Here is a 113,758-nt window from a genome sequence, read left to right as displayed (position 1 = left end):
GGCCGTCATGCAGTGTCCGGTGGGTACCGTGCGCTCCCGGATTTTCCGCGCTCGGGAAGCCATCGATAAAGCCCTGCAGCCGTTGTTGCAGGAAAACTGAGACAGCGGCGACAGCCAAGAGAGGAACGCCATGAGTCGTGAAGCCCTGCAGGAATCGCTGTCCGCAGTGATGGATAACGAAGCGGACGAATTGGAATTGCGTCGGGTATTGAATGCCTTTGACGATGTTGAAACCCGTGATACCTGGGCTCGTTATCAAATCGCTCGGGCAGTTATGCACAAGGATTTGCTGCTTCCACGTCTGGATATCGCTGCGGCAGTCTCTGCTGCGCTGGCTGACGAAGCTGTACCTGCAAAAGCCACCCGTGGTCCATGGCGCAGCCTGGGTCGTCTGGCGGTCGCTGCTTCGGTAACCCTCGCCGTACTGGCTGGTGTTCGTCTGTATAACCAGGACGAGATCGCTGGGGTCGAACTGGCTCAACAATCCAGTCAACCAGGTCTGGCCGTTCCTCAGGTCAAGGGTCCAGCTGTATTAGCAGGCTACAATGAGAGTTCGGAAGCCACTGGCCCTATGGCCAACGGCGTATTGCAAGGTCAGCCAGGCTGGCACGATCAGCGTCTACCAGGCTACTTGCGCCAACATGCTCAACAGGCTGCACTGAAAGGTACTGAGAGCGCTCTGCCTTACGCTCGTGCAGCAAGTCTGGAAAACCGTTAAGGAGGATCATGCGCGCCATCCCTCTACTTACGCTTCTGCTCGGTGGCTGGTTTGTTGTTCCAGCCCATGCTGATGAAGCCCAGGACTGGTTGACCCGTCTGGGCCAAGCCGAGCAACAGCAAAGCTTTCACGGTACATTCGTCTACGAGCGTAACGGTAGTTTTTCTACCCACAACATCTGGCACCGCGTCCAGGATGGCAAGGTCCGCGAGCGGTTACTCCAGCTCGACGGCTCGGCACAGGAAGTCGTGCGCATTGATGGGCGTACTCAATGCGTCAGCGGCATTCTGATAGCAGGGCTTGGAGATACTCCTAGCTCCGCAGCTCGTGCACTCGATCCACAAAAGCTAAAGAATTGGTATGACCTTGCCGTCATTGGCAAGTCGCGTGTGGCCGGGCGTCCGGCAGTAATCGTTTCACTGAAACCTCGCGATCAACACCGCTACGGTTTTGAATTGCATCTGGATAAAGAAACCGGCCTGCCTCTCAAATCATTGCTTCTGAATGAAAAAGGGCAGTTGCTGGAGCGATTCCAGTTCACACAACTTACCACCGATGGTCCGTCCGACAGCGACTTGCAGCCTGGCGCCGATTGCAAAACGGTTGCCCTCGACAGCGACAAGGCTTCTGCAATCAAGGCAGCGCAAGTATGGCGTTCGGACTGGTTACCACCTGGTTTCGAGCTGACCAGCAGTACCTCCCGCAAGGATCCAGAGACCAAAACCCAAGTCAACAGTCTGATGTATGACGATGGTCTGGCCCGTTTCTCGGTTTTCCTTGAACCGTTGAATGGCGCAACAATTACTGACACTCGCACCCAGTTGGGGCCGACCGTTGCAGTTTCCCGACGCTTGACTACCCCGCAAGGCGAGATGATGGTGACCGTGGTCGGTGAGATTCCGATTGGCACCGCTGAACGGATTGCGCTATCCATGCGCAGCGACGCCACTGCAACCAAGTAGTGAGCTGAAATCGAAATGTTTGGTGAGCATTTCAACTTGCAAATATCCCCGATTTTTTCTATAGGTCAGAGCCCCTCGGCTCTGGCCTTGTTTGTTGTTCCCGGAACAAAAATACCGGCGTATCGTTCCCGGTGTTCCTTGCTCCATATCGCTTAACCATGCTCGTCGTAACGGGAGCCGTATGTCGATACCACGCTTGAAGTCTTATCTCTCAATTTTTGCCACCGTGCTGGTGCTTGGTCAGGCGGTCGCTGTTCAGGCGGCCGAGTTGCCGGACTTCACACAGTTGGTCGAGCAGGCCTCGCCCGCGGTGGTGAACATCAGTACCACGCAGAAACTGCCAGACCGCAAAGTGAACGAGCAGATGCCCGACCTTGAAGGCTTGCCGCCCATGTTGCGCGAGTTCTTCGAGCGCGGTATGCCGCCACAGCCGCGTACGCCACGCGGCGATCGTAAACGCGAAGCCCAGTCCCTGGGGTCGGGCTTCATCATCTCGCCTGATGGCTACATCCTGACCAACAACCATGTGATTGCCGATGCAGACGAAATCCTCGTCCGCCTCGCTGACCGCAGCGAATTGAAAGCCAAGCTGATCGGCACCGATCCACGTTCCGACGTAGCGCTGTTGAAAATCGAAGGCAAGGATCTGCCGGTCCTGAAACTCGGAAAATCCCAGGATTTGAAAGCCGGCCAGTGGGTCGTGGCTATTGGCTCGCCATTCGGTTTCGACCATACCGTGACCCAAGGTATCGTCAGCGCCATCGGTCGCAGCCTGCCGAACGAAAACTATGTGCCGTTCATCCAGACCGACGTGCCGATCAACCCGGGTAACTCTGGTGGTCCGCTGTTCAACCTGGCCGGTGAAGTGGTGGGCATCAACTCGCAGATCTACACCCGTTCCGGCGGCTTCATGGGCGTGTCGTTCGCGATCCCTATCGACGTAGCCATGGACGTTTCCAATCAGCTCAAAAGCGGCGGCAAAGTCAGCCGTGGCTGGTTGGGTGTGGTGATTCAGGAAGTGAACAAGGACCTGGCCGAGTCGTTCGGTCTGGATAAGCCAGCCGGCGCGCTGGTGGCTCAGATCCAGGATGACGGCCCGGCAGCCAAGGGTGGCCTGCAAGTCGGTGACGTGATCCTGAGCATGAACGGCCAACCGATCGTCATGTCCGCCGATCTGCCGCATCTGGTGGGCGCGCTGAAGGCCGGCTCGAAAGCTGATCTGGAAGTGATTCGTGAAGGCAAACGCAAGAATGTCGAGCTGACAGTCGGCGCGATCCCGGAAGAAGGCAAAGAGCTGGATGCGCTGCCGAAATCTACCACTGAGCGCAGCAGCAACCGGCTGGGTGTTTCCGTGGTCGAGCTGACGGATGAACAAAAGAAAACCTACGACCTCAAAGGCGGCGTCGTCATCAAGGAAGTCCAGGACGGTCCTGCTTCTCTGATTGGCCTGCAGCCAGGCGATGTGATCACTCACCTGAACAATCAGGCAATCGGTTCCACCAAGGAGTTCACGGATATCGCCAAGGCGCTGCCGAAGAACCGCTCGGTGTCGATGCGGGTTCTGCGTCAAGGACGCGCCAGCTTCATCACCTTCAAACTGGCTGAATAATCCGGTTGTTGGCTGAATAAAAAACCGCCTCGAAAGAGGCGGTTTTTTTATGTCTGAAATTTTTTCTGACAAGCGTCAGCCCATCATGTCTTTGATCATGCGCTCCTGTTCCATCAGCTCACGTTGCCGTGCGTCGATTCGCGATGACAGCGGGAAGTTGGTGCCTGCCTTGCGCTTGGCGAAGTCCAGTTGCTGAATGGCCTGACGGTAATCCCCGACCAGGGCGAAATACTCGGCGCGGGCCTGATGCAGGCCGATGATGTTGCCTGACAGGCCGCGAGTCTCGGCCACCATGTACCAGACGTCTGGATCGTCAGGACGGCTCTTGAGCAGATTCTCCAGTGCTTTTTCCGCGTCGGGCGCACGGTTCTGTTTGAGCAGCAGGTCAACACGCACAGAATTCAGCGGATAGTTGCCGGGATACTGCGTCAACATCCGGTCAACCCGGGACTGGGCGTCCGGCAGGCGATTGTTGGTAATGTCCAGATCGACCTGCGCCAGGTTGTAGATGATCTCGTTCGGCGACTTGGCCAGCAGCAACTTGAGGTTTTCCCGTGCCTCATTCAGCTGGCCGCCCTTGATCTGGGCGATGGCCAGGCCATAGCGAGCGACATCATTTTTCGGGTTTTCATCAAGTTGGGCGCGAAAGCGTTTGGCGCCCAGGCCTGGGGTTTCTTCGTAGATCAACTGGACCCGTGCACGAATCAGCTGATAACGCATCGTGTCTTCGATGCCGCCGGGTTTTGCCTGTTCGGCGCGGTTGCGCGTGTCAGCGATCCGCGACTCGGTCACCGGGTGAGTCAGCAGAAATTCCGGTGGCTTGGCGTCAAAGCGGTATTGGCGCGCCAATCGCTCGAACATGGTCGGCATCGAGCGCGGGTCGTAACCAGCCTTTTCCAGATTGAGGATGCCGATGCGGTCGGCTTCCTGTTCGTTCTGGCGAGAGAAACGCCGCTGTTCCTGAATGGCTGCCGCCTGCGTGCCCGCAATGGCCGCGATCCCGGCGTCGCCGGCGCCAGCTGCGGCAATCACAATCCCGGCCAGTAGCGCGGCCATCATCGGCACCTGCATGCGCTGTTGGGCTTCGACGCCACGGGCGAAGTGGCGCTGCGACAAGTGAGCCAATTCGTGAGCGAGTACCGAGGCGTATTCACCTTCGGTCTGGGCATTGAGGAACAAGCCGCCGTTAACCCCGACAATGCCGCCTGGTGCCGCGAAGGCGTTGAGTTGCGGGCTGTTGATCAGGATGAACTCCAGGCGCCGGTCATTGACCTGGCTGGTCTCGACCAGCCTGTAGACGCTGGATTCAACGTAGTCCTTGAGCTGCGGATCGTTGAGTTGCGAAACCTGGCTGCGCAACAGCGCCAGCCAGGCACGGCCCAACTGATGTTCCTGTTGCGGCGAGACGATGGCAGAACTGGCGTCGCCGAGTGACGGCAGGTCGTCGGCGAAGCCCGGTGAGGCGAGCAGGCAAGCGAGCGTCAGCAGGGTAGGGCGCAAAAAAGTCATGCACAAAGCCTTAGTCGACAAAGACCTTACTGTAGCCGGACACTACGCTTCGGACCAGATATTCTAGCCACTCGACCACCAGACCCCGGAGTGATGCAATGACCGACGCTGTAGCCCATGACGCCGAGCTCGACGCCAGCGGCCTGAACTGCCCCTTGCCGTTGCTCAAGGCCAAGATGGAACTCAATCGACTGGCCAGCGGCGCAGTGCTGAAGGTAATTGCCACTGATGCGGGCTCGCAGCGCGACTTCCGCACCTTTGCCCGATTGGCGGGTCATACGCTGCTTCGTGAAGAAGATGAAGCGGGTGTATACCGCTATTGGTTGAAAAAAGCCTGAATTCTACTGCGTTCGTTTCTAAGGATTATTGATGTTCAAGGTGTTACGCGACTGGATTCAGCGCTACTTCTCCGATGAAGAGGCCGTGGTGCTGGCGGTCCTGCTGTTTCTGGCGTTTACCGCCGTGCTAACGCTGGGCGGCATGCTCGCACCGGTGCTGGCCGGGATGGTGCTGGCGTATCTGATGCAAGGCTTGGTCGTCACTCTAGAGCGCCTGCGCATGCCGGGCGGGGTGGCGGTGGGGCTGGTCTTCGCCTTGTTCATGGGCGTTTTACTGGTATTCATTATCGTCGTGGTGCCGTTGCTCTGGCATCAGCTGATCACGCTGTTCAACGAATTACCCGGCATGCTAGCCAAATGGCAGTCGCTGTTATTGCTGCTGCCTGAACGCTACCCGCATCTGGTGTCCGACGAGCAGGTGCTGCAGGCCATCGAAGTGGCGCGGGGCGAGATCGGCAAGTTCGGTCAGTGGGCGCTGACGTTCTCGCTGTCAAGTCTGCCGTTGCTGGTGAACATCATGATCTACCTGGTGCTGGTGCCGATCCTGGTGTTTTTCTTTCTCAAGGACCGGGAGATGATCGGTCAGTGGGTGCGGGGTTACCTGCCCCGTGAGCGAGCGCTGATCACCCGCGTCGCTCATGAGATGAACCGGCAGATCGCCAATTACATTCGCGGCAAGGTCATCGAGATTTTCATTTGCGGTGGCGTGACCTACATCGGTTTCGTTGTTCTGGGCCTCAACTACGCGGCACTGCTGGCATTACTGGTGGGCGTGTCGGTGGTGGTGCCTTACGTCGGCGCAGTGGTGGTGACCGTGCCGGTCATGCTGATTGCGCTGTTCCAGTGGGGCTGGAGCGATCAGTTCATCTATTTGATGGCGGTCTACGGGATCATCCAGACGCTGGATGGCAACGTGCTGGTGCCGCTGTTGTTCTCGGAAGCGGTCAATCTGCATCCGGTGGCGATCATCTGCGCGGTGTTGTTGTTTGGAGGGTTGTGGGGCTTTTGGGGTGTGTTCTTTGCGATTCCGCTGGCGACCCTGTTCAAGGCTGTGCTGGACGCCTGGCCGCGCAAAGAGCCGGTGGTGGCGCCGCTGCTGTGATTGTTAGACTTGAGGGCCTCTTCGCGGGCAAGCCTCGCTCCTACAGGATCTGAAATCTTGTAGGAGCGAGGCTTGCCCGCGAAGACGTCCGAATAGAAGCCAAATAATCAGGCCTTGTTCAGCGCCTGAGCTGCAGCCAATACCGCATCCACATGACCCGGCACCTTCACACCGCGCCATTCCTGACGCAGCACACCGTCCTTGTCGATCAGGAACGTGCTGCGATCAACGCCCATATATTCTTTGCCATAGAGCTTTTTCAGCTTGATCACGTCGAACTGCTGGCAGAGCGCTTCTTCCTTGTCGCTGATCAGCTCGAAGGTGAACGCCTGCTTGGCCTTGAAGTTTTCGTGGGATTTGAGGCTGTCGCGGGACACGCCGAAGACTTCAGTGTTGGCGGCTTTAAAAGCATCAAGCTGATCACGAAAGCCCTGACCCTGAGTGGTGCAGCCTGGCGTGCTGTCCTTCGGATAGAAGTAAATCACCACCTGCTTGCCTTTGAGGCTCGCGAGGTTGACGGTCTGCCCGCTGGTGGCGGGTGCTTCGAAGTCGGCAACCGGTTGGTCGATGGCAACGGCCATGAAAGCTTCCTTACATTGGGTTTTGTGGGCGCCACGGTTCGATCAGGGCATCCAGGTTCAGCGCGTCGGCGAAATCCAGGAACTGATCGCGCAGCCAGCTGATTTGCACGCCGGCCGGCAAGGTCACGGTAAACGTGGCATTGAGCATGGTGCCGCCGGTTTGCGGAGCCTGATAGGTGTCGCAGGTCAGGTTCTCGAGCTCGACGTTGTGGTCCATGAAGAACTGACACAGCTCGTTAATGATGTCCGAGCGGTAAGCCGAGCTGACATAAGCGACGTATGGCAGGGCTTGAGGACGGTTCTCCAGCGCCGCGCTGCGTACCACATTGACCGTAAAGGCGTGCTTCTTGGCGAGACTCGGCAGGCTGCCTTCGAGGCGCGCCAGGGCGTCCCAGCTGCCGGAGATCTCGAGGATCAACGCACTGCACTCGCCATGACGCGTCAGGCGAGAGGTGACCACGGCGCAGCGGTTTTCATGGCTGGCGCGGCACAGGACGTTAGTCAGCTCCATGGGGTTGGCGCCGAGGGCACTGATGACAAGGAATTGTTCGCGAACTGTGGGGGTGGACATGCAGCATTCCTAAAGCGATGAGCGGTCGATACTTCTACGGGCTTTTTTTACCGGGAGCGAGCCTGCGGATGCGAATTCAAAAAACCCGAGCCGCAAGGTTGCAACGTGCTCCAGAGTGGCAAGAGCGAAGGGTGGCAACGCTGGATCGGGGCTTGTGATGCCGAAAATGGAGGCTGGAACCCGGCGTACGAGCTTATCAGTACCGATCAAAGTCTGAAGGGTAGCGAAAAGCAGCGCCAAGGGGAATGGCAGCAGCGCAGTACTTCGCTTGTACAAGCATCTTGGCGCCAGTACCATTACCGCTCTCTTTTTCCGGCAGGAGCGGTTTCATGATTGCGGGCAGTATGGTGGCACTGGTCACACCCATGGATGCACAAGGGCGTCTTGACTGGGACAGCCTCAGCAAACTCGTGGACTTCCACCTTGAAAACGGCACCCATGCCATTGTCGCAGTCGGTACTACCGGCGAGTCGGCAACCCTCGATGTAGACGAACACATCGCCGTCATCAAGGCCGTGGTCAAGCAGGTCAATGGCCGCATTCCGGTCATCGCCGGTACCGGCGCCAACTCGACCCGCGAAGCCGTAGAACTGACCCGCAACGCCAAAGAGGCCGGGGCCGACGCCTGTCTGCTGGTCGTTCCGTACTACAACAAGCCGACCCAGGAAGGTTTGTACCTGCACTTCAAGCACATTGCTGAAGCGGTCGACATTCCACAGATCCTCTACAACGTTCCTGGCCGCACCTCCTGCGACATGCAGGCCGAGACCGTGATTCGCCTGTCCACTGTGCCGAACATCATCGGTATCAAGGAAGCCACCGGCGACATGAAGCGTGCCAAGGCAATCCTTGATGGCGTGAGCAAGGACTTCATCGTGCTGTCCGGCGATGATCCGACCGCTGTCGAGCTGATCCTGATGGGCGGCAAGGGCAACATCTCCGTCACCGCCAACGTCGCCCCGCGCGAAATGGCTGACCTGTGCGAGGCCGCGCTCAAGGGCGACGCCGAGACTGCACGGGCAATCAACAAAAAATTGATGCCGCTGCACAAGGATCTGTTCATCGAAGCCAACCCGATTCCGGTGAAGTGGGCTTTGGTCGAAATGGGCCTGATGCACGAAGGCATTCGCCTGCCGCTGACCTGGCTGAGCGCACCTTGTCATGAAACGCTTCGCACGGCCCTGCGCCAGTGCAGCGTCCTGGTTTAATTGAGGAAGTACTACGCATGAAGCGATTGGCCGGACTTTCCGCACTTGCCTTGATCATCTCCAGCACCAGTGGCTGCGGATGGGTCTGGGGCCCGGAAGGTTATTTCCGTGACCGCGGTAGCGATTACCTGGAAGCGCAACAGACTGCACCCATGCAACTGCCGCCGGATGTCAGCACCGCCAAGCGTCTGGATCCGCTGTTGCCGATCCCGCGCAACGTGGCCGATGACAGCGTCAAGGGTGAGTACATCGTTCCTCGTCCGCAGCCGTTGTCGGCAGCGGCTGACGCCAGCGCCTACTCCCTGCAAAAGACCGGTGATTCGCGTTGGATCGTCGCTCAGAACCCGCCAGCCGAAGCCTGGCCAGTGGCCGTGCAGTTCTTCCAGGACAACGGTTTCCGTCTGGACGAACAGCGTCCGCAAACCGGCGAATTCACCACCACCTGGCAGCATTCCGACGAACTGTCCGCTGCGATGGCCAAGCGCCTGAGCGCAGCCGGTGTCGGTGCCGACAGCGAAACCCGCGTGCGGGTCCGCATCGAGCCAGGCGTGCAGCGCAACACCAGTGAAATCTACGTGGTCAGCGCCGAGCGTCCTGCTGGTAGCACCTCCGACGTGGCCTTCACCAACCGTTCGGTCAACACTGGCCTGGACGCGGCACTGGTCGACGACATGCTCGCGAGCATGAGCCGCACCTCGGAGAAGGGCGGTTCGGTCTCCATGCTGGCCTCGCGTGACTCCGATACGCCAAGTCGTGTCAGCCTGAGCGAAGACGGCAGCGGCAACCCTGTCCTGAACGTCGGCACCGATCTGGATCGTGCCTGGTCGAGCGTCGGTCGTGCGCTGGAACAGGGCGAATGGCGCGTAGAAGACATCAACCGCAGCCTGGGCTTGTACTACATCAACCTGGCCGAAAAAGCCGAGAAGAAGGACGAGAAGCCAGGTTTCTTCAGTGGTCTGTTCGGCAGCAAGCCGGACAAGGAAGAAGTTGAAGCCCGTGCCGAGCGTTATCAGGTTCGCCTGAGCAAGGTTGGCGAAAACGTCCAGGTTACCGTCGAGAAAAACATCAACACCGTGGCGCCGGCAGATGTGGCGCGCAAGGTATTGAGCGTGATTCAGGACAACCTGGGCTGATCACATGCGTTTTGCCGTTCTCGGCAGCGGTAGCCAAGGGAACGGCACGCTGATAGCCAGCGCTGACACGTATGTGCTGGTGGATTGTGGTTTCTCCCTGCGGGAAACCGAAAAACGCCTGCTGCGCCTGGGTGTGAACCCTGCGCAGCTGAGCGCGATACTCGTGACCCACGAACATGCCGACCACGTGCATGGCGTGGGTTTGCTGTCTCGGCGCTACAATCTGCCTGTCTACCTCAGTCGCGGTACCCTGCGCGGGATGCGCAAACCAATTGAACCGGCTGGCCTTCTGGCCGGCGGCGAGCAACTGCAGATCGGCGCACTGAGCATCGGCGTCATTGCCGTGGCCCATGATGCACAGGAGCCGACGCAATATGTCTTCAGTGACGGTGAGCGGCGTTTTGGCCTGTTGACCGACCTGGGCTCGTATTGCAACAAGGTGCTGGACGGCTATCGGGACCTCGATGCGTTGATGATCGAGGCCAACCATTGCCGTGACATGCTGGCTCGCGGTCACTACCCGTACTTTCTCAAGCAGCGGGTAGGCGGTGAACTGGGGCATTTGAACAACCATCAGGCGGCATTCCTGGTGTCCGAGTTGGGCTGGCAAGGCCTGCAACACCTGGTCCTGGCCCATCTGAGCAGCAAGAACAACCTGCCGCAGCTGGCCCGGCAATGTTTTGTCGACACCCTCGGGTGCGACCCGGACTGGCTGCAACTGGCCGATCAAGATTCAGGGCTCGACTGGCGACACATCGCCTAGCCCACCTACTTAGCAAGCGGAGCCCATCATGGAAAAACGTGAAGAACTCTACCGCGGCAAAGCCAAATCGGTTTTCAAGACCGACGACGCTGACCGCTTGATCCTGCTGTTTCGCAACGACACTTCGGCGTTCGACGGCAAGCGCATCGAGCAGCTCGACCGCAAAGGCATGGTGAACAACAAGTTCAACGCCTTCATCATGCAGAAACTCGAAGCAGCCGGCGTGCCGACTCAATTCGACAAACTGCTGGGCGACAACGAATGCCTGGTGAAAAAACTCGACATGATCCCGGTCGAGTGCGTCGTGCGTAACTACGCCGCCGGCAGCCTGGTCAAGCGCCTGGGCGTTGAAGAGGGCATGAAGCTCAACCCTTACACCTTCGAACTGTTCCTGAAGGACGACGCCAAGGGCGACCCGTTCATCAACGAATCCCACGTCGTGGCATTCGGTTGGGGCACCGCCGAGCAACTGGTTCGCATGAAAGAACTGTCGCTCAAGGTCAACGAAGTCCTGAGCAAACTGTTCGACGACGCCGGCCTGCTGCTGGTCGACTTCAAACTGGAATTCGGCGTGTTTTCCGACGGCTCCATCGTCCTGGGCGACGAATTCAGCCCGGACGGCTGCCGTCTGTGGGACAAGGCCACCGGCAAGAAAATGGACAAGGACCGCTTCCGTCAGGGCCTCGGTGACGTCATCGAAGCCTATGAAGAAGTCGCCAATCGTCTGGGCGTACCGCTTTAATCGACGCAAGCATCTGATAGCACGGAAAAATTTCGCTTAGGGGGTTCGCTTCCGGCAAAAGTGTTGTTATGATGCGCGCCGTTGGAGAGATGCCAGAGTGGCCGAATGGGACGGATTCGAAATCCGTTGTACCTTCACCGGTACCTAGGGTTCGAATCCCTATCTCTCCGCCATTATTGAATAAGACTAAGCCCCTGAAATTGTTAAAGATTTCAGGGGCTTTTTCGTTTCTGGCATTTCGTTTTAGGGCAAATTTAGGGCAAGAATGGCCAATGCTTGGGGGCATGTGATGGTGCAAGTCACCCATGTGCAGCTATTTTTGATCCCTTCTAATCAATCATAAGGATTTGATGATGCGGCACCTGCTATCGATTTTCAGCGCACTGGCGATTCTCTCTGTTACCAGCACCAGCTTTGCGGAAGCACCTGGTGGGGTAATCCGCTCCGCCGAAGGCCTTACCTACAAGCAGCTTTTGGCCCAGGGCGGGGAGCCCATGAAGTATCCCAAGGATTGTTGCTCTCTCCTATACAGCCCCGGCACTCCCAAAAGCGAGTACCACTTCGAACTGCAAGACGCCTTTTTTGTTCTCGTGGAAGTCGATGCAGTAAAGTTGGCTTCCGTCCTTTTTCGTATGTCGTGCCAAAACCGGGGGTTCTTCAATCCAACGATTGAATGCTCACCAGAAGAACTCAAAAATAAGGTGGACGAGGCTCTCAAGGTCAATTACTCGGGCTCTCTATATGGGAAGTATCGGGCAAGCTGGGTAGCCAAACAGAACGGGCAAATGCTTCCTAACGCAGACAAGTGGGGTGGACAGAATATCTACAGCTTCAATCGCGAGAACGGAGTAGACGAGATCATCGTAGGCCCGATCAAAGGTCTACCCACGTCTATAGGTCTATCGGATTTCGATGAGATGTCAGTGACACCGGCCGTTAAATCAAAGTAAAAATGCTAGTTGGCCGTCATGCGATGAATGTGTCTAAGCTGAACGATTGATCGGTACATTCTGAGGTAGGAAATGGCACATCAAGAGTCGAGCGTATCAACGGTACATAAAGGGAAAACGTACACCGCTAGGGTCATTGTCGAGCCTCGAACCGTAACTGTTAGATGCCAGTACGGTGAGGCCACCACTCAGATTGAGCCGAAAAAAAACTTAACGTCGTCCGGGATTAGTTGACCACTACAGTTGATTCTTACGCGTCGGTGAGCGGTCCTAATATCTCCGAGTTATCGGGTGTTCAGTTTAAAAAATAATGGCTTGCTAAGCTTGGATCGAACCAAGCTGTGGCCAAATGCCGCCATTCATACCGTCGTGCTAGAGCGGTTACCATGTGCAGCCCAGCAAATGACACGGAACAGGGAGCATTCAGCACTGCAATTAGGAATTGTCCTAAAGCCAGCGCTTGAGCTTCCCGGTAAGGTCGATGCTGCCCAGCTACAGGCTGGAATTCTTCACAACGATTCAAGGACGATTCATGATTTCTTCTGCGCGACTGGGTGACAAGCATGTCTGCCCAATGCCCGGTCATGGCACCACCCCGATAGCCTCTGCCTCCGCTGACACAAACATCAACTTCATGGGCTCTGCCCGTGTTGGCGATACCTGTGGCTGTGGCGCTGTTATCACCACCGGGTTTCCCTCGATTCAAGTGAACGGACGCCCTATGGCTCACTTGGGTAGTCCTACCAGCCATGGCGGAACCATCATCACCGGGTCAGGCGATGTAGGTGGCGGCTTTGTCATGGGGGATGCTGGTGGTGCAACAATCATCAACTTCATGGCGCTCGGAGCATTCCGGCCAGATGGCACTGTGGACGATGAGAAAATGGCCACACTGCTGGCTGATCCAAAGCTGACAGAGAAGGCAACCGCTGCAAATGCTCTTGTAGATCCTAAGGCCGCTGCTAAACGGCCGGACGCGAAGCCTGAACCAGGAGCGGACCCCGCCGTTTGCAATCACCCCGACGAAATGGAAGGGCTGGCCAACTACATCGCTGATGAGATGAACCGAAACATACAGAGCCCGGAAGTTTTAAGGATGCAAAGACTTAACAACTATGATCCCACTGCGGCAGACAGGGAGCCTCCACAACTCTCAGGCTTGGGCGGACCAGCGGCACGCGCCCTGAGCAAGTACAGAGACACAGCTACATCGTGGGTAATCTGGGCAAGTAAAGTGGGCCCAAGGATGGACTGGGATCACAAACCGAAGCTTCGTAAGCTGTTTGTTGGCCTGCACCATAAACAGGGGGCTTACGAGTACTTTTACGACATCTGGTCGAACATCCACTATGGATACGTAGGAATCATAGGTGGCTTGTCAGAGAGCGAGCTACTGGATGGCGCTGGCGCTGCACAGTTTTTGTCGGACGCCGCTACCAAAACTGGCGAGATGAGCAAACCTGGAGCGGAGAGAGTGCATCCCGGTCCACATACTACGGCGAGTCCATGGACTGAACCGCGATCATGGGACGACGTTGCCGATAGGGTATCCATTGAAATTGGGATGAAGCTCGCCAAGCAGCATCCGACAGGGGGAGTAACCGCGAAGATGATCATGGATGAAGTGTTAGCAGTACCACCAGCGAATTGGGGGGATGGAATCCGTGCCCACAAATGCCAGTAAGCGTCGGACATGGTACATACGGATACTGTGGATACCTGTGTTGTATTTAGTGGTCACTCACTGGGACATAGCTTTGCCGACCGTGAATGTTCACTACTCTAAAGCTGGGCGAGATGAGTTCCGGTACATCTGGAACGTCCAAGACCGGATTTACAAAGGTGGAATGCTTCCTGGAGGTGGTGCGGTTGATAATGGGGTGCTCTTCCCAGACGACGAATTCTTCATGGAGTTTTCGTGGTGGAGCAAAAAAGAAGGGCGTAATCATTGCATCAGCATCACACCGAAGTGGCCTAACACCGATATCTACCTAGACGCAGATGGCAACATCGACATGCGAAAAGAGAGTGGTACTGACGTAGACAGGTTGAAAGAGTGTCAGTGGGACCGAGCCAAGCCTTAGGCAAATGTTCCCAGGACCTGGCCCCTATTTTTCGAGTGTTACATAGGGGGCAGGGGTTCAAGGGCGAGTGACTTCAAACTCTTGGGAAAAGGTGTGACGACCAAGGCGCGATATTTTCCAGAATCCGATCTTCTGAGTGAGCAGGCATGTCCATCACAAATCCAAAGGTAATTGATATCTGGGGAGTCCCAAAGTGGGAGCCTAACAACATGGTACTGATTATCACTGACCACCTCGAATGGGGCGACAAAGCCGAACAAGGCGAGCACCTGCTGTTGCTTCAAGAGAAAATCAACACATATATAGCCTTCATCGAAAGCGGTGAGATTTATACCGAGATTCCTGGTGCGCTCGGTAAACACCCCATCATTCGTGTTCTTGGTTTGTATGAGTTGCCAGAACAAGGCGAGTTTTTTATTGGCCGCGTTACTGAGACGCTAGAGGAAGTGGGGATCGGATTCGAGTTCGTGCTCAACGCGGACGAAGACATTCGCAACATGTAACTGGCGAGATTTCCAGGAGCTGCCCCCCCCCGGTTTCTCGTGAATTAGGCACAGACTGAAATTCTCAGGGAAAACAATCAATGATTTTGAAGAACTGCGCTTCTGATTGCACCGAAGCAGAGTTTATCGACCCCATTCAAAAGATACGTGCAACTAACAAAGGTGGCTCAGATGTGGGGCTTGGCGAACTGCTTGCACAGACCGCTGGCTACTGGGTGGATTTTCCGTTTGAAAATTACGAGCATAAGGTCGACTTCATGCGCGAGTGCAAGGCTGACTGGGCGTTTTTAGTCCGAAGGCTGATGATCGACAAGTGAAATAGGTTTTCCTGGAGAGCGGTACGACTTTCTCGCGAAACACAGGCGGTATCGCTCTTTACTATCGAACCTGAACTCTCGCCTGGATCACCCACAATCCCAGCAAAGTCAGAACAGCAAAGCCCCCGCCCATCAAGAAAGTGCCCTGGAAGCCTACTGTGTCCCACAACGCCCCAGCGATGACGCTGGCCAGCAGCAAGGCCAACCCGGTCAACAGATTGAACATGCCAAATGCCGTTCCGCGCAGTTCAGCCGGCGCGCAATCGGCGATCAGGGCGGCGAATATCCCTTGGGTAAACCCCATGTGCAGCCCCCATAGAACGACGCCGACGACCAGGCCACCGATACCCGGCGCGAACGCCAGAGTCAGGTCGGCAGCAATCAGCAATATCAGACCTACGCCGAGCACCGCCACACGGCTGACACGATCAGACAAGGCTCCGGCGGGATAGGCTGACAGTGAGTACGCCACCCCCATCAGGACAAGCACCGCCGGCGCCCACATCGGCGCCAGCCCGACGGCCTGACCACGCAGAATCAGAAAGGCTTCGCTGAAACGCGCCAAGGTAAACACCGCAGCGACACCCACCACCCACCAGTATCCAGCGCCCAGTCGGGATAATTCCCGCCGGCTCAAAGGCGCACGCACCCGGCGTGTCCCTTCCACTTGTTTGGGCTCATGAACGAACACCAGCAGCACCGCGACGGCAAGGAAGGCCGGGATGACGGCCACCCAGAACACAGTCTGGAAGTGGTTCGCGGTTAGCCACATCAATCCGATCGCCAGCAACGGTCCCAGGAATGCACCCACGGTATCCAGAGTTTGCCGCAGGCCGAAAGCTGCCCCCCGTATCTCGGGCGGCGTGATGTCGGCGACCAACGCATCGCGCGGGGCGCCGCGAATACCTTTGCCAATGCGGTCGATAAAACGCGCCCCGATCAGCCAGTCCAGCGAGCCCGCCAAAGGAAAGATCGGTTTGGACAGTGCCCCCAGCCCATAACCCAGCGCCGCGAGCAGTTTGCGCTTGCCCAATCGATCACTGAGTGCCCCGGAGAATACCTTGGTGATCGAGGCCGTAGCCTCGGCTATGCCTTCGATGAGACCCACCGCGAGAACGGAGGTACCCAGTACGGTGACCATATAAAGCGGCAACAATGCATGGATCATCTCTGAGGAGATGTCCATCAGCATCGAGACGAAGCCCAACGCCCAGATGCCGCCAGGCATGGTGCGCCAGACATTGGCGGTTGACGCCTTCTCGATTGGCGCAGTAACCGAAGTGCCACCCGACTTGTCAGTGGTTTTCATCATGAGCCTCGAAAGCCTGTTTGGCATGGGCCTCTAATAGCGCCTCGCACCCCTGCTGCCGCGTTGCCGCTACCTCCGCCAAGATACGCTGTATCGATGAGTGATTTCGATCAAACAGTTGCGCAATCTGCTGAAGAGAGTCGCCTTTCTGCCAGCGATGGCTTTCGGTGTAACCCTGGTCATTAGCTATCATGCAATACAGAGCAAATCAGCGGGTGACGGGGGAGTGCATGAACAGATGGCGACGGATTTGGGTGTTTGTGAAGCTGCTGGCAGCATTTGCCGCCTGCGTGGCCGTTGCTGTTCAGGCTTTTAACTACATGTTGGAAAGTCCCGACGCAGCGCAGATGCACCCTTTGAGCATTTTGGTTGTTGGACTGATCTTTGGTTTCATCACCTATGGGGTCCTTTCACTGATTGAAAGGGCTGTGCGGGGTTTCCTGCCCCATCCTGACCCAGTCACCACCACGGTAGCGGCTCAACCTCAAACAGAACTTGAGGAAGATGCCGTGCTGATGGAAGAACAGCCTTTGGTCCTGTCAGCTGACGATTCAACTCAGCAGAAAAATCAGTGAACAGTCTGTATGGCATGGATTACCGGGCGATCACCAAAGGCTCGAATCAGAGTTTTTGCGTCGGAGCAGACAGCATCGCAGCGTAAGAAAAATATGCATCTTCAAGGGAAAAGTTACTCAGCGCAGTCACCCAATTTACCGCCCCCCGAATCTATTGGTCGTCCCGCAAATCAAGGCTGGATCTGCGAAACATCCCCTGACATTGAAAGACCCTGCTGCAAAAAATCCTCATCTACTCTCGTTTCGCAGATCACTGATCTGCCGTCATCAGCAATCGCAAGGAGCGAGCAATGTATTTTGAGATTTACAGGCAAACCCGTGGCATCGCACAGACCGGCAAAGGTCAATGGCGGTGGCGTTTGAGGGCGGGAAACCATGAAACGATTGCCAGCGGGGAGGCTTACGTCAATAAGTCTGATTGTGTGCATGCCATCAGCTTGATTCAAGGGACCCACGATCAGACCCCGGTCAAGGAAATCTAGGCTTCAGGTGGTGAAGCTGCTCGGTCAGAGCAGCTTCGTTTCAACGGGCGGTCTTACGGTTGTGAGCGCCGCTGCCTGAATCTGGATTAAACGTAAACTGCTCGAGTCGCATAGACGCCGATTGCGACACCTACCTAAACTGTTAGCAGATTTGGGGGAGCGGGGTCAGTGGATGAATCGTAACGAACTACGCAAGGCCGATATCAACCTGATGGTGGTGTTTGAAACGCTGATGCTCGAACGCAACGTCACCCGGGTGGCGGAAAAGTTGTTTCTCGGTCAGCCGACCATCAGTTCGGCGCTCAATCGCTTGCGCGCGATGTTCAACGACCCGCTGTTCATACGTGTCGGGCATCGTATGGAGCCGACGGCGCGGGCCGAGGAGATTATTCTGCACCTGTCCCCAGCGCTGGATTCGTTGTCGGTGGCGTTGAGCCTGACCCATGATTTCGACCCCGCCAGCAGTACCATGACCTTTCGTATCGGGCTGTCGGACGATGTCGAGTTTGGCCTGCTGCCGCCGTTGCTGCGTGCCTTGCGCCAGGAAGCACCCAAGGTGGTGTTCGTGGTGCAGCATGTCGATTACTGGCGGATTCCGGATTTGCTGGCGTCCGGCGATATCACCGTTGGTATCAGCCAGACTCGCGGGCTGCCGGCCAACGCCAAGCGCAAGTTATTGCGGCACATCCTGCCGAACATTTTGCGCGCCGACGCATCGGACACACCGCTAACGCTCGATGAATATTGCGCGCGACCGCACGTGCTGGTTTCCCACACCGCCAATGTCAGTGGTTACGCCGATGAGTGGCTGGCGGAGATTGGTCGTACGCGCCAAGTCGTCCTTTCCGTGCCGCAATACAGCTCGTTACCGGCCTTGCTCGCCGGGACCGATCTGATCGCCAGTCTGCCGGATTACGCCGCCGAAGCGATGGCCGCGTCCGGCCAGCTGTTCAAGGAACCGTTCCCGTTCAAGGCGCCGACTCTGGATCTGTCGATGGTCTGGCTCAGCCATGTCGATACCGACCCGGCCGAGCGCTGGTTGAGGTCGAGGCTGGAGGCGTTCATGAGTGAACGCGCGCTTTTACCGCCCGGTTGAATAGGGCGATGCTGTGTTATATGTACGACCTTTCTGCCCACTTTCAGGAGCTCAGTCATGCCTCACCTGCACATGGAATACACCGCCAACCTGCCCGAGCTCAATGCCGACGTGGCGTTGATTCGGCTCAACAATGCGTTGGTGGCTTCCGGTCAGTTTGCTGCCGAATACGACATCAAGAGCCGAGCGGTGAAGGTTGAGACGTTCAAGGTCGGCACGGTGTCAGGTGAGCGAGCCTTTGTGCATGTGAAACTGGCGCTGTTGAGCGGTCGCTCACCGCAGATCAAGCAGCAGTTGTCCGAAAGTTTGCTGGCCGTGGTGCAGGAGCTGTGTGATTGGCCGACGGACATTGAAGTCCAGCTGGCCGTGGAAATCCTCGACATCGATCGAGAGTCCTACACCAAGATTGCCATCAGCCACTGAGTTTCAGGCCATTTCCTGCTCGGTGCAGGCCTTGACCACTTGCTCGCGCAGCCAGGTGTTGGCGCTGTCCTGATCGACATTCTGGCTCCACTGCATGTCGAGGCTGAAACCCGGCAAGCCGTTGGGCGCTTCGCAGTGATTGAAGATCGCGTCGTTGGCCAGCAATTGCTGGATGCGCCGAGGCAGGGTCAGGATGAAGTCGGTGCCGGTGATCATCTTCAGTGCCGCGCTGTAGCTGTTGGAACGCGCGACGATCTGCCGTTTTTGCGCCTGCTGCGCCAGCCAGCCGTCGACCATGTTGGTGGTGGAAGTCCAGGGTGTCGGGAACACGTGCCGGCGTTCGACGAAGGCTTGCAGGCTTAAGCGCGGCTCCGGCGGTGTGGCGCGTTTATCGAAGACACAGACCAGGTCGTCCTCCAGCAGCAGCCGGGATTTGAAATCACCGTGATTGCGATGAAAGTTCGGGCCGAAGCAAATCACCAGGTCGAGGCTGCCGTCGCGTAGCTCTTCGGCCGGGATGTCGGTTTCGAACTTGTGCATGTTGACCATCACTGGAAGGTCGGCGAAATCGAAGCTTTTCAACAGGCGCGGCAGGATCAACTGCTCGAAGTACTCCGGTGCGCAGATATTGAAGGTGACTGGTTGCAGAGTGGGGTCGAATGCTGGCGCACCGGCGTGACACAGATTGATGCTTTCGAGGATCTTCAGCACGTGGACGTACATGGTGCTGGCTTTGTAGGTGGGGCGCATACCCGCGCGGGTATTGATGAACAGTTCGTCTTCGAAACTGGTACGCAGCTTTTTCAGGCAGTAACTCACGGTGGACTGGCTGACGCAGAGCGCCTCGGATACACCGCTGACGCTGCTTTGCTCATACACGGCGATAAATACCATGAGGTCCTGCATATCGAGCTTTCTAAGCAAGTTACTGTTCAACATCCGCTTCGTCTCGCTGTGCTCCTTGCGCTGACTGTGCGCAAACTTGTGCGAGCGATCCTAACGGAACGATGGTGCCAGGAGAATGCCTTGTAGGAGTTTTCATGGAAAGTTGTGGGGCGGTTCCAGAGTCCTTCAGCCCTGAACGGCTGCAGGCACCCCGCGGCGGCTGGACATCAGCAGTGCCCACATACCGACTCCCACCAGCAGCGCGCCGATGATTTCCAGCGGCAGTGGCGACTGACGTAACCAGAACCAGTGAAACAATGTGAGGAGCAGCGTGCTCAGGTAAATGTAGGAAATGACCGAGGAAGGGGCGATGACGCCGATGGCCCGATGCAGCAGCCAGAAGGTCGCCAGCGTGGCGAACACCGCCAGGTAAATCAGCCACCAGAAATCGCTCACGGTCAGCAATGACGCCGATCGCCAGCCGCCGCTGAACCCACAGAATGCCAGCAGAAACAGCGCGCCGAACAGCATGTTCCAGAAAGTCATCCCCACCGGGTCGCGCCCCTTGAGGCTGCTGGCCTTGAGCCGTTGACTCAGGGGCGAGTAGAGCGCCATCGCCAGACAACCGACGCCATACACCGACACTGCATACAGCGAAGGCAGCTCACCAGGGCCTGCGCCTTTCAAAACCAGCAACACGGCCCCGGCAGCGGCAATCAGCATCGGCAGCACCCGCTGTTTCAGGTTGCTGTCGGGCATCAAAACGGCTTCGAACAGCAATGTCAGCAGTGGCACCAAGGTGAACATCGTTGCGGTATTGACGGCAGAGGTGTAGCGCAATGCCTCGAACAACGAGCCGAAATACACCGCCAGCAGCAAGCCGAGTACGGCATGGCCAAACAGTCCGCGGGCGGTCATGGCGGTATCGCCCTTGATCAGCAGCAGCGGCAAAAATACCAGGGCACAGAACAGCAGGCGCAAACCGGTCAGCAGGATCGGGTCGATGGCCTGACTGACCTGTGCTGCCGCAGAAAACGAAGCAGCGATCAACAATGCCCAGAGCAGCATGCCGACGTGAGCGGCGACAAAACCGGTGTGTTTCATGGTGAGGGGGCCGGGTCAGTGAATGTGTTGGGCGTAATGCCGCGGATCGAAGCGCAAGACCATCAGGATCATCAGTGCCATAACGCCGGTCAGTGACCACCAGGCCCATTCGAAGCTGCCGAGCTGATCGCGGATCAACCCGGCAATCAGCGGCGATAGACCGGCGATCAGGTAGCCGATGCCTTGAACGAACGCGGTCAGGCCACCGGCACGCTGGGGATTGTCCAGATGATCCAGGGACACGATCAGGCTCATCGGGAACAGTCCGCCGATTCCGAGCCCCAATAGACATGGCCACAACAGACTCAGGTACTGCGGGCTGAGAATTAGCCCGCAGAAACCGGCCATGATCAGCGCCAGCAACACCACCAGCACCACGCGCCGGTCACGGCTGCGGTTGGCGATGGCCGGTGTCAGCAGGCCGGACAACACTTCCATGGCGGTCAAGAAACCCAGCAGCAACCCGGCGTTTTGTTCGCTCCAACCCTTTTCCACGTAGTACGGCGCCAGCCAGGCCAGCACACAGGTGTAGGACGCCGTGCCCAGGCCGAAGAAGATGGAGAGTAACCAGGCGCGGGAATTGCCGAAGAAGGAGCCATTGCGCTGCGCTTGAGCAGGCTGCGCCGGCATCCGTTCACGTTGCATGCACCAAAACAGCAACGCTACCAGCGCCAACGCCGCCCAAATCGCCAGGCCTACACGCCAGCTGCCGGTGCGGATCATCACCAGCGGCGCAAACGACGCCGCAATCGCTGCGCCGCCCATGATCGATGTGACGTAGAGCCCCATGCACACGGAAACGTTGTCGCTGAAGCGGGATTTGATCAACGCCGGCATCAACGCCTGGATCAGCGCGATACCGATACCCGCCAGCACGGCGCTGAGGATCAGTTCGGCCGCTGAATCGAGGAATAACCGCGACACAGTGGCCACGCCGATGATCAGCAGCGAGAGCACCACGGTGCGTTGTTCGCCGATTCGTTGGCTGACGCTCAGCCCAAAGAACATCGCCAGCCCCATCGCCATCACTGGCAGCATGGTCAGCAGCGAGGCCAGGCTGAAACTCAGTGTTATGTCACCGCGAATCGCCGACAGCAAAGGACCAACGGCGGCCATGGAAGGTCGCAGGTTCAGGGCGACAAGAATGATGCTGAACATCAGCCAGAGGGCGGGGCGGGAGGTTGCACGAACGTTTTCCATCTATCGGACCTTGGATGACAAGAAGCCGATTAGGCGCGCGAGGCCTATGGGTCGCAAATCAGAAAGTCCGGAGTGGTATTTAGAAATTAAATAGTTCTGCCGAGAGACACATGTGGGAGCGGGCTTGCTCGCGAAAGCGGTGTGCCAGTTGATACTCATGTGACTGACACGCCGCTTTCGCGAGCAAGCCCGCTCCCACATTGGATAAGTGTTTTGGAGATTGATTGTTTAGCCAACCTGCAACCAAAGTTCTTCAAATCCTGATTTAACGACTTAACCTCCCGTGTGACGCTGCTGCTCACCTGTTCTCTGCGGTTTTTTCTATGGACGGTTGTCCCGTCGCACTTCCCTCCGAATTAGCCTTTTGGGCGCTGTGGCACTGTCGTCACGCGCGCCCACCGGATTCCTGCATTCCTCGTTGATTGTTCTTACAGGTCCCGCGCAATGCGCCGGGATCAAAGCGGCGACGCCTGTGCGTTTGCCTGACGCGGAAATAAGAGAATTCCCATGAGTGTTGCCACGACATCTTTTGCCTCCAAGCAAGAAGCCCTGACCTTTCTGGAACAGAACCCGGATATCGAGATGTTCGAGTTGTTCATCCTCGACAACAACGGCGTACCTCGGGGCAAGTTGCTGCACCGCGATGAATTGCTGGCGGTGTACGAAAGCGGGCGGCCATTGCCGAGCACCATTCTTGGCCTGACCATCAATGGCGATGACGTGGAAAACTCCGGCCTGGTCTGGGACGTTGGCGATATCGACTGCCGGGCGTACCCGATCAGCGGCAGTTTGACGCGCATGCCGTGGCGGCTGATTCCGACGGCGGCGGTGCAGGTCAGCATGCACCCGAAGGAGGGCATGCCCGCGACGATTGCCGATCCACGGCATCTGCTGGCGAAAGTCATCGAGGGCTTGCAGGCCGACGGTTATTACCCGGTGATGGCGGCAGAGCTGGAGTTCTACCTGCTGGATCAGCAGCGCGACAGCAACGGTCGGCCGCAACCGGCGCGGGATGTCGATGGCGGACGACCGCGGGGCACTCAGGTCTATGGCTTGCGTGAGCTGGAGCAAATCGAACCGTTTCTGGCCGATCTCTACAGCGCCTGCAAACTCCAGGGCATTCCGGCGCGCACGGCGATTTCCGAATACGCGCCGGGGCAAGTGGAAATCACCCTCGAACACCGCACCGACGCCTTGCAGGCGATGGACGAAGCGGTGCGCTACAAACGGCTGGTCAAGGGCGTGGCCCACAAACACGGGATGACGGCGTGCTTCATGGCTAAACCGTTCGATGACCTGGCGGGCACTGGCATGCACATGCACGTCAGCCTGGCGGACAAGGACGGCAACAACCTGTTCGCCAGCGAAGCCCCGGACGGCACGCCACTGCTCAAACAGGCGGTCGGCGGGATGCTCAGTACGTTGCTCGATTCATTGCTGCTGTTCTGTCCGAACGCCAACTCTTACCGTCGTTTCCAGACCAACAGCTATGCGCCGCTGGCACCCACGTGGGGTGTGGACAATCGCACCGTGAGTTTGCGTGTGCCCGGCGGGCCGGCGTTTTCCCGGCATATCGAACACCGCATCTGTGGCGCCGACGCCAACCCGTATCTGGCGGCTGCGGCGATTCTGGCCGGGATCCATCGCGGTATTCGTGAACAACTCGATCCTGGTGCGCCGGTGGAGGGCAATGGCTACGCCCAGGCCACGGAACTGTTGCCGACTGACTGGCTGACCACGTTGCGGGCGCTGGAAGGTTCGAGCTGGGCGCGGGAAGCGTTCGGCGGTGAGTTCCTCGGCGTGTACCTGGCGGTAAAACGTGCCGAGTATCGACAGTTCATGGGCGAGGTCGGCGAACAGGATTGGCGCTGGTATTTGCATCAAGCCTGAACAGAACCTGAACCATTCTCAAATAAGTTAAAAGTTTTGGCCTAGTGCCATGAGCCAACTAATCGTTGGCTTCTTTTTCACAAAAAATTGATGGTTGGCTGCCTAAAGTTAGTGCTGTCTCGGTAAATGAAATTTTCACATTTACCGAAGGCACTTCTTTTCAGGAACAGCCGATCATCATGTTGAAGATTAAAGCCGTGCGCCCCGAGTGGGTGACACTGATTGCCAGTGCCTTTCTATTAACGGGTTTCAATTTTGTTCTCTGGCAACACCTGTTTGAAATCACGGCATCGGACGGTAAAGGCATCGTCGTGCGCGTGGCTTTCGGGTTGATGATCCTGGCCGCCTTCAACATTGTGCTGACCTTGCTGGCTTTCCGGCCCGTGATGAAACCGGTCTTGACGCTGATCTTCATGGTCAGTGCTGGTGTGGCGTACTTCATGAGCCAATATGGTGTTTTGATTGATACCGGCATGTTGCGTAACTTTGCTCAAACCAATGCGACGGAAGTGCGTGACTTACTCTCGATCAAGTTGCTTGTTTATATTGTTTTGCTCGGTGTTTTGCCGTCCTGTTTGTTATGGAAGACGCCGGTTAGTTACCGTCGCTGGCACCGTGAACTACTCAGTAAAGTTCTCGTGAGTGTCGCATCAGCTGCTGTGATCGGTGGTGTCGCACTGGTTAACTATCAAGGCTTGTCCTCATTGTTTCGCAATCACCATGAGTTGCGCCTGATGGTGGTGCCGAGCAACTACATCGGCGCCTCGGCCGGCTATCTGCGTGAGCAGGTCGCGTCTGCGCGGCAACCCTTCGTCACGCTGGGCGAAGATGCCCAGCGAAATCCCGCCTGGCAAACCCACGGCCGCAAATCCCTGACCGTGCTGGTGGTGGGCGAAAGTGCCCGGGCCGAGAACTTCGGCATCCTGGGGTATGACCGTGACACCACACCCAAACTGGATAAAGAGGCTGGCCTGATCGCGTTCACCGACGTGCATTCCTGCGGGACGGAAACAGCGGTGTCGGTGCCGTGCATGTTCTCCGACATGGGCCGCAAGGATTACAACGCCAGCAAGGCAAAGAACCAGGAAGGCCTGCTGGATGTACTCAAACGCGCGGGTCTCGACGTGATCTGGCGCGATAACCAATCGGGCTGCAAAGGCACTTGCGATCGGGTCACCCTCGACGACGTCAGCAACCTGAAAGACCCGGTGCTGTGCGCCAATAGCGAATGCCGAGATGAAATCCTGCTGCAGGGTTTGCAGCACTTCATCGATACCCTGGATAAAGACACGGTACTGGTGTTGCACCAGATGGGCAGTCACGGTCCGGAATACTTCAAGCGTTACCCGAAAGAATACGAGCGCTTCACCCCGGTTTGTGAAAGTAACGCCCTGAACAATTGCAGTCGCGAAAGTATCGTCAATGGCTACGACAACACCCTGGTGTATACCGACCACGTGCTGTCCACCCTGATCGATCTGTTGCGCAACAATCAGGACAAAGTCGACACCGCGATGCTCTATCTGTCGGACCACGGCGAATCTCTGGGCGAGTACAACCTGTTCCTGCATGGCACGCCTTACATGCTGGCGCCGGAACAACAAAAGCATGTCGCGATGCTGGCCTGGTTTTCCGACAGCTATCAAAAGTCGTTCTCGGTGGATACCCATTGCCTGCAACTGAGTCGCGAAAAGCCCTTGAGCCAGGACAACCTGTTCCATTCGATGCTCGGTTTGCTGGAGGTCAATAGCAAGGTCTACCACCAGGACCTGGATATATTTGCCGGATGTCGCGGTGCGGTGATCGACGGCGTGTTGGCCAAAGAGTGAGTGCTTCAACCTTTTTTCACTCCCCGGCCGCTAACCTGCGGCCGGTAGAGCTTCCCCCCGAGAACCATTGCACATGTCCGCTCAACCCCTATCCGCCATCGAGCTTGAGATAGCCCGGCGCTACGATCAGGAACACGCCCGCGTCTGTCTTCAGCCGCGATCGCGTGGCTTGGCCGGGCGGTTGACGTTCTGGCGTGACGAGCAACTGGTGCGCAACGCGCTAAAGGCTGCTGGCGAGCCGGGCCTGGTTCTCGATTTGGCTTGCGGTGTCGGGCGCTTCTGGCCGGTACTGGCCGAGCATGCCAACCGGGTGATTCTCGCGGCCGATCCGTCGCAGGACATACTCGATCATGCCCGCACCCACCATCCGCAGCACCTGCTGAAACGGGTCAAGACCTTTCAGAGTTCAGCGTTCACCATCGGCTTGTCGGCGAATGCGGTTGACTGCATTTTTTGCATGCAGCTGTTTCAACACCTCGCCTGCCCCGAGCATCGTTTGGCCATGCTTAAGGAGTTCCATCGGGTCAGTCGCGATACGGTGATTGTGGCGGTACGGGTCGATGCTCATTTCAAAGGCCGGCACACGGATGCACAGGGCGTTCCGGCCCGACCGTTGGCCAGCAAGGCCGACGTGGAAGCCGAGTTCAAGCGCGCAGGTTTGCGCTTGCTCAGTCATCAGGACTTCCTGCCCGGCTGTGCGCGGATGCGCGTCTACGTACTGCGTAAGGCCAGTTAGTCTCCGCTTGTCAGACATTTCTTGCTGTTTGGCAGGCATTTTCGCTAAAGCTCTTGTTCAGTGGATGCGCGGAAAACGCCGGGGGCGATATATACTGCGCGCCATTCTTCAAGGGAGAGCCGTGTGGCCATCGATATTCACTGGATTCGCGACAACGATAGCCTCGGTCAGTTTTGCGCCGAGTGGCAGCAGCTGCCATACGTTGCCCTCGACACCGAATTCATGCGGGTCGACACCTTTTATCCGATTGCAGGCCTGCTGCAGATCGGCGATGGCGTACGCGCTTACCTGATTGACCCGCTGAGCATCGATAACTGGCAGCCGCTGGCCGCGTTGCTGGAAAACCCGGCCGTGGTCAAAGTCGTCCATGCGTGCAGCGAAGACCTCGAAGTCCTGCTGCGCCTGACCGGCAGCCTGCCGGCGCCGTTGTTCGACACTCAGTTGGCCGCCGCTTACCTGAACCTGGGTTTCTCCATGGGCTATTCGCGGCTGGTGCAGGAAGTGCTGGGCATCGACCTGCCCAAGGGCGAGACCCGTTCCGACTGGCTGCAACGTCCGCTTTCCGACACCCAAATCAGCTACGCCGCTGAAGATGCTTTGCACTTGGCGGAAGTTTTCGTACAGCTTCGTCCGAAGCTGTCTGACGACAAGTACGCCTGGGTCCTGGAAGACGGCGCCGAGCTGGTGGCCAACCTGCGCCGCGAAGTTGATCCGTATGAGGTCTATCGCGAAGCCAAGCTGGCCTGGAAGCTTTCCCGTGCCCAGCTCGCCGTGTTGCGTGAACTGTGCGCCTGGCGCGAGCGCGAGGCCCGCGCCCGTGATCTGCCGCGCAACCGCATCGTCCGTGAGCATTCGCTGTGGCCGCTGGCGCGGACTCAGCCGGACAACCTCGGCGCGCTAGCGAAAATCGAAGACATGCACCCACGTACCGTGCGTCAGGACGGCGAATTTCTGCTTGATCTGATCAAGCGCTCTGGCAGTGTGTCGCCTGATCAATGGCCGCCTGCGGTGCCGGAGCCGTTGCCGATGGACGCCGCCACGCTGATCAAACAGCTGCGTGCGATCGGCCAGGCCGAAGCCGAACGCCTGAACATTGCGCCAGAGCTGATGCTGCGCAAGAAAACCCTGGAAGCGCTGCTCAAGAGCGGCTATCCCAACGGTCCTTACCAATTGCCTGATTCGCTGCGTGGCTGGCGCCGCGAATTGATGGGCCAGGCGCTGCTCGACAGCCTGGCCACCGCCGGAGAACAGCCTTGAAACGTATTTGCTCCATTTATCGAAGCCTGAAGAAAAACGAGATGTACCTCTATGTGCTCAAAAGCGATGCACTGGAGCGCGTCCCGGAAAGTCTGATGGCCGCCTTCGGCAAACCGCATCACGCCTTCGACCTGGTGCTGACCCCCGAGCGCAAATTGTCGCGCGAGGACATCACCGTGGTGCTGGAAAACCTTGAGAAGCAGGGTTACCACTTGCAAATGCCGCCGGCCGAAGACGAGTACATCGAACACTTGCCGGAAGAATTGCTGCGCCGCAACGATCCCATGTGACCGGCAGACAGGCTCTGTTCAGAGCCTTTATGAAACACTGGAATGATTTTGGCGATGGCCAGGACGATGGAGCGATACTCCGTCGGCGGCCGTCTGCACTGTTTTTGAAAGGTTTGAACCATGCGCGTTCTGATTGCTGAACACGACCACCCGGTGTACGCCCAGCTGTTGCGTCAAGCAGCGCCCGACCTGGAAGTGCTGACCAGCGGCGACTCCGCCGAACTGGCCAGCCAGGCCGCTGATTGTCCGATCTGGCTCGGTCAGCCGGACCTGCTGGCGACCTTGCTGCGTCAGGGCCACGAGCCCCAATGGCTGCAATCGACCTGGGCGGGCATTACGCCGCTGCTGGCCGACGGCTTGCCTCGGCACTATCGCCTGACTCGGGCGGTGGGGATTTTCGGTCAGGTCATGGCCGAATACGTGCTGACTTACATGCTCGGCCACGAACGCGAAGTGCTGCCGCGACTGGTCAGCCAGGTCGAGCGCAAGTGGGACAGTCGGCATGGCCAAAGCCTGGCCGGGCGCAAAGTGTTGATCGTCGGCACCGGTGACATCGGCCAGACCGTGGCGCAGTTCCTTGTGCCGTTTGGCGTCGAGTTGTACGGCATCGCCAGCGAAGCCCGCGAGCAGGTGCCGTTTGTCGAAGTCGGGTCGCTGGCTGATCTGCCGCGTCTGGTCGGTGAAGTCGATTACGTGATCAATCTGCTGCCCAATACACCGAACACCCATGACCTGTACGACGCGGCGCTGTTCAAGCAGTTCAAGGCGACCGGGTTGTTCATCAACGTCGGGCGCGGCGTGGCAGTGGTCGATGCGGACTTGGTGGAAGCTTTGAAAGAGGGGCATCTGGCCGGCGCCGTGATCGACGTCTGCCGTCAGGAGCCGCTGCCGCAACGTCATCCGTTCTGGACCGCTTGGGGCCTGCTGCTGACCGGCCACAGCTCGGCACCGACCTCGCCATCGATGATGGTGAATCTGTTTGTCGAGAACCTGCGGGCGTATCAGGCAGGTGAGGCATTGCGCGGGGAAGTGGATTTCAATCGCGGGTATTGAAATCACCCTATGAACCTGTGGGAGCCGAGCTTGCTCGCGATGAGGCCATCACATTCAACATCATCGTTGACTGTGAGACGGCCATCGCGAGCAAGCTCGGCTCCTACAGTAGATCTTCGGTGTGGCTTAGAGGGTGAAGTCGCCTTCGGCGGCCAACTCGCTCAGCGGACGACGCGGGCTTGGCTCTTCACGTGCTTGCAGGTAGTCCGCCAGCGTCGCCTTGTCGCCCAGTTTGCCCACCGCTACCGCCGCGTGCAGCGCATAACCCTCAGGAATGTTCAGCTCCTTACGGGTCAGCTCCTGGTCAAAACCGGCCATGCCGTGGGTGTGCCAGCCGCTGATGCTCGCTTGCAGCGCCAGATGGCCCCAGGCCGAACCGGTGTCGAAGGTGTGCCACAACGCCGGGGTTTCTTCGGTGGCGCCAGGCACCGCGAAGGTGGTTTTCGAGATCACGATCACCAGTGCCGAGGCGTGTTGCGCCCAGCCGCGGTTGAACTCATTCAGCAGGCCCAGGAAACGCTCCCAGTTCGGCGTGTCGCGACGCGCATACAGAAACCGCCAAGGCTGCGAGTTGTAGGCCGATGGCGCCCAGCGTGCGGCTTCGAAGAAGCTCAGCAGGGTTTCTTCGGAGATCGCTTCGCCGGTGAAGGCGCGGGGCGACCAGCGGTCGGTGAACTGAGGGTGGATGGCATAGTCGGCAACGCGTGGATTGGCACTCATCAAGAGATTCCTTGCTACGTTCGAAGGTGAGGGGCGACGCAAAACCCTACTGGGCGGCGCAATAACTGACAAGCTCGTTCTACCGGCAGTCGCCAACGCTTGGCCCACAAGGGCCTTGGCACTAGACTGGCGGCCTTTTCACCACCTGATGTTGATGCTTGAGCCATGGCCGCCACAGTCGAACCGTTCTGGATACGCAAAACCCTCGATCAACTCGATCAAGAGGAATGGGAATCGCTGTGCGACGGCTGTGGCCTGTGCTGCCTGCAAAAGCTCGAAGATGAAGACGACAACAGCGTCTATTACACGCGTATCGCCTGCAAACTGCTGGACCTGAAAACCTGTCAGTGCACCGATTACCCGAACCGCCGCGATTTCGTCCCCGACTGCATCCAGCTCACACCGGGCAAGGCTGACGAATTCAAATGGTTGCCGCCGACCTGTGGCTATCGACTGGTCAGCGAAGGCAAGGACCTGCCGCTCTGGCATCACTTGGTGTGCGGTGATCGCGATGCGGTGCACCACGAACGTATTTCCCAGTCCGGGCGCATGCTCGCCGAAGGCAGCGTGGCCGAAGACGATTGGGAAGACCATCTGATTTTTCGGGCGGGTTAAACGCCAAGCGTATTAACGTTTCACGAAGGAGTGTGTATGGCTGTGGGATTGCGGCTGGCGTTGACTCTTGGACTATTAGTCCTGGGTTCGCCCGCGTGGGCAGCGAAGAAGGTTGATCTGGATTACCACGTGCGCCTGTTGCCGCAAAGCGATCAAGCTGAAGTGCGCCTGACTCTGGCTCAGGGTTCGGCGGTACGCAGTCTGGATTTCGACCTGGGCGATGGCAGTCACTACAGCGACTTCAAGGCCGACGGCCAATGGCAGCTCACGCCGGGCAAGCAGGCCCGTGGTATCTGGCGTCCGGCCGCCGACAAGGCCAGCCTGACCTACCGCGTACGCATCAGCCACGGACGCAAGAGCGGCAGCTTCGATACGCGCATGACCCCGACCTGGGCGCTGCTGCGCGGCGACGATCTGGTGCCGGCAGCCAAACTCGATCAGCAGGATGGCATCGAGCTGGTTTCACGCCTTGAATTCGAATTGCCCACCGGCTGGAAAAGCGTTGAAACCGCCTGGCCGCGTATCGGCAAGAACAAATTCCGGGTCGATAACGTTTCTCGCTTGTTCGACCGGCCCACGGGCTGGATGCTCGCCGGACACCTCGGCAGCCGTCGCACGCGGCTTGGGGAAACCGAAGTCACCGTCGCCTCGCCTCAGGGCCAGGGCATGCGCCGCATGGATGTGCTGACACTGCTGACTTTTGTCTGGCCGCAAGTGCAGGCGGTGTACCCCCGACATCCCGTCAAACTGCTGATCGTCGGCGCCAACGACCCGATGTGGCGCGGCAGCCTGGGCGCGCGCGAATCGATCTATCTGAACACGCGTCTGCCGCTGGTCAGCGAAAGCGGCAGCAGTGCGCTGGTGCGGGAGTTGGCGCAGGTGTTCGGACGGATCAACGACCAGCAGCGCAGTGACTGGATCAGCGAAGGGTTTGCCGAGTATTACGCCATCGAGCTGGTGCGCCGCGCTGGCGGCATGAGCGATGAGCGGTATGAGAGTTTGCAGAAGAAGTTGGCCAAGGACAGCCAGAACGTCACGACCTTGCGCGCCGAGCAGGTCAGCCCGGCGCAGGTGTCGAAAGCGGTCGTGTTATTGCAGGAACTGGATCGCGAGATTCGCCTGAAGACCCGCAACAAGCGTTCGCTGGATGAAGTGTTGCGCGGGGCGATGCATCTGGAGAGCGTGGATACCAAGGAATTTGTTCAGCTCGCCGAAAGCATCATCGGTGAATCTTCCCAAGTCCTCGATACCGGGTTGCTTCAGTAATACCGCCTTCGCGAGCAAGTCGAATCGTCGCACCGCCGCTCCCACATTAGATCTCTGTCGTACACATAACCAGTGTCCACTGACGATCAAATGTGGGAGCGGGCTTGCTCGCGAAGAGGCCCTAAGCCTCATCGAATTTCCTGGATCAAACCCCGGTTTTAGGCGACTTCAACGAATCATTACCGGTCACCGTAGCGGTATTGGTCGCCGCTTCAGCATTCGCCTTCAACCGGTTCAACTCTTCCCCCGCCCGCTGAATCTTCGCCCTTACGTTGTTCATGTCCTGACGGCTTTTCTCCAGCAGGCTTTTCGCCGAACTGTGCCCGGTAATGCCACGCGCCAGGGCCACACCGCCGATCGCCACTTGAATCAACCCGAACACCCCACCGCGACGCAGGCCCTTGCCGACCATCACCACGCCGCCGGCCAGGGAACCGATGCGTTCCCAACCCTGCACGTTCTGCTCAGTGTGAGTCTGGAACGGGGTGGATTCGATGCGTTCTACGCGTTTGAGTTCGCTCATGATCTGTCTCCTGGCTGGAATGGCTTTCAAGAATAGATAATTAAGCTGACTGCCGAGGCGGGCGGCTTGTTCCATCGGATGTGCGGTGAATCAGCGAAATTTCGCCCCGGAGCGGGTGTTGAGTCCCTTGGACATGCGGTCGTAGAGCACGACGTTGACGGTGGCCGCCAGGTTCATGCAACCGGTGGTCGGGATGTAGACCACGTCTTCGCACCAGTCACGAATCTCTTTATCCAGCGAACCGTCTTCCGGGCCGAAGATGTACAGCGCGCGGTCCGGGTGTGTGTATTCCGGCAGCGAACGGGCGCCGTCCACCAGTTCCACAGCAACCGGCACGCAGCCCAGCGGCAGGATTTTTTTCAGGTCGTCGATGCCGATCAGCGGAATGTCGTAGTGAACGCGCTTGGTGTCGGTGACGAAGTCGGCGGCGCGTTCATAACGCTTGCCGGTGTAGAACACGGACGCCACGCCATAGCAGCCAGCGGCGCGCATCACCGAACCGACGTTCTCCGGTGATTTGGGGTTATACAAACCAATGCAGCTGTACCGTTTATCTGCCACGAGCGGGTGCCTTCGGGGAAAAAACGGCGATTATACGGGGATTGGGGGAGGGGTGTTCGGTTTGAGATTGGTGGTGTTTGGTCGGCCGTCTTCGCGAGCAAGCCCGCTCCCACATTCGATCTCAGGTGAACACACTACTGGCGTACGCCACAGATCAATGTGGGAGCGGGCTTGCTCGCGAAGGGGCCGGTCGAGGCGCTGAAGATATTACTCGTCTTTCTTCATCAGGCCGGCCAACGCGGCAAACGGGTTATGCGTGGCCTTGGCGATTTTCGGCGAGCTCAGCGAGCCTTCACCGAAATACTGTTGATCGGTGTACCGCGAGTGTTCGTTGTCGTGGCAATACAGGCACAACAATTCCCAGTTCGAGCCGTCCTGAGGGTTGTTGTCGTGGTTGTGGTCGCGGTGGTGCACGGTCAGTTCGCTCAGGCGCTTGCCGGAAAACTCACGGGCGCAGCGGCCGCACACGTGCGGGTACATTTTCAGGGCCTTGTCGCGGTAACCCATTTCCTTGTCGCGCTGGTTATCGGCAAGGATGCGATCCAGTTTCGACGTGTTGGTTGGAGGTGTTGACGAACTCATGGGTTCACCTTTGTAAAAAGACTAATGACGGTATTAATCGCAGTTTAGCTCAGCCCTTGAGCTTCTCGGCAATCCAGATGGTGTGGCGGGTACCTTTGTTGCCGTGGGCGAAGACCTGGACTTCCTCGGCCTTGAAGCCGGCTTTCTTCAGTTTGTCGGAAAACTGTCGGTCAGCGCTCGCGGACCAGACGGCCAGCACGCCTTTGGGCCGCAGGGCCTTGGCGCAGGCACTCAGGCCGCCAGCGGAGTAGAGCCAGCTGTTGGCCTTCTGGGTCAGGCCTTCGGGGCCGTTGTCGACGTCGAGCATGATTGCGTCGAAACCTTGCGGCTCGGCTTGCAGGACTTTGGCCACGTCTTCCATGCGAATGACGGTGCGCGGGTCCAGCAGCGGGTTCCCGGCTTTCTCGCCCAGCGGCCCACGGTTCCACTCCACCACGCCCGGCACCAGTTCGGCGACCACTACTTCAGCGGTCTTGCCCAGATGCTTGAGGGCCGAGGCGAGGGTGAAGCCCATGCCCAGGCCGCCGATCAGCACGCGCGAATTTGGCCGGCCGGCCACTTTACGGCACGGGATCTCCGCCAGAGCGTCTTCCGAGCCGTGCATGCGGGTGTTCATCAGTTGCCCGCCGTCGCCACCCTGGATCTTGATGACGAAATCCTCGCCGTATTCGAACAGGCACAAGGCACCGCCATTTTCAGGAATTGGAGTGGTGTCGAGCAGAACGAAACGTTTCATGGGGCTCACTTGAGGAGAAATTGGCATAAGAGGAGGAAGGCAAACACGCGCAGTTGGGAGTAGCCTGCAAAAAGACAACAAGGCCAACGGAGCCATTGATGAAGCGCACCATTCTAACGGTCATTGCCTTGGCCGCGCTCTCGATAACTGCAGTGCAGGCCCAGCAGTTGCAAACCATTCCGACCAGCCCTGCGCCGCTGCCCGGTTCGCCCGGCACCGCGACCCCGGCGCCGTACCCGAAAATTACCCCGACCACCTTGCCCAAGGCCGGAACTGGCAGTGGCGGCCCACCGCTGGTGCCGATCGAGATGCCCAGTCCTCCGACCAAGGATCAACCGTTGCCGGGCCTTGAGCCAAACAGCACGAAGATTAAGTCGCCCGGCGGTTAAACCTGCTGCGAGAGCAGTTGCCCATCGGCCATGCGCAAGCGTTTGGAGAGGGAGACGGCGAGGGCGCGGATGATTTTGGCGGCGATTTTCGGCGCATCGTTGAGCATCTTTTCCAGCGAGTCCTTGCCCAGATTGAGTAACTGGCAATTGCTCGCGGCCACGCAACTGGCCGAGCGGCGTTCGCCGTCGAGTACGGCCATTTCGCCGAACGCCCGACCGCTGCGCAACGTTGCCATGGTCACCAGGTGCCCGTCGCTGTTGGTTTTCTGCACCGCCACCTGGCCGGTGTGGATGATGCACATGAAGCTGCCGGCATCACCCTCATGGAAAATCTCTTCGCCCTGAGCAATGGTGCTGATGCTGAAGTAGCCCGAGGCCGTGGCGAAGTCCGCCGGCAGCAATTGATCGAACAGGCCACAGTCCATCAGCCAGTCGCGAATTTCGTTGTTCAGTAAGGTCGGTTCTGACATGTCGTCACGGTCTTTTTCTTGTGTCTGTTGCTGTTCCGGTTTTTTGGGTCAATCACAAATCCCTTGTGGGAGCGGGCTTGCTCGCGAAGGCGGTGTGTCAGACAACATTGATGTTGAATGTGATGGCCTCTTCGCGAGCAAGCCCGCTCCCACAGGGTGTATGTGTCGTACCGGGCCCGGTGTTCGGTGTTAAGACCGACACGCCGGGCCAAGTTCCTCAGGCGATGCCCAAAACCTTGAAAACAAATGCGTATTCGAGTGCTACGTCACGTAATCCCTGATAACGACCGCTCATCCCGCCATGCCCGGCACCCAATTCGGTCTTGAGCAGCAGAGGATTGGTGTCGGTTTTGGTCGCGCGTAATTTCGCCACCCACTTGGCCGCTTCCCAGTACTGCACGCGACTGTCGTTGTAGCCGGCGATCACCAGGGTCGCCGGATAGGCTTGCGCGGTGACGTTTTCGTACGGGGCATAGGCCTTGATCCGATCATAGACGTCCGGTTCTTCAGGATTGCCCCACTCGTCGTATTCGGTGACGGTCAACGGCAGATCCGGGTCGAGCATGGTGTTCAGCACGTCGACGAACGGCACTTCGGCAATCGCAGCAGCAAACAACTCCGGTCGCTGATTGAGCACCGCGCCGATCAACAGACCACCGGCGCTGCCGCCGCTGATCGCCAGTTGCTGTGAAGTAGTGAAGCCATTGGCGATCAGGTGTTCGGCGCAGGCGATGAAGTCACTGAAGGTGTTGTGTTTGTGTTCCTGCTTGCCAGCGCGATACCAGGCCTCGCCCAGTTCACCGCCGCCACGCACGTGAGCGATGGCGAACGCCACGCCACGATCCAGCAGACTCAAACGAGCGTGGGAGAACCACGGGTCGAGGCTTTCACCATAGGCGCCATAACCGTACAGATAAAGCGGCGTCGGCTTACCGAGGGCTTCGCGTTTGACGACGAGGCTGATCGGCACTTTCGTACCGTCCGGTGCCGTCGCCCACAGGCGCTGACTGACGTAGGCATCGGCGTCGAACGGGCCGAGCACCGGGGTTTCCTTGAGGACTTTCTGCTCGCCGCTGCCCAATACCAGTTGGCGGATTTGCGCCGGACGGTTCAGCGCTTCGTAGCGCAGACGGATCCTGTCGCTGACGAATTCCAGGCTGTTCTGCACGTGCAGGCTGTAGGCCGCATCCGGCAATTGCACGCGGTAGCTCGGCAGGTCTTGCGGATGAACTTCGATGATCGGCAATCCACCCTCACGCAGGCTCAGGGTCATGGCTCCGGCATTCAGGCTCATGCCTTCGATCATCACCGTGTCGCTGTGCGGGATCAGGTTCTGCCAGTCGGCCTCGGTCGGCGCCACGCCGGTGTCTACGGCGTGGTACAGGGCAAAGTTGATGCCGTCGCGATTGGTGCGAATGAACCAGGTCCATTGACCGTCGAGCGCGCCGTGGTCGACGTCGTACTCATGGTCTTCAACCCTCGGTGCGATGCAGGTAAACGCCTGCTGCGGCTGGAACGCGTCGAGTACCCAGACTTCGCTGGTGGTTTTGCTGCCCAGGGACAGCAGCAATTGCTGCTCGGAACTGGAGCGATAGCAATGCATGAAGAATCGACCGTCCGGCTCATGGAACACTTCTTCAGCCGCCGTACCGTCCAGCCGATAGCGGAACAGTTTGTGCGGGCGATGGGTGTCGTCCAGCTCACCGAAGAACAGCGTCAGGCTGTCATTGGCCCAGGTCATGCTGCCGTCGCAATCCTGGAATTCCAGTTCACTGACACGGCCGTTGGATAATTCCTTCACGAACAGCGTGAAAATCTCATCGCCCGTGGCGTCGATGCTGTAGGCCAGACGCTGGTGGTCCGGGCTGATGCTGAAGGCGCCCAGGGAAAAGAAGCCACCTTTGGCCAGTTCATTTGGGTCCAGCAGCAGCTGTTCCTGGCTTTCGTCGAGTTGCAGGCTGTCATCGGCAGGGCGCGGGCAGCGGTAGTGACGGGCATATTCATCACCGGCCGTGGTGCGCGTGTAATACAGGTAAGGGCCCCAAGGGGAGGGCAAGGACAGGTCGGTTTCGAGAATCCGGGCCTTGATCTCTTCGAACAGGGTTTCACGCAACCCGGCCTGATCGGCGGTTTGCGCCTCTTGGTAGCGGTTTTCCGCTTTCAGGTAGTCGAGCACCGCGTCGGTGTCGCGCTCCTGCAGCCAGGCATACGGGTCGTCGCCTTCGGCCTTGCGGGCAATGGGAGCGTCGGAAACGTTGACGGAAAGGGGCATGAAGGACTCTCGAGCAATGTACAGAATAAGGGCTTCGCAACTTGTGGGAGCGGGCTTGCTCGCGAAGAGGCCAGCACGTTCAACATCTCGGTTGACTGACCCACCGCTTTCGCGAGCAAGCCCGCTCCCACAGGGGTTGCGCTTTACAGACTGGTATTGGGGCAGCCTGACGTGCGAAAAGTCGTTACTATAAGCGCCTCTTTGCCTGCCTTGCCATGGACACCATGACCGAGAACGACTATCTGATCGCTTGGGGCCTCTACGCCTTCGCCGCTTTGGGCTGCCTGTTGGTGTGGATGCGTATCACCCGCTGGATGTGGCGCTGGCTGCGTGAGCCGCTGCGGCTATTGGTTGCTGTGTTGCTGTTCAGCCCGACCATCATTGATCCGGTGAAGGAAAAGGTCGCTCCGGCCATCGCCATCACGGCCCTCGATCTGCTGTTCAAGGTCGGCAACAACGCCTGGCGGGCGGTGTCCGACCTGTTCATGTACGGCATGATCGCCTTCGGCATTTACCTGGTATTCGTGGCGATCCGGTTCCCTATCGAACGGGCGTCCAACGCTCGCAAGGAACAGGTTGCCGCTACCAAGGCTGCGGCCCGGGCCGATGAAGCTGAAGAGGAACATCCTTTCGGCGGTGCGGGTGATGATCGTTACGGTCGCCCACCGGTGCCGAGCAACCCTCAGCGATTGCGGGTCGAACCGCGTCTGTAACCTTGCCCCTGCCTTTCAGCGAGAATCCGAGCATGTGTGAGTTATTGGGCATGAGCGCCAATGTGCCGACCGATATCGTGTTCAGCTTCACCGGGCTGATGCAGCGCGGCGGCCGCACCGGTCCGCACCGTGACGGCTGGGGCATTGCCTTTTACGAGGGCCGTGGCCTGCGCCTGTTTCAGGACCCGGCGGCGAGCTGTGAGTCCGAAGTCGCGAATCTGGTGCAACGCTATCCGATCAAGAGCGAAGTGGTGATCGGGCACATCCGTCAGGCCAATGTCGGCAAGGTCTGCCTGTCCAATACCCATCCGTTTGTGCGCGAGCTGTGGGGGCGTAACTGGTGTTTCGCCCACAATGGCCAGCTCGCGGAGTTTCAACCGATCAAGAGTTTTTACCGCCCGGTCGGCGATACCGACAGCGAAGCGGCGTTCTGCGATTTGCTCAACCGCGTGCGCGCCGCGTTCCCGGAGCCGGTAGAGGTCGAAGAACTGCTGCCAGATCTGGTGGCCGCCTGCGCCGAGTACCGCAGCAAAGGCGTGTTCAACTGCCTGCTCAGCGATGGCGATTGGTTGTTCTGTTATTGCTCGACCAAACTGGCGCAAATCACTCGTCGTGCACCCTTTGGCCCGGCGCGCTTGAAGGACGTCGATGTGATCGTCGATTTCCAGGCCGAAACCACACCCAACGACGTGGTCACGGTGATCGCCACCGAACCCTTGACCGAAAACGAAACCTGGACCCGCTACGAACCGGGCCAATGGAGCCTCTGGCGACGCGGTGAATGCGTCAGCCAGGGCAAGACCGAATAAGGATTTCCCTTCATGTTGCTCAGTTATCTACGGCTGGTGTTGTTCGCGGCGGGCCTGTTGATCGGTGTCCAGGTGCCAGGGTTCATCAGCGATTATGCCAAACGGGTCGAAGCGCATCTGATTGAGGCGCAGACCGGTCTGAGCGGTTTTCAGGGCACGGCGATTCAGTTCTTCAAGGGTGACATGCTGGCGTTGGTGGCCCATTACCGCGCCAGCGAAGACCCGATCTTTCGCAGCGATGCCGACAGCCTGAGCACCTTGCTGACCCGTCAACTGGCCCTCGATAAACAGTTCCAGGCCATGCAGGGCCCGTGGTACATCCGCTTCCTGCAGGTTGCACTGGCGGCTGATCCGGATATTCGCAAGGAAACCTGGAATGGCTACAGCTACCAGATCCTGCTGACGCCGGAAGCGATGATCTGGGGCATGAGCGGGGCGTTGCTGTTGTCGTTCGGCATTGAATGCCTGTTCCGTCTGATCGACTGGGTGGTGCTGGGCGGCAAACGCCTGCGCCAGAGCCGGCCGATCGAAGATCGGGATGTGCGCGGCCTCTAAGCCTGTAGCCGGTTTGCCGGCGATTGCTGCGACACGGTATGTCTGGCAGTTCGCATCGCTGGCAAGCCGGCTCCTGTTTTTACCAGTCGACCGAGTAGCTCATGCTCAATGTCCGACCTTCGGCATTGGCGTACGGCGCTCTGGCATTGGCCTGGGTGAACAGGTTCTGGTAGGTGCGGTTGGTCAGGTTGTACACCCCGCCTTCAAGACGACCGACCGGCAGTTGTACGGAGCCGAGCAGGTCCACCAGCGTATAGCCTTCGATGTCGCGTCCGTTATTGTCCTTGGCGGCGGCGTTGTAACTGGACAAATGCATGCCTTGCAGACGCAGGGTGTAGTCGTCTTCGGTATAGCCGACGAACAGCGTGGTCTTGGCCGGTGAGATACGCGTGGCCGGCAGATCTATCCATTTGCCATTCTGCTCGGTCTCGCCTTTGGCCCAGGCGTAAGTGCCACCCACCGACCATTGATCGGTCACGCGGTAGGTCAGGTTGTTTTCGATGCCGCGAACGCGTTCTTTCTGGTTGATCAGGCGCAATACCCGATCAGTCGCATCGTAGAACTGGGTCACGTCCGAGGTGTTTTCATACACGGTGACGTCGGCCTGCCACTGGTCCCAGTCACCGCGCCAGCCCAGCTCATAGCTGTCGACCTTGATGGCCTGGGCGTTGAGACTCTGAATGTCGAAAGTGCTGCTGACGTCACGCATGAAGCGCTGGATATCCGGCAGCGAAAACCCCTGGCTGTAATTGGCGAAGACGTCCTGGTTTTCACTCAGGTGGTAGACCGCCCCCAGGTTATACAGCGTGGCATCGTATTTGAGAGTGTCGCCGGGCAGCGTTGCGCGTACGCCGGTCTGGACGATCTGACCATAAGCGATGCTGTCGGAGACGTCGCTTTCGATCCATTCACGGCGCACACCGCCACGCAAGGTCCAGTCACCGATGTCCCAGGACATCTGCCCGAACAGCGATTTGGTGGTGGTTTCGATGTCCGGGCCCAGCTCGTAGGTGGTGCCGGTCTTGGTGTAGGTCAGGCCCTTGAGCGTGTATTGATCACCTCGTTGGCGGGAGCGCTCATGATCATAGTCGGCGCCCCAGACCAGGTTACCCGTGGCGCTGCCGATGGCCGGCAGCGGCGTGTCGATGGCCGCGCGCAGGCCGTAGACATCCTGCACGCTGTTGTTGTCGGAGATCCCGGCCTTGCCCCGCGACAGGTCCGGGAAGAACAGTGCATCGGCGCGACGCCAGTAGCTTTCCAGTTGCAGGCCCTGACCGTAGAAGTCCTTGTCGGTGTAATTGAGGTTGACCGACTGGTTATGGGTATAGGGTTGGTCGTCGAGTTTCAGCCCTTTGACTGCCACGGCTTGCTGCCGGTTTGTCGGGTCTTTGGTGTAGCCAGTGTCCTGTTGATCCTTGTAGTCCTGCAGCGACAGGCTGAGTTTTTTGTCGGCATCCAGTTCGTAACCGAAACGACCTTGCAGGTCATAGGTTTCGGTGTCCATGTTGCTGCCCTGGGAGGTGTCCTGAGGGATGCGGTTGCCGTTGCCATCGTACTGATCGTTGCGCTGGGTCAGGTCGGCGGAGACGTACCAGTCCAGGGCATCCTTGCGCCCGGTCGCACTCTGAAAGGCTTCGTAGGCGAAGCCTTTGCGGTTGAGGTTGTTGCCGCTGGTCAGGCCCAGTTTGCTGCTGTAGGCAATGTCCTGGCCCTGATTGCGCTTGGTGATGATGTTGATGATGCCGCCTGAAGCGCCGGCACCGTAGATGCTGCTGGCGCCGGAGATCACTTCGATGCGTTCGATGCTGGCCGGGGCGATGCTGTTGAGCTGGCGGAAGTTGTCGCGCGTGGCGTTCTGCGATACGCCGTCGATCAACACCAGCATGTTGCGTCCGCGCAGGGTCTGACCGAAGTTGCTCATCCCGCCACTCGACGGCGCAAGGCCGGGGACCAATTGCCCGAGGATGTCGGCGACCCGGCGACCCGCGCCGCTTTGCTCACGGATCTGCTGTTCGTCGATCAGCTGGACCGAACCTGGAATCGAGGCGATGGTCGCTTCGCTGCGAGTAGCGGAGACGACGGTGGCTTGCAGGTTCAAGGTGCCGGGCTGCTGCTCGGTATCCTCGGCCCAGGTCTGGGCGCTGAAGGTACTGAGCAGCGAGATCAGCAGGGAGAGTTTGGTTCGGGTCATGACGTGGTCTTTTTTAGTTGTGGTAAGTGTGTGGCGATAAGGGCGAGCGGTCAGGCGCGGAGTTGAACGACCGCACCCAGCGGATACCGTGACACCGAGCAGAGCGCCAGCCTTTGCCGCGCTGTTGCCGAGGCCGAGCGCGAAGCCCTGCCGGGTTATGGAAATGGTGTTGGCAATCAGTGCATAGGCGACGGGCACAGGGTGTCGTTGCTGAAGCTGTCATCCAGTTCCAGGGCCAGACGTTCCAGTACCTGCGGTGAGGCTGGCGGGTTGAGCTGAGTGCTGAGGTGAGCGAGCAATCCGCTGGGCAGCTGGATTTTGTGGGGCAGTCTGTCGGGGGTGTGCAGGACGATGCTTCGTTGGAAACAGCGCTGGGCGGCGGGCTCCAGCGTATTGCTTAAATGATCGAGGATGATGCGGTGGGACTGGATCGCCTCAGTGCCGAGGGCATCGCTCCAGTGAGTGAGCAATTGCTGCTGTTTTTGCGTGTAGGCGCGCATCAAGTCCGAATCCTTCTGGACGGTTGGTTAGCTGAAAGCGCGCAGAGAATACCGCCCTGAAAAAATAATGCAAATGATAGTAGTTCATATTTAAAGCTTGGGGAGTGTCCTTCAGATCCCTGCCATGGGTTTGCTCAAAACGATGTAGTGCTCGCCCACTTTCTGCGCATAGCGCTCCACGACTTGCTGACACAACGCCACGATTTCTTCGACCCACTCCACGCCAACCCGCCACGACACCACCACCTGCAAATTCGGTGGCCGCTGATCGATGGCCAGCAAGGTCAATTCCCCTCGCGCCAGTTCCTCAGCTACCAGCACCGGCGGCAGCGCGCCAATACCGAAACCGTCCCGCAGCAACCGGGTGATCGCCGATACCGAGTTCACGCAGTTCAACCGTGGCGTCATGATGCCGTTGGCCTGCATCAGGGCGAGAATCTCCTGATGCGGATGGGAGTTTTTCGAATAGGTAATGATCCGTTCCCGCGCCAGGTCAGCAATGCCTGAATACTCGCGGTTGTAGATCGAATTAGTAGCAACAATCCAGCCCATCGGGTGACTGGCCAGCTCAAGACTGCGCACACTTTCCTGACGCAACAGGTCGGTTTGCAGGATCAGATCGAGAAAGCCTTTTTGCAGCTGATCGCAGAGGTTGAGCGCGGTATCGGCCACTAACTCTATTTCCACCAGCGGATAGTGATCCATCATTTGCGCCACCAACGGGCTCAACCAGGTATGGATGACCGTGTCCATCACGCCAATGCGAACCCGCCCGACCTTGCTCGAACGGGTTTCGATCGACTGCTTGAGCGCTTGCATGGTGTCCATCATTTGCTCGGCGTACTCGAGCACTTTCAAGCCTTCGGGCGTCAGGCTCACGCCACGTGAATCGCGCAGGAACAGCTTCACCCCGAGCTCGCCTTCGAGCACCGCAATGCGGCTGGAAATCGACGCCTGGGTGGTGAAGAGCTTGTCTGCCGTCAGGCGAAAACTCTTGAGTCGGGCGACCCAGACAAAGGTCTCGAGAAACTTCAGGTTCATAGGGACAATTTTTTCTTATGTCTAGAGCGGGTTTTTATTAGTTGGACGTAACAGGGCCGGCAGCCCAAAAATCAGGCCATCCGGTTCCCACGATAGGCGTCGTCGGGTCTCAGAACAATACCAATAAAAATTAGCGCGGAGATTTGCCATGAGTGCGCCCGACACGCTCGACATCCCCAAAGCCACGGTTCGTCCAGGACCTTTCGACTGGTACCGCAACATCAATCAACAGGAACGTCGCACCTTCTGGAGCTGCAAGATCGGCTATGGCCTGGACGGCATGGACACGCAGATGCTCAGCTTCGTGGTGCCGACCCTGATTGCGATGTGGGGCATCACCACCGGCGAGGCCGGGCTGATTCACACCAGCACCTTGATCGCCTCGGCCATCGGCGGTTGGGTGGCGGGGATTCTGTCCGACCGCATCGGTCGCGTACGCACTCTGCAACTGACCGTTCTGTGGTTCGCTTTCTTCACCTTCCTCTGCGGCTTCGCCCAAAACTACGAACAACTGCTGATCAGCCGCACGCTGATGGGCTTCGGTTTCGGTGGCGAATGGACCGCCGGCGCAGTGCTGATGGGTGAAGTGATTCGCGCCAAGGACCGCGGCAAGGCAGTTGGCATGGTGCAATCCGGCTGGGCATTGGGTTGGGGAATGACGGCGATCTTGTATGCGCTGCTGTTCTCGGTACTGCCGCCGGAAGACGCCTGGCGCGCTCTGTTCCTCCTTGGCATCGTGCCGGCGATCTTTGTGATCTTCGTCCGCCGACTGGTAAAAGACCCGGAAATCTATCGCGAAGCCAAGGCTAAGGAAAAACCCAGCAACCCGGCAAAATTCTACGAGATATTTGCCCCCGGCATCCTTTTCACCACGATTCGCGCTTCGGTGCTGACCACCGGTGCTCTGGGCGGTTACTACGCGATCACTTCCTGGTTGCCGACCTTTCTGAAGAACGAACGCGGTTTGAGCGTACTCGGTACGGGCGGTTATCTGGCGATGGTGATCGTCGGTTCCTACGTCGGTTACGTTATCAGCGCGTATTTGACTGACATCCTCGGGCGTAAAAAGAACTTCATTCTGTTCGCGGTCGGCTCGTTCACCATCGTTCTGCTCTACACCCAATTGCAGGTCAGCAATGGCGTGATGCTCTGGCTGGGCTTTCCTCTGGGCTTCTTCGCCTCGGGGATTTTCAGTGGCATGGGCTCGTTTTTGACCGAGCTGTTTCCAACGCGGATTCGCGGTTCGGGTCAGGGCTTTTGCTACAACATCGGCCGGGCGCTGGCGGCGTTGTTCCCACTGTTGATCGGCTTGATGAGCCAGAAAGTGCCATTGAGTGTGGGAATCGGTGCTTTTGCGGCGGTGTCCTACGGGGTGGTAATCCTTGCGGCCCTGAGCCTGCCGGAAACCCGTGGCAAGCAACTCGAAGCCCAATAACTTAATGCCCAGCAACTGATAATCTGCGGGCCTGCCGTTACAAAAAGTGTCCCGCACTAAAAAGAATAAAGCTGAAAGGAGTGTTCACCGTGAGCCGCCTGCTATTGAACTGCGACATCGGCGAGAGTTTCGGCAACTGGACCATGGGTCTGGACGCCGAGGTCATGCCCTTCATCGATTGCGCCAACATCGCCTGCGGTTTTCATGCCGGCGACCCGAGCATCATGCGCAAGACCGTCAGCCTGGCCTTGAGCAACGGGGTTCAGATCGGTGCTCATCCGGCGTATCAGGATCTGGTCGGCTTCGGCCGCCGTTCCATGGCCTACACCGCCCAGGAACTTCAGGACATTGTGCATTACCAGATCGGTGCCCTCGACGGCATTTGCCGGGCTCAGGGCGGGCGGGTGAGTTACGTCAAGCCACACGGCGCGATGTACAACGACATGATGGCCAACCCGGCGCAATTGCGCGCCGTGCTTCAGGCCGTGGCGTCCTATGATCGCCAGTTACCGCTGATGTTGATGGCCACTCGCGACAACAGCGCAGCCCAGCAATTGGGCGATGAATACGGCGTGACCCTGTGGTTCGAAGCCTTCGCCGATCGCGCTTACGACAGCGCGGGAATGCTGGTCTCACGGCAACTGCCAGGCGCGGTGCATCACGATCCCGAAACGATCATCGAACAGGCGCTGACCATTGCCCGCGGCGGCAACCTCACTGCCAGCGATGGCAGTGCCTTGCACCTGCAAGCCAACACCCTTTGCGTACACGGCGACAATGCCAGTTCGGTAGCCGCCGTGCGGCGTATTCGCGAAGCACTTGATCAGCAGAGCGCGCCATGAAATTGCGGGTAGAAGTGGTGGCGCTGGATTGCCTGATGGTGCGCCTGTTCGATGAGATTGCCGAAGCGAACATGCCGTGGATGCTCGCAGCCAGTGAAAGTCTGCGTGCTGCGTTCGCCGGGCATCTGATCGATCTGGTGCCGTCCTATACGACGTTGATGGTGCATTACGATCTGACCGCGTTGAGTCCGGCCCAGGCTCGGGAGCTGATCGCCGAGGCCTTGATCGATCTGTCGCCCAACGCCTGCACCCGCGGCAAATGTCATGTGCTGCCAGTCTGGTATGACTTGAGCGTTGGCCCGGAGTTGAACCTGTTGTCCCAGCTCAGCGGATTGGCCGTGGATGAAGTGATTCGTCGCCACAGCGAGCGCGAATATCAGGTGTTCGCCCTGGGTTTTGCGCCAGGTTTCGCCTTCATGGGGCTGGTGGAAGAAGCGCTGGCCGCGCCGCGTCTGAACACTCCGCGTAAAAAAGTGGCTGCGGGAAGCGTCGGCATCGCCGAACGCCAAACCGCCGCTTACCCGGTGGTGTCCCCCGGTGGCTGGAATCTGATCGGCCGCACCCCGGCCAAATTGTTCGACCGCGAACGCGACGGCTACAGCCTGATGCAACCAGGCGACACGGTGCGCTTCGAAGCCGTCAGCCATGCCGAATTCATCAATCTGGGCGGTGACGACACGCCGTTGGAGGCGCAGGTATGAGCCGTCTATTAATAGAAGCGAGTACGCCGCTGTGTTTGTTGCAGGATGCTGGCCGTTTTGGCGTGCGGCATCTGGGCGTGACCCAGGGTGGGGCGGCGGATTGGCGATCGATGTCGTGGGCTAATTGGTTGCTGGGCAATGGCCTGGATGCACCGGTGATTGAAATCACCCTCGGCGGGTTCGCCGTCGTTGCCGAAGAGGATTGCGTGCTGGCGTTGGCCGGGGCAGATCTTGGGGCGCAGGTGGATGGCGAGGCGTTGGCGCCGTGGCGCAGTTTCAGGCTGAACAAAGGCCAGCAGTTGCAATTCACTCAACCGCTGCTTGGGGCTCGGGCATATTTGGCAGCCCCGGGCGGATTTGATGCGCCAAAGGTGTTGGGCAGTAGCGCAACGGTGGTCCGTGAGGAACTCGGCGGGCTGGATGGCATGGGCCGGGCGTTGGCCAAAGATGCGCAGTTGAGCTACTCGGGGAGTTCACTGCTCCTGCTGCGGGAATTGGCGCGCGAACAGGTGCCGGATTTCAAACTCAACGCGCCGCTGGACCTGGTGCTCGGTGCCCAGATCGGCGAGTTCAGTGGACAGAGTTTGTTTGATGCGTTCAACAGCGTCTGGACCCTCGACAGCCGTGCCGACCGAATGGGCATCCGCTTGCTGGGAACGGCGTTGCAGTATCAGGGTAAGCCGATGATTTCCGAAGGCATCCCGCTGGGTGCGGTTCAGGTGCCGCCGGACGGGCAGCCGATTGTGTTGCTCAATGATCGGCAGACCATCGGTGGCTATCCGCGATTGGGGGCGTTGACGCCGTTGGCGTTGGCGCGACTGGCGCAGTGTTTGCCGGGGGTAACGGTGCGATTGAAACCGGTGGTGCAGGATGTCGCGCATCGGGAACAAATCGAGTATCTACGCCGGTTTTTAGAGCGCTAACAGCATCGCGGGCAAGCCTTGCTCCTACAGGGTTAATGCATGACGCACGAACACCGAAACCTGTAGGAGCAAGGCTTGCCCGCGATAGCGTCAGGACAGACGACGAAGATTACTTGGAGAGAAACCGCATCCCTTCTTCCAACCCCCGCAACGTCAGCGGGTACATCTGGTCGTTAATCAAGTCCCGCACGATGTTGGTCGAAGACGTATAGCCCCACGTATCTTTCGGATACGGGTTGATCCAGATGACCTTCTTGTACTTCTCCATGAACCGCTGCATCCACACATAACCCGCTTCTTCGTTCCAGTGCTCGACGCTGCCGCCGGCCTGGGTGATTTCGTACGGCGCCATGGCGGCGTCACCGATGAAGATCACTTTGTAGTCGGCGCCGTATTTGTGCAGCAGATCCTGGGTCGAAGTGCGCTCGGAGGTGCGGCGCATGTTGTTCTTCCACACCGATTCATAAATGAAGTTGTGGAAGTAGAAGTACTCCAAGTGCTTGAACTCGGTCTTGCAGGCCGAGAACAGCTCTTCGCAGATCTTTACGTGGGCGTCCATCGAGCCGCCGATGTCGAACAGCAGCAACAACTTCACGGTGTTGCGTCGCTCCGGACGCATCTGGATGTTCAGCAGTCCGGCATCGCGCGCGGTGTGGTCGATGGTGCCATCAATGTCCAGTTCTTCTGCCGCACCCTGGCGCGCGAATTTGCGCAGCCGCCGCAGGGCGACCTTGATGTTGCGCGTGCCCAGTTCCACCGAATCGTCGAGGTTCTTGTACTCGCGCTGATCCCAGACCTTGACCGCTTTGCCCTGGCGTTTGCCTGCATCGCCGACCCGAATGCCTTCCGGGTTGAAGCCGCCGGAGCCAAACGGGCTGGTGCCGCCCGTGCCGATCCACTTGTTACCACCGGCATGACGTTCTTTCTGTTCTTCGAGGCGTTTCTTGAACTCCTCGATCAACTTGTCCAGGCCGCCGAGGGACTGGATCGCCGCCCGCTCTTCGTCGGTCAGCGAACGCTCGAACTCTTTGCGCAACCAGTCTTCCGGGATCAATGCCTGAAGGTGATCATCGAGTTTTTCCAGGCCGTTGAAATAGGCACCGAACGCCCGGTCGAACTTGTCGAAATGCTTTTCGTCCTTCACCAGAATCGCCCGGGACAGGTAATAAAACTCGTCCATGTCGGCGAAGGTCACGCGCTGCTTTAGCGCGTTGATCAGGTCCAGCAGCTCCCGTACCGAGACCGGTACTTTGGCTGCGCGCATTTCATTGAACAGGTTAAGCAGCATGGCTATCGCCCTCTATCTTGTTAAAAGAGGGATCAGCGAGTGCCGCGACGGCTCATGAACGCCAGACGTTCAAGCAACTGCACGTCCTGTTCGTTCTTCACCAAAGCGCCGGCCAGCGGCGGAATGGCCTTGGTCGGATCGCGCTCGCGCAGCACCGCTTCGCCGATGTTGTCGGCCATCAGCAGCTTCAGCCAGTCCACCAGTTCGGAGGTCGACGGCTTTTTCTTCAGGCCCGGCACCTTGCGCACGTCGAAGAACACGTCCAGCGCTTCGCTGACCAGGTCTTTCTTGATGTTCGGGTAGTGCACATCGACGATCCTCTGCATCGTGGTGCGATCCGGGAAGGCGATGTAGTGGAAGAAGCAGCGGCGCAGGAAGGCGTCCGGCAGTTCTTTCTCGTTGTTGGAGGTAATGATGATGATCGGGCGTTTCTTGGCCTTGATGGTCTCGTCGATCTCGTAAACGTAGAACTCCATCTTGTCGAGTTCTTGCAGCAAGTCGTTCGGGAACTCGATGTCGGCCTTGTCGATTTCGTCGATCAGCAGGATCACCCGCTCTTCGGATTCGAAGGCTTCCCAGAGCTTGCCCTTTTTCAGGTAGTTGCGGACGTCGTGAACCTTTTCCGTGCCCAGTTGCGAGTCACGCAGACGGCTGACCGCGTCGTACTCGTACAGGCCTTGATGCGCCTTGGTGGTGGATTTGATGTGCCAGGTGATCAGTTTGGCGCCAAAGGACTCGGCCAGTTGCTCGGCGAGCATGGTCTTGCCGGTGCCCGGTTCGCCCTTGACCAGCAGCGGACGCTCCAGGGTGATGGCGGCGTTGACCGCCAGCTTCAGGTCATCGGTGGCGACGTAGGCCTGGGTGCCTTCGAACTTCATCTGCTAATCCTCGAACGGTAACGCCGACCTGAACGAGGCAGGGCGGGGCGCAATAATTGTAGTACCCGACTATAACGCGGTGCCCGGTCGACTGTGAACGCAGACGGCTTATTCAGTCTCTGAATGGGGCGTCACATCTTGACTCAGTCTCGGCCGCTAGCCAGTATTGAGCTATCGCCATTTTGGCGATAGCTTGCTGGGCATGTCTACTAAATACCGGTTTCGCGATACGTACCGCATTCAGTTGCGCGAGAAGGATCATCCGCCGCCCCATGTCCACCTGACCGGTGGCGGGCTGGACGTCATGCTCAGCCTTGAGACCGTCGAAGTGATGGTGGGCAAGGCGCCGCCGCTGATTATCAAGGAAGCGCTGGAGTGGGTCAGGGCCCATCAGGTGCAATTGCTGGAGGATTGGAAACGATGTTACCCATGAAGCGACCACGGCTGTCGGCCGTGCAGGCGTTGGCGGATCACCGCTTGGCGCTGACCTTTATCGACGGTCAGCAACTGAACCTCGATTTGAGTCGGGACTTGCGCGCTTATCCAGGGTTGCAGCCATTGCTGGAGGCTGGCGCTTTCGAAGGGGCAACGCTGGGTGATGAAGGCTGGAGCGTTGAGTGGCCCGAACTGGACATCCAGATCGGCGCAGACACTCTTTATCTGGATGCGCTTGCACAAAATGCATCGGACGAAAACACCCGGATCTTCATCGGCTGGCGCGCTCGTACCGGGCTGCCGCTCAATCAGGCGGCCGAAGCGTTGGGGGTCAGTGCCCGCAGCATCACGCGCTATAGCAGTGGTCGTGAAGCCGTTCCGCGATCGCTGGCACTGGCCTGCCTGGGCTGGGACTTCTTGCAGCAGCAATCGAACCCGGCGCGGGCGGCGGAAGAAACCGGTCGCTACATCGTCACCCGAAAACCCTAGCCCGCATCCGGTTTTGGCCGTTCGTACTGGGCATTGAACGCCTGGATGAAGCCGTTGCGTAAAATCTGCAAAAAAGCCTCGAATGCGCTGATATCTCGCTGATGCACACTGCCTCTTAGCTGGACGCGAGTGGCGAACTGGTTTTTCGGCTGGTTCTTCAACACATTCTCGGTGCCCCCGACGAGTGCTTCCCAGATGGAGCGAAAAATCCCTTTGTCCTTGTTCTCGACGTCCTGCTGCCAATTGAACACGTCGACGTCCTTCAGCAGCGGTTTGATGTAACCCGTTAATTGCGCTTTTTTAGCCTCGGCTTCAATGACCACATCACCGTGACCGGCATTGAAGTCGAACTTGCCATAGGCCGAGGCGAAGTCGTTCATGCGTTTGAGTTCGATGTCCTTGACCCGCAGGCGGAACTCGAAATCTTCAAAGTTGCTTAAAGGGTCGAAGGTGGCGGTGGTTTCCAGTGGGGCGTGCCCGAGCAGCAGCGCCTTGCCGTCGAAGCGAGCGTCGCGTTTGCCTTTGGTGTCGACCACGTTGGTCAGGTTGTAAATGCTGGCATTGACCTGGGTGGCATTCATGTTCACGGGCGGTTTTGAATTGAAGTTTCGAAAGGTGACCCGCCCGTCGTTGATCCGCACTTCGTTCAGGGTTATCGGCAGCAATTTTTCCAATTGTGCCCGCCAGTCGGTGCCCTGACCGGTCTGGGAGTTTTTCTTGTTGGCACCGCCGTCGACGAAGTTCACCTCGGGTTTGTCGAACTGCGCCTCGGCCACCACTGCGTGGTCATACCAGAGCGAGTGCCAGCTGACGGAAAGGTCAATCAATGGCGCGTTGACGAAAGGCACGGGGACTTTGCCATTGACCTTGACGATTTTCAGTCCATTGATTTTGTAGGCGCCGCGCCACAGGGCCAGGTCTACGTCGGTGATTTGGCCGCGGTAGTCACCCATGTTCGCCAATCTCTCGTTGAGGTGATCGCGCACCACGTAGGGCAGGGCAATGTGCAGGGCAACCAGCAGCAGAACGAGGCCGGCGAGGGTCCATAGGGGCCAACTGTATCGACGCTTCATGGCGGCAAATCTCTGGCGGTATAAAGCGATTGACTGCTGGGGCAAGCGGACGTTCGACTGACTGGACGACCAAGGGCAACAGGCATACCTTGGAGAGCTTATTTAACGCTGTATAAGGACCCAGCCATGAGCCGTATCTACGCTGACAACGCCCATTCCATCGGCAATACGCCGCTGGTGCAGATCAACCGTATCGCCCCGCGCGGCGTGACCATCCTGGCCAAGATCGAAGGGCGTAACCCCGGTTACTCGGTCAAGTGCCGGATCGGTGCGAACATGATCTGGGACGCCGAAAGCACCGGCAAACTCAAGCCTGGCATGACCATCGTCGAACCGACCTCAGGCAATACCGGTATCGGCCTGGCGTTCGTCGCTGCGGCTCGCGGTTACAAGCTGATGCTGACCATGCCGGCGTCCATGAGTATCGAGCGACGCAAAGTGCTCAAGGCACTGGGGGCCGAACTGGTACTGACCGAACCGGCCAAAGGCATGAAAGGAGCGATCGAAAAGGCTGCTGAAATTGTCGCCGGCGACCCGGCTACCTACTTCATGCCGTCGCAGTTTGAAAACCCGGCCAACCCGGCCATCCACGAAAAAACCACCGGTCCGGAAATCTGGAACGACACCGACGGTGCAGTCGACGTACTGGTGGCAGGCGTCGGAACGGGTGGAACCATTACCGGGGTTTCGCGGTACATCAAGAATACTCAGGGCAAGCCGATTATTTCGGTGGCGGTGGAGCCAGTGGTGTCGCCGGTCATCACCCAGGCAATGGCCGGAGAGGAGATCAAGCCGAGCCCTCACAAGATCCAGGGTATTGGTGCCGGTTTTGTGCCGAAGAATCTTGATCTGTCGATGGTCGATCGGGTTGAGTTGGTCAGCGATGAGGAATCCAAGGCCATGGCCCTGCGTCTGATGCAGGAAGAAGGGATTTTGAGCGGCATTTCCTGCGGCGCCGCCATGGCGGTGGCCGTCCGCCTGGCGGAAACCCCGGAAATGCAGGGCAAGACCATCGTGGTGATCCTGCCGGACTCTGGTGAACGCTACCTGTCGAGCATGCTGTTCAGTGATCTGTTTACCGAGCAGGAGAATCAGCAATAGGCGTTTCGATTTTTTGATCCAGTGGGAGGGGGTGATTCAGGTCAGCCCCCGTTCAGGAACCTTATGTTAAGAAGTGCTTTATTGCGTAATCCTTAACACTGAATGTTGAGTTATGCGGGTTCTTCCCGAGGCCGGTAGTGTTTATGATGGCCGGCTGCCACGTCGGGTAAATGGCGTGGTGCAAAGTTGTCTACTATCAAGGAGTTGTTGATGACCGTTTCCCTTGCCGCAAAGGCGTCGCTTTTGCTGCTGTTCCTCGGCAGCACTCTCTTTGTGCATTTGCGCGGCAAGGCGCGTTTGCCGGTCTTGCGCCAGTTCGTCAACCACTCGGCTTTGTTCGCGCCCTATAACGCCTTGATGTACCTGTTCTCCAGCGTGCCATCCAAACCCTATCTTGACCGCAGCAAGTTCCCGGAACTGGATGTGCTCAAGGACAACTGGGAAGTCATCCGCGACGAAGCGATGCATTTGTTCGACGAAGGTTACATCCGCGCCGCCGAAAGGAACAACGACGCCGGCTTCGGTTCGTTCTTCAAGAAAGGCTGGAAGCGCTTTTACCTCAAGTGGTACGACAAACCACTGCCATCGGCCGAAGCCCTGTGCCCGAAAACCGTGGCACTGCTCAGCAGCATTCCCAACGTCAAAGGCGCCATGTTCGCGTTGCTGCCAGGCGGCAGCCACCTCAACCCGCACCGTGATCCGTTCGGCGGTTCCCTGCGTTATCACTTGGGGCTGTCGACGCCCAACTCCGACGATTGCCGGATCTTCGTCGACGGTCAGGTCTACGCCTGGCGTGATGGCGAAGACGTGATGTTCGACGAAACCTATGTGCATTGGGTCAAGAATGAAACCGACAAGACTCGGGTCATCCTCTTTTGCGACATCGAACGACCGCTGAGCAACCGCCTCATGACCCGCATCAACCGCGGGATCAGCGGCTTTTTGGGTCGCGCCACTGCACCGCAGAATCTTGATGATGAACGTGTTGGCGGGATTAACCAGGTTTACGCCTGGAGCAAGACCTCCAGTGACAAGTTCAGCGGTGTGATCAAACGATGGAAGCGTCGAAATCCCAAGGCCTACCGTGTACTGCGACCGGTGTTGGCGGTGGTGGTGCTGACATTGTTGGGGTATTGGTTGTTTGGGTGATTCCGAACACAGAAAAATATCAAGCGAAACACCCTCTTTTGTAGCAGCAGGCTTCGCCAGCTGCTACAGGTCGCGTTGCAGCGAGCTGTTTTTACTGGCCATTGCAATCCATGTCAGTCGCTGGTTATAGTCGGCGCTCGGTGTTTTCCAACCCGCCGTTCCACCCTTCAAAAAAGATCAGCCCATGCCAGCTTCCCTCATCAACGCGGTAGTCGATTCAGCGGTCAACGCTGGCGTCGTGCCGTGCGGGAATCAGCAGCCTGCGCAGATCAGTCATTACCCTCCACCTGTCAGTAGCACGCCGGTGTGCGCAGTCGTATCACCGCCAGGCGTTGGCTTCTCGGGCTGATCAGCTTTTTTCTGCTGTTTCCATGCCCGTCTAAAAAGTGCCCGCCTGAAAAAACTACTGAATTTCAGCTTCGGCTGAGTTGGCTTTTTGCCTGACTACAGGTGGTATTCATGTTTGTCCTTTCGAAAAAAACCGCGCTCGCGGCGGTGTCCACGAGCCTGTTCGTTCTGCTGTGGAGCAGCGGGGCGATCTTCTCCAAATGGGGCCTGGCCCACGCGTCACCCTTTGCCTTTCTGCTGTTTCGCTTCGCTATCGCAATCTGCGGATTGGTGCTGCTGGTGCCATTGCTCAAGCTGAAACTGCCCAAGGGCGGTAAGCCGATGGTGTATGCGATGGCCACAGGCGTGGTGTTGCTGGGGGCTTATCAGATTTTCTATCTGCTGGCCCTGGACCTGAAAGTCACCCCGGGAGTGATGGCGACGATCATGGGCGTGCAGCCCATTCTCACGGTGGTGATCATGGAGCGTCAGCGCTCAGCCAGCAGAATGTTTGGTCTGACGCTGGGTTTGGCCGGGTTGATCATGGTGGTCTATCAGGGCATTGGTCTGGCCGGTATGTCATTGGCCGGTATGCTCTTCGGTTTGCTGGCGCTGGCGAGCATGACGTTCGGCTCGATCATGCAGAAGCGCATCACCGACAATCCACTCGGCACGCTGCCAGTGCAGTACCTGGCCGGGCTGTTGCTCTGCGGAGTCTTCGTGCCGTTCCAACCCTTTCATTTCGAACACAGCGCCGGTTTCATCGTGCCGGTGTTGTGGATGGGATTGGTGGTGTCGGTGCTGGCAACCTTGCTGCTGTATCGCTTGATCGCCCGGGGCAACCTGGTCAATGTCACCAGTCTGTTTTACCTGGTGCCGGCGGTGACGGCGGTGATGGACTACCTGATTTTCGGCAACCGGCTGGCGGCGTTGAGCATGCTTGGCATGTTGCTGATCATCATCGGTCTGGTGTTCGTATTCCGTAAAAACGCCTGAAACAAAACAAGGCCTGGGGCATGAGTTCCAGGCCTTTTTTATTTGGCCAGCGCATGCTCGGTCCGCACCGAATTCATGAACGCCTGCATCGCCGACGACTGAATACGATGACGCCGAGTGATCAGCCCAAACGGCGGCAACCGCGCTTCGAACTTGATCGGCAAAACCGCCAGCAAATCACGCCCAGGATAATCCTCCACCACCGATACCGGCGTGACACCGAGCATGTCGGTCTGCTGCACCAACGAGAGCAAGGTCATGATCGACGTGGTTTCAACGATGCTGCTGGGAATGTCGACCCGCGCATTGTGGAACACCTGATTGATGATCGCGCGCATCGGGCTTGGATGCTGTTGCAGCACCCAGGTCATGTTTTGCAATTCCGCCCAGCTCAGCTGCGTCTCCTGCGCCAGTGGATTTTGCGCGCCGGCGATCACGCACAAAGCTTCTTCGCCGAGGCTGTCGAAGAGCAATTCTTCGGCCCGGGCACCTGCCGGAATCCGGCCCAATACGATATCCAGTTGATCCTGCAAAAGTGCCTGCACCAGCACGTCGCTGGTATCGACCTGGATGCTCATCGACAAGCGTGGATGGCTTTGTTTCAAGGTCGCGATGGTTCGGGTCAACAGCCCCGAAGCCAGCGCCGGAATCGCACCGACCGCGACCCGGCCAAGGTTGCCGGATTCGAGCGCGACCAGTTCTTCACGCATGCCGCTGAGTTCGGCGAACACCATGCGCGCGTAGTAGATGACGGTTTCCCCGAAGGGGGTAGAGCGCATGCCCCGAGGCAGGCGTTCGAAGAGCTCGACGCCGAGCAGGTCCTCGGCCTCGTGCAGCATCTTGGTTGCCGCCGGTTGGGTCATGCCGATGTGGTCGGCGGCGCGGCGCAATGAGCCGAATTCCTGCAACGCCAGCATCAGCCGCAGTTGGCGCAGACGCAGTCGGCTGTGGATCACGTTGGCTTCAGGAATTCGGGTCATGGGCCATGCTCGCAAAAAGGACTGCGGCAAGCCTGACAACAAATGTCAGGCGTTGCCAGCATTGCTGTGTCACAGCACCGATTTTGGCTTGGCGACGTGGGGTTTGCGCAGGCCCATCAGGGTTTGCAGCGCCTTGGAAATCAACGGCCAGAACAGCATCAGCAGCGCCGCGGTGGTCAGGCTGCCCACCAATGGGTTGGACCAGAAGATCCCCAGGTGACCATCGGAGAACAGCATCGACTGACGGAATGCATCTTCAGCCTTGTCCCCCAACACCGCTGCCAGCACCAGCGGGGCGATCGGATAACCGAGTTTCTTGAACAGATATCCCAGCGCGCCGAAGCCCAGCATCAGTACCACGTCGAAGAACGAGTTGTGTACCGAGTAGGCGCCGATGGCGCAGACCATGATGATGATCGGCGCGATGATCGAGAACGGAATCCGCAGGATCGAAGCGAACAGCGGCACGGTGGCTAACACCACGATCAGGCTGACGACGTTGCCCAAGTACATGCTGGCGATCAGGCCCCAGACGAAATCATGCTGCTCGACGAACAGCGTCGGGCCAGGGTGCAGACCCCAGATCATCAAACCGCCGAGCATCACCGCTGCCGTCGCCGACCCTGGAATGCCCAGCGTCAACATCGGCAGCAGGGCACTGGTACCGGCAGCGTGGTCAGCGGTTTCGGGGGCGATCACGCCTTCGAGTTCGCCCTTGCCGAAGTTCTCGCGGTTTTTCGAGAAACGCCGCGCCAGGCTGTAGCTCATGAACGACGCCGCCGTTGGCCCACCGGGCGTGATGCCCATCCAGCAACCGACCAATGTGCTGCGCACTATCGTCCACCAGTAGCGCGGCAACTTGGCCCAGGTGCGCAGGATGATCATCGGCGTGATGCGCGCATGCTCGCCGCGGAACACCAGACCTTCCTCGACGGTGCAAAGGATTTCGCCGATACCGAACAGACCGATCACCGCTACTTCGAAACTGATGCCGGTCATCAGCGTCGGCTGGTCAAAGGTCAGGCGCAGGTTGCCGGATACGGTGTCCATGCCGACAGCGGCCATCGCGAAGCCGATCATCATGGCGACCACGGTTTTCAGCGGCGGGTTTTTGCTCATGCCGATGAAGGTGCAGAACGCCAACAGGTACACCGCAAAGAACTCCGGCGAGCTGAAAGACATGGCGAACGCAGCAATCTTTGTCGACAGGAACGTCAGCAACAACACCCCGGCCAGCGCGCCGATCAGCGCCGAGCTGAACGCGGCGGTCAGGGCTTCGGCGGCGCGACCTTCGCGGGCCATCGGGTAACCGTCGAAGGTGGTCGCCACCGATGAGGGCTCACCGGGAATGTTGAACAGAATCGAGGTGATCGAGCCGCCGAACAGCGCGCCCCAATACATGCACGACAGCAGAATGATCGCCGACACCGGCGACATGGTGAACGTCAGCGGCAGCAATAACGCCACACCATTGGGGGCGCCGAGGCCGGGCAACACGCCGACCAGAATACCCAGCAGCACGCCGATCACCATCAGGCCGATGTGGCCCGGGGTCAGGATCAGGTTCATGCCTTGCAGCAGGGAATCGAACTCGCTCATTTGAAATTTCTCCCGGCCAGGGCAATCCAGTCGCCCATCGGGCCGGCATCCAGCGGGACCTTGAACCACAACGCGAAAATCAGGTAGCTGGCGAGTACCGCGCCAAGGGACACGCTGCCGATCATCAGTTTGCCGTAAGGCTTGGCGCGGACTTTGTCACGCCACATGAACCAGGCAATGAAACACGCCGAAGCCACGTAGATGCCGGTGAACGGCATCGCACCGACGAATAGCGCAATCGGGATGAACACCGACAACACTTGCTTGAATGCACTGCGGCTGACGAATGAAATGCTCAACGCTTGCCAGCGCACCACGGTCAACACGCCGTTGGCCACGCTAGCGGCGCTCAACATCAGCCCGATGTAGAAGGGGAAGTAACCCGGCTCGGGGCCGGAATCGCCCCAGCCGATACCTTGTTCGACGCTGCCGAACATCACCACCACGCCAATCAGCGTGGTGAAGAGTGCCAGGCCGAGTTCGACCCAGCGGGTACCGACCAGCGCTGGTGAATCCGAAGAATGGGACATCAAAGCACCTCCAGAGGTGACGGCCGTGCGCAGGCGGACGGCCGTGAACAACTCAGTTTTTCAGCCAGCCGGCTTCTTTGAACACCGGCGTAACGCGTGCGGTGTCTTTCTCAATGTAGGCAGTCAGTGGCTCGCCTTCGAGGAAGGTGGGCACCAGCGCGTTCTGTTTGACGTAGGCCTTGAACTCCGGGGTCTCGGTGACTTTGCGCATCAGCTCGACATAGAACGCCCGTTGTTCGGCGGTGACTTCGCCGGGCATGAACACGGTGCGTGGGAAGCGGTATTGATCGATTCCCAGACCCTGTTCGTGGCAGGTCGGAACGTCGGCCCAGGATTTTTCGCCGGCGACCTTTTCGGTGTAGCTCATGCGCTCTTTACTGAACACACAGAGCGGTTCGACCTGATCGCCGCGCCATTGGCTGATGCTTTCGCTGGGGTTGTTGACGTTGGCGGCGATATGTTTGCCGGCCAGTTGGGTCGCGGCTTCACTGCCGCTCTTGAACGGGATGTACACCAGTTTGCTGTTGGTGGTCTGGTTCAGCAGCAGGGTCAACGTCTGGTCGACATCCTTGGACTGGCTACCGCCCATGCGCAGGTTCGATGGGTCAGCCTTGACCGCTTCGTAGAAGCTTTTGGCGTCCTTCCACGGCGCGCCCTTATAGCTCCAGAGAATGAAGTCGTCCTCGGCCACTGCCGCGATCGGGGTCAGCTCCTGCCATTGGTAACCGAGCTTGGATACCAGCGGCAACAGGTAGATGTTGTTGGTGCCGATCACCAGTTTTTCCGGATCGCCCTTGTTCATTTTCAGGTCGAGAAAGGCTTCGGCGCCATTGCCGCCGCCCTTGTTCAGGACGATGGTATTAACGTCGAGGAACTTGTGCGTGGTGATGATGGACTGGATCAGCCGACCGAGTTGATCGGTGCCGCCACCGGGGCCGCCAGCGACAACGATTTCGACGTTCTTGTCCGGCTGCCAAGCGGCGTTGGCGAGAGCGGGAAGGGCGCCGGCGGCGACCAGCGTGCAGCCGAGAAACAGACGGGATGTGCGACGGACGAATGCATTTCGCATGGAAGGCCTCGTTTTTGTAGTTGTTATGAGTGACTTGTCGTGCTCAAAAGCTGCAAGCCTGGAGTGAGTGTGTGAAGCCTCGGACCCCGCGTCTAGTCAAAACAATACATACACCGATAGCCTGCGGTTATAGGTCTGGACGGACAAAATCGCCGTTATCGCTGAAGGCTTTGCGCCAGAGCCTTTTACGAGGAAAGTCGGGATTTGCGTCATACGTTGAAAGCTCCCTGAAAGCAGGGCATGCCATAACCCGAGGCTATCGCCTTATTTCAAGTTTTGATTAGACGGTTATCACGCAGCCTTCGATAGTGCTCACCAGCGCCGCCATGAAGCGGCAAAGTTGCCATCCACAACAATAATAAAACGAGGTACGCACCATGGCTCGTTCCAGTGCTTCCCTGCAACTGCCTGGCGCAGTTGCCCAGCCAGCGGCGGCTGCGGCCACACCGCTGACCGGCACGACCAAAGCCAGCAGCGTGCGCTGGCGGATCTTCGCGATCATCTTTGCGTTGACCATGGTCAACCTGATCGATCGGGTCTCGCTGTCCATCGCGATGCCGACCATCGCCCATGAATTTTCCCTGTCGCCGAGTACGCAAGGGCTGATCCTCAGCAGCTTCTTCTGGGCGTATGCGCTGTTGCAGATTCCCGGCGGCTGGATGATCGATCGCTTCGGGCCGCACCGGGTCATCAGTTGGTCCACCGGCTTGTGGGGGACTTTTCAGGTACTGGCAGCGTTCGCGACCGGAGGGTTGTCATTGCTGTTCGCCCGGGTCGCCCTCGGTGCTGCTGAAGCACCGTTGTTTCCATCTGGCGGCAAGTTGATTTCCCTGTGGCTGGCACCGAGCGAGCGCAGTCGCGGCGCGGTGCTGATGGACAGCGGCAGTCCGTTGGGCGTGGCGCTGGGCGGGTTGATCATTGCCTACCTGATTGCTTCGCTGGATTCGTGGCGTCTGGCCTTCGTGATCGCCGGAATCGCGACCTTGGTGCTGGCCTGGCTGGCGCGGCGTTATCTGCGCGATGACCCGGCCAGTCACCCGCAAGTGAATGCCGAAGAACTGGAAAAGATCAACGCCGGGCGCGCGACGCCTGCTGCCGAAGCTGCGCGTGTGCCGGTCAAAGGCCTGGGCATCGCGGCACGCTCCTTGAGCGGATTGCTGATCGGCCGAGCCAGTTGGGCGATGGTGTATTTCGGTTTGCTGACCTGGGGGCCGAGTTATCTGGCGCAGGCTCGCGGCTTCGATATCAAGGGCATTGGCGCCGCGACCTTCGTGATTTTTGTGTGCGGTGCGTTGGGTTCGTTGACTGGTGGTTTCCTTTGCGACGGACTGATCCGCAAAGGCGTCAGCCGTGGCGTGGCGGTCAAGAGCCTGCTGGCGTTTTCCGGTCTGGTGGCCCTCGGCGCATTCCTGTTGCTGCCGACCCTGAGCAATCCTTTTGCGGCCGTGGCGCTGTTGGCCTTGACCGCCTTTTTTCTTATGTGGGGCAGCCTCTACTGGAGCTTCCCGGCGTTGCTGGCGGCACCGGCGAGAGTCGGGTTGATCGGCGGCGTGATGAACATGGCCGGCAGCACCGGCGGCATCGCGGTGCCGATTCTGGTGGGGATCATTCTGCAAATGACCGGTGGTTTTGCGCCGGTGCTGGGGTTCTTTGCGGTGTGCTCGGCGGTGTTTGTGTTGGCGACGTTGTTCATCAGCCTCGACGAGGTGCGTCATGGTTAATGTGTGGAACGGCCCGATCATCGATGCCCATCATCACTTCTGGGACCCGTCGATCAATGACCATCCGTGGCTGGCGCCCGAAACCAGCATCCCGTTTCGTTACGGTGATTACAGCGCGATCAAGCGCCGCTATTTTCCTGACGACTATTTTGCTGACGTCGGCCCGCATCGGGTGGTGCAAACGGTATACGTCGAGACCGAATGGGACCCGCAAGACCCGATTGGCGAAACCCTGTTCATCGAGGGACTGGCCGCCCGATACGGCGTGCCGAATGCCGTCGTCGCGCAAGCCTGGCTCGACCGTCCGGACGCTATCGCAGTACTCGTCGAGCAAGCCAGTTTCAAGTGTGTGCGCAGCGTTCGCCACAAACCTGGCGGACCGACTTCGCCTGCGCAGGTCGGCCACGTTCGCAGCCTGATGAGCGACGAATATTGGCGTCGCAGTTTCGCCGCGCTCGAAGGTTTAGGCCTGCATTTCGATTTGCAGACACCCTGGTGGAACCTGCACGAGGCCGAACGGCTGGCCCGGGACTTTCCCGGCACCACGCTGATTCTCAACCACGCCGGATTGCCCAACGACCGCAGTGCCGAAGGCCTGGCGGGTTGGCGTCTGGCGATGGCAAGGCTGGCCGAGTGGCCGAACGTGCAGGTGAAGATTTCCGGCCTGGGCCAGGCCGGCCAGGCGTGGCGCGCCAAAGACAACGCCTGGATCGTGCGTGAAGTGATTGCCATGTTCGGCACTGATCGGGCGATGTTCGCCAGCAACTTTCCGGTGGACAGCCTGTGCGGCTCATTCGACGACATCTACAGCGGTTTCAAATCCATCGTTGCTGATCTGCCCAGCGCCGATCAGGAGCGTCTTTTCTACAGCAACGCGCAGCGGGTTTATCGCTGCGAGCCTTGCGCCATTGAGCGGACATGGCCTGAACCCTTGAGGAGTGAAGCATGAACAAGACAACCATCGCGATGGTCCTGGGTGACCCGGCGGGCATCGGCCCGGAATTGATCGCACGCCTGCTCGGCGAGCCCGAAGTGCGCAGTCAGGCCAATGTGATTTTGATCGCCGACGAAGCGGAAATGCGCCGCGGCATGCGCATCGCCGGGGTGGAGTTTCCTTACCGGCGCGTCGAGTCGCTGGATCAGCTGGATTTTCGTGATGACACGCCGCTGTTCTATGACTTTCGTGGCGACACCCTCGGTGAATTCCCTCGCAGTGAAGCCAGTGTCATCGGCGGCCGCTACAGCCTCGATACCCTGGAAAAAGCCCTGCGCCTGACCGAGGCCGGCACCACCGACGCGGTGCTGTTCGGGCCGCTGAACAAGACTTCGCTGCACATGGCCGGCATGGCCCACAGCGATGAGCTGCACTGGTTCGCGGAGCTGCTGGATTTCCATGGGCCGTTCTGCGAATTCAACGTGCTCGACAACCTCTGGACTTCGCGTGTGACGTCCCATGTGGCCCTGGCCGATGTGCCGGGAATGCTCAGTCAGACGCGGGTGGTGGAAGCGATCCAGTTGATCGACACCGCGCTCAAACGCAATGGCCTGGAAAAACCGCGCATTGGTGTGTGTGGACTGAACCCGCATAACGGCGACAACGGCTCGTTCGGTCGCGAAGAACTGGACATCATCGGCCCGGCCGTGCGCTCGGCTCAGGCGCTGGGCATGGCGGCCGAAGGACCGTATCCGGCCGACACGATCTTCCTCAAGGTTCAGGGCGATGCCAGTGCCTTTGACGCGGTGGTCACGATGTATCACGACCAGGGGCAGATCGCGATCAAGTTGATGGGCTTCTCCCGTGGGGTGACGGTGCAGGGTGGTTTACCGATTCCGATTACTACACCGGCGCATGGCACCGCGTTTGATATCGCAGGGCAGGGCAAGGCGAATGTCGGGGCGATACGGCAGGCGTTCGAAATTGCGTGTCGGATGGGCGTCAACAACTACTAACCGCGTTCGATAAAACAACGCAAATCAAATGTGGGAGCGGGCTTGCTCGCGAAGAGGCCGTGTTAGTCGACATTTATGCCGTCTGACACACCGCGTTCGCGAGCAAGCCCGCTCCCACATTTGTTTTGTGTGTACCCATAACCTCATCCAGCCAATAACCCCTTTATGCGATCACCCCAGGTTATCGCCGGATACGCATAAGTGATTATCCGCACCCCCCGAGCGCTGGCTAAAGTCGCTCCATCGAATGCCTGGAACCGGCCACCCGAGCGGCTCCGCGCAGCGACTCAACAACTACAAAAAGCCGGCAGCGCAAGGAACTGTATTCATGAAAATCAAAGCAATCCGTACCCGCGTTTTCGAGTGGAAAGGCAAAGTCGTCCCCCCTCAAGCGCACTTCTGCACCAACGCCAGTGACATCCTGTTCGAGCGCGGCGACGCCATGGGCTCGTTCCGTTTTCATGGCTGGCTGGTGGTGGAAGTCGAGACCGACACCGGTCTTGTCGGCATCGGTAACTGCGCCCTGGCGCCGCGCGTGGCCAAGGAAATCATCGACACCTATCTGGCACCTATTGCGATTGGCGAAGACCCGTTCGACAACGAATACATCTGGCAGAAGATGTACCGCCAGAGCCACGCCTGGGGCCGTAAAGGCATCGGCATGGCGGCGATCTCGGCGATCGACATCGCGATCTGGGACATCATGGGTAAAGCCGTGAACAAACCGGTGTTCAAACTGCTCGGCGGCCGGACCAAGGAAAAGATCTGGACCTACGCCTCCAAGCTCTACGCCAATGACAACCTCGACCTGTTCCTCGAAGAAGCCCAGGGTTATCTGAACCAGGGTTTCACCGCGCTGAAAATGCGTTTCGGCTACGGTCCGAAAGACGGCCCGGCAGGCATGCGCAAGAACATCGAGCAAGTGCGGGCGCTGCGTAACCTGGCCGGCCCCGACATCGACATCATGCTCGAATGCTACATGGGCTGGACCCTGGAATATGCTCGCCGCATGTTGCCAAAACTCGCCGAGTTCGAACCGCGCTGGCTCGAAGAACCGGTGATCGCCGACGACATCGAAGGCTACATCGAGCTGAAAAAAATGGGGATCATGCCGATCTCCGGCGGCGAGCATGAGTTCACCTCCTACGGCTTCAAAGACCTGCTGGAACGCCGCGCCGTCGACGTGATCCAGTACGACACCAACCGCGTCGGCGGCATCACCGCTGCGCGCAAGATCAACGCCATGGCCGAAGCCTGGTCGGTGCCGGTGATCCCGCACGCCGGGCAGATGCACAACTACCACCTGACCATGTCCACCACCGCTTCGCCGATGGCCGAGTTCTTCCCGGTGTTCGACGTCGAAGTCGGCAACGAACTCTTCTACTACGTGTTCAAGGGTGAGCCACAACCGGTCAACGGCTACATCCAGCTCGACGACAACACGCCGGGCCTGGGCCTGGAAATCTCCGATGAATACCTGAGCGACTTCAACATCATCGAGTGACCCCTCGCCACAAATCACGACTTTCTGGAGGGCCGTCATGCGCCTGATTCAATTTGAAAACACTGTCGGTGAACGCCAGGTCGGCCTCGTCGAAGGTCAACAGGTCCAGGTGTTGCGCGACACTCGCAGCACCCGCGAATTGGCCCTGGCGGCGATCCGCGCCCGGCGCAGCCTGCAAGAAGAAGTCGCCCAGCGCGGCACAGGGCCAGGCCCGGACTACGCACAACTGTTGCAGCAAGGCAAAGTCCTGCCGCCGCTGGATCACGAAGACCCGGCCCATTGCCTGATCAGCGGCACGGGCCTGACTCATTTGGGCAGCGCTTCTGCGCGGGACAAAATGCACCAGCAGGACGGCGCAGTCGAAGCCGGCATGACCGACACCATGCGCATTTTCAAATGGGGCCTGGAGGGCGGAAAACCAGCGACCGGGCAGGTCGGTGCGCAACCGGAATGGTTCTACAAAGGTGACGGCAGCATCGTCGTGCGCCCCGGCGCGGACTTCCCGGTGCCGCCGTTTGCCGATGACGCCGGTGAAGAACCGGAGCTGACTGGCCTCTATGTGATCGGCGATGACGGCCAGCCATACCGCGTCGGTTATGCCTTGGGCAACGAGTTCTCCGACCATGTGATGGAACGGCGCAATTACCTGTACCTCGCCCATTCGAAACTGCGTTTCTGCGCCTACGGTCCGGAGCTGCGCGTCGGTGAATTGCCCAAGCATCTGGCCGGCACCAGCCGCATCAAACGCAATGGCGAAACGATCTGGGAAAAAGAGTTTCTCAGCGGCGAAGACAACATGTGCCACAGCCTCGCCAATCTTGAATTTCACCACTTCAAATACGCGCAGTTTTTGCGTCCGGGCGATGTCCACGTGCATTACTTCGGCACCGCCACGCTGTCGTTTGCCGACGGAGTGAAAACCCAGCCGGGCGATCGCTTCCAGATCAGCCTCGATGAGTTCGGCGCTCCACTGGAAAACGGTATCGGCGAAAGTGCCCAGCCGTTGGCCATCGGTCAGGTTCGTGCGCTTTAAGTCTTTAACCTCCGGCGCTGTTGGCCGGTCAAGGAATCAGTCATGACTTCGCTACTCGGACACAACTACATCGGCGGTCGCCGTAGCGCCAACGGCACGTTGCAGCTGCAAAGCCTCGACGCGACTACCGGCGAGCCGCTGCCCGGCACCTTCTTCCAGGCATCCGAAACCGAAGTGGACGCCGCCGCCAAAGCCGCATCCGCTGCGTATCCGATTTACCGCAACCTGAGCGCGGAAAAACGCGCGACATTCCTCGATGCCATCGCCGATGAAATCGATGCATTGGGCGATGACTTCGTCGCCACAGTCTGCCGCGAAACCGCATTACCGGTGGGGCGTATACAGGGTGAACGTGCACGCACCAGCGGCCAGATGCGTTTGTTCGCCAAGGTTCTGCGTCGCGGCGATTTCTACGGTGCGCGGATTGATCGGGCCCTGCCGGATCGCCAGCCGTTACCGCGTCCGGATTTGCGTCAGTACCGCATCGCCCTCGGGCCAGTCGCGGTGTTCGGCGCCAGTAACTTTCCCTTGGCGTTCTCAACGGCCGGTGGTGATACCGCCTCGGCGCTGGCGGCCGGTTGCCCGGTGGTGTTCAAAGCCCACAGCGGGCACATGGCGACGGCCGAATGGGTGGCGGACGCCATCCTCCGTGCCGCCGAGCGTACCGAGATGCCGGCCGGCGTGTTCAACATGATTTATGGCGGTGGCGTCGGTGAATGGCTGGTCAAGCACCCGGCGATTCAGGCCGTGGGCTTCACCGGTTCGCTCAAGGGCGGCAATGCCCTGAGCCACATGGCCGCGACCCGGCCGCAGCCGATCCCGGTGTTTGCCGAGATGTCGAGCATCAACCCGGTGTTCCTGCTGCCCAAAGCACTCGCGGTGCGTGGTGAGCAAATTGCTGCGCAATTGGCCGCATCGGTGACGCTGGGTTGTGGGCAGTTTTGCACCAATCCAGGGTTGGTCATTGGCCTGCGCTCGCCGCAGTTCAGCCTGTTTCTGGAAAGCTTTTGCGCCAGCATGAACCAGCAACCGGCGCAAACCATGCTCAATGCCGGCGCGCTCGTCAGCTACAGCAAAGGTCTGGGCGAGCTGTACGAGCATCCGGGATTGACGCATCTGGCGGGCAAACCGCAACAGGGCAATCAGGCTCAACCGCAAGTGTTCAAGGCTGACGTCAGCCTGTTGCTCACGGGCGATGAACTGCTTCAGGAAGAAGTCTTCGGGCCGACCACCATCGTCATTGAAGTCGAAGACCGGGCGCAGCTTGCGGCGGCACTGCATGGCCTGCGCGGGCAACTGACGGCAACGTTGATTGGCGAGGCCGAGGAGTTGCTGGAGTACCGCTGGCTCGCGGAGGCGCTGCAGGAAAAGGTCGGGCGGATTTTGCTTAACGGCTACCCGACTGGGGTCGAAGTCTGTGAAGCGATGGTGCATGGCGGGCCGTATCCGGCGACGTCTGACTCGCGCGGGACGTCGGTCGGTACGCTGGCAATTGATCGTTTCCTGCGGCCGGTGTGCTTCCAGAATTACCCGGATGCGTTGTTGCCCGAGGCGTTGCAGAACGCCAATCCGCTGGGGATTCGGCGGTTGGTGGATGGCGAGGTGAGTAACCAGGTGCTGTAATTTTTGCTGCTTGGACTATCGCCTTCGCGAGCAAGCCCGCTCCCACAGTTGATCTCAGTGTTCACAAATATTGTGTTCACAGGAGATCCAATGTGGGAGCGGGCTTGCTCGCGAAGGGGTCATCAGCCGCACCGCAAATCTACTTGGCAGCCACCCCAACAACCTTCACCACCGTAGGCTTCAACACCAACCACAACGCCGCCGCAATCAACACCCCGCCATAGATGTGCGCCATCGACAACGGCTCATCCAGCAACAACGCCCCCCACAACACCCCGAACGGCGGGATCAAAAAGGTCGTGGTCATCGACTTCACCGGCCCGACCGAGCTGAGCAGGCGGAAGTAAATAATGTACGCCAACGCGGTACATACCAGTCCCAAACCCAGCAACGACAACCAGACACTCCAGCCGCCCCAGCTCTCCGGTGGCTGGCTGATCACGCTGTAACCGAACAGCGGCAGCAAAAACAAGGTTGCGCCGAGCATGCTGCCCACCGCCGATAGACGACTGTCGAGACCACCGGCCTGATCAAGCCAGCGTCGCGCGAGGAACCCGGCGAAACCGTAGCAGGTCGTGGCGAGCAGGCAGGCGAGGGCGCCCATCAGCAGTTCCATGTCGAACGCCACCGGACCGGCTCGGGTCAGGATGCCCACGCCCAACAGCCCAAGGAACACGCCGCCAAGTTTGGCGGCGGTGAGTTTTTCATGGAAGAACAGACCGCCGATCAGCACGCCCATCAGTGGCGTGGTGGCGTTGAAAATCGCCGAGTAACCAGCCGGCAGCACTTGCGCGGCCACCGAATAGAGGGTCGCCGGAATCCCGGAGTTGATCACTCCGAGGAGCATCACGGTTTTGAGTTTGCCTTTGAAATCCCAGCTGATGCGCATCAGCCCGAGGATCACCAGCAGGCCGGCCGCGGCAATCGACACGCGGAAAAAAGCAGTGGGGATTGTGCCAATCACCGGGGCGATGATGCGCATGAACAGAAAGCTCGCGCCCCAAATGGCGGCAAGCGACAACAAACGCAGAGTATCGACGGGGTTCACAGCGCTTTCCTTCCTTGATTGGGTCGCAAGTGTCGCGCCAGTCAGGACGCAAGGCAATGGTTGCGTTGCGTAACAAAGGGCCACTAAGCTCAGGCCCCACGATAAGAATCAGCCGCCGAGGTTTTACCTATGCCGCAGCAATGGCCAGCCGCCGACATCGCCCGAATGATCCTCGATGGCTTTGACGATTACCGCGAGCATTTCCGCCAGATCACCGACGGCGCCCGGGCTCGTTTCGAGCAGGCCAAATGGCAGGAGACGCAATCGGCCTCGGCCGCACGGATCAACCTCTACGAAGAAAAAGTCGGCGAAACGGTGGGGCGGCTACACATCGCTTTCGACGACGACACGCTGGATGTCAGCTGCTGGCCGCTGGTCAAAAGCGCTTACATCGCGCTGATCGACCTGCGCTTCGACGATGAACTCTCCGAGACCTGGTACAACTCGATCTTCTGCGGGCTGTTCAGCCACGACCTGATCAGCGACGGCTGCATGTTCATCCACACCACCCGACCGAGCCTGCGCCGTGCCCGCGCCGCACAAACCCGCACGTACAAGCCCCACGGCCAATTGTCCGGGATGCTGGCGAGCATTTTTGCCGACTACCGCTTCAGCGAGGATTACGCCAACCTGGCGGGCGACCTGAGTCGTCTCGAAGGGCAATTACGCGAGAACCTGCCGGACTGGGTCTGCAAGGACCCGGAATTGAGCGTCGAGCTGTTTTCCTCGGTGCTTTACCGCAACAAAGGCGCGTACCTGGTCGGGCGCATCTACACCCAGGACGAACAATGGCCGCTGGTGATTCCGCTGCTGCACCGCGAAGGTCGCGGGATTCAGATCGATGCGCTGATCACCGATGAAGCGGATGTGTCGATCATCTTCTCGTTCACCCGTTCGTATTTCATGGTCGACGTGCCGGTACCGGCGGAGTTCATCGGTTTCCTCAAGCGCATTTTGCCGGGCAAGCACATCGCCGAGCTGTACACCTCGATCGGTTTCTACAAACACGGTAAATCCGAGTTCTACCGGGCGCTGATCAATCACCTGGCCAACACCGACGACCAGTTCATCATGGCCCCGGGTGTGCGTGGCATGGTGATGAGCGTGTTTACCCTGCCGGGCTTCAACACCGTATTCAAAATCATCAAGGACCGCTTCTCGCCGTCAAAGAACGTCGACCGCGCCACGGTGATCGAGAAGTACCGTTTGGTGAAAAGCGTCGACCGGGTCGGGCGCCTGGCCGACACTCAGGAGTTCGCCGACTTCCGTTTCCCGTTGAGCAAGTTCGACCCGGCCTGTCTGGAAGAATTGCTCGAAGTGGCAGCGTCCACCGTGTCGGTAGAGGGTGACACCGTCCTGATCCGCCACTGCTGGACCGAACGGCGGATGACGCCGTTGAACCTGTATCTGGAGAACGCCAACGACGCTCAGGTCCGCGAGGCACTGGAGGATTACGGCCTGGCGATCAAGCAGCTGGCGGCGGCGAACATCTTTCCCGGCGACATGCTGCTGAAGAACTTCGGCGTTACCCGTCACGGGCGGGTGGTGTTTTATGACTATGACGAGATCTGCTTCCTGACTGAAGCCAACTTCCGGCACATCCCGCAGCCGCGCACGCCGGAAGATGAGATGGCGTCGGAGCCTTGGTATTCGATCGGACCGCTGGATGTGTTTCCTGAAGAGTTTCCACCGTTTTTGTTTGCTGATTCGGGGCAAAGGAAGTTGTTTGATCAGTTGCATGGTGAGCTTTACAACGCTGACTACTGGAAAAGCCTTCAGGACGCCATCCGTGCCGGGAAGGTGATTGATGTGTTTCCGTACCGCCGTAAAGGTCTGGATAACGAGTAACGCACTGATCGTTCCCACGCTCCGCGTGGGAATGCAGCCCGGGACGCTCCGCGTCCCAAGAGCGGACGCAGAGCGTCCATTGATGCATTCCCACGCAGAGCGTGGGAACGATCACAGCAAGGCGCAAATCTGCGACAATCCGCCCCCTGCGCCACTAGACGACTTATTGCGTACCTGATGACTGACGAATCGCCTTCCATCGACAAACTGCTGAAAAACCTCGATCACGCCATGCTCGCCGACCGCCACCGGCTGCGGCGGCAGTTGCTTGAGCTGCGCAAGAAACCTGACGAGGCCAAGCTGGCCCAGTGGGTGACGCGCACGCAGGCGTCCTGTGATCAGGTGCTGGCGCGGCGGGCCAGCCTGCCGGTGATTCGCTATGACGACAGCTTGCCGATCGCCGCCAAGCGCGACGAAATCAAAGCAGCGCTGCTCAAGCATCAGGTGCTGATCATTGCCGGTGAAACCGGTTCGGGTAAAACCACCCAGTTGCCGAAGATCTGCCTGGAAATCGGTCGCGGTCAGCATGGTCTGATCGGCCACACCCAGCCGCGTCGAATCGCCGCCCGCAGCGTCGCGAGCCGTGTCGCCGAAGAACTGGCGACGCCGTTGGGTGCGCTGGTTGGCTATCAGGTGCGGTTCGAGGACCAGAGCGATTCCAACACCCTGATCAAACTGATGACCGACGGCATCCTGCTGGCGGAAACCCAGAACGACCGCTACCTCGAACGCTACGACACGATCATCGTCGACGAAGCCCACGAACGCAGCCTGAACATCGACTTCCTGCTCGGTTACCTGAAAACCCTGCTGCCGCGTCGTCCGGACCTGAAAGTCATCATCACCTCGGCGACTATCGATCTGGAGCGTTTCTCCAAGCATTTCGACGATGCGCCGATTGTTGAAGTCTCGGGCCGCACTTTCCCGGTGGAAACCTGGTACCGCCCGCTGACCCTGGAGCAAGACGAAGAGGGCAACCGCGTCGAGGATGACTTGACGGTGGATCAGGCGATCCTCGCCACCCTCGACGAAATCGCCGCGTTCGAACGCAGCGAACGCAAGAGCCCCGGCGATGTGCTGGTGTTCCTGCCCGGCGAGCGTGAGATTCGCGACGCCGCCGACATGCTGCGCAAGGCCCAGCTCAAACACACCGAAATTCTGCCGCTCTACGCACGGCTGTCCCCGGCCGAACAGCAGCGGATTTTCCAGTCGCACCCAGGCCGTCGCGTGGTCCTGGCAACCAACGTCGCCGAAACCTCGCTCACCGTGCCGGGCATTCGTTACGTGATCGACAGCGGCACCGCGCGCATCAGCCGTTACAGCTACCGCGCCAAGGTCCAGCGCCTGCCCATCGAAGCCATTTCCCAGGCCAGCGCCAACCAGCGTAAAGGTCGTTGCGGGCGGGTCGAGCCGGGTATTTGTATTCGTCTATACGGCGAAGAAGATTTCATTGGCCGGCCGGAATTTACTGACCCGGAAATCCTGCGCACCAACCTCGCAGCGGTGATTTTGCAGATGCTGCATCTGCGCCTTGGCGAGATCACCGATTTCCCGTTTATCGAGCCGCCGGATGGCAAAGCCATCAGCGACGGTTTCAACCTGCTGCAAGAACTCTCGGCGGTAGACCGCAACAGCCAGCTGACACCGCTTGGCCGCCAATTGGCGCGACTGCCGGTGGACCCGCGCATGGGCCGCATGTTGCTGGAAGCGGCGAAACTCGGCAGCTTGCAGGAAGTGCTGATTGTCGCCAGCGCCATGTCGATTCAGGACCCGCGCGAGCGTCCGCCGGAGCGTCAGCAAGCGGCCGATCAGGCTCACGCTCAATGGAAAGACGTGGACTCGGACTTCGCCGGGCTGGTCAATCTGTGGCGTGGTTTCGAAGAACAGCGTCAGGCCCTGACCGCCAGCCCGCTGCGCAATTGGTGCCGCAAGAATTTCCTGAATTACCTGCGTCTGCGCGAATGGCGCGACTCTCACCGTCAACTGAGCCTGATCTGCCGCGACATGCAGTTGAGCCTCAATAAAGAGCCGGCGGATTACCCGAAACTGCACAAAGCCGTGCTCTCGGGGCTGCTCAGCCAGATCGGTCAGAAAACCGATGAAGGCGATTACCTCGGTGCGCGTCAGCGGCGTTTCTGGATTCACCCGTCATCGGGCCTCGGCAAGAAACGTCCGCAATGGCTGATGGCCGCCGAACTGGTGGAAACCACCAAGCTTTACGCGCGTATGGTCGCCAAGATCGACGCCGACTGGATCGAGCCACTGGCCGGGCACCTGATCAAGAAAAACCACTTCGAACCCCATTGGGAGAAGAAGCGCGGTCAAGTCGTGGCGTTCGAGCAAATCACCTTGTTCGGGTTGATCGTGGTCGGTCGCCGACCGGTGCATTACGGGCCGATCGACCCGGTGGTGTCTCGTGAGTTCTTCATTCGTGAAGGTCTGGTGCGCGGCGAGATTCAGTCCAAAGCCAAGTGCTTGTCGGCCAATGCGCAACTGCTGGAACAGCTCGACGAACTGGAAGCCAAGGCTCGCCGTCGCGACATTCTGGCTGACGAAGAAACCCTGTTCGCCTTCTACGATGCGCGACTGCCGGCGGAGATCCATCAGACCGCGACCTTCGACAGCTGGTATCGGGTCAACAGTCAGAAAGACCCGCAACTGCTGATCATGCGCGAAGAAGACGTGCTGGCCCGCGAGGCGAGTGAAGTCACCGCGCTGCATTACCCGGACACCTTGCACATCGGTGATCTGGAATTGGCGCTCAGTTACCATTTCGAACCGAACCATCCACGCGATGGCGTAACCCTGCGAGTGCCGGCGCCGTTGTTGCCGATGCTGCCGCCGGAACGTCTGGAATGGCTGGTGCCCGGCGTGATCGAGGCCAAGTGCATCGCGCTGGTGCGCAACCTGCCCAAAGCCCTGCGCAAGAACTTCGTGCCGGTGCCGGACTTCGTCAAAGCCGCATTGCAACGCATGACTTTCGCCGAGGGCTCGTTGCCGCAGGCGTTGGGTCGCGAACTGTTGCGCATGACCGGTGCGCGGGTCAGCGATGAAGCCTGGGCCGAAGCGTCGCAGCAGGTCGACAGCCATTTGCGGATGAACCTGGAAATCGTCGACGGCCAGGGCAAGTTCCTTGGCGAAGGGCGTGATCTGGCGGAACTGACCGCACGCTTTGCCGAAGCCAGTCAGGCCGCGTTGGCTGTGCCGCAAACTGCGAAAAATCAGCAACCGGTGGAGCCGAAAGTGTTTGCCGCCGTTGCCGAGAAAACCCAGCAGAAGATCGCCGGGCTATCGATGACGGTGTATCCGGCGCTGGTGGAAGAGAGCGGCACGGTCAAGGAAGGACGTTTCTCGACGCCGGCTGAGGCAGAGTTTCAACATCGCCGCGCCTTGCAGCGTTTGCTGATGCAGCAACTGGCCGAACCGGCGAAGTTCCTGCGCAGCAAGTTGCCGGGGCTGACCGAATTGGGCCTGATGTACCGCGACATGGGGCGCATCGACAGTCTGGTCGAAGACATCCTGCTGGCCAGCCTCGACAGCTGCATTCTCGATGGCGAAGATCCGTTGCCTCGCGATGGCGCCGGGTTGGCCTCACTGGCCGAACGCAAGCGCGGTGGCTGGACCGAGCACGCCGAGCGCCTGGCCAAGCTGACGCTGGAAATCCTCAAGCTCTGGCACGGCCTGCAAAAACGCTTCAAGGGCAAGATCGACCTGGCGCAAGCCGTGGCCCTGAACGACATCAAGCAGCAGCTCAGTCATCTGGTGTATCCGGGGTTCGTCCGTGAAACCCCGATGCAGTGGCTCAAGGAGCTGCCGCGCTATCTGAAAGCGGTCGAGCAGCGCTTCGAGAAAATCGGCGCTCAGGTGCAAAGGGATCGGGTCTGGAGTGGTGAGTTGTCTGGCTTGTGGACGCAATATCAAACCCGCGCCAACAAACATGCCCAGGAAGGCAAACGCGATCCGCAGCTGGAACTCTATCGCTGGTGGCTGGAGGAATACCGGGTTTCCCTGTTCGCCCAACAATTGGGGACCAAGGTGCCGATCTCCGACAAGCGCCTGAACAAGCAATGGACCCAGGTCGAACCGTAACCCCTGTGGGAGCGGGCTTGCTCGCGAAGGGGGCCGTCAGCTTCAATATCAATGTTGACTGATACACCGCTTTCGCGAGCAAGTCGAATCGTCGCACCGCCGCTCCCACATTAGGTATGCGTTACTCTCGCAAAAGGCGCCAAAACCCAATGTTTATGGCAAACTTCGCGCCTATAAACGCCGGCCCCGCGGTTTTGAGCCTTCACAGGTCTGGGCGGATCGGAATAAAGCGATGCCAGGTTTGCTCCCCCTGACGGGAGCAGATCCTTTGTGTGTTGGTACGTCGGTGCCAACACTTTCTGCCTGAACAGATTAGAGAAACGACCATGCATAACGTCGTCATCAGCGGCACCGGCCTGTACACCCCGGCCAACAGCATCTCCAACGAAGAGCTGGTGCAGTCTTTCAACGCTTACGTCGCGCAGTTCAACGCCGACAACGCCGACGCCATCGCGCGCGGCGAGATCGAAGCGTTGACCGAGTCCAGCGCGGCGTTTATCGAAAAGGCGTCTGGCATCAAAAGCCGCTTTGTCATGGACAAAGAAGGCATCCTCGACCCGCAACGCATGGCGCCACGCCTGCCGGAACGCTCGAATGACGAGTGGTCGGTACTTTGCCAAATGGCCATCGGTGCCGCCGAGCAAGCCTTGCAGCGTGCCGGCAAGACCGCCGCGGACATCGACGGCGTGATCGTCGCCTGCTCCAACCTGCAACGGGCCTATCCGGCCATCGCCATCGAAGTCCAGGAAGCCTTGGGCATCCAGGGTTTCGGTTACGACATGAACGTCGCCTGCTCCTCGGCGACCTTCGGCATTCAGGCGGCGACCAACAGCGTGCAATTGGGCCAGGCCCGGGCGATTTTGATGGTCAACCCGGAAGTCTGCACCGGTCACCTGAACTTCCGCGACCGTGACAGCCACTTCATCTTCGGCGACGCGGCTACCGCGGTGATCATCGAACGTGCTGACCTGGCAACGTCCAAGTATCAGTTCGATGTGGTCAGCACCAAGCTGCTGACCAAGTTCTCCAACAACATCCGCAACAACTTCGGCTTCCTCAACCGCGCGGCGGAAGAGGGCATCGGTACCAAGGACAAACTGTTCGTGCAGGAAGGCCGCAAGGTGTTCCGCGATGTCTGCCCGATGGTCGCCGAGCTGATCGCTACGCACCTGGAAGAGAACACGCTCAACATCAGCGACGTGAAACGCTTCTGGCTGCACCAGGCCAACCTCAGCATGAACCACCTGATCGTCAAGAAGCTGCTGGGCCGCGAAGCCACCGAAGAAGAAGCCCCGGTGATTCTCGACACCTACGCCAACACCAGCTCCGCCGGTTCCGTGATCGCGTTTCACAAAAACCAGGACGATCTGGCCGCCGGTTCGCTGGCAGTGCTCAGCTCGTTCGGCGCCGGTTACTCGATTGGTAGCGTGATTCTGCGCAAGCGCTGAGTTTGCCTTAAAAGATCGCAGCCTGCGGCAGCTCCACACGGGATTGGATTTCAACGCGATATCGCGGTTGGAATGCGGTCGGTGTAGGAGCTGCCGAAGGCTGCGATCTTTTTTTGCGCAAAAAAACTCGCGCTGCAATATCGGACGGATGATGGGGACCGATACCACAACGCGAGTTTGTAAAAGCGGCTCGGGTTTCCTTGCCCGAGTCGTGTAGCGGGGAATCAGAACTTCGCTTCTGCGTCCAGTTGCAGGGTGTTGATCTTCGAATCCCGCAGGGTGGCGTTGGTGTAGTCGGAGTCAGCCATGAAGTACGTCGCGCCGAGGGCGAAGTTCTTGTCGATCTCGTAGCTCACTTTCAGCTTGCTGCCGCGCGAACCGGTGAAACCGTTGGCGAAGTCGGAGTCGGTGAAGGCGCCGACCACGGCGTTACGCTGTACGTCGCGGTAGTTGTAGTCCACTCCGAAGCCGTAGAACTTGGTCTTGACGCCAGCCAGCCAGCCCATGTCCTGATCGTTGCTCGCACTGTCGTTGTTGACAATTTGACCGTATAGCGACAACGGCATCGGCAGGCCGCCGAGATCGATCTGACCAAAGCCTTCGTACACTTTGAACTCTTCGCCCGGGCTGTTGCCGTTGATGGCCAGTGTAGCGGCGTCCTCGTCGTTGTCGTAAGCGTAGACACTGCCACCCAGCGTCATTTTCAGGTTGTCAGTGATAGCGAAGCGCGCGCCCAACTGGCCTGCGTACAGACGCAGGTCGTGACGGAACTGCTTGCCTTCGCCGTCGACGTTGTCCTGGAGGGTGTAGTGGCCGGCGCTACCGAACAGCTCGGCCGTGCTGCCTAGCGGGTATTTGTAAGTCAGGGCCAGACCTTCCGGGCTGATGTCGTTATCCCAGATGATGTCACCCATGCTCACCCATGGTTGCGGCATCTTGCCGCCGATCAAGTGCAGGTTCTTGATGGCAGTCGGGTGGTAGTCGACGTAGCCCTGGTCCAGCCAGATATCTTTCTTGGAGAAGTTGCCTTCCAGACTCTGGTTGGTGGAGCGAGCATCGTTGTTGTTGCCAGTGGCTATACGAATGCCGGTGTCCACTTGTGGATTGATTTCGGTGTAGGCACCCAGGCGGACACGGATACGTTGACGATCCTGGTCACCGGTGTTTGGTACGCCATCGTTCTTGACCGTTTCCTGACGGAAACGCACGTCACCCTTGAATTGGGTCTTGGCAGCCCACGCCAGTTTCTGGTCGAAGGTACTCAGTTCATTGGTTTTCTTCGCAGTCGCTGCGATCTGCTCGTTAGTCTCTTGTTGAGCCTGGCGGGCGATTTGCTGGTCTTTCTGATCCTTGGCCAGCTCGGCTTGCAGTTCGGTGTACTGCGCAGGCGAAATCGAGCCGTTTGCCTTGAGCATGTCGAGCAGTTTGGCGTCAACTGCGGCGCTGGCCGGAACACTCATGGCCAGCAGCAACCCACCACACAAGGCCGCCGCAGTTTTCGTGGAAGCAAGACGCATATCAATCTCCGAAGATGTAATGGGATGACTGAGCCATCCAGGACACAACCGACCGTTGACGGACGGAAAACAGTGACCAGGTTTAGTACCCGGCGCTCTAAAAACAGGCGCCAGTATCGCGATGGTTTATGACAGAGCAGTGGCAAAGTGATGGCGTCTCGATGACGATACAAATATGGCGTACACCCTTATCCAGAGCCCTGTCGGCGGATTGCTCGTGTGGATTTTTTGGCGATGGGCGATACTCGCCGGGCTTTAACGCAAAGAAATAGGGAAGAACTGATGCCGCTGCAACGTCTGGAAAGTCTGTCCGAAATCGCGTCGCAGACGTGGGATGCCCTGGTGCCCGAGAATCAGCCCTTTCTGCGCCACGCCTTTCTCAGCGCGCTGGAGGACAGCGGCAGCGTCGGCCCTCATTCCGGCTGGCAACCCGAGCATTTGTTGCACATCGAAGGCGATCGCCTGATTGCCGCGCTGCCCAGTTACCGCAAATGGCATTCCTACGGCGAGTACGTGTTCGATCACGCCTGGGCCGATGCCTGTGAGCGTGCCGGTATCGATTACTACCCAAAATTGCTGACGGCTGTGCCGTTCAGTCCGGTCAGTGGCCCGCGTTTGCTGGCGGCCACGCTCGAGGACGGTTTCGAACTGTTGAAAAGCCTGCCGGGCTACCTTGAAATCGAACAACTCTCCAGTGCCCACATCAACTTCACCGACCCGTTCACTGACGCGGCCTTGGCCGAGCAGCCAGGCTGGTTGCAGCGAATCGGCTGTCAGTACCACTGGCAGAATCGCGGCTATCGGGATTTTCAGGATTTCCTCGACGTCCTCAGTTCGCGCAAGCGCAAGCAGATGCGCAAGGAGCGCGAACAAGTGGCGGGGCAGGGCATTGATTTCGAATGGCTTGAAGGTAGGCAACTCGATCAGGCGCAGTGGGATTTTGTCTATGCCTGCTACGCCAATACCTACGCAGTGCGTCGGCAAGCGCCGTATCTGACGCGGGAGTTTTTCAGTTTGCTGGCCGAGCGCATGCCAGAGTCGATTCGTGTGGTGTTGGCCAAGCAAGGCTCACGGCCGGTGGCCATGGCGTTCAGTCTGGTGGGCGGCGACAGCTTTTACGGTCGTTACTGGGGCTGTCTGGCGGAGTTCGACCGTCTGCACTTCGAGACCTGTTTCTACCAGGGCATGGACTACGCAATTGCCAACGGCTTCCAGCGATTCGATGCCGGTGCCCAGGGCGAACACAAGTTGATTCGCGGGTTCGAACCCGTGATCACTCATTCATGGCACTACTTGCGTCATCCCGGCCTGAAAGCGGCCGTCAAAGACTTCCTGCAGCAAGAGCGCGTTGGCGTGCTGGCGTATGCCGAGGAAGCGAGGACGGCCTTGCCTTACCGGCAAGACTGATCCTCGCCCTGGGCTTCAGCTGCCTTCCTTGCCTAACCATCGATACGTCACGCCGCCGATCACCGCGCCCAGCAGCGGCGCTACCCAGAACATCCACAATTGCGCGATGGCCCAGCCACCGACGATCAGCGCCGGGCCAGTGCTGCGGGCCGGGTTGACCGAGGTGTTGGTGACAGGGATCGAGATCAGGTGGATCAGCGTCAGGGCCAGGCCGATGGCGATCGGCGCCAGCCCGGCAGGAGCGCGCTTGTCGGTGGCACCGAGGATGATCAGCACGAACATCGCCGTCATCACCAGCTCACAGACAAAGCCTGCGGCCATCGAGTATTTGCCGGGAGAATGCTCGCCGTAGCCGTTGGAAGCCAGACCGTTGGCGAGATCGAAGCCTTCCTTGCCGTTGGCGATGTAGTAGATCAAGGCCGCCGCGATAATCGCGCCAATCACCTGAGCGATGATGTAGGCGGGCAGCTCTTTGGCGGGGAATCGACCGCCGACGAACAAACCGACCGAAACGGCGGGGTTGAGATGGCAGCCGGAAATATGGCCAATGGCGAATGCCATGGTCAGTACCGTCAGACCAAAGGCCAGGGCCACACCCAGCACCCCGATCCCCAGCGGAGAAGACGCGGCCAGGACCGCACTGCCGCAACCCCCCAACACCAGCCAGAACGTACCTAACAACTCAGTGACTGAACGTTTGAACAGAGACATGAGAGCGTCCTTGATAGGCTTCCTATCGAGACTGTATCGAGTGATGCATCCTGCACATTTACGACAGGTTCATCTCCAGAACCTTGGCTGATTACAGCAGGGTTTTGGCGGATTTCCAGCAATCGGGAGGGGGGCCTGATCATTCCCACGCAGAGCGTGGGAATGATCAGGCAAGAAGGTTCAGTCGATGCCGACAAATCCACCCGTCTGGTGCTGCCACAACCGCGCATACAACCCGCCATGGGCCAGCAGCTCGGCGTGGCTGCCGGTTTCGGCGATCTTGCCTTTTTCCAGCACCACCAGCCGGTCCATGCGGGCGATGGTCGAGAGCCGGTGAGCGATGGCGATCACGGTTTTGCCCTGCATCAGGGTTTCGAGGCTTTCCTGGATCGCCGCTTCGACTTCCGAGTCGAGCGCCGAGGTGGCCTCGTCCATGATCAGGATCGGCGCGTCCTTGAGCAGCACGCGAGCAATCGCAATCCGCTGACGCTGACCGCCGGAGAGTTTCACCCCGCGTTCACCGACGTGGGCATCGAAACCGGTGCGGCCTTCGGAGTCCGACAACAACGGGATGAACTCGTCGGCGCGGGCCTTGTGCACCGCCTCCCAGAGTTCGGCGTCGGTGGCGTCGGGTTTGCCGTACAGCAAATTGTCACGGATCGAGCGGTGCAGCAGGGATGTGTCCTGGGTGATCATGCCGATGCGCTCGCGCAGGCTTTCCTGGCCGACTTCGGCGATGTTCTGGCCGTCGATGAGGATGCGTCCGCCCTCCACGTCATAGAGGCGCAGCAGCAGGTTGACCAGGGTTGACTTGCCTGCACCGGACGGGCCGATCAGGCCGATTTTCTCACCGGGTTTGATGGTCAGGTTGAGGTCGCCGATGATCCCGCTCTTCTTGCCATAGTGGAAATCCACGTGCTCGAAACGCACCTCGCCGCGGGTGACCGTCAGCGGTTTGGCCTGCTCGCGATCGGTGACGCTGACCGGTTGAGAAATGGTCTGCAAACCGTCCTGAACCATGCCGATGTTTTCGAAAATCCCGGTGACCACCCACATGATCCAGCCGGACATGTTGACGATGCGGATCACCAGGCCGGTGGCCAGGGCAATCGCGCCAACGGTGATCAGCGACTGCGTCCACAGCCACAAGGCCAGGCCGGTGGTGCCGACGATCAGCAAGCCGTTCATGCTGGTGATGACCACGTCCATGCTGGTGACCACCCGGCCGGCCAGTTGGGCTTTTTCGGTTTGTTCCTTGATCGCTTCGCGAGCGTATTGCTGCTCGAAGTTGGTGTGGGCGAACAGCTTCAGGGTGGTGATGTTGGTGTAGCCGTCGACGATCCGCCCCATGAGTTTGGAGCGCGCATCGGAGGACACCACCGAGCGTTCCTTGACCCGTGGCACGAAGTAGTAAAGGGCACTGATGAAGGCGACGATCCAGGTCAGTAGCGGGATCATAAGGCGCCAGTCGGCTTCGGCGAACAGCACCAGCGAACTGATCGCGTAGATCAGCACGTGCCACAACGCGTCCACCGCTTGCACGGCCGAATCGCGCAGCGAGTTGCCAGTCTGCATGATGCGTTGGGCGATGCGCCCGGCGAAGTCGTTCTGGAAAAAATTCAGGCTCTGTTTGAGCACATAACTGTGGTTCTGCCAGCGAATCAGGCTGGTCATGCTGGGGCTCAGGGTCTGGTGCACCAGCAAGTCGTGCAGGCCAACAAAGATCGGCCGAAAAACCAGGGCTACCACCGCCATCCAGGCCAGCTCGATGCCGTGTTCCTTGAAGAAATCGACGTTAGGCGTGCCTTGGGTCAGGTCGATGATGCGACTCAGGTAACTGAACAGCGCCACTTCGATCAGCGCACCGATCAGACCGACGAACAGCAGGACGGCAAAACTCGGCCAGACCTGCTTCAAGTAATAGGTATAAAAAGGGAGAACCCGATCCGGCGGAGCGGCCGTCGGGGGCTCGCGGAAAATGTCGATCAGTTTCTCGAAACGGCGATAAAGCATCAGTTCTCCGCCCGCGCACGGGCTCTCCTTTGAACAGTGTGAGCGGCGCACTCCGGCAGCCGCTCAAGACTTCCTGTGTAGCTTAGTCGATGACTTTGGCCGACTTGATGAACACAGGGTCGGCTGGCACATCTTTCATGCCGCCACGGGTGGTGGTTTGCGAGTTGACGATGACGTCCACCACGTCCATGCCTTTCACGACTTTACCGAAGACCGCATAGCCGTCACCGCTGTCGAGGAAGTCGTTGTCTTTGACGTTCACGAAGAACTGGCTAGTGGCCGAATCAGGATTAGAGGTGCGGGCCATGGACAGCGTGCCACGGACGTTATGCAGACCGTTTTTGGACTCGTTCTTGATCGGTGCCTTGGTTTCTTTCTGCTGCATTTGTTGAGTGAAACCACCGCCCTGGACCATGAAGCCCGGAATCACACGGTGAAAAATCGTGTTGTTGTAGAAGCCGCTGTTGACGTAATCAAGGAAGTTCTTGGTACTGATCGGCGCCTTGACCGGGTCCAGTTCGATTTCGATCTGGCCATTGGTGGTCTCCAGCAGCACGTGCGGCGCCTTGGCGGGCGTTGCGGCCATCAGGTTGGCGGCAAACAGAACGGAGCCAGCGACGAGGGCGATTTTTTTCAGCATGGGTCAGTGATCCTGAGTGAGGTGGTGTCGACTGCGGTGAGAAACTCGAGCAGCGTTTGGTTGAACATTTCGGGTTGATCCAGCGGGGTGGCGTGGCGCGAATCGGCGATCACCACCAGCCGCGCATCGGGCAGCAGTTTTACATAGGTTTCTTTCAGCGAGACCGGTGTGTAGTCACGGTCGGCGCTGACGATGAGGGTTGGACAGGAGACCCTCGAAAGTCGTTCCTGAACCCCCCAGCCAACGATTGCATCGAAGCTGGCGAGATAAGCATGTTTGTCGTTTTTTGCCCAGCGCTCGGCCATTTTTTGTCGCAGATCGGCCTGTTCGGGTTTGGGAAACAGCTTGCCGCCCAGGGCCGTGCCGATGGCGCCCAGACTGAGGACGCGCATCAGGCTCCAGCGCTTGAACCACTGCCAGTAATCGTCGCGGCTGCGCAGTTTGACCTCGGGCGCGCTGTTGACGATGCACAGGCTTTTGAGCAATTGCGGCTGATCCACGGCCAGTTGAAAACCGATCATGCCACCCATGGACAGGCCCACGTAATGAATGGGGCCGAGGTTCAGGTGTTCAATCAGGGCGATCATGTCGGCGCTGAACCCGGCGATGCTGTAGCGCTCGCGGGGTTTGTCGGAGCGACCGTGGCCGCGTACATCCGGCACGATCACCCGGTAGCGGGCCGACAGCGCCGGGATCTGCTTTTCCCAGTCCAGGGTGCTGGAACCCAGCCCGTGGACCAGCAGCAACGGCGTGCCGTGGCCATATTCCTCATAGTGCAGGTTGCAACCTTCGTGTTCGAAATAGGCCATGCGTACACTCCGTGTCAGGCTTGTTCAGGGGCGGCGAAAGGTGCATCCAGCGGCGCAGTGTCGAAAGTGCGCAGCAGTTCGATGAGAATCTGCGTGGCCGGACCCAAGGGTTTGTCCTTGTTCGAGTACAGGTAGAAGCTCGGGTTGCGGCTGCCGCCCTGGTCCAACGGTAGCAGCTTGAGCAGACCTTCCTTGAGTTCCCGTTCGATCATGTGCCGAGGCAACCAGGCGAAACCCAGGCCGCTACTGACAAAAGTTGCCGCGGTGGCCAGGCTGCCGACGGTCCAGCGCTGTTCCGCGCCGAGCCAGCCGACGTCTCGTGGCTGCTGGCGACCGGAGTCGCGGATGACCACTTGCATCTGGGATTCCAGATCCTGGAAGTTCAGTTCGCGGTTCAGACGATGCAGCGGGTGTTCGGGGTGAGCGACAGCCACAAACTCTACGTCGCTCAATTCCGCGCCCAGATACCCGGGAATGCTGAAGCCGGTAATGGCCAGATCGGCCACGCCTTCGAGCAAGACTTCTTCTACCCCCGACAGCACTTCTTCGCGCAGACGCACCCGGCAGCCACGGCTTTGCGGCATGAACGCGGTCAAGGCGCGGACGAGGCGGGCGCTCGGATACGCGGCGTCGACCACCAGCCGAACTTCCGCCTCCCAGCCTTGTTCCATGTGGTGGGCCAGGTCTTCCAGCTGACTGGCCTGTTTCACCAATTGCCGCGAGCGGCGCAGCAGCACGCCGCCGGCTTCGGTCAGCACCGCTTTGCGGCCGTCGATGCGCAACAGCGGCACGCCGAGTTGGTCCTGCATGCGCGCTACGGTGTAGCTCACCGATGATTGCGAGCGGTGCAGCGCTTCGGCGGCCTGGGCGAAACCGCCGTGGTCGACCACGGCCTGTAACGTTCGCCATTGATCAAGGGTCACGCGGGGCGCTTTCATGAATAGCTCCTCTTGTCCTAAGCTGGCAGTCCTTATTGGAGACTGCTGAATGAAAAAGCTTTGTTGTGTGGTATCGGGTTGTGTGCTGCTGGCGATGCTGCCGCTTACTGCGTTTGCCTATCCGATCGACGTTGAAAAACAGCTGAACGGCTTGAGCATCGACTACAACGCGTATGACACGGATAGCGACATCGCCTCCATTCAGGTGAACAACTACGGCACCACCGATGCGGCCTGTAAGGTAGTTTTCAACAATGGCCCGGAAGCGCCACGCACCCGCAATATCGAAGTGGCCGCTGGTAAACACAAAAATGCCACCGCCAAGTTCAACCGGAGCATCATCAAGATGCGTATCAAATTGACCTGCACCCCAAAATGACATTACAACCGTGTGGGAGCGGGCTTGCTCGCGAAAGCGGTATGTCAGTCAACATTGATGTCGACTGACACGGCCTCTTCGCGAGCAAGCCCGCTCCCACAGGGTATGCTCCGCTTATAAACGAATTTATTGATGGTTTATAGCAGTTATTTGCGCTTTTTCATCGATTTAACTCTGTTTAACCTTCACTCCATCGACTTACAACATTCTCAGATGGAGGCTACATCCCATGTCCCGCGTTCTGATCATCGAAAGCAGCGCCCGTCAGCAAGACTCGGTTTCGCGTCAACTGACCCAGACCTTCATCAGCCAGTGGCAAGCCGCGCACCCGAACGACCAGATCACCGTTCGTGACCTGGCCGTCAACCCGGTGCCGCATCTGGATATCAACCTGTTGGGCGGCTGGATGAAACCTGCCGAGCAGCGCAACGACATCGAACAGGTTTCCCTGGAACGCTCCAACCAGTTGACCGACGAACTGCTGGCCGCCGATGTACTGGTCCTGGCCGCGCCGATGTACAACTTTGCCATCCCGAGCACCCTCAAAGCCTGGCTCGACCATGTGCTGCGTGCCGGCGTGACTTTCAAGTACACCGACACCGGCCCGCAAGGCTTGCTCAGCGGCAAGCGTGCCTACGTGCTGACTGCGCGCGGCGGGATCTACGCCGGCAGCACCGCGGATCACCAGGAACCGTACCTGCGTCAGGTCATGGGCTTCATCGGGATCCACGACGTGACGTTCATTCACGCCGAAGGCATGAACCTGGGCGGTGACTTCCAGGAGAAAGGCCTGAGCCAGGCCAACGCCAAGCTTTCCCTCGTCGCCTGAGGTTTTAATCGCCAGATAATCCCTTGATGTTCAAGTGACCTGGCGCAACCCCTTCATGGCTTTACGCGCATCGAACCTCCCTTTGCACTTGTTGCTCCTGAGTGCTGTAGCCCGATTGAACGCTTTAGCGAGATCGGGCTTTTTTTTGCCTGCGATTTGATGGGCTGCACGCAATTCTGTAGGAGCCGAGCTTGCTCGCGATAGCGGTATCACATTCAACATTGATGTTGGCTGACACACCGCTATCGCGAGCAAGCTCAGCTCCTACAGGGATTTGTGTGTTCTCGCGATAACGGGCAAAAAACGCTATCGTCGCCGCCATTCGAAACGAGGCGAGCATGGGCTATCTACTTTTTGTCACGCTGATTCAGGCGTTTTCCTTCAGTTTGATCGGCGAATACCTGGCCGGTCATGTCGACAGTTACTTCGCGGTGCTGGTGCGAGTGGTGCTGGCGGGGCTGGTGTTCATTCCGTTGACCCGCTGGCGTTCGGTTGAACCGGCGTTCATGCGCGGCATGCTGCTGATCGGCGCGTTGCAGTTCGGCGTGACCTACGTCTGCCTGTACCTGAGCTTTCGGGTTTTGACTGTGCCGGAGGTGTTGCTGTTCACCATCCTCACGCCGTTGCATGTGACCTTGATTGAAGATGCTTTGAACCGACGCTTCAATCCGTGGGCATTGGTCGCGGCACTGGTGGCGGTGATGGGTGCGGCGGTGATTCGCTACGACCGGATCAACCCCGATTTCTTCATGGGCTTCCTGCTGCTGCAACTGGCCAACTTCACCTACGCCGCCGGGCAGGTGCTCTATAAGCATCTGGTGGCCCGCCATCCAAGCGATTTGCCGCATTACCGGCGCTTTGGTTACTTCTACCTGGGGGCATTGGCGGTGGCGTTGCCGGCGTTTCTGTTGTTTGGCAAACAGAACTTCCTGCCCGAAGCACCGTTGCAATGGGGCGTGCTGGTGTTCCTCGGCCTGGTCTCGACTGCGCTCGGGTTGTACTGGTGGAACAAGGGCGCCTGCCTGGTGAATGGCGGGACGCTGGCGGTGATGAACAACCTGCATGTGCCCGTGGGGTTACTGATCAACTTGCTGATCTGGAATCAGCATGAAGAGTTGGGGCGGTTGTTCCTCGGTGGATCGGTGATTTTGATGGCGGTGTGGATCAGTCGGTTGGGCGTCAGGCGAGAAGTGCTGCCGTTGCGGGAACGGCCATGACGGACCTGATCGCCGCCATCGAGCAGATCTACAAGCCCGCAGGTATGACGTTAACGGATGAAGCTCGGCGCGAGGAGGAGAGTGCCGAATACGGCGCCTGCCGCTTCGGCCTCGATGGGCAGGTGATTGTCTTCCGAGTGGCGAAAATCACGCCGACCAAGATGGGTCAGTTCGTCACGCTGTGGAAGCGGCCAACGCCGACCAGCGAGATTGCACCGCTCGATAGCGGCGATGGCGTCGCCTTTGTGGTGGTGAGCGTTGCTGATGAACCCCATCGCGGGCAGTTTGTGTTTGACCAGAAGATACTGGCCGCCAAAGGGGTCATGTCGATTGATGGTGAGGGCGGCAAGCGAGCGATTCGCGTCTATCCTCCGTGGTCCAGGCCCGTCGCCAAACAAGCTGTGAAAACGCAGCAATGGCAGCTCAAATACTTCCTTGCGCTTGACCAAAGCGGTAATGCCGATCCCGTTCAGGTACGCCGGCTCTTTGGAAAATAGCCCTTAAACTCCTGCGGGAGCGAGGTGTTACATGACGTGTTTTTCATTCTCGGGAATATGGCTTGCGCCCAACATTGCCGGTAACAACCCCGCCCGCAAATCCCCGCCACTCGGTTGTTGATAAAGGCTCAAGCCAAACTCCGGCAGCACCGCCAGCAGGTAATCAAAAATATCCCCCTGAATCCGCTCGTAATCCGCCCACGCGGTGGTGCGGGTGAAGCAGTAGATCTCCAGCGGAATGCCCTGAGCGGTGGTCTGCATCTGGCGGACCATGCAGGTCATGTTTGGCTGGATTTCCGGGTGACTCTTCAAATACGCCAGTGCATAGGCGCGGAAGGTACCGATATTGGTCATCCGCCGACGGTTGGCCGACATCGCCGCCACATTACCCTGGGCTTCGTTCCAGGCCTTGAGTTCAGCCTGCTTGCGACTGATGTAGTCGGTCAGCAGATGCACCTGGGACAGTTTCAACTCTTCGTCATCGCGGATGAATCGCACGCCACTGGCGTCGATGAACAGGCTGCGCTTGATCCGTCGTCCACCGGATTGCTGCATGCCGCGCCAGTTCTTGAACGACTCGGACATCAGGCGCCAGGTCGGAATCGAAACGATGGTCTTGTCGAAATTCTGCACCTTGACCGTGTGCAGCGTGATATCGACCACATCACCGTCGGCGCCGACTTGCGGCATTTCGATCCAGTCGCCGACCCGCAGCATGTCATTGCTGGTCAGCTGCACGCTGGCGACGAACGACAGCAGGGTGTCCTTGTAGACCAACAGAATCACCGCCGACATGGCACCCAGACCCGACAGCAGCAACAGCGGCGAACGGTCGATCAGCGTGGCGACGATGATGATCGCGCCAAATACGTACAAGACCATTTTCGCCAGTTGTATGTAGCCTTTGATCGAGCGGGTACGGGCATGTTCGGTGCGCGCATAGATGTCGAGCAGAGCGCTGAGCAGGGCACTGACCGCCAACAGCAAAAACAGAATGGTAAATGCCAGCGCGACGTTACCGAGGAAGATCAGACTGGTCTTGCCCAACTCCGGCACCAGGTGCAAGCCGAACTGGATCACCAGCGAGGGTGTGATCTGCGCCAGACGATGAAAGACCTTGTTATGCCGAAAGTCATTGATCCAGTGCAATGCCGGCTGGCGACCGAGCATTTTGGTCGCATGCAGAATGAGGTAGCGCGCCACTCGTCCGAGGACCAGCGCAACCACCAGCAATAGCACCAATGCCAGGCTGGAATGCAGGAGAGGGTGCTGATCAAGGGCACCCCAAAGGTCTTGGACGTTGAGCCAGAGCTGTTTGATATCCATGGGTAAAAACGGTTCTTCTGTAGGACGCGACGGGGCGATTAGAGCATTTAAGACGCTTTGGATGACGTTTCAGGACAAAAGACGCAACAAAAAAACCACTGTTTAGCGCCGTTTGTATAAAGAAACTCGGCCTGAGCGCTCGAAACCGTTACCCTATGCAGCTGTTTTTTTGTATTTCTTCGAGGTAGCACCCGTGTTTTCCCAATTCGCCCTGCACGAACGCCTGCTCAAAGCCGTGGCCGAGCTTAAATTTGTCGAGCCAACGCCAGTGCAAGCAGCGGCTATTCCGCTGGCGCTCCAAGGGCGTGACCTGCGGGTGACAGCGCAAACCGGTAGCGGCAAAACCGCTGCATTCGTATTGCCGATCCTCAACCGTCTGATCGGCCCGGCTAAAGTCCGCGTCAGCATCAAGACCCTGATCCTGCTGCCGACCCGCGAGCTGGCCCAGCAAACCATCAAGGAAGTTGAGCGTTTCGCTCAGTTCACCTTCATCAAGTCCGGCCTGATCACCGGCGGTGAAGACTTCAAGGTCCAGGCTGCCATGCTGCGCAAGGTGCCGGACATCCTGATCGGTACGCCGGGCCGGATGATCGAGCAACTGAACGCCGGTAACCTCGACCTCAAAGAAGTCGAAGTACTGGTCCTCGACGAAGCCGACCGCATGCTCGACATGGGCTTTGCCGAAGACGTCCAGCGTCTGGTGGAAGAGTGCACCAACCGCCAGCAGACCATGCTGTTCTCTGCCACCACCGGCGGTTCGGGCCTGCGCGAGATGGTCGCCAAGGTGTTGAACAACCCTGAGCACCTGCAGCTCAACAACGTCAGCGATCTGAATGCGACCACCCGTCAGCAGATCATCACCGCTGACCACAACCAGCACAAAGAACAGATCGTGAACTGGCTGCTGGCCAACGAGACCTACCAGAAGGCCATCGTGTTCACCAACACCCGGGCCATGGCCGACCGTATCTACGGCCGCCTGGTGGCGCAGGAATACAAAGCGTTCGTCCTGCACGGTGACAAAGACCAGAAGGATCGCAAGCTGGCCATCGACCGTCTGAAGCAGGGCGGCGTGAAAATCCTCGTCGCCACCGACGTTGCCGCTCGCGGCCTCGACGTGGAAGGCCTGGACCTGGTGATCAACTTCGACATGCCGCGCAGCGGCGACGAATACGTTCACCGCATCGGTCGCACCGGTCGCGCCGGCAACGATGGCCTGGCCATCTCGCTGATCTGCCACGGCGACTGGAACCTGATGTCGAGCGTCGAGCGCTACCTCAAGCAGAGCTTCGAGCGCCGCACCATCAAGGAAGTCAAAGGCACCTACGGCGGACCAAAAAAGGTCAAGGCCTCAGGCAAAGCCGTTGGCGTGAAGAAGAAAAAAGTCGACGCCAAAGGCGACAAGAAGAAAACCGGCGCCAAGGCCCCGACCAAACGCAAAATCGCCAACCGCCCGAAGACCGACGCCCTGTCGCTGGTCAGCAAGGACGGCATGGCGCCGCTCAAGCGCCGCAAGCCGGAAGCGCCAGCTGCTGAATAAGCAGTTTTAGCGCCCCATAAAAAAACCGGACAAATGTCCGGTTTTTTTTATGCCTGAAATTCCTGAGTTTGATTAACTCTCGGCTTTCTTCTCCGCCGAACTCAGTTCCTTCAATCGCTGATCGATCAACTGGCACTTGTCCGGCAGATCCTTGCTGGCCGTCTCCAGATCCATTTTCTGCAGCTCATCGTTGATCTCCTTGGCCTTGGCTGGGTTCTGCTCGGTGAGTTTGGCCACTTCCTTGGCCAGTTGTTCGCGCTTAATGGTGGCTTCTTCGGGTGGGCAAGCCCAAACGGGAAGGGCGCAGGCGAGGGTGGCGGCGAGGGTGAGCTTCAGCAGGGTTTTCATTGGGGTGGGCCTCATTTCCGGTTAAGGCGGGTTATCCGGTTGAGGGTTGAAGGGCGTAAAAAGTTCAGAGACGCCAAACCCGGTCGCCTTTTGGACGACGGTTTGACTATAAGGATCAGCCACCCAGCGGTACAGAGCGCCGGTTCTGAACTTGATGTAGGGGGAGTATCCTGGTGCGCTCGGACAGTCACCCGGCAAATTGCCGATGACTAAACACTGCCAACACCTGTGGGAGCAAGCTCGCTCCCACAGTGGATTTGCGGTGTTTGGGGATAGTGTATCCGGCAGATGCTCTACTCCCCATGGCAGCAGCTGGCCGAGACCTTGTCTTCATACTGATCGTGAAGCCTTACCCACTCCATGATTTCCTCTTCATTACGCCCCTTGGGGGTGAGGTCGAGGTAGTTATAGGCCCCAACCAACATGTCCAGACCGCGGGCATAAGTGGAATAGGTGTGGAAAATCTCTCCAGCTTCATTGCGATAAAACACGCTAAGGCCGGGGAGTTCTTCTTCGGCGCCGTCGGATTTTTCGTAGTTGTAGGTGGCCTTACCGGCGACGACGTCTTCTGCTCGGGCCGAAACGCCAAAGTCATAGTTGAAGTCGCAGCCTTCTGACGACACCCAATCGAATTTCCAGCCCATGCGCCGTTTGAAGGCCTGAAATTCGGCGAACGGTGCGTGGGAAACCGCCACCACGGCGACGTCATGGTGGGCCAGGTGTTGGTTGGCTCCGTCGATGTGGTCGGACAGGAACGAGCAGCCGGAACAGCCTTCGTCCCAGCCTTTGCCAAACATGAAGTGGTAGATGACCAACTGGTTACGGCCGCCGAACAGGTCCGCCAGTTTCAGTTCGCCGTTCGGGCCCTGAAAGTGGTAGTCCTTGTCGATTTTCACCCAGGGCAGGGCGCGGCGTTCGGCGCTGAGTTTGTCTCGTTCTTTGGTGAAGGCTTTTTCGTGGGCCAGGTGTTGCTTGCGGGCGGCGAGCCATTCTTCTCGGGAGACGACGGGATGATTCTGAATGTTCATTGGGATTCTCCTGCGGGGTGCTGGGAGGTGACTTACACAACCTAGTCGTTTGACCTACGCCCAATTCGACATACCGCTGGTCGATGCTGTTCAAAACCTCGGCTGAACGGCTGCGAACCGCGCCGGTCACAACTTATGAAGGCCATCTCACTCTCTGGATTTGGAGGTTGTATCAGGATGACGACTTATAACTGGGATTTGATTGAACGCTTGCTGCACGAGGTGCAGAACAGCGCCGGCCACAGCTTTACGCCACGGCCCTACGCCGAACAGTACGCGGCGGAGAAAGCGGCGAACGGCGAGGCGATTGAGAACCTGGATCATCTGAAAACAGTGGCCGGTGAGTATGAAAAGTTACTGTTGGCGCGCGGCTATATTGAGCCTCGGCCTGAGGATCAAGGTGGCAACGGTTCGAACTACATTTTGACGCCTCGGGGCTCGAGTTTGTTGAGCCTGATCGACAGCAGTATTCCGGGCAATGACCATCCGCGGCAGGTGTTGGATGAGCAGGACGATGCGCTGGAAGAGGTGAGGTTTGATGAGATCGCATCGAGGGCACAGATTGCCTGACGATCACCCCCTAACCCAGTGTGGGAGCGAGCCTGCTCGCGATTGCGGTACACCAGTAACATCATTGTTTACTGATACACCGCAATCGCGAGCAGGCTCGCTCCCACATTGAATTTGTGTTGCGCTTAGCTCTGTTGCGCTGCCTTCAGGCACTTCAGATCATTGAAGTCCTTGCGCACCCCTTCTATTTTCTTCAACAACTGCTGGCGCTGTTCCGGCGTGCTTTCGGCCATCAAGTCCACAAATAACGCCCGTGCCTGGGCTTCGGTGCTGGCGTAGGCCTGGCGATAAGCGGGCGTCCACAAACTCTCGCGATTGACCAGAAGCGTCTCGATTCGCTGTGGGAATTCTGGACTCTGGCGCTGCGCAACCGCCGCACTGAACTGTTTCTGCCAGTGGGCACGGTTGGCGATCCATTGCGTATTCTGGTCGCCCAAGGTGTTCGACCACGCGACAACGCGTAGCTGCTGGGTTGCGCTGAGCGGACCGAGCCAATCATTCAGGCGTTTTTCCATACGCTGACTGCGTTGCTTGATCTGTTGATCGAGCGACGGTTTGAGGTATTGCTCCTGGCGTTTGCGCTGGTCCTTGGTGAAGGCCTCGTTCATTTCCGCGACTTGTTGGTCATTCAGCCCCTGTAACAGCTCAATGGCCGACGGGGTGATTTCCCTCGCGGTCTGGGCGATGGCTTGTTTGGCTTCCTGGATGCGGGTTTGCAGCGCGGCGTCGGTGACCTGGTTGGTCTCGACCATGACCTGCAAGCGATCCAGCCAGTCGAGGTAGCCCGGCAGTTGCGTGGTGCAGTGCCAGCTCAGGTGCTCCTTGAGGCGCTCGTTGAACCAATCTTTCTGTTCCCCGTTCATGTTCAGATAATCGCTGAGCGTCCACGGAACGATCACGTCGAGGTTGCGATAGGCCAGGCCCACGCGGCTGCACGCACCGAGGGCGAGACTGAGGGTGATAACGACGGCGAGACACTTCAACCAGCGCGACATGGGCGAATCCTTTGCGAAGGCCTGGCTTTTTAATGGGCTTCTTTATGTGAACGCAGGATGAGCCTCGCAGTTCAGCCGATCAATAAAAGGCGCGTTCGGCCTTGAGGGTGATTAGCCCGTCGCATTGGCTGTTGTGCCCGGAATAGGCGGAGCAGCTGTTGCCGCTCAAGTTGGAGTCACTGTAGATCAGGTCCAGATCGACGCCCATGAACGGGCGGGAAAGTTGCACTGACCAATCGGTGAAACTGCCTACATACCCGCCGTCGACGGACACCGGCGTGTTGAGCTGGTGGGTGGTGTATTTCATGCTGATCCCGATGCCGAACGGCTGATTGCCGCCCAGGTCGGCGAATACGGTGCTGTTCTGTTTGTCCGGATCGTTGCTGAACGCTGCGCCGAAACGGCTGCCCAGAAAGGTCAGGCCACCGAAAAGCTCCTGGCTGTCGAGGGTGTCCACTTTCGGGTAGCTGTAACGGATCATGCCGACTTCGTACCCGAGGGTATTATCGAAAGGCTGTTTAAAGCCCATGTAGGAGTCGACTTCAAGGTTGGCCCCAGACGTTAAACCCATGCTCGGTGCCCATTGGCCTACATAAAAACCGCTGTCGTGACTCAGATCGAGCCCGCCGTGGAACGAGCCGGTGCTGGAAGGTTTGACCAGCCCCTGGGCCATGCTGCGGCTGGAGGTGGTGCCGAGTTTGAGATCGAAGTCGCCCAGTTCACGCTGAAAGATTTGCGCGTTGGCGACCGAACACGACAGCAGGGTGCCGAGCAATAAATAGGAGGGTTTGAGCATGCGTCACTCCATGACAGCGAGCTGTAGGCACTAAAAACCTACTGAAACGCTTGATCTAGACGTGTGCAAGCATACCGGCGAATGCTCGGCATCGAGGGCCGTTCGTCGATTTTTGAAATATTGGTTTGTTTGCGGGGGTGTTGCGAGGTGGGTTCCAGTCCAAGCGCTTCGAAGCTCAAAGCGCTTAGGGACCAGGTGACGCGGCGGATCTTGGGGAAGTTACTTCTTGCCCAGGGTGATCTGCTTGGACGGGCCGAACGTCTGGCCGCTGACGCCTTTGGCAATTTGCTGGATCTCTCCGCCGGACTTGAGGAACGCAGCAATCTGGTTGTTGATCGATTCGCTGGTTTCAACGGCTGGAGCTGGCTTTGCTTTGCTGTTGGATGCTTTTACACGCATGGCGGCCATTAACCTATAGAAAATTAACTTGGCCAGGCATCGTACAGGAAATACTTGACAATTGCTTGGTAAATATCCCCCCGAAATACACAGGGCAGATGAAGAATTAATCACAAGTTATTATTCTGAATAGGCCTCTAAGCTGCTGTTTTAACTAAGAACGATCATGAAAAATTACAGTTTTCCACCCGGCGGACAGGTGTGAAAATCGCCAGAACGGCCTGACGAGCGGCCTGGCGCGTGCGGTAAAACCCAGGAAAATTAAGCCCTTCGGAGGATTTTCTTGCGCCACCGGGCTGGCCAGCGAACGCGACCCGCAAAACCGGGTAGAATGCCGCCCACGCAATGAGGGTATTGGAAATGGCTTTAGTCGGGCGCTACAACAGTTTGCAAGTGGTTAAACACACTAACTTCGGTTTATATCTGGACGGTGGCGCGGATGGCGAAATCCTCCTGCCTAATCGTTATATTCCCAAAGATATTCCCAGCGAAGATGAAGACTGGCTCAACGTTTTTATTTATCTGGACAGCGATGACAAACTCATCGCAACTACCGAAAAGCCGAAAGTTCAAGTCGGTGAATTCGCCAGTTTAAAAGTCGTTGAAGTCAACAGCATCGGTGTTTTCCTGGATTGGGGTTTGCCGAAGGATCTGTTGCTGCCGTACTCCGAAGAAAAGCGTCAGATGACCGCCGGCGAGTATGTGGTGGTGCACGTCTACCTCGACAAGCACACCCGCCGCATCACCGCGACGGCCCGTCTGGACCGCTACCTCGACAAGACCCAGGCCAACTACACCCCTGGCCAGGAAGTTGATTTGCTGGTCGCCGAAGCCACCGATATGGGCTTCAAGGCAATCATCAACAACAAGCACTGGGGGCTGATTCACAAGAACGAAATCTTCAAGTTCATGCGCGCCGGTAAAGAAGAGAAGGGCTTTATCAAAGAAGTCCGTGCCGACGGCAAGATCAGCCTGAGCCTGCAACCGGTCGGCGAAGAAGCCGCCACCAGCCTGAACTCGAAGATTCTCGCCAAGTTGCGCGACAACAATGGCAGCCTGCCGGTCAGCGACAAGAGCGACCCGACGGTGATCAGCAGTATGTTTGGCGTGAGCAAGGGCAACTTCAAAAAGGCCATCGGTGCGTTGTACAAGAACGGCCAGATCGTTATTCACGCCGATCGCATTGAACTGAGCTGACCCCGAACCGGCCCTGTGCCGTCCAGCCAAGCTAGCAGCCTGTAGCAGCTGTCGAGCTCCAGCGAGGCTGCGTCCGGCTGCGAAGCAGTCGTAAATCCTGCACACGCGGACTTTCTGAAACACCGCAAAGTCTGAACTTACGACTGCTACGCAGCCGGACGCAGCCGGACGCAGCCTCGCTGGGGCTCGACAGCTGCTACAGGGGGCGTTCCTTGACTGATCGGCCTTTCCCTATGCAGGGTTTTGTTTTTTGACTGCCGAGTTTCTGCCATGTTTTGTGTTGTCGAGGTGTTCCGGTGAGCGCCACCCGGCGCAGCGCCGATGGGTTTGCCCTGCAAGTGATGATTGGGTTGTGCCTGATCTGGGGTGTTCAGCAGGTGATGATCAAGTGGGCGGCGCCAGACATCGCGCCGGTCATGCAGGCCGCCGGGCGCTCGGGTATTTCCGCGTTACTCGTAGGACTGTTGATCTGCTGGAAGGGCGGCTGGGATCAAGTGGGCAACACCTGGCGCGGTGGACTACTGGCTGGCGCGCTTTTTGGCCTGGAGTTCTTCTTCATTTCCGAAGGCTTGCAACTGACCACGGCCGCGCACATGTCGGTGTTCCTTTACACCGCGCCGATCTTCACCGCATTGGGCGTTCATTGGCTGTTGCCGAGTGAGCGTTTAAGACCGGTCCAGTGGCTGGGGATTTTCCTCGCCTTCGTCGGGATCGCCATCGCCTTTGCCGGCGGGGTGTCGTGGGACAACCTCGATCACCGCATGTTGATGGGCGATGCGCTGGGCGTGCTGGCTGGCGCGTCATGGGGTGCAACCACGGTGGTGGTGCGCGCTTCGCGCCTGTCGGAAGCGCCGGTGACGCTGACGCTGTTCTATCAATTGATTGTCGGTTTCGTTGGCCTGTTGCTGATCGCGATCCTCAGCGGCCAGGTCACCCACGTCAGCCTGACCACCGTCGCGGTGGCCAGTGTGTTGTTTCAGGGATTGGTGGTGTCGTTCTTCAGCTACCTGACCTGGTTCTGGCTGTTGCGCCGTTATCTGGCGGCGAACCTGGCGGTGTTTTCGTTCATGACGCCGCTGTTCGGCGTCACGTTCGGCGTGGTGCTGCTGGGCGAAGAGCTGAGCTTCAACTTCGTTGTCGGCGCGGTGCTGGTGTTGTTGGGCATCACGTTTGTCAGCGCTGAGCAGTGGGTGCGCCGTCGCTTGCGCAAAGCCCTTGGGCAGAGCTGACCGGACGCAATAGCAGACCGCCAGCGACAATCAAACCACTGCCGGCGAACACCAGCGCGGGCTGCAAACCACCGCTGAAGTGGCTGCTCAATGAGGCCAGCAACGGTCCGCTGAGCTGGCCCACGGCGAAGCACGCCGTCAGCAGCCCGGCGTTGCGCTGGGTGGCGTAGGGCGCCAGTTCCCGGGAACGTTGCATCACCAATTGCATGCAGGCCAGGAACGGCGTGCCGCAGAGGATCACGCCCAAGGCCAGGCCTGGGCCGCTGCCCAACAAGCAAGCGAAGACCCCGGCAGCTTGCAGCCACAACGTCGCCATCAGCCAATAGCGAGTGCCCTGCGGGTGTTGTCGACGCAAACTCACCAGCACCACCCCGATGGCCGAAGCAAGACCAAAGCAAGGCCAGAACAGATCGGCCTGCCATTGGCCATGGAACTGCGCGTTAGCCATTTGCGAGAGGAAAGTGGCCGGAATGATGTAGCCCAAACCGTACAACCCATAGACCACGCTTAAACGGCCGATGCCATGATTGCCCGAGCCAGCGACGCTGGGGGCGGCGGCCACGGTCGTGGCCGGCTGCGGCAGGAACGGCAGAATCCCCAGCAGCATCGCCAGCCCGACGCCGGCATACACCAGCCACAAGGCTGCAGAAGTCTGCCCCAGCAGGTTCGATCCCAAGGCCAACAAGCCCGTCAGAAAAATCCCCAGACCCGGTCCGGCAAATACCAGGGCGCCAAGCCGTGGACGACCGGCTGCCGCGGCCAACGGCTGGCTCAACGCGGTGATCATCACCAGTACCCAGGCGCTGGCCACGCCGGTGCCGAACCGCAGCACCAGATGGGACCAAAACCCGTTGGCCCAGAACGAGGCCAACGTCAGCAATACACAGAGCCATAAACCGCCCAACAAACGCCGGCGGACTTGCTCGGGGCGGCGAGAGAACATCGCGTCCACCGCACCGACGAAGTAGCCGAGGTAGTTGGCCGCGGCAATCAGACCGGCGGCGGTCAGGTCAATCTGACCTTCGCTGAGCAGGTGCGGCAACTGAGGCGTGAGGGCGAAACGCCCGATGCCCATGGCCATCATCAGGGCGATGAAACTGGCGAGTAAGCGAATCAGAGGAGACATAGTCTGAATTCCAGCAGAGGATCAATGACCGTCAGGCTAGGACTGATTGACTTTCTTTTAAAATGAATAATAGTGAGTAACTTGTTCTGGTTTGGAGAATGGCGTGGAGTTCAGCCAATTGCGGATTTTCCAGGCGGTAGCGGAGGAGGGTTCCATCACCCGTGCTGCCGAACGCCTGCACCGGGTGCCATCGAACCTGTCGACCCGGCTTAAACAGCTGGAAGAACAACTCGGCGTAGAACTGTTCGTGCGTGAACGTCAGCGTTTGCAGTTGTCGCCTGCGGGAAAAGTCCTGCTGGACTACACCGCCAAGCTGTTCAATCTGCGCGACGAAGCTCAAGCGGCGGTGCAGGGCGGGCAACCGGCCGGGGACTTCGTACTCGGCACCATGTACAGCACGGCGGCGATTCATCTGCCGGGGTTGTTGGCGCGTTATCACCGCACTTACCCGGCGGTGAACCTGCAAGTGCAGTCCGGGCCGAGCGGCGAGCTGCTTGAAGGTTTGCTCACCGGGCGTCTCGATGCGGCGCTGGTGGACGGTCCGCTGGAACTGGCCGGGCTCGACGGCGTGCCGTTGTGCGACGAACGGCTGGTGTTGATCAGCGAGGTTGATCACCCGCCGATCCTCAGCGCGCTGGATGTGGAAGGGCGCTCGGTGTTCACGTTTCGGCAGGGTTGTTCCTACCGCATGCGCCTGGAAGCCTGGTTCTCCCATTACCACGCGGCCATGGGCCGGGCGATGGAAATCGAGTCTTATCCGGGGATGCTCGCTTGCGTTATCGCCGGCTCAGGCGTGGCGCTGATGTCGGAGTCGATGCTCGCCAGCCTGCCGGGCCGCGAAAGCGTGGCGGTGCATCCGTTGGCGGAGCCGTTTGCCAGTGCCACCACGTGGCTGATGTGGCGCAAAGGCATGGTTGGGGCGAACTTGAACGCGTGGCTTGAGCAGCAACAATTGGTCTATCCGTCGGCGCCGAGTCAGGCTCGGGCGATGGCTTGAACTATCGGTCAGGTATTTTGATCAATTCAGTAACAGATCATTGCGACTTTGGGCGAGCATTGCGTAGGACTTCGGACTATTATCAGTGCGAAGTGGCTACAGAATTTTCGCCACTCGGCACTACCCTGAAGGGGGCACCATGAAAGAGAAAATCCAAAACTGGCTGCACGACCTGGGTGTTGCACTCGGTTTGATCGAACCGCCTCTGCAACCTGTGCCTATTCGCACTGACGACGAACAACGCCGACGCCAGCAGCGCCGCCGGTAAGCGTAACGCAGCCGTTGCTGTAGCAGCTGCCGAGCACCGCGAGGCTGCGTTCGGCTCGGGCCGCGTTCGGACGGAGCAGGCGTAAACCCTGCGTGCAGGATTTTCCTGACACACCGCATCGTCTGACTTCACGACGGCTTCGCAGTCGAACGCAGCCTCGCGGTGCTCGGCAGCTGCTACAGGGGCGCGCGAGCTCAAGGGGTGGCAAACTCAATGCCGCCCGATCTCCATTAAAAACCGACTCAAGTCATTCGCTGTCCTGGCGGTCTTGAGCATCTGATCTTCCAGATGGAAGATCAGCTCTTCGATATCTTCTTTATCCAATCCCAATTGCGCCAGGCTCGCGTTGTCGTCGAAGTCATCCTGAATCTCCAGCAGGCTTCAGGCGTGCGAGCGCTGCCACTCGTCAATCATCGTGCGCAAATGCTCTCCGGAAAAACTCCCGAAATGCCCGCCGTGCACCGTGCGGATCGGCAACTCGCGCAAACGCTGCAGGCTGCGGGCGTAGTCGTCGAGGTTGGAGTGATAGGCGTCTTCGATCAGTGGCCCGTCGTAGATGATGTCGCCGCTGAACAGGGTCTCGGTCGCCGCTTCGTAAAGGCTGATGCCGCCCGGTGAATGCCCCGGTGTGTGCAGCACTTGCAGCGTGCGGTTGCCCAGATCCAGCACGTCGCCTTCTTCGATCAGGCCGGTGGCTGGCGCAGCTTTGACCCGGTATTCGGCGTAGCACAACGGGCAGTCGGGGTGAGCCTCGAACATGTCGTCGCCGACAAAGGCTTTGCTCAAATCGTTGTCGCCGTCGGGTGCGGCGAGGATGTCCGCTTCAGCCGGATGCACCAGCCGCTCAGGGAATTCGTGGTGCCCGGCGATGTGGTCGAAATGGCAATGACTGGCCACGGCGACCAGCGGCCGTTCGGTGATCCACGGCAGTTGCTCGCGCAGGCTGACCAGCCCGGAACCGCTGTCGAGCAGCAAGTCCTTGTCGCGACCCTGAATGTGCCAGAGGTTGCAGCGATAGAAGGGGCGGATGTAAGGCTCGTGAATCAGGCGAATGCCGTCACTGAGCTGTTTCACCTCGAACCATTGATCGCGAGAAACAATCTTCATCAAAGGTTTTTCTCCAGACGAAAAAAAACGGGTGTGGCAACCGACGCCACACCCGTCGAAGAAAGCATCAAGTCGTTATGTTCAGCTTAGGCGGCGCTGGCCACCACTGCAGGGCGAGGGGACAGCAAGCTGACCACCACGAAACTCACCAGACCTACGCCGAGGCTGTAGTAGATCGGGGTGTTGGCGTCCATACCGTCCTTGATCATGAACACCAGCGCGGTAGCAAAGCCCAGGCCCATGCTGGCGATAGCGCCGGCGGTGGTTGCGCGTTTCCAGAAGATCGCACCGATCAGCGGGATCAGCATGCCACCCACCAACAGGTTGTACGCCAGGGTCAGGGCGCTGATCACGTCATTCACGACCAGAGCGATGCCGAGTACCACGATGCCGGTCAACAGGGTGAACAGGCGGTTGATGCCCAGCGTCGACTGTTTACCGCCGCGCAGTTTCGGCAGCAGGTCTTCGGTCAGGGTGGTGGCGGCGGCGAGCAGGCCGGCGCTGGCGGTGGACATCATGGCCGCCAGGGCAGCCGCAATCACCAGGCCACGGATACCGTCCGGCAGGGACAGTTTGACGATGGCGGCGAAGGCGTTGTTGACGTTGTCCAGGTCCGGGATCAGCACATGAGCGGCCATGCCGATCAGGGCGCAGGCCAGTCCGTAAAGGATGCAGTAGAAGCCTGCGAATGTACCGGCGACCTGAGCCACTTTGGCGCTCTTGACGGTGAACACACGCTGCCAGATGTCTTGGCCGATCAGGATCCCGAAGAAGTAGATCATGAAGTAGGTGATGATGGTGTCCCAGCCAATCGCGGTGAAGCTGAAGGCGGTGGCCGGCAGTTTCAACACCAACTCATCCCAACCACCGACGCGGTACAGGCAGATTGGCAACAGGATGAACATCAGGCCCACGGTCTTGATGACGAACTGGACGATGTCGGTCAGGGTCAGGGACCACATGCCGCCGATCGCCGAATAAATCACCACCACGCCACCGCCGACCAATACCGACAGCCAGAACGGCAGGTCGAACAGCACTTGCAGCACGGTGCCAATGGCCAGGATCGAGACCACGCCGATCATCAGCGCATACGCCAGCATGATCACCGCGCTCGCGGAGCGGGCCATCGGGTTGTAGCGTTTTTCCAGCACCTGGGTAACGGTGTAGATTTTCAGTTTCAGCAGCGGTTTGGCGAGGAACAGGTTCAGCGCCACGATCCCGCAACCGAGGGCCGCGCAGAGCCAGAAACCGGAGATGCCATGGACGTAGCCCAGGCGCACGGTGCCGACGGTAGATGCGCCGCCCAGAACGGTAGCGGCCATGGTGCCCATGTACAGGCTCGGGCCGAGGTTACGACCGGCGACCAAAAAGTCTTCGTTGGTCTTGGCCTTGCGCATGCCGTAGTAGCCGAGTATCAGCATCGCGGCGGCGTAGATGAGTACGACGAATAAATCCAAAGCCATGATGGCGTGTCTCCGATTGTCTTTTTTATGGTGAGGCGAAAATCAAACTTTTCTGTAGGAGCAAGGCTTGCCCGCGATGGGCGCGCCGCAGTCGATCAGGCCGACCGCGTTATCGTTCTTCGCGGGCAAGTCGGGTCGCCGCATCGCTCGCTCCTACACCATCGCCGGTTTAGCGAGCGAATCCGTGCCCTTGCTGCGTGGATCGTTTGGACCGAACACCGCGGCCGATTCCGGGAACAGGCTCAACAGCGCCAGGTACACCAACGATGCCAGGCCAAGGGTGACCGGCAAGCTGATGTCGATGCCGCCGGCCAGTTCACCGAGCGGACCCACGAACTGCCCAGGCAGGTTCACAAAGCACAAGCCCACCGCAGCACTCGGGATCCAGGCACCCAGCCCACGCCAGTTCCAGCCATGCGTGAACCAGTAACGACCACCTTTCTCGCCGCGGGTGAACACTTGCAGGTCATCCGGGCAGTAGAAGCCGCGACGCACCAGCAGACCGATGATCATGATCACCATCCACGGGGTGGTGCAGGTGATGATCAATACGGCGAAGGTCGACACGCTCTGCACCAGGTTCGCCGCGAAGCGTCCGATGAAGATGAAGGCAATCGACATCACGCCGATCAGCAGCGTGGCCTTGACCCGCGACAGCACACGAGGGAACACGCTGGACATGTCCAGCCCGGTGCCATAGAGCGAGGTGGTGCCGGTGGACATGCCGCCGATCACCGCAATCAGGCACACCGGCAGGAAGAACCAGCTCGGCGAGACGGCCAGCAACCCGCCGACGTAGTTGTTGGCGGCGATGTAGTCCGGTGCCTTGATCGCTACGATGGTGGCGGTGGCGAGGCCGAACAGGAACGGGATGAAGGTTGCGATTTGCGAGATCACCACGGCGGCCATGATGCGGCGCTTGGAGGTTTCACGCGGGATGTAACGCGACCAGTCACCGAGGAACGCGCCGAAGGAAATCGGGTTGCTCATGGCTACCAGCGCCGCGCCGATGAAGGCTGCCCAGAAACCCAGTTGGCCCATGCTGACGGTGCCGGCGTAGTTCACATCGAACGGACCGACGAAGGCGAAGATGCCCAGCAGGAACAGCAGGCTGGCGCTCCACACCGCGATCTTGTTGACCCACAGCAGGAAGCGGAAACCGTAGATGCACACGGTCAGCACCAGGATCGCGAACAGACCGTAGGCCAGGCCCAGGGTCAGGTCGGTTTCCGGCAGACCGATCAGGCGTTTGGCGCCACCGATCAGCGCATCACCCGAGCTCCACACCGAGAGCGAGAAGAAGGCGATGGCGGTCAACAATGACAGAAACGAACCGACGATCCGTCCGTGCACGCCGAAGTGCGCACCGGAAGACACGGCGTTGTTGGTGCCATTGATCGGGCCGAACAGACCCATTGGCGCAAGGATCAGCGAGCCCAGCAGCACGCCCAGCACAATCGCCCAGACGCCCGCCTGAAAAGACAGGCCGAACAGGACCGGGAAACTGCCGAGCACGGCGGTGGCAAAAGTGTTGGAACCACCGAAGATCATCCGGAACAAATCCGTCGGGCCTGCGGTGCGTTCACTGTCCGGGATCTGTTCGACCCCGTAGGTTTCAATGTGCGTAAGGCTTTGGTCTTTGTTGTTGTTATTCATGATCAGCTCCGATCATAAAGGCGCGCTCATCGTGTGTGAGCGTCACCTGTTTGGCTAAGGGGTTGGCAGCCCTTCCGGCATCGCGGACAAATGTTCGTGGCAGGCCAGCCATAGGCCTTGTTGTTGTCGGCGAAACACAATCGTCTCGCGCTCCTGGCTGAAGTGTTGCTCCCCTTGCATGCGCAGCTCGGTGGCCACGTCATGAATGAAAATCGCCACGTCACCCTGCAGGCTGACGAAGGCGTTGCTCGAGGTGCACGAAAGCACCTCGAAGCCATCCTCCGAGCGCCAGGTGTCCCACAACGCCTGATAGGCATCGCGCGACAGCAGGGGTTGCTCGAGGGTGTAGAACACGAAGCTGGCGTCGGTGCTGAACGCACCGAAATAGGCTTCGCGATCATTACGGGCGAAGGCGGCTACCAGATCGGCAGCGGCCTGGAGTACCTGATCACGTTCGTTCACGACCAATCCTCAGCGATGGACTACGCCAGGCAGTACGCAGAGCATTTCGTACAGCAGGTTGGCGGCCAGCAGCGAGGTGTTGCCGGTGGTGTCGTAAGCGGGCGAGACTTCTACCAGATCGCAGCCGACCAGGTCGAGGCCTTGGCAACCGCGAACGATTTCAATCGCCTGAATGGTCGTCAGACCACCGATTTCCGGGGTGCCGGTGCCTGGCGCCCACGCGGGATCGATGCCGTCGATGTCGAAACTCAAGTACACCGGACCGCCGCCAACTTTCTCGCGAACTTCGGCCATCAGCGGGGCCAGGGATTTGTGCCAGCACTCTTCGGCCTGAACCACACGGAAACCTTGATTACGGCTCCAGTTGAAGTCGTCAGCGGTGTAGCCCTGAGCGCGCAGGCCAATTTGCACCACACGGTCCGGATCCAGAAGGCCTTCTTCGACAGCGCGACGGAAGGTGGTGCCGTGGGCGATTTTCTCGCCGAACATGTGGTCGTTCACATCAGCGTGAGCGTCGATGTGCACCAGGCCGACCTTGCCGTGCTTCTTATGAATCGCACGCAGGATTGGCAGGGTGATGGTGTGGTCGCCGCCGAGGGTCAGGGGGATCACATTGTGTTCGAGGATCTTGTGGTAGGACTCTTCGATGATCCGTACCGCGTCCAGCAGATTGAACGTGTTGATCGCCACGTCACCGATGTCGGCAACCGACAGCGAGTCGAACGGTGCTGCGCCAGTAGCCATGTTGTACGGGCGGATCATCACCGATTCAGCGCGGATTTCGCGAGGCCCGAAACGGGTGCCGGGGCGCAGCGAGGTGCCGATGTCCAGCGGGACGCCAACGAAGGCAGCATCCAGACCGGCAGCGGTTGGCACATGGGGAAGTCGCATCATGGTGGCGATGCCGCCGAAGCGCGGCATTTCATTGCCGCCCAGTGGTTGGTGAAGAATCTTGTCCACGGGTAGGGCCTCATCGTCGTTGTTTTATTTATGTCGGTTGCGCAGGTCGGGGAGACGCAGGCACCGCTGTGGGCCGATTCTGCGAAATGTAGTGGCCGGGAAGAATCGCTACGGACAAATACTTAGTTCAGATTTTTCTAAACTAATGGTCGCGGCGGCGATAGACTTCTCCGCACGATCGTTCCCACGCTCTGCGTGGGAATGCATCCACGGACGCTCCGCGTCCCGCTCTTTTGTGCATGTGACGCAGAGCGTCACGGGCTGCATTCCCACGCAGAGCGTGGGAACGATCTATGGAGTCACCATGGCCAACGCATTACCCGACCTGAAACTGTTGCGCATCTTCGTCAGCGTGGTTCGCCATCAGGGGTTTGCCAACGCCCAGCAAGAGCTCAACCTCTCGACCTCGGCCATCAGCACTTACATGAGCCAGCTCGAAGCCGCCCTCGGCCTGGTCCTCTGCCATCGCGGTCGCGGTGGTTTCAGCCTGACCAGCAAGGGCGAACTGTTCCACCAGGAAACCCTGCGTCTGCTCGGCGAACTCGAAGGCTTCGAGCAATACGCTGCGGCGCTCAAGGGCGAACTGCGCGGCACCTTGAACCTCGGCGTCATCGACTCCACCGTCAGCGACAAGGCCTTGCCCTTCGCCGAAGCCATTGGCGCTTACAGCCAGGAACACCCGGCCGTGCATTTGCATTTGTCGGTCATGAGCCCTTACGAGCTGCAACTCGGCGTGCAGGACAACCGTCTCGACCTGGCCATCGGCGCGTTCTCCACGCGCATGAGCGGTCTGGTCTACATGCCGCTGTACCGCGAACAACACTGGTTGTATTGCAGCAGTCGTCATCCGCTGTTCACCGAGCGGCGCATTCCCGAGCAAGTCATCACTCAGCAACGCATGGTTGGCCGCGGCTACTGGAGCCAGGCGGAGCTGGCACGCCACGGTTTCAAGCACAGCGCGGCGACGGTGGAAAGTATGGAGGCGCAGCTGATTCTGGTGCTGTCCGGCGCCTACATCGGTTACCTGCCGGAGCATTACGCCCAGGCGTGGGCTGACAAGGGTGATTTGCGCGTGCTGCTGCCGGCGACTTTCGGCTATCAGGCGCCGTTTTCGATGATCGTGCGTCGTGGCCGCAGCCGCGAGCCGCTGATCCAGACCTTCCGCGACTTGCTCAAAGCGCAACTGAATCAGGCTGCTTAACGGAAAAAGAAGAAATGTCCAGAATCCAATGTCCGCGCTGCCTGCGTCCGCAAACCCATTGCCTGTGCTCGCTGATTCCGAGCCTCGACAGCCGCACCCGAGTGCTGTTGTTGCAGCATCCGAGCGAAGTGAACCATGCGCTGAACACCGCGCGGTTGGCGGCGTTGGGGTTGAAGAATGCCGAGTTGATAGTGGGCGAGGTGTTCGAGGATTTGCCGGCATTGTTGAATCAGCCGGGTTATCAGGCGCGGCTGCTGTTTCCTGCCGATGATGCGCAGCCGTTGCAGGCTTACACGGCAACTGATCAACCATTGTTGCTGGTCGTCCCGGACGGCACCTGGCGCAAGGCGCGCAAGATGCTGCACCTCAACCCATTGCTGGCGGCGTTGCCGAGGGTGACGTTGGCGCAGGGCGGGGTGTCGAGATATCGATTGCGCAAAGCACCGGGGCCGGGCGCGTTGTCGACGGTAGAGGCGATTGTCCAGGCGTTGCAGACCCTCGAAGCACCGACCACTTTCGAGCCGTTGTTAAAACCGTTCGAAGCGTTGATCGAGGGGCAGATTGCGGCGATGGGGGAGGAGACCTACCAAAAGAATCACGGCCACCGATGATCGTTCCCACGCTTTGCGTGGGAATGCATCCAGTGACGCTCTGCGTCACATTCGGGAAGGGACGCGGAGCGTCCCGGGCGGCATTCCCACGCGGAGCGTGGGAACGATCACTGTCTATCTTTCGCGCATCGCCTCGGTCCGGGCTTTAAGCACCGGTTTGAGCAAGTAATCCAGCACACTTTTCTCCCCGGTAATGATGTCCACCGTCGCCACCATCCCCGGAATGATCAACAACGGTTTCACATCCCCGCCCAAGTGATTCTTATCAGTGCGCACCTGAATCAAATAGAAGCTGTTGCCTTTGTCATCCGTAATCGTGTCCGCCCCAATCAACTCCAGCTTCGCAGTCAACCCGCCATAAATCGTGTAGTCGTAAGCACTGAACTTGACCATGGCTTTCTGCCCCGGATGCAGAAACGCCACGTCCTGCGGCCGGACCTTGGCCTCGATCAGCAAGTTGTCTTCAATGGGCACGATTTCCACCATGTCGCTGCCCGGCTGGACCACGCCGCCGATGGTGTTGACCTTCAGCACTTTGATAATCCCGTGAACCGGCGACACCACTGTGGTGCGGGTTACGCGGTCATCGATAGCAATGCTCGATGCCGTGATTTTCGACAGATCGGTGCGTTTTTCATTCAGCTCTTTCGCCGCGTCGGAGCGGAAGGATTGTTCGGACTCATCAATCTTGCTTTTGATCTCATTGATCGCCGATTCCGCACGGGGAATCGCCAGGGTCGTGGCGTTCAATGAACCGCGAATCTCCACCGCGCTGCGTTTGAGTCGCAGGATTTCCACCGGCGAAACCGCCCCGGTGCCCACCAGCGGCGCGGACATGTTCATCTCTTGTTGCAGCAGCGCCAGGCTTGAACTGTATTGGCCCTGCTTGGAGCGGAATTCTGCCAGCTCCTGGGCTTTTTGCCGAAGTTGCTCACTCAAGGTGCGCTGTTCGCTGGCCAGTCGCCGTTGCCGTTGCTCGTACAGCGAGCGCTCGTCTTCGGCCACTTGCGGCGCCTTGGCGATCACTTCGGGGGAGAGCTTGAACGGCCGGCCTTCTGCTTCAGCCGACAGCCGTTCGACCTGCGCGGTCAGCGCATAACGATCCGCCTCGCTTTCGCCCTTGTTCGACAGGAATCGAGTGTCATCGAGGCGCAGCAAGGTGTCGCCCTTGTTCACCATTTGCCCTTCGCGCACGAAGATCTCAGTGACGATGCCGCCTTCCAGGTTCTGGATCACTTGAACCTTGCTCGACGGAATCGCCTTGCCTTCGCCCATGGTGACTTCCTGCAGCACCGCAAACTTGGCCCAGACTACAGCGGTGATAATCAGCGCGGCCGCCAGCCACACGGTGATCCGCGACCAGCGTGGTGAGTCCTGCAACGAGGCACCCGCGGTTTCCGGCATGAATTCGCTTTCGGCGCTTTTGCTGAAACTGCCGAAGTAGCCGCGCGGCTTCGAATCAGAGCGCGACGCGTCGGATGATGAACGGGCCATGGCTAGCTCCTAGACAGCCGCAGAGCCGACACGGCCCTTGCGCAGTGCATCGATGACCGCTTCTTTTGGACCGTCGGCGACGATCCGCCCGTTGTCCAGCACCACCAGCCGATCCACCAGGCTGAGCATCGAGGTGCGGTGGGTGACTAGCAGCAGAGTTTTGCCCTGGACCCAGCGGTGGAGTTTTTGCCGCAGAATGTCTTCGCTGCTGTTGTCCATGGCGCTGGTGGGTTCGTCGAGCAACATGATCGGCGGATCCAGCAACAAGGCGCGGGCCAGCAACACCGTCTGACGTTGCCCGCCGGACAGCAGTTGTCCGCGTTCACCCACCGGCCGGTCGAAGCCTTGCGGATGCTGACGCGCCAGCTCGGTGACACCGGTCAGTTCAGCGACTTCGAGCATCCGTGAATCGCTGATATAGCGTGCGCCAAGGGTCAGGTTGTCGCGCAGGCTGCCGGCCAACAGCGGCAGGTCATGGGCGACGTAACCGATTTGCTGACGCAGATCGGCGACGTCCAGTTGCCGCAGGTCCAGGCCATCGAGCAGCAGCTGGCCTTCTTCCGGCGCGTAGAAACCCATCACTAGCCGCGCCAACGTACTTTTGCCCGAGCCGCTGCGACCGATGATGCCGATCCGCTCGCCGGGTTTCACGCTGAAGCTGATGTTGGCCAGGGCCGGAGCGTTCTGGCCGTTGTAGTGGAACGTCACACTGCTGACGTCTATCGCGCCTTGCAGTTGCGTGCGTTCAAGCGGCCGTTGTTTGGCGTCGCGCTCCTGCGGCAAGGACATCAGCGCATCGGTGCTTTTCATGGTCAGTTGCGCTTGCTGATAGCGCGTGATCAAACCGGCAATCTGCCCCAGCGGCGCGAGCACCCTGCTGCCGAGCATGTAGGTCGCCACCAGCGCGCCGACGCTGAGGTTGCCGGCGATGATGCTGTAGACCCCGGCGACGATGGTCGCCATGCCGCAGAATTGCTGGATGAACAGCGTGCCGTTGGTGGCCAGCGCCGAAAGGTTGCGCGCATGGCTGTCGAGGCGGGTGAGGGCGCCGTGGGTGCTTTCCCATTTGTGCTGGCGTTCGCTTTCGGCGCTGCAGGCCTTGAGGGTTTCCAGACCGCCGAGGGTTTCGATCAGCAGCGCCTGGCGTTCGGCGCCCAGGGTCAGGCTTTTCTGTACGGTGTCGCGCAGGCGCACCTGGATCACCATCGCGAAGATGATCGTGATCGGAAACGCCAGTAACGGAATCACCACCAGCCAGCCGCCGAGCAGGCCGATCACCACCAGCATCAGCACGGCAAAGGGCAGATCGATCAGGCTGGTGAGGGTCACGGCGGTGAGGAATTCCCGCAGGCCCTGAAAGTCGTGAATGCTTTGGGCAAAACCACCGATGGTCGCCGGCCGGGCTTTCATCGACATGCCGGTAATGCGTTCGAACAACGTGGCCGAAAGGATCACGTCGGTTTTCTTCCCGGCGGTGTCCAGCAGGTGCGCGCGGACCACCCGCAACACCAGTTCGAAACCGGTGCCGATCAGCAAGCCGATGGACAGCACCCACAACGTCGACGTGGCCTGGTTCGGCACCACCCGATCGTAGGTCTGCATTACGAACAGCGGCACCATCAACCCCAGCAGGTTGATCAGAAAACTCGCCAGAATCGCATCGCTGTACAGCCACTTCGACAGCTTCAAAGTGTCGCGAAACCACGCCTCCACCCGCGGCACCAGTGGTGAGCGCAAGTCTTCGAGTTCGTGCCGCGGCCGAGCGAACAAGGCTTGGCCGCTGTAATTCTCGGCCAGTTCGTCCGTGCTGACCCATTGCTCACCGCCGTCGGCTTCGCTCGGCAAAATCAGCAACTGCCCGTCATCGCCGAAGCGTCGTAGAACGGCCGTACGGCCGTTGTTGAGGATCAGCATCACCGGCAGGTTGAGGGCGGAAATATCCGCCAGTTCCCGGCGCAGCAATCGCGCCTGCAAACTGGCCCGGGCCGCTGCGCGAGGCAGCAGGTCCAGGCTCAATCGCTGTTTGTTCAGGGGCAGCCCGGCACTCAGGCTGGCGCGACTGACCGTCGCGCCATGGAGTTTGCAGAGGATCAACAGACCGTCCAGAAGCGGGTCATCGAAGCTCAGACGCGGATCGACACCGATGTTGCCGGATTCCATGCTGGTCACATTGATCTCTCCACAGGCCTACTTCAGTTCAGGCAAACGGGCTTCGTTTTTTACTTCCGTGGAGGCGATCGCATCGGCGGGCAACACCACCCGTTGTTTGCTCAGCAACTGACCCATATTCGCCAGCACGCGGTACATCGAGAACTCCTCGGTGTAGCGCACTTCGGTGTAGCGGCGGTTGGCGTTGTAGAGCTCGTTTTCACTGTCCAGCAGGTCGAGCAGGGTGCGTTGACCGAGGCCGAACTGGTCCTGATACGCCACGCGTACGCGTTGGCTGGTATCCGCGTATTCGCGGGCGGTCGGGGTTTGTTTCTTGGCATTGACCATGGCGTTCCAGGCCAGGTGAATGTTCTCGTTGAGTTGGCGCAAAGCATTGTTGCGGATGTCCATCGCCTGGTTGATCTGGTGCGCATTGGAGGCCAGGCGAGCCTTGTCGCTGCCACCGCGGAACAGGTTGTAGTTCATCACCACGCCGACTCGCCACTCGTTGTCGTGGCCTTCATCGCCCTGCACGTTGTTGTTCGCACCCACGGCGGCTTCGGCGTCGAAGCGAGGGTAGAACGGCGACTTGGCAACTTCGTACTGGCTCTCGGCCGATTGCACATCGGCTTGGGCGGATTTCAGGTACGGGTTGTTTTCCACCATGCTTTGCTGGGCTTCCGGCAGGGTGGCGGGCAGTTCGCCGCGGGTCGAGGGCGGGGCTTCGAGTTCATCGGGCAGGCGCCCCACGACGGCGTAGAAGTTCGACTCGGCATCCGCCAGATCGACTTCAGCGGTATCGAGGTTGTTTTGCGCCAGTGCCCGGCGAGCGACGGACTGGTCGGAGTCGGCGGTGCTGCCGATACCACGCTGGGTGCGCAGACCGATCTGATCGTTGACCCGCATGTGAGCTTGCAGATTGTTCTTGGCCAAGGTCACCAGTTCGCGGCGCTTGAGCACTTCGAGGTAGACCTCGATGGTGCGCAGGGCCAGATCCTGAGCAGTGCCCTGAGCGTAATAGGCCCGGGAATTGACCACACCTTTGGTGCGCTGGACTTCGTTGGAGGTGTTGAAGCCATCGAAGAGCATCTGCCGCAGACGCAATTCCGATTGGGTGTAGGTCAGGATTTCGGTGTGGTGATTACCGAATGCCCGGGTGCTGGTGTTATCGCTGTACCCGCGCCCGTAGGCGGCATTCAGATCAACCGATGGATAAAATCCTCCCTTGGCGACTTTCACTTGCTCATCGGCCGAGAGGCGGCTGTCTACACGCGACGCCAACTCCGGGTGGGTCGCGATGGTGCTCTGGATTGCCTCCGTCAATGACATGGCTTGAGCCTGAGAAGTGCAGGCCATGGCCAACAGAATTGCGCTGCAGAGCGGGGTTAATACGCGCATGGGTGCCTCTCCCTGATTCCTAATGGTGCTTATTAGTCGCCAAATATTTGACGGCATTTATAGTGAAAACCGTTTCATGCTTGTAACAACAGAGCTAAGAACATTCTGGGGAAAACCATAGAAGAATTTTTCATAAGACTTATGCCAAAAAAAACTTATGCACTCCGTAAAATCCAGCACATTGTTCACTCCGAAAGCCCTTGATTTATGAGCGTTAGGGCGCTTAACAGGGCTTGAGGAAAGTTCCAAACCACATATCGATATAGGGCGGGGAAGTGCTGGAGGGGAGGGAAGCGGACGGTTTTGAGGTGACGGTTTTTTGTCACCTTGGTGGATCAAAACCGTTACGCATCGCTCAAAGGACGACTTGTTGCGCAATTGGATCCCGATGCCATTGATTGCAGAGGGTTTTTATCCCGCAGCAGACACGTCGCCCGCGAGCGGCACGCTTGGCGAGAACGGCGCCAGGGCAGCGGCTTACTTCAGGTAACCGCTGCCAGCAGGCGATTCCGCCAGGCAACCCGTTGGAGCCAGGAGCACGTTCTTCGCAAAAACAGGATGCCGACAGCGGTTGGCAGCGGAGGAAGTGCACATGGCTACGCTCATCGGTATTGTCAGTAAGGTCATTGGTCAGGTGTTCGCGGTTGCGAGCGATGGCACCCGACGCGCGCTGGTCGAGGGGGACCGGTTATTCGCCGGCGATCAACTGGTCACCGGGGCCGAAGGCGCGGTGGCGGTGCATCTGCAAAATGGCCAGGAACTGACCCTCGGGCGCGGCAGCAGTATGGAGATGACGCCTCAGTTACTCGCGCATCAGGCGCCCCATGTGGACACCGCTGAAGCGGTGACGCCAACTCAGGCGCAACTGACCGATGTCGAGCAACTGCAAAAAGCGATCGCTGCCGGCGACGACCCGACCCAGACTGCGGAAGCCACGGCGGCCGGACCGGGTTCGAGCGGCGCACCTGGTGCACTGGGCGGCGGCCACACGTTTGTCATGCTTGAAGAGGTGGGCGGGCGGGTCGATCCGACCATTGGTTTTCCTACCGCAGGTTTCAACGGCATTCCCGTGGTTCCCTTGGAACGGGTGGCCGGTGACCCGGACAACGGCGACAACGGTGCAGGTGATTCAGGTGGTGCAGGCGGTTCAGGTGGTTCAGGAGGGTCAGGCGATGTTCCTGTAACACCAGTAGTTCCTGATGTGCCGAACAATCCGGTGACCCTCACCGGCCTGTCGATGGCAGGGGGCGAACTGACCCTCAATGAGGCCAACCTGGCCGACGGTTCGGCCCCCAACCCTGAGGCACTGACCAAGACCGGCACGTTCAGCGTGTCTGCTCCTGACGGGCTGACCAGCCTGAGCATCGGTGGGATCAACGTGATCAGCGGTGGCGTTGCTGCCGGCTTCCCGCAGTCGATCACCACCCCGTTGGGCAACACCCTGACCGTCACCGGCTACAACCCGGCCACGGGGGTTGTGAGTTACAGCTACACCCTCAACGACAATGAAACCCATCCGGCCGGTGACGGCGCCAACAGCATCACCGAGAATGTCGACGTCGTCGCCACCGATACGGACGGCAGTTCGGCGACCGGGCAAATCAACGTCAACATCGTCGATGACCTGCCGACCGCCAACCCCGACTCGGCCGCGGTCGCAGAGGGCGGCATCGTCAGTGGCAACGTGCTGTGGAACGACGTTGGCGGCGCCGATGGCCTCGCCGCAGAGGGGACGGTGGTCGGCGTGCGTGCCGGTTCAGGCACCTCGACCTCGGCCGTTGGCGGCCTCAACAGCCAGATCAATGGCACCTACGGTTACCTGACGCTGGACGCCAACGGCAACGCCGCCTACCACAGCAACCCGAACGCCGTGAGCGGTCCCGGTGCGACCGACGTGTTCACCTACACCGTGCGCGATGCCGACGGTGACCAAAGCACCACCACCATCACCATCGACGTGCACAACAGCTGCATCAGCGCGGTCAGTGACAGCGACGTGACCGTCTACGAAAAAGCCCTCGACCTGAACCAGGATGGCCAGGATCTGGCGCCCGGCACCGTTACCGGGAGCCTGCCGGGCAATACCGGCGAAACCGCCAGTGGCACGCTGGTCGGTTCGGTCAGCGGCGCGGTCGGTGCGATCACCTACACCCTGATCGGCAGCGCCACCGGCGCCTACGGGCAAATCCTGCTCAACCCCAATGGCACCTACACCTACACCCTGACCTCGCCGGCCAGCACCACGCCGAACGCCAACGACGGGCCGAACACCCTGAGCGAAAGCTTCACCTACAAAGCCACCGATGCCCTGGGCAACAGCACCACCAGCACCATCGTGGTCAACATCGTCGATGATCAGCCGACCGCCACCCCCGACTCGGCCGCGGTCGCAGAGGGCGGCATCGTCAGCGGCAACGTGCTGTGGAACGACGTCGGCGGTGCCGATGGCCTCGCCGCAGGGGGCGCAGTGGTCGGTGTGCGGGCCGGTTCAGACACCTCGACCTCGGCCGTTGGCGGCCTCAACAGCCAGATCAATGGCACCTACGGTTACCTGACGCTGGACGCCAACGGCAACGCCGCCTACCACAGCAACCCGAACGCCGTGAGCGGTCCCGGTGCGACCGACGTGTTCACCTACACCGTGCGCGATGCCGACGGTGACCAAAGCACCACCACCATCACCATCGACGTGCACAACAGCTGCATCAGCGCGGTCAGTGACAGCGACGTGACCGTCTACGAAAAAGCCCTCGACCTGAACCAGGATGGCCAGGATCTGGCGCCCGGCACCGTTACCGGGAGCCTGCCGGGCAATACCGGCGAAACCGCCAGTGGCACGCTGGTCGGTTCGGTCAGCGGCGCGGTCGGTGCGATCACCTACACCCTGATCGGCAGCGCCACCGGCGCCTACGGGCAAATCCTGCTCAACCCCAATGGCACCTACACCTACACCCTGACCTCGCCGGCCAGCACCACGCCGAACGCCAACGACGGGCCGAACACCCTGAGCGAAAGCTTCACCTACAAAGCCACCGATGCCCTGGGCAACAGCACCACCAGCACCATCGTGGTCAACATCGTCGATGATCAGCCGACCGCCACCCCCGACTCGGCCGCGGTCGCAGAGGGCGGCATCGTCAGCGGCAACGTGCTGTGGAACGACGTCGGCGGTGCCGATGGCCTCGCCGCAGGGGGCGCAGTGGTCGGTGTGCGGGCCGGTTCAGACACCTCGACCTCA

106 protein-coding genes, 1 tRNA gene and 2 pseudogenes (1 of these 109 running past the window's edge) are annotated in these 113,758 nt (G+C 59.2%); 63 read left to right on the top strand and 46 right to left on the bottom strand.

Features of this window, described 5'->3' with window-relative positions; all coding sequences use genetic code 11:
• From rpoE to CKW16_RS07870, 4 genes are all read left to right on the top strand, one after another.
• Positions 1–100: the 3' end of an RNA polymerase sigma factor RpoE gene (gene rpoE / locus CKW16_RS07890; RefSeq protein WP_007944079.1), read on the top strand. The gene continues 482 nt to the left of window position 1, outside the view; only the last 100 of its 582 coding nucleotides appear in the window; the start codon falls outside the window, past its left edge; the stop codon is at positions 98–100.
• A gap of 30 nt (positions 101–130) precedes the next feature.
• On the top strand, positions 131–718 hold the full coding sequence (locus CKW16_RS07885; RefSeq protein ID WP_046055719.1) for a sigma-E factor negative regulatory protein: 588 nt from the start codon (positions 131–133) through the stop codon (positions 716–718).
• An 8-nt stretch (positions 719–726) separates the two neighbouring features.
• Positions 727–1,680: a MucB/RseB C-terminal domain-containing protein gene (locus tag CKW16_RS07880; RefSeq protein ID WP_095127929.1), complete on the top strand. Its 954-nt coding sequence runs from the start codon at positions 727–729 to the stop codon at positions 1,678–1,680.
• Between the two features lie 181 nt (positions 1,681–1,861).
• A complete protein-coding gene (locus tag CKW16_RS07870) occupies positions 1,862–3,289 on the top strand; it encodes a DegQ family serine endoprotease (RefSeq protein WP_095127928.1) in 1,428 nt (475 codons plus the stop codon).
• Positions 3,290–3,364: 75 nt separating this feature from the next.
• Here CKW16_RS07870 and CKW16_RS07865 read toward each other — a convergent pair whose 3' ends face one another.
• Positions 3,365–4,798, bottom strand: coding sequence for a M48 family metalloprotease (locus tag CKW16_RS07865; protein WP_095127927.1), 1,434 nt, complete (start codon positions 4,796–4,798; stop codon positions 3,365–3,367).
• Positions 4,799–4,896: 98 nt separating this feature from the next.
• On the opposite strand from CKW16_RS07865, the gene CKW16_RS07860 reads away from it, so the two are divergent.
• Together CKW16_RS07860 and CKW16_RS07855 are read left to right on the top strand one after the other, a co-directional pair.
• On the top strand, positions 4,897–5,136 hold the full coding sequence (locus tag CKW16_RS07860) for a sulfurtransferase TusA family protein (RefSeq protein ID WP_007930235.1): 240 nt from the start codon (positions 4,897–4,899) through the stop codon (positions 5,134–5,136).
• 31 nt (positions 5,137–5,167) lie between these two features.
• On the top strand, positions 5,168–6,238 hold the full coding sequence (locus CKW16_RS07855; RefSeq protein ID WP_010462259.1) for an AI-2E family transporter: 1,071 nt from the start codon (positions 5,168–5,170) through the stop codon (positions 6,236–6,238).
• A 107-nt stretch (positions 6,239–6,345) separates the two neighbouring features.
• Here CKW16_RS07855 and CKW16_RS07850 read toward each other — a convergent pair whose 3' ends face one another.
• Positions 6,346–6,819 (bottom strand): peroxiredoxin, encoded by a 474-nt coding sequence (locus CKW16_RS07850; RefSeq protein WP_008153083.1) that lies wholly within the window; start codon positions 6,817–6,819, stop codon positions 6,346–6,348.
• Positions 6,820–6,829: 10 nt separating this feature from the next.
• Entirely contained in the window at positions 6,830–7,390 is a 561-nt protein-coding gene (locus tag CKW16_RS07845) for a glycine cleavage system protein R (RefSeq protein ID WP_008034925.1), read from the bottom strand.
• Positions 7,391–7,719: 329 nt separating this feature from the next.
• On the opposite strand from CKW16_RS07845, the gene dapA reads away from it, so the two are divergent.
• From dapA to CKW16_RS07790, 9 genes are all read left to right on the top strand, one after another.
• Complete coding sequence (gene dapA / locus CKW16_RS07835; RefSeq protein WP_095127926.1) at positions 7,720–8,598, top strand: 4-hydroxy-tetrahydrodipicolinate synthase; 879 nt, start codon at positions 7,720–7,722, stop codon at positions 8,596–8,598.
• 17 nt (positions 8,599–8,615) lie between these two features.
• Positions 8,616–9,731, top strand: a complete 1,116-nt coding sequence (gene bamC / locus CKW16_RS07830) for an outer membrane protein assembly factor BamC (RefSeq protein ID WP_095127925.1) — start codon at positions 8,616–8,618, stop codon at positions 9,729–9,731.
• 4 nt (positions 9,732–9,735) lie between these two features.
• The gene (locus CKW16_RS07825) at positions 9,736–10,494 is read left to right on the top strand and encodes an MBL fold metallo-hydrolase (protein ID WP_008034928.1); all 759 of its coding nucleotides are present in this window, start codon (positions 9,736–9,738) and stop codon (positions 10,492–10,494) included.
• Between the two features lie 28 nt (positions 10,495–10,522).
• Positions 10,523–11,236 carry a phosphoribosylaminoimidazolesuccinocarboxamide synthase gene (purC, locus tag CKW16_RS07820; RefSeq protein WP_008034929.1) on the top strand — a complete coding sequence of 238 codons (714 nt, stop codon included), beginning with the start codon at positions 10,523–10,525 and terminating at the stop codon, positions 11,234–11,236.
• Positions 11,237–11,319: 83 nt separating this feature from the next.
• Positions 11,320–11,409: transfer RNA gene (locus CKW16_RS07815), tRNA-Ser, on the top strand.
• A 180-nt stretch (positions 11,410–11,589) separates the two neighbouring features.
• Positions 11,590–12,186, top strand: coding sequence for a hypothetical protein (locus tag CKW16_RS07810; protein WP_095127924.1), 597 nt, complete (start codon positions 11,590–11,592; stop codon positions 12,184–12,186).
• Between the two features lie 532 nt (positions 12,187–12,718).
• On the top strand, positions 12,719–13,870 hold the full coding sequence (locus tag CKW16_RS07805) for a polymorphic toxin type 44 domain-containing protein (protein ID WP_095128135.1): 1,152 nt from the start codon (positions 12,719–12,721) through the stop codon (positions 13,868–13,870).
• Positions 13,871–14,416: 546 nt separating this feature from the next.
• On the top strand, positions 14,417–14,773 hold the full coding sequence (locus CKW16_RS07795; RefSeq protein WP_095127922.1) for a DUF6572 domain-containing protein: 357 nt from the start codon (positions 14,417–14,419) through the stop codon (positions 14,771–14,773).
• An 80-nt stretch (positions 14,774–14,853) separates the two neighbouring features.
• Positions 14,854–15,090 (top strand): hypothetical protein, encoded by a 237-nt coding sequence (locus tag CKW16_RS07790; RefSeq protein ID WP_095127921.1) that lies wholly within the window; start codon positions 14,854–14,856, stop codon positions 15,088–15,090.
• A gap of 61 nt (positions 15,091–15,151) precedes the next feature.
• Here CKW16_RS07790 and CKW16_RS07785 read toward each other — a convergent pair whose 3' ends face one another.
• Positions 15,152–16,399, bottom strand: coding sequence for an MFS transporter (locus CKW16_RS07785; RefSeq protein ID WP_095127920.1), 1,248 nt, complete (start codon positions 16,397–16,399; stop codon positions 15,152–15,154).
• 230 nt (positions 16,400–16,629) lie between these two features.
• Here CKW16_RS07785 and CKW16_RS07775 point away from each other — a divergent pair, with 230 nt between their 5' ends.
• The 4 genes from CKW16_RS07775 (at position 16,630) to CKW16_RS07760 (ending at position 18,975) form a co-directional block, all read left to right on the top strand.
• A complete protein-coding gene (locus CKW16_RS07775) occupies positions 16,630–16,974 on the top strand; it encodes a hypothetical protein (protein WP_176471529.1) in 345 nt (114 codons plus the stop codon).
• A gap of 290 nt (positions 16,975–17,264) precedes the next feature.
• Positions 17,265–17,456 carry a DUF1508 domain-containing protein gene (locus tag CKW16_RS07770; protein WP_056742545.1) on the top strand — a complete coding sequence of 64 codons (192 nt, stop codon included), beginning with the start codon at positions 17,265–17,267 and terminating at the stop codon, positions 17,454–17,456.
• 172 nt (positions 17,457–17,628) lie between these two features.
• On the top strand, positions 17,629–18,552 hold the full coding sequence (locus CKW16_RS07765; RefSeq protein ID WP_095127918.1) for a LysR family transcriptional regulator: 924 nt from the start codon (positions 17,629–17,631) through the stop codon (positions 18,550–18,552).
• 57 nt (positions 18,553–18,609) lie between these two features.
• Positions 18,610–18,975: a 5-carboxymethyl-2-hydroxymuconate Delta-isomerase gene (locus CKW16_RS07760; RefSeq protein WP_095127917.1), complete on the top strand. Its 366-nt coding sequence runs from the start codon at positions 18,610–18,612 to the stop codon at positions 18,973–18,975.
• Between the two features lie 3 nt (positions 18,976–18,978).
• Here CKW16_RS07760 and CKW16_RS07755 read toward each other — a convergent pair whose 3' ends face one another.
• From CKW16_RS07755 to CKW16_RS07745, 3 genes are all read right to left on the bottom strand, one after another.
• Positions 18,979–19,914 carry a LysR family transcriptional regulator gene (locus CKW16_RS07755; RefSeq protein WP_095127916.1) on the bottom strand — a complete coding sequence of 312 codons (936 nt, stop codon included), beginning with the start codon at positions 19,912–19,914 and terminating at the stop codon, positions 18,979–18,981.
• A 132-nt stretch (positions 19,915–20,046) separates the two neighbouring features.
• A complete protein-coding gene (locus tag CKW16_RS07750) occupies positions 20,047–20,964 on the bottom strand; it encodes a DMT family transporter (protein WP_095127915.1) in 918 nt (305 codons plus the stop codon).
• Positions 20,965–20,979: 15 nt separating this feature from the next.
• On the bottom strand, positions 20,980–22,164 hold the full coding sequence (locus tag CKW16_RS07745) for a cyanate transporter (RefSeq protein WP_095127914.1): 1,185 nt from the start codon (positions 22,162–22,164) through the stop codon (positions 20,980–20,982).
• 507 nt (positions 22,165–22,671) lie between these two features.
• Here CKW16_RS07745 and CKW16_RS07740 point away from each other — a divergent pair.
• The 6 genes from CKW16_RS07740 (at position 22,672) to CKW16_RS07715 (ending at position 29,219) form a co-directional block, all read left to right on the top strand.
• Positions 22,672–24,054, top strand: coding sequence for a glutamine synthetase family protein (locus CKW16_RS07740; protein ID WP_095127913.1), 1,383 nt, complete (start codon positions 22,672–22,674; stop codon positions 24,052–24,054).
• 179 nt (positions 24,055–24,233) lie between these two features.
• Positions 24,234–25,883, top strand: a complete 1,650-nt coding sequence (locus CKW16_RS07735) for a phosphoethanolamine transferase (RefSeq protein WP_095128133.1) — start codon at positions 24,234–24,236, stop codon at positions 25,881–25,883.
• A 73-nt stretch (positions 25,884–25,956) separates the two neighbouring features.
• Entirely contained in the window at positions 25,957–26,619 is a 663-nt protein-coding gene (locus CKW16_RS07730) for a class I SAM-dependent methyltransferase (RefSeq protein WP_095127912.1), read from the top strand.
• A gap of 123 nt (positions 26,620–26,742) precedes the next feature.
• Positions 26,743–27,876 carry a ribonuclease D gene (gene rnd / locus CKW16_RS07725; RefSeq protein WP_095127911.1) on the top strand — a complete coding sequence of 378 codons (1,134 nt, stop codon included), beginning with the start codon at positions 26,743–26,745 and terminating at the stop codon, positions 27,874–27,876.
• Entirely contained in the window at positions 27,873–28,166 is a 294-nt protein-coding gene (locus CKW16_RS07720) for a YcgL domain-containing protein (RefSeq protein ID WP_007898694.1), read from the top strand. The genes rnd and CKW16_RS07720 overlap by 4 nt, the downstream gene beginning before the upstream one ends.
• Before the next feature lie 120 nt (positions 28,167–28,286).
• Positions 28,287–29,219, top strand: a complete 933-nt coding sequence (locus tag CKW16_RS07715) for a D-2-hydroxyacid dehydrogenase (protein ID WP_095127910.1) — start codon at positions 28,287–28,289, stop codon at positions 29,217–29,219.
• Between the two features lie 126 nt (positions 29,220–29,345).
• Here CKW16_RS07715 and CKW16_RS07710 read toward each other — a convergent pair whose 3' ends face one another.
• Complete coding sequence (locus CKW16_RS07710) at positions 29,346–29,939, bottom strand: nitroreductase family protein (RefSeq protein ID WP_095127909.1); 594 nt, start codon at positions 29,937–29,939, stop codon at positions 29,346–29,348.
• A 165-nt stretch (positions 29,940–30,104) separates the two neighbouring features.
• Between CKW16_RS07710 and CKW16_RS07705 the strand changes: the two genes are divergently transcribed.
• Both CKW16_RS07705 and CKW16_RS07700 read left to right on the top strand, forming a co-directional pair.
• Positions 30,105–30,554, top strand: a complete 450-nt coding sequence (locus tag CKW16_RS07705; RefSeq protein WP_095127908.1) for a YcgN family cysteine cluster protein — start codon at positions 30,105–30,107, stop codon at positions 30,552–30,554.
• 36 nt (positions 30,555–30,590) lie between these two features.
• Positions 30,591–31,820, top strand: coding sequence for a hypothetical protein (locus CKW16_RS07700; RefSeq protein ID WP_095127907.1), 1,230 nt, complete (start codon positions 30,591–30,593; stop codon positions 31,818–31,820).
• A gap of 145 nt (positions 31,821–31,965) precedes the next feature.
• Here the strand turns inward: CKW16_RS07700 and CKW16_RS07695 are convergent, their stop codons facing one another.
• The 4 genes from CKW16_RS07695 to CKW16_RS07680 form a co-directional block, all read right to left on the bottom strand.
• On the bottom strand, positions 31,966–32,343 hold the full coding sequence (locus CKW16_RS07695; protein WP_046046102.1) for a DUF2892 domain-containing protein: 378 nt from the start codon (positions 32,341–32,343) through the stop codon (positions 31,966–31,968).
• A gap of 90 nt (positions 32,344–32,433) precedes the next feature.
• On the bottom strand, positions 32,434–32,904 hold the full coding sequence (locus tag CKW16_RS07690; protein WP_007944014.1) for an RNA methyltransferase: 471 nt from the start codon (positions 32,902–32,904) through the stop codon (positions 32,434–32,436).
• Between the two features lie 207 nt (positions 32,905–33,111).
• A complete protein-coding gene (locus CKW16_RS07685; RefSeq protein ID WP_056742523.1) occupies positions 33,112–33,486 on the bottom strand; it encodes a YajD family HNH nuclease in 375 nt (124 codons plus the stop codon).
• 49 nt (positions 33,487–33,535) lie between these two features.
• A complete protein-coding gene (locus CKW16_RS07680; protein WP_007898703.1) occupies positions 33,536–34,222 on the bottom strand; it encodes a spermidine synthase in 687 nt (228 codons plus the stop codon).
• 98 nt (positions 34,223–34,320) lie between these two features.
• On the opposite strand from CKW16_RS07680, the gene CKW16_RS07675 reads away from it, so the two are divergent.
• Entirely contained in the window at positions 34,321–34,611 is a 291-nt protein-coding gene (locus CKW16_RS07675) for a hypothetical protein (RefSeq protein ID WP_095127906.1), read from the top strand.
• On the opposite strand, the gene CKW16_RS07670 is transcribed toward CKW16_RS07675, so the two are convergent.
• Both CKW16_RS07670 and CKW16_RS07660 read right to left on the bottom strand, forming a co-directional pair.
• On the bottom strand, positions 34,608–35,081 hold the full coding sequence (locus CKW16_RS07670; protein ID WP_076031549.1) for a cyclic nucleotide-binding domain-containing protein: 474 nt from the start codon (positions 35,079–35,081) through the stop codon (positions 34,608–34,610). The two genes, CKW16_RS07675 and CKW16_RS07670, sit on opposite strands and share 4 nt — an antisense overlap.
• Positions 35,082–35,298: 217 nt before the next feature.
• Entirely contained in the window at positions 35,299–37,353 is a 2,055-nt protein-coding gene (locus CKW16_RS07660) for a S9 family peptidase (RefSeq protein ID WP_095127904.1), read from the bottom strand.
• 215 nt (positions 37,354–37,568) lie between these two features.
• Here CKW16_RS07660 and CKW16_RS07655 point away from each other — a divergent pair, with 215 nt between their 5' ends.
• The 3 genes from CKW16_RS07655 to CKW16_RS07645 are packed head-to-tail and all read left to right on the top strand — an operon-like array spanning position 37,569 to position 39,430.
• Positions 37,569–38,066: an MFS transporter gene (locus tag CKW16_RS07655; protein ID WP_095127903.1), complete on the top strand. Its 498-nt coding sequence runs from the start codon at positions 37,569–37,571 to the stop codon at positions 38,064–38,066.
• Between the two features lie 32 nt (positions 38,067–38,098).
• Positions 38,099–38,875, top strand: a complete 777-nt coding sequence (locus CKW16_RS07650; protein WP_046046095.1) for a class II glutamine amidotransferase — start codon at positions 38,099–38,101, stop codon at positions 38,873–38,875.
• A 12-nt stretch (positions 38,876–38,887) separates the two neighbouring features.
• Positions 38,888–39,430, top strand: a complete 543-nt coding sequence (locus tag CKW16_RS07645; RefSeq protein ID WP_095127902.1) for a DUF2937 family protein — start codon at positions 38,888–38,890, stop codon at positions 39,428–39,430.
• Positions 39,431–39,509: 79 nt separating this feature from the next.
• Here the strand turns inward: CKW16_RS07645 and CKW16_RS07640 are convergent, their stop codons facing one another.
• From CKW16_RS07640 to CKW16_RS07625, 3 genes and pseudogenes are all read right to left on the bottom strand, one after another.
• Positions 39,510–41,621: a TonB-dependent receptor gene (locus CKW16_RS07640; protein ID WP_095127901.1), complete on the bottom strand. Its 2,112-nt coding sequence runs from the start codon at positions 41,619–41,621 to the stop codon at positions 39,510–39,512.
• 194 nt (positions 41,622–41,815) lie between these two features.
• Positions 41,816–42,121, bottom strand: a pseudogene (locus CKW16_RS07630) (siderophore synthetase); the annotation flags it as partial.
• A gap of 111 nt (positions 42,122–42,232) precedes the next feature.
• Positions 42,233–43,162: a LysR family transcriptional regulator gene (locus tag CKW16_RS07625; protein ID WP_095127900.1), complete on the bottom strand. Its 930-nt coding sequence runs from the start codon at positions 43,160–43,162 to the stop codon at positions 42,233–42,235.
• A 148-nt stretch (positions 43,163–43,310) separates the two neighbouring features.
• On the opposite strand from CKW16_RS07625, the gene CKW16_RS07620 reads away from it, so the two are divergent.
• The 4 genes from CKW16_RS07620 (at position 43,311) to CKW16_RS07605 (ending at position 47,063) form a co-directional block, all read left to right on the top strand.
• Positions 43,311–44,597, top strand: coding sequence for an MFS transporter (locus CKW16_RS07620; RefSeq protein WP_095127899.1), 1,287 nt, complete (start codon positions 43,311–43,313; stop codon positions 44,595–44,597).
• Positions 44,598–44,686: 89 nt separating this feature from the next.
• Positions 44,687–45,439: a 5-oxoprolinase subunit PxpA gene (locus CKW16_RS07615; RefSeq protein ID WP_095127898.1), complete on the top strand. Its 753-nt coding sequence runs from the start codon at positions 44,687–44,689 to the stop codon at positions 45,437–45,439.
• On the top strand, positions 45,436–46,140 hold the full coding sequence (locus tag CKW16_RS07610; RefSeq protein WP_095127896.1) for an allophanate hydrolase subunit 1: 705 nt from the start codon (positions 45,436–45,438) through the stop codon (positions 46,138–46,140). Before CKW16_RS07615 ends, CKW16_RS07610 begins: the two co-directional genes overlap by 4 nt.
• A complete protein-coding gene (locus CKW16_RS07605) occupies positions 46,137–47,063 on the top strand; it encodes a biotin-dependent carboxyltransferase family protein (protein WP_095127895.1) in 927 nt (308 codons plus the stop codon). The genes CKW16_RS07610 and CKW16_RS07605 overlap by 4 nt, the downstream gene beginning before the upstream one ends.
• Positions 47,064–47,172: 109 nt before the next feature.
• On the opposite strand, the gene CKW16_RS07600 is transcribed toward CKW16_RS07605, so the two are convergent.
• The gene (locus CKW16_RS07600; protein WP_046046088.1) at positions 47,173–48,351 is read right to left on the bottom strand and encodes a VWA domain-containing protein; all 1,179 of its coding nucleotides are present in this window, start codon (positions 48,349–48,351) and stop codon (positions 47,173–47,175) included.
• A gap of 32 nt (positions 48,352–48,383) precedes the next feature.
• On the bottom strand, positions 48,384–49,229 hold the full coding sequence (locus CKW16_RS07595) for a MoxR family ATPase (protein WP_008153159.1): 846 nt from the start codon (positions 49,227–49,229) through the stop codon (positions 48,384–48,386).
• A 202-nt stretch (positions 49,230–49,431) separates the two neighbouring features.
• Between CKW16_RS07595 and CKW16_RS07590 the strand changes: the two genes are divergently transcribed.
• Positions 49,432–49,662, top strand: coding sequence for a DUF4160 domain-containing protein (locus CKW16_RS07590; RefSeq protein ID WP_033047627.1), 231 nt, complete (start codon positions 49,432–49,434; stop codon positions 49,660–49,662).
• Positions 49,650–50,153: a DUF2442 domain-containing protein gene (locus tag CKW16_RS07585; RefSeq protein ID WP_095127892.1), complete on the top strand. Its 504-nt coding sequence runs from the start codon at positions 49,650–49,652 to the stop codon at positions 50,151–50,153. Before CKW16_RS07590 ends, CKW16_RS07585 begins: the two co-directional genes overlap by 13 nt.
• Here CKW16_RS07585 and CKW16_RS07580 read toward each other — a convergent pair.
• Positions 50,150–51,226 (bottom strand): DUF748 domain-containing protein, encoded by a 1,077-nt coding sequence (locus CKW16_RS07580; RefSeq protein WP_095127891.1) that lies wholly within the window; start codon positions 51,224–51,226, stop codon positions 50,150–50,152. The genes CKW16_RS07585 and CKW16_RS07580 overlap by 4 nt on opposite strands.
• 126 nt (positions 51,227–51,352) lie before the next feature.
• Between CKW16_RS07580 and cysK the strand changes: the two genes are divergently transcribed.
• The 3 genes from cysK (at position 51,353) to CKW16_RS07565 (ending at position 54,799) form a co-directional block, all read left to right on the top strand.
• Positions 51,353–52,327, top strand: a complete 975-nt coding sequence (gene cysK / locus CKW16_RS07575; RefSeq protein WP_095127890.1) for a cysteine synthase A — start codon at positions 51,353–51,355, stop codon at positions 52,325–52,327.
• A 210-nt stretch (positions 52,328–52,537) separates the two neighbouring features.
• Positions 52,538–53,476 carry an aspartyl/asparaginyl beta-hydroxylase domain-containing protein gene (locus tag CKW16_RS07570; protein WP_095127888.1) on the top strand — a complete coding sequence of 313 codons (939 nt, stop codon included), beginning with the start codon at positions 52,538–52,540 and terminating at the stop codon, positions 53,474–53,476.
• A 459-nt stretch (positions 53,477–53,935) separates the two neighbouring features.
• Positions 53,936–54,799 (top strand): DMT family transporter, encoded by an 864-nt coding sequence (locus CKW16_RS07565; RefSeq protein ID WP_095127886.1) that lies wholly within the window; start codon positions 53,936–53,938, stop codon positions 54,797–54,799.
• A 38-nt stretch (positions 54,800–54,837) separates the two neighbouring features.
• On the opposite strand, the gene CKW16_RS07560 is transcribed toward CKW16_RS07565, so the two are convergent.
• From CKW16_RS07560 to CKW16_RS07545, 4 genes are all read right to left on the bottom strand, one after another.
• Positions 54,838–55,779: a LysR family transcriptional regulator gene (locus CKW16_RS07560; protein WP_095127884.1), complete on the bottom strand. Its 942-nt coding sequence runs from the start codon at positions 55,777–55,779 to the stop codon at positions 54,838–54,840.
• Between the two features lie 69 nt (positions 55,780–55,848).
• The gene (locus CKW16_RS07555) at positions 55,849–57,378 is read right to left on the bottom strand and encodes a tripartite tricarboxylate transporter permease (RefSeq protein ID WP_095127882.1); all 1,530 of its coding nucleotides are present in this window, start codon (positions 57,376–57,378) and stop codon (positions 55,849–55,851) included.
• A complete protein-coding gene (locus CKW16_RS07550) occupies positions 57,375–57,908 on the bottom strand; it encodes a tripartite tricarboxylate transporter TctB family protein (RefSeq protein WP_095127881.1) in 534 nt (177 codons plus the stop codon). Before CKW16_RS07550 ends, CKW16_RS07555 begins: the two co-directional genes overlap by 4 nt.
• Before the next feature lie 52 nt (positions 57,909–57,960).
• Positions 57,961–58,977, bottom strand: coding sequence for a tripartite tricarboxylate transporter substrate binding protein (locus CKW16_RS07545; protein WP_095127880.1), 1,017 nt, complete (start codon positions 58,975–58,977; stop codon positions 57,961–57,963).
• Positions 58,978–59,354: 377 nt separating this feature from the next.
• On the opposite strand from CKW16_RS07545, the gene CKW16_RS07540 reads away from it, so the two are divergent.
• From CKW16_RS07540 to CKW16_RS07515, 6 genes are all read left to right on the top strand, one after another.
• The gene (locus tag CKW16_RS07540) at positions 59,355–60,698 is read left to right on the top strand and encodes an MFS transporter (RefSeq protein WP_095127878.1); all 1,344 of its coding nucleotides are present in this window, start codon (positions 59,355–59,357) and stop codon (positions 60,696–60,698) included.
• The gene (locus tag CKW16_RS07535; RefSeq protein ID WP_095127877.1) at positions 60,691–61,647 is read left to right on the top strand and encodes an amidohydrolase; all 957 of its coding nucleotides are present in this window, start codon (positions 60,691–60,693) and stop codon (positions 61,645–61,647) included. The genes CKW16_RS07540 and CKW16_RS07535 overlap by 8 nt, the downstream gene beginning before the upstream one ends.
• The gene (locus CKW16_RS07530) at positions 61,644–62,648 is read left to right on the top strand and encodes a 4-hydroxythreonine-4-phosphate dehydrogenase PdxA (RefSeq protein ID WP_095127875.1); all 1,005 of its coding nucleotides are present in this window, start codon (positions 61,644–61,646) and stop codon (positions 62,646–62,648) included. Before CKW16_RS07535 ends, CKW16_RS07530 begins: the two co-directional genes overlap by 4 nt.
• A 328-nt stretch (positions 62,649–62,976) precedes the next feature.
• Complete coding sequence (locus tag CKW16_RS07525) at positions 62,977–64,152, top strand: L-rhamnonate dehydratase (RefSeq protein WP_007943924.1); 1,176 nt, start codon at positions 62,977–62,979, stop codon at positions 64,150–64,152.
• Positions 64,153–64,189: 37 nt separating this feature from the next.
• Positions 64,190–65,185, top strand: coding sequence for an AraD1 family protein (gene araD1, locus CKW16_RS07520; RefSeq protein ID WP_095127873.1), 996 nt, complete (start codon positions 64,190–64,192; stop codon positions 65,183–65,185).
• A gap of 42 nt (positions 65,186–65,227) precedes the next feature.
• Positions 65,228–66,808 (top strand): aldehyde dehydrogenase (NADP(+)), encoded by a 1,581-nt coding sequence (locus tag CKW16_RS07515; RefSeq protein WP_095127872.1) that lies wholly within the window; start codon positions 65,228–65,230, stop codon positions 66,806–66,808.
• Between the two features lie 139 nt (positions 66,809–66,947).
• On the opposite strand, the gene CKW16_RS07510 is transcribed toward CKW16_RS07515, so the two are convergent.
• Positions 66,948–67,856: a DMT family transporter gene (locus tag CKW16_RS07510; RefSeq protein WP_095127870.1), complete on the bottom strand. Its 909-nt coding sequence runs from the start codon at positions 67,854–67,856 to the stop codon at positions 66,948–66,950.
• Positions 67,857–67,985: 129 nt separating this feature from the next.
• Between CKW16_RS07510 and aceK the strand changes: the two genes are divergently transcribed.
• The 3 genes from aceK to CKW16_RS07495 all read left to right on the top strand — a co-directional run bounded on the left by aceK (position 67,986) and on the right by CKW16_RS07495 (position 75,241).
• A complete protein-coding gene (gene aceK, locus CKW16_RS07505) occupies positions 67,986–69,704 on the top strand; it encodes a bifunctional isocitrate dehydrogenase kinase/phosphatase (protein ID WP_095127869.1) in 1,719 nt (572 codons plus the stop codon).
• A 177-nt stretch (positions 69,705–69,881) separates the two neighbouring features.
• Positions 69,882–73,793, top strand: coding sequence for an ATP-dependent RNA helicase HrpA (gene hrpA / locus CKW16_RS07500; protein ID WP_095127867.1), 3,912 nt, complete (start codon positions 69,882–69,884; stop codon positions 73,791–73,793).
• A 326-nt stretch (positions 73,794–74,119) separates the two neighbouring features.
• Entirely contained in the window at positions 74,120–75,241 is a 1,122-nt protein-coding gene (locus tag CKW16_RS07495) for a beta-ketoacyl-ACP synthase III (RefSeq protein ID WP_095127865.1), read from the top strand.
• A 224-nt stretch (positions 75,242–75,465) separates the two neighbouring features.
• Here the strand turns inward: CKW16_RS07495 and CKW16_RS07490 are convergent, their stop codons facing one another.
• The gene (locus CKW16_RS07490) at positions 75,466–76,758 is read right to left on the bottom strand and encodes a putative porin (RefSeq protein WP_095127863.1); all 1,293 of its coding nucleotides are present in this window, start codon (positions 76,756–76,758) and stop codon (positions 75,466–75,468) included.
• 282 nt (positions 76,759–77,040) lie between these two features.
• Here CKW16_RS07490 and CKW16_RS07485 point away from each other — a divergent pair, with 282 nt between their 5' ends.
• Positions 77,041–78,165: a GNAT family N-acetyltransferase gene (locus CKW16_RS07485; RefSeq protein WP_046048079.1), complete on the top strand. Its 1,125-nt coding sequence runs from the start codon at positions 77,041–77,043 to the stop codon at positions 78,163–78,165.
• A 15-nt stretch (positions 78,166–78,180) separates the two neighbouring features.
• On the opposite strand, the gene aqpZ is transcribed toward CKW16_RS07485, so the two are convergent.
• From aqpZ to CKW16_RS07460, 5 genes and pseudogenes are all read right to left on the bottom strand, one after another.
• Complete coding sequence (gene aqpZ, locus CKW16_RS07480) at positions 78,181–78,876, bottom strand: aquaporin Z (RefSeq protein WP_095127861.1); 696 nt, start codon at positions 78,874–78,876, stop codon at positions 78,181–78,183.
• A gap of 180 nt (positions 78,877–79,056) precedes the next feature.
• Entirely contained in the window at positions 79,057–80,889 is a 1,833-nt protein-coding gene (locus CKW16_RS07475) for an ABC transporter ATP-binding protein (RefSeq protein WP_095127860.1), read from the bottom strand.
• 82 nt (positions 80,890–80,971) lie between these two features.
• A complete protein-coding gene (locus CKW16_RS07470) occupies positions 80,972–81,529 on the bottom strand; it encodes a peptidylprolyl isomerase (protein WP_046048081.1) in 558 nt (185 codons plus the stop codon).
• A gap of 3 nt (positions 81,530–81,532) precedes the next feature.
• Positions 81,533–82,338, bottom strand: a pseudogene (locus tag CKW16_RS07465) (alpha/beta fold hydrolase).
• Positions 82,339–82,352: 14 nt separating this feature from the next.
• Positions 82,353–83,276 carry a LysR family transcriptional regulator gene (locus CKW16_RS07460; RefSeq protein WP_056742659.1) on the bottom strand — a complete coding sequence of 308 codons (924 nt, stop codon included), beginning with the start codon at positions 83,274–83,276 and terminating at the stop codon, positions 82,353–82,355.
• Between the two features lie 49 nt (positions 83,277–83,325).
• On the opposite strand from CKW16_RS07460, the gene CKW16_RS07455 reads away from it, so the two are divergent.
• The 4 genes from CKW16_RS07455 to CKW16_RS07440 all read left to right on the top strand — a co-directional run bounded on the left by CKW16_RS07455 (position 83,326) and on the right by CKW16_RS07440 (position 86,198).
• Complete coding sequence (locus CKW16_RS07455) at positions 83,326–83,655, top strand: hypothetical protein (protein ID WP_056742660.1); 330 nt, start codon at positions 83,326–83,328, stop codon at positions 83,653–83,655.
• A 229-nt stretch (positions 83,656–83,884) separates the two neighbouring features.
• Positions 83,885–84,484 carry an FMN-dependent NADH-azoreductase gene (locus tag CKW16_RS07450; RefSeq protein ID WP_095127857.1) on the top strand — a complete coding sequence of 200 codons (600 nt, stop codon included), beginning with the start codon at positions 83,885–83,887 and terminating at the stop codon, positions 84,482–84,484.
• 338 nt (positions 84,485–84,822) lie between these two features.
• Complete coding sequence (locus CKW16_RS07445) at positions 84,823–85,701, top strand: carboxylate/amino acid/amine transporter (protein ID WP_095127855.1); 879 nt, start codon at positions 84,823–84,825, stop codon at positions 85,699–85,701.
• Positions 85,698–86,198: a MepB family protein gene (locus CKW16_RS07440; protein ID WP_095127854.1), complete on the top strand. Its 501-nt coding sequence runs from the start codon at positions 85,698–85,700 to the stop codon at positions 86,196–86,198. Before CKW16_RS07445 ends, CKW16_RS07440 begins: the two co-directional genes overlap by 4 nt.
• Positions 86,199–86,225: 27 nt before the next feature.
• Here CKW16_RS07440 and CKW16_RS07435 read toward each other — a convergent pair whose 3' ends face one another.
• Complete coding sequence (locus CKW16_RS07435) at positions 86,226–87,524, bottom strand: mechanosensitive ion channel family protein (RefSeq protein ID WP_095127852.1); 1,299 nt, start codon at positions 87,522–87,524, stop codon at positions 86,226–86,228.
• Between the two features lie 193 nt (positions 87,525–87,717).
• Between CKW16_RS07435 and CKW16_RS07430 the strand changes: the two genes are divergently transcribed.
• A complete protein-coding gene (locus CKW16_RS07430; protein WP_008153197.1) occupies positions 87,718–89,064 on the top strand; it encodes a DEAD/DEAH box helicase in 1,347 nt (448 codons plus the stop codon).
• A 72-nt stretch (positions 89,065–89,136) separates the two neighbouring features.
• On the opposite strand, the gene CKW16_RS07425 is transcribed toward CKW16_RS07430, so the two are convergent.
• A complete protein-coding gene (locus CKW16_RS07425) occupies positions 89,137–89,412 on the bottom strand; it encodes a hypothetical protein (protein WP_095127851.1) in 276 nt (91 codons plus the stop codon).
• A 293-nt stretch (positions 89,413–89,705) separates the two neighbouring features.
• Positions 89,706–90,440, bottom strand: coding sequence for a thioredoxin family protein (locus CKW16_RS07420; RefSeq protein WP_095127849.1), 735 nt, complete (start codon positions 90,438–90,440; stop codon positions 89,706–89,708).
• Positions 90,441–90,617: 177 nt separating this feature from the next.
• Here CKW16_RS07420 and CKW16_RS07415 point away from each other — a divergent pair, with 177 nt between their 5' ends.
• Entirely contained in the window at positions 90,618–91,010 is a 393-nt protein-coding gene (locus CKW16_RS07415) for a transcriptional regulator (RefSeq protein WP_095127848.1), read from the top strand.
• A gap of 125 nt (positions 91,011–91,135) precedes the next feature.
• Here CKW16_RS07415 and CKW16_RS07410 read toward each other — a convergent pair whose 3' ends face one another.
• From CKW16_RS07410 to CKW16_RS07400, 3 genes are all read right to left on the bottom strand, one after another.
• On the bottom strand, positions 91,136–92,005 hold the full coding sequence (locus tag CKW16_RS07410) for a DUF6279 family lipoprotein (RefSeq protein WP_095127847.1): 870 nt from the start codon (positions 92,003–92,005) through the stop codon (positions 91,136–91,138).
• Positions 92,006–92,084: 79 nt separating this feature from the next.
• Complete coding sequence (locus CKW16_RS07405; RefSeq protein WP_095127846.1) at positions 92,085–92,801, bottom strand: TorF family putative porin; 717 nt, start codon at positions 92,799–92,801, stop codon at positions 92,085–92,087.
• Positions 92,802–93,020: 219 nt separating this feature from the next.
• On the bottom strand, positions 93,021–93,209 hold the full coding sequence (locus CKW16_RS07400) for a hypothetical protein (RefSeq protein WP_017337097.1): 189 nt from the start codon (positions 93,207–93,209) through the stop codon (positions 93,021–93,023).
• Between the two features lie 351 nt (positions 93,210–93,560).
• Here CKW16_RS07400 and CKW16_RS07395 point away from each other — a divergent pair, with 351 nt between their 5' ends.
• Together CKW16_RS07395 and CKW16_RS07390 are read left to right on the top strand one after the other, a co-directional pair.
• Positions 93,561–94,397 (top strand): S1 RNA-binding domain-containing protein, encoded by an 837-nt coding sequence (locus CKW16_RS07395; RefSeq protein ID WP_095127844.1) that lies wholly within the window; start codon positions 93,561–93,563, stop codon positions 94,395–94,397.
• Positions 94,398–94,693: 296 nt separating this feature from the next.
• Positions 94,694–95,626: a DMT family transporter gene (locus tag CKW16_RS07390; RefSeq protein ID WP_046048101.1), complete on the top strand. Its 933-nt coding sequence runs from the start codon at positions 94,694–94,696 to the stop codon at positions 95,624–95,626.
• On the opposite strand, the gene CKW16_RS07385 is transcribed toward CKW16_RS07390, so the two are convergent.
• Positions 95,571–96,752, bottom strand: a complete 1,182-nt coding sequence (locus CKW16_RS07385; protein ID WP_095127843.1) for an MFS transporter — start codon at positions 96,750–96,752, stop codon at positions 95,571–95,573. The two genes, CKW16_RS07390 and CKW16_RS07385, sit on opposite strands and share 56 nt — an antisense overlap.
• 103 nt (positions 96,753–96,855) lie before the next feature.
• Here CKW16_RS07385 and CKW16_RS07380 point away from each other — a divergent pair, with 103 nt between their 5' ends.
• On the top strand, positions 96,856–97,749 hold the full coding sequence (locus tag CKW16_RS07380) for a LysR family transcriptional regulator (protein WP_095127842.1): 894 nt from the start codon (positions 96,856–96,858) through the stop codon (positions 97,747–97,749).
• Between the two features lie 139 nt (positions 97,750–97,888).
• A complete protein-coding gene (locus CKW16_RS32470) occupies positions 97,889–98,017 on the top strand; it encodes a PA1414 family protein (protein ID WP_007914492.1) in 129 nt (42 codons plus the stop codon).
• A 381-nt stretch (positions 98,018–98,398) separates the two neighbouring features.
• Here the strand turns inward: CKW16_RS32470 and CKW16_RS07375 are convergent, their stop codons facing one another.
• From CKW16_RS07375 to speB, 5 genes are all read right to left on the bottom strand, one after another.
• Positions 98,399–99,124 (bottom strand): MBL fold metallo-hydrolase, encoded by a 726-nt coding sequence (locus tag CKW16_RS07375; protein WP_095127840.1) that lies wholly within the window; start codon positions 99,122–99,124, stop codon positions 98,399–98,401.
• 86 nt (positions 99,125–99,210) lie between these two features.
• Positions 99,211–100,590 (bottom strand): sodium:solute symporter, encoded by a 1,380-nt coding sequence (locus CKW16_RS07370; protein WP_095127839.1) that lies wholly within the window; start codon positions 100,588–100,590, stop codon positions 99,211–99,213.
• A 153-nt stretch (positions 100,591–100,743) separates the two neighbouring features.
• On the bottom strand, positions 100,744–102,246 hold the full coding sequence (locus tag CKW16_RS07365; protein WP_095127837.1) for a cytosine permease: 1,503 nt from the start codon (positions 102,244–102,246) through the stop codon (positions 100,744–100,746).
• Between the two features lie 54 nt (positions 102,247–102,300).
• On the bottom strand, positions 102,301–102,708 hold the full coding sequence (locus tag CKW16_RS07360; RefSeq protein WP_008153222.1) for a nuclear transport factor 2 family protein: 408 nt from the start codon (positions 102,706–102,708) through the stop codon (positions 102,301–102,303).
• A 9-nt stretch (positions 102,709–102,717) separates the two neighbouring features.
• Positions 102,718–103,668 carry an agmatinase gene (gene speB / locus CKW16_RS07355; RefSeq protein WP_008153224.1) on the bottom strand — a complete coding sequence of 317 codons (951 nt, stop codon included), beginning with the start codon at positions 103,666–103,668 and terminating at the stop codon, positions 102,718–102,720.
• A gap of 304 nt (positions 103,669–103,972) precedes the next feature.
• On the opposite strand from speB, the gene CKW16_RS07350 reads away from it, so the two are divergent.
• Both CKW16_RS07350 and CKW16_RS07345 read left to right on the top strand, forming a co-directional pair.
• A complete protein-coding gene (locus CKW16_RS07350; RefSeq protein WP_008153227.1) occupies positions 103,973–104,869 on the top strand; it encodes a LysR family transcriptional regulator in 897 nt (298 codons plus the stop codon).
• Positions 104,870–104,883: 14 nt separating this feature from the next.
• Entirely contained in the window at positions 104,884–105,480 is a 597-nt protein-coding gene (locus CKW16_RS07345) for a tRNA-uridine aminocarboxypropyltransferase (RefSeq protein ID WP_095127835.1), read from the top strand.
• A gap of 114 nt (positions 105,481–105,594) precedes the next feature.
• On the opposite strand, the gene CKW16_RS07340 is transcribed toward CKW16_RS07345, so the two are convergent.
• Genes CKW16_RS07340 through CKW16_RS07330 form a run of 3 tightly spaced genes read right to left on the bottom strand, consistent with a single transcriptional unit; the run spans position 105,595 to position 110,520 of the window.
• Entirely contained in the window at positions 105,595–106,974 is a 1,380-nt protein-coding gene (locus CKW16_RS07340) for an HlyD family type I secretion periplasmic adaptor subunit (RefSeq protein ID WP_095127834.1), read from the bottom strand.
• A 9-nt stretch (positions 106,975–106,983) separates the two neighbouring features.
• Positions 106,984–109,143: a type I secretion system permease/ATPase gene (locus CKW16_RS07335; protein WP_095127833.1), complete on the bottom strand. Its 2,160-nt coding sequence runs from the start codon at positions 109,141–109,143 to the stop codon at positions 106,984–106,986.
• Between the two features lie 18 nt (positions 109,144–109,161).
• Positions 109,162–110,520: a TolC family outer membrane protein gene (locus tag CKW16_RS07330; protein ID WP_095127832.1), complete on the bottom strand. Its 1,359-nt coding sequence runs from the start codon at positions 110,518–110,520 to the stop codon at positions 109,162–109,164.
• Positions 110,521–111,112: 592 nt separating this feature from the next.
• On the opposite strand from CKW16_RS07330, the gene CKW16_RS32465 reads away from it, so the two are divergent.
• Positions 111,113–113,758: retention module-containing protein (locus CKW16_RS32465; RefSeq protein ID WP_256580456.1), on the top strand; the 2,646-nt coding region annotated here is incomplete at its 3' end.

This window comes from Pseudomonas sp. Irchel s3h14 (assembly GCF_900187425.1).
Taxonomy (GTDB): domain Bacteria; phylum Pseudomonadota; class Gammaproteobacteria; order Pseudomonadales; family Pseudomonadaceae; genus Aquipseudomonas.
This window is presented reverse-complemented; position numbering and strand designations above follow the sequence as displayed.

Coding starts and splice junctions, on each gene's coding strand:
- CKW16_RS07885 (WP_046055719.1), top strand. CDS start 131: ATGAGTCGTGAAGCCCTGCAGGAATCGCTGTCCGCAGTGATGGATAAC.
- CKW16_RS07880 (WP_095127929.1), top strand. CDS start 727: ATGCGCGCCATCCCTCTACTTACGCTTCTGCTCGGTGGCTGGTTTGTT.
- CKW16_RS07870 (WP_095127928.1), top strand. CDS start 1,862: ATGTCGATACCACGCTTGAAGTCTTATCTCTCAATTTTTGCCACCGTG.
- CKW16_RS07865 (WP_095127927.1), bottom strand. CDS start 4,798: ATGACTTTTTTGCGCCCTACCCTGCTGACGCTCGCTTGCCTGCTCGCC.
- CKW16_RS07860 (WP_007930235.1), top strand. CDS start 4,897: ATGACCGACGCTGTAGCCCATGACGCCGAGCTCGACGCCAGCGGCCTG.
- CKW16_RS07855 (WP_010462259.1), top strand. CDS start 5,168: ATGTTCAAGGTGTTACGCGACTGGATTCAGCGCTACTTCTCCGATGAA.
- CKW16_RS07850 (WP_008153083.1), bottom strand. CDS start 6,819: ATGGCCGTTGCCATCGACCAACCGGTTGCCGACTTCGAAGCACCCGCC.
- CKW16_RS07845 (WP_008034925.1), bottom strand. CDS start 7,390: ATGTCCACCCCCACAGTTCGCGAACAATTCCTTGTCATCAGTGCCCTC.
- dapA (WP_095127926.1), top strand. CDS start 7,720: ATGATTGCGGGCAGTATGGTGGCACTGGTCACACCCATGGATGCACAA.
- bamC (WP_095127925.1), top strand. CDS start 8,616: ATGAAGCGATTGGCCGGACTTTCCGCACTTGCCTTGATCATCTCCAGC.
- CKW16_RS07825 (WP_008034928.1), top strand. CDS start 9,736: ATGCGTTTTGCCGTTCTCGGCAGCGGTAGCCAAGGGAACGGCACGCTG.
- purC (WP_008034929.1), top strand. CDS start 10,523: ATGGAAAAACGTGAAGAACTCTACCGCGGCAAAGCCAAATCGGTTTTC.
- CKW16_RS07810 (WP_095127924.1), top strand. CDS start 11,590: ATGCGGCACCTGCTATCGATTTTCAGCGCACTGGCGATTCTCTCTGTT.
- CKW16_RS07805 (WP_095128135.1), top strand. CDS start 12,719: ATGATTTCTTCTGCGCGACTGGGTGACAAGCATGTCTGCCCAATGCCC.
- CKW16_RS07795 (WP_095127922.1), top strand. CDS start 14,417: ATGTCCATCACAAATCCAAAGGTAATTGATATCTGGGGAGTCCCAAAG.
- CKW16_RS07790 (WP_095127921.1), top strand. CDS start 14,854: ATGATTTTGAAGAACTGCGCTTCTGATTGCACCGAAGCAGAGTTTATC.
- CKW16_RS07785 (WP_095127920.1), bottom strand. CDS start 16,399: ATGAAAACCACTGACAAGTCGGGTGGCACTTCGGTTACTGCGCCAATC.
- CKW16_RS07775 (WP_176471529.1), top strand. CDS start 16,630: ATGAACAGATGGCGACGGATTTGGGTGTTTGTGAAGCTGCTGGCAGCA.
- CKW16_RS07770 (WP_056742545.1), top strand. CDS start 17,265: ATGTATTTTGAGATTTACAGGCAAACCCGTGGCATCGCACAGACCGGC.
- CKW16_RS07765 (WP_095127918.1), top strand. CDS start 17,629: ATGAATCGTAACGAACTACGCAAGGCCGATATCAACCTGATGGTGGTG.
- CKW16_RS07760 (WP_095127917.1), top strand. CDS start 18,610: ATGCCTCACCTGCACATGGAATACACCGCCAACCTGCCCGAGCTCAAT.
- CKW16_RS07755 (WP_095127916.1), bottom strand. CDS start 19,914: ATGTTGAACAGTAACTTGCTTAGAAAGCTCGATATGCAGGACCTCATG.
- CKW16_RS07750 (WP_095127915.1), bottom strand. CDS start 20,964: ATGAAACACACCGGTTTTGTCGCCGCTCACGTCGGCATGCTGCTCTGG.
- CKW16_RS07745 (WP_095127914.1), bottom strand. CDS start 22,164: ATGGAAAACGTTCGTGCAACCTCCCGCCCCGCCCTCTGGCTGATGTTC.
- CKW16_RS07740 (WP_095127913.1), top strand. CDS start 22,672: ATGAGTGTTGCCACGACATCTTTTGCCTCCAAGCAAGAAGCCCTGACC.
- CKW16_RS07735 (WP_095128133.1), top strand. CDS start 24,234: ATGTTGAAGATTAAAGCCGTGCGCCCCGAGTGGGTGACACTGATTGCC.
- CKW16_RS07730 (WP_095127912.1), top strand. CDS start 25,957: ATGTCCGCTCAACCCCTATCCGCCATCGAGCTTGAGATAGCCCGGCGC.
- CKW16_RS07715 (WP_095127910.1), top strand. CDS start 28,287: ATGCGCGTTCTGATTGCTGAACACGACCACCCGGTGTACGCCCAGCTG.
- CKW16_RS07710 (WP_095127909.1), bottom strand. CDS start 29,939: ATGAGTGCCAATCCACGCGTTGCCGACTATGCCATCCACCCTCAGTTC.
- CKW16_RS07705 (WP_095127908.1), top strand. CDS start 30,105: ATGGCCGCCACAGTCGAACCGTTCTGGATACGCAAAACCCTCGATCAA.
- CKW16_RS07700 (WP_095127907.1), top strand. CDS start 30,591: ATGGCTGTGGGATTGCGGCTGGCGTTGACTCTTGGACTATTAGTCCTG.
- CKW16_RS07695 (WP_046046102.1), bottom strand. CDS start 32,343: ATGAGCGAACTCAAACGCGTAGAACGCATCGAATCCACCCCGTTCCAG.
- CKW16_RS07685 (WP_056742523.1), bottom strand. CDS start 33,486: ATGAGTTCGTCAACACCTCCAACCAACACGTCGAAACTGGATCGCATC.
- CKW16_RS07680 (WP_007898703.1), bottom strand. CDS start 34,222: ATGAAACGTTTCGTTCTGCTCGACACCACTCCAATTCCTGAAAATGGC.
- CKW16_RS07675 (WP_095127906.1), top strand. CDS start 34,321: ATGAAGCGCACCATTCTAACGGTCATTGCCTTGGCCGCGCTCTCGATA.
- CKW16_RS07670 (WP_076031549.1), bottom strand. CDS start 35,081: ATGTCAGAACCGACCTTACTGAACAACGAAATTCGCGACTGGCTGATG.
- CKW16_RS07660 (WP_095127904.1), bottom strand. CDS start 37,353: ATGCCCCTTTCCGTCAACGTTTCCGACGCTCCCATTGCCCGCAAGGCC.
- CKW16_RS07655 (WP_095127903.1), top strand. CDS start 37,569: ATGGACACCATGACCGAGAACGACTATCTGATCGCTTGGGGCCTCTAC.
- CKW16_RS07650 (WP_046046095.1), top strand. CDS start 38,099: ATGTGTGAGTTATTGGGCATGAGCGCCAATGTGCCGACCGATATCGTG.
- CKW16_RS07645 (WP_095127902.1), top strand. CDS start 38,888: ATGTTGCTCAGTTATCTACGGCTGGTGTTGTTCGCGGCGGGCCTGTTG.
- CKW16_RS07640 (WP_095127901.1), bottom strand. CDS start 41,621: ATGACCCGAACCAAACTCTCCCTGCTGATCTCGCTGCTCAGTACCTTC.
- CKW16_RS07625 (WP_095127900.1), bottom strand. CDS start 43,162: ATGAACCTGAAGTTTCTCGAGACCTTTGTCTGGGTCGCCCGACTCAAG.
- CKW16_RS07620 (WP_095127899.1), top strand. CDS start 43,311: ATGAGTGCGCCCGACACGCTCGACATCCCCAAAGCCACGGTTCGTCCA.
- CKW16_RS07610 (WP_095127896.1), top strand. CDS start 45,436: ATGAAATTGCGGGTAGAAGTGGTGGCGCTGGATTGCCTGATGGTGCGC.
- CKW16_RS07605 (WP_095127895.1), top strand. CDS start 46,137: ATGAGCCGTCTATTAATAGAAGCGAGTACGCCGCTGTGTTTGTTGCAG.
- CKW16_RS07600 (WP_046046088.1), bottom strand. CDS start 48,351: ATGCTGCTTAACCTGTTCAATGAAATGCGCGCAGCCAAAGTACCGGTC.
- CKW16_RS07595 (WP_008153159.1), bottom strand. CDS start 49,229: ATGAAGTTCGAAGGCACCCAGGCCTACGTCGCCACCGATGACCTGAAG.
- CKW16_RS07590 (WP_033047627.1), top strand. CDS start 49,432: ATGTCTACTAAATACCGGTTTCGCGATACGTACCGCATTCAGTTGCGC.
- CKW16_RS07585 (WP_095127892.1), top strand. CDS start 49,650: ATGTTACCCATGAAGCGACCACGGCTGTCGGCCGTGCAGGCGTTGGCG.
- CKW16_RS07580 (WP_095127891.1), bottom strand. CDS start 51,226: ATGAAGCGTCGATACAGTTGGCCCCTATGGACCCTCGCCGGCCTCGTT.
- cysK (WP_095127890.1), top strand. CDS start 51,353: ATGAGCCGTATCTACGCTGACAACGCCCATTCCATCGGCAATACGCCG.
- CKW16_RS07570 (WP_095127888.1), top strand. CDS start 52,538: ATGACCGTTTCCCTTGCCGCAAAGGCGTCGCTTTTGCTGCTGTTCCTC.
- CKW16_RS07565 (WP_095127886.1), top strand. CDS start 53,936: ATGTTTGTCCTTTCGAAAAAAACCGCGCTCGCGGCGGTGTCCACGAGC.
- CKW16_RS07560 (WP_095127884.1), bottom strand. CDS start 55,779: ATGACCCGAATTCCTGAAGCCAACGTGATCCACAGCCGACTGCGTCTG.
- CKW16_RS07555 (WP_095127882.1), bottom strand. CDS start 57,378: ATGAGCGAGTTCGATTCCCTGCTGCAAGGCATGAACCTGATCCTGACC.
- CKW16_RS07550 (WP_095127881.1), bottom strand. CDS start 57,908: ATGTCCCATTCTTCGGATTCACCAGCGCTGGTCGGTACCCGCTGGGTC.
- CKW16_RS07545 (WP_095127880.1), bottom strand. CDS start 58,977: ATGCGAAATGCATTCGTCCGTCGCACATCCCGTCTGTTTCTCGGCTGC.
- CKW16_RS07540 (WP_095127878.1), top strand. CDS start 59,355: ATGGCTCGTTCCAGTGCTTCCCTGCAACTGCCTGGCGCAGTTGCCCAG.
- CKW16_RS07535 (WP_095127877.1), top strand. CDS start 60,691: ATGGTTAATGTGTGGAACGGCCCGATCATCGATGCCCATCATCACTTC.
- CKW16_RS07530 (WP_095127875.1), top strand. CDS start 61,644: ATGAACAAGACAACCATCGCGATGGTCCTGGGTGACCCGGCGGGCATC.
- CKW16_RS07525 (WP_007943924.1), top strand. CDS start 62,977: ATGAAAATCAAAGCAATCCGTACCCGCGTTTTCGAGTGGAAAGGCAAA.
- araD1 (WP_095127873.1), top strand. CDS start 64,190: ATGCGCCTGATTCAATTTGAAAACACTGTCGGTGAACGCCAGGTCGGC.
- CKW16_RS07515 (WP_095127872.1), top strand. CDS start 65,228: ATGACTTCGCTACTCGGACACAACTACATCGGCGGTCGCCGTAGCGCC.
- aceK (WP_095127869.1), top strand. CDS start 67,986: ATGCCGCAGCAATGGCCAGCCGCCGACATCGCCCGAATGATCCTCGAT.
- hrpA (WP_095127867.1), top strand. CDS start 69,882: ATGACTGACGAATCGCCTTCCATCGACAAACTGCTGAAAAACCTCGAT.
- CKW16_RS07495 (WP_095127865.1), top strand. CDS start 74,120: ATGCATAACGTCGTCATCAGCGGCACCGGCCTGTACACCCCGGCCAAC.
- CKW16_RS07490 (WP_095127863.1), bottom strand. CDS start 76,758: ATGCGTCTTGCTTCCACGAAAACTGCGGCGGCCTTGTGTGGTGGGTTG.
- CKW16_RS07485 (WP_046048079.1), top strand. CDS start 77,041: ATGCCGCTGCAACGTCTGGAAAGTCTGTCCGAAATCGCGTCGCAGACG.
- aqpZ (WP_095127861.1), bottom strand. CDS start 78,876: ATGTCTCTGTTCAAACGTTCAGTCACTGAGTTGTTAGGTACGTTCTGG.
- CKW16_RS07475 (WP_095127860.1), bottom strand. CDS start 80,889: ATGCTTTATCGCCGTTTCGAGAAACTGATCGACATTTTCCGCGAGCCC.
- CKW16_RS07470 (WP_046048081.1), bottom strand. CDS start 81,529: ATGCTGAAAAAAATCGCCCTCGTCGCTGGCTCCGTTCTGTTTGCCGCC.
- CKW16_RS07460 (WP_056742659.1), bottom strand. CDS start 83,276: ATGAAAGCGCCCCGCGTGACCCTTGATCAATGGCGAACGTTACAGGCC.
- CKW16_RS07455 (WP_056742660.1), top strand. CDS start 83,326: ATGAAAAAGCTTTGTTGTGTGGTATCGGGTTGTGTGCTGCTGGCGATG.
- CKW16_RS07450 (WP_095127857.1), top strand. CDS start 83,885: ATGTCCCGCGTTCTGATCATCGAAAGCAGCGCCCGTCAGCAAGACTCG.
- CKW16_RS07445 (WP_095127855.1), top strand. CDS start 84,823: ATGGGCTATCTACTTTTTGTCACGCTGATTCAGGCGTTTTCCTTCAGT.
- CKW16_RS07440 (WP_095127854.1), top strand. CDS start 85,698: ATGACGGACCTGATCGCCGCCATCGAGCAGATCTACAAGCCCGCAGGT.
- CKW16_RS07435 (WP_095127852.1), bottom strand. CDS start 87,524: ATGGATATCAAACAGCTCTGGCTCAACGTCCAAGACCTTTGGGGTGCC.
- CKW16_RS07425 (WP_095127851.1), bottom strand. CDS start 89,412: ATGAAAACCCTGCTGAAGCTCACCCTCGCCGCCACCCTCGCCTGCGCC.
- CKW16_RS07420 (WP_095127849.1), bottom strand. CDS start 90,440: ATGAACATTCAGAATCATCCCGTCGTCTCCCGAGAAGAATGGCTCGCC.
- CKW16_RS07415 (WP_095127848.1), top strand. CDS start 90,618: ATGACGACTTATAACTGGGATTTGATTGAACGCTTGCTGCACGAGGTG.
- CKW16_RS07410 (WP_095127847.1), bottom strand. CDS start 92,005: ATGTCGCGCTGGTTGAAGTGTCTCGCCGTCGTTATCACCCTCAGTCTC.
- CKW16_RS07405 (WP_095127846.1), bottom strand. CDS start 92,801: ATGCTCAAACCCTCCTATTTATTGCTCGGCACCCTGCTGTCGTGTTCG.
- CKW16_RS07400 (WP_017337097.1), bottom strand. CDS start 93,209: ATGGCCGCCATGCGTGTAAAAGCATCCAACAGCAAAGCAAAGCCAGCT.
- CKW16_RS07395 (WP_095127844.1), top strand. CDS start 93,561: ATGGCTTTAGTCGGGCGCTACAACAGTTTGCAAGTGGTTAAACACACT.
- CKW16_RS07385 (WP_095127843.1), bottom strand. CDS start 96,752: ATGTCTCCTCTGATTCGCTTACTCGCCAGTTTCATCGCCCTGATGATG.
- CKW16_RS32470 (WP_007914492.1), top strand. CDS start 97,889: ATGAAAGAGAAAATCCAAAACTGGCTGCACGACCTGGGTGTTGCACTC.
- CKW16_RS07375 (WP_095127840.1), bottom strand. CDS start 99,124: ATGAAGATTGTTTCTCGCGATCAATGGTTCGAGGTGAAACAGCTCAGT.
- CKW16_RS07370 (WP_095127839.1), bottom strand. CDS start 100,590: ATGGCTTTGGATTTATTCGTCGTACTCATCTACGCCGCCGCGATGCTG.
- CKW16_RS07365 (WP_095127837.1), bottom strand. CDS start 102,246: ATGAATAACAACAACAAAGACCAAAGCCTTACGCACATTGAAACCTAC.
- CKW16_RS07350 (WP_008153227.1), top strand. CDS start 103,973: ATGGCCAACGCATTACCCGACCTGAAACTGTTGCGCATCTTCGTCAGC.
- CKW16_RS07345 (WP_095127835.1), top strand. CDS start 104,884: ATGTCCAGAATCCAATGTCCGCGCTGCCTGCGTCCGCAAACCCATTGC.
- CKW16_RS07340 (WP_095127834.1), bottom strand. CDS start 106,974: ATGGCCCGTTCATCATCCGACGCGTCGCGCTCTGATTCGAAGCCGCGC.
- CKW16_RS07330 (WP_095127832.1), bottom strand. CDS start 110,520: ATGCGCGTATTAACCCCGCTCTGCAGCGCAATTCTGTTGGCCATGGCC.